The sequence below is a fragment of the Ureibacillus thermophilus genome, assembly GCF_004331915.1.
Classification (GTDB): domain Bacteria; phylum Bacillota; class Bacilli; order Bacillales_A; family Planococcaceae; genus Ureibacillus; species Ureibacillus thermophilus.
On sequence record NZ_CP036528.1, the window covers coordinates 1,487,733 to 1,603,075 of the forward strand.

The 115,343-nt window shown below is 37.5% G+C and carries 113 protein-coding genes, 2 pseudogenes, 1 CRISPR repeat array and 1 riboswitch (1 of these 117 only partly in view); of the genes and pseudogenes, 81 read left to right on the forward strand and 34 right to left on the reverse strand.

Features of this window, described 5'->3' with window-relative positions; genetic code table 11:
• The 34 genes from DKZ56_RS07355 to glnA form a co-directional block, all read left to right on the forward strand.
• On the forward strand, positions 1-764 hold a 764-nt coding region (locus DKZ56_RS07355; protein ID WP_208652077.1), incomplete at its 5' end, for a transposase.
• A gap of 169 nt (positions 765-933) precedes the next feature.
• Positions 934-2,196 carry an EF-P 5-aminopentanol modification-associated protein YfmF gene (gene yfmF / locus DKZ56_RS07360; RefSeq protein WP_208652078.1) on the forward strand — a complete coding sequence of 421 codons (1,263 nt, stop codon included), beginning with the start codon at positions 934-936 and terminating at the stop codon, positions 2,194-2,196.
• Entirely contained in the window at positions 2,196-3,491 is a 1,296-nt protein-coding gene (gene yfmH, locus DKZ56_RS07365) for an EF-P 5-aminopentanol modification-associated protein YfmH (RefSeq protein WP_208652079.1), read from the forward strand. The genes yfmF and yfmH overlap by 1 nt, the downstream gene beginning before the upstream one ends.
• Positions 3,488-4,216: an elongation factor P 5-aminopentanone reductase gene (ymfI, locus tag DKZ56_RS07370; protein ID WP_208652080.1), complete on the forward strand. Its 729-nt coding sequence runs from the start codon at positions 3,488-3,490 to the stop codon at positions 4,214-4,216. The genes yfmH and ymfI overlap by 4 nt, the downstream gene beginning before the upstream one ends.
• A gap of 47 nt (positions 4,217-4,263) precedes the next feature.
• Positions 4,264-4,521: a DUF3243 domain-containing protein gene (locus DKZ56_RS07375; RefSeq protein ID WP_208652081.1), complete on the forward strand. Its 258-nt coding sequence runs from the start codon at positions 4,264-4,266 to the stop codon at positions 4,519-4,521.
• Positions 4,522-4,732: 211 nt separating this feature from the next.
• Entirely contained in the window at positions 4,733-5,512 is a 780-nt protein-coding gene (locus tag DKZ56_RS07380) for a DUF3388 domain-containing protein (protein ID WP_208652082.1), read from the forward strand.
• A gap of 18 nt (positions 5,513-5,530) precedes the next feature.
• Positions 5,531-6,424 carry a helix-turn-helix domain-containing protein gene (locus DKZ56_RS07385; protein ID WP_342775804.1) on the forward strand — a complete coding sequence of 298 codons (894 nt, stop codon included), beginning with the start codon at positions 5,531-5,533 and terminating at the stop codon, positions 6,422-6,424.
• 96 nt (positions 6,425-6,520) lie between these two features.
• Positions 6,521-7,099 (forward strand): CDP-diacylglycerol--glycerol-3-phosphate 3-phosphatidyltransferase, encoded by a 579-nt coding sequence (gene pgsA / locus DKZ56_RS07390; RefSeq protein ID WP_208652084.1) that lies wholly within the window; start codon positions 6,521-6,523, stop codon positions 7,097-7,099.
• 13 nt (positions 7,100-7,112) lie between these two features.
• Positions 7,113-8,366, forward strand: coding sequence for a competence/damage-inducible protein A (locus tag DKZ56_RS07395; RefSeq protein ID WP_208652085.1), 1,254 nt, complete (start codon positions 7,113-7,115; stop codon positions 8,364-8,366).
• A 137-nt stretch (positions 8,367-8,503) separates the two neighbouring features.
• On the forward strand, positions 8,504-9,568 hold the full coding sequence (recA, locus tag DKZ56_RS07400) for a recombinase RecA (protein ID WP_208652086.1): 1,065 nt from the start codon (positions 8,504-8,506) through the stop codon (positions 9,566-9,568).
• 715 nt (positions 9,569-10,283) lie between these two features.
• Positions 10,284-11,837, forward strand: a complete 1,554-nt coding sequence (gene rny / locus DKZ56_RS07405; protein WP_208652087.1) for a ribonuclease Y — start codon at positions 10,284-10,286, stop codon at positions 11,835-11,837.
• 268 nt (positions 11,838-12,105) lie between these two features.
• Positions 12,106-12,903 carry a TIGR00282 family metallophosphoesterase gene (locus tag DKZ56_RS07410; protein ID WP_208652088.1) on the forward strand — a complete coding sequence of 266 codons (798 nt, stop codon included), beginning with the start codon at positions 12,106-12,108 and terminating at the stop codon, positions 12,901-12,903.
• A 142-nt stretch (positions 12,904-13,045) separates the two neighbouring features.
• Entirely contained in the window at positions 13,046-13,312 is a 267-nt protein-coding gene (locus DKZ56_RS07415) for a stage V sporulation protein S (RefSeq protein ID WP_208652089.1), read from the forward strand.
• A gap of 312 nt (positions 13,313-13,624) precedes the next feature.
• Entirely contained in the window at positions 13,625-15,364 is a 1,740-nt protein-coding gene (locus tag DKZ56_RS07420) for a 2-oxoacid:acceptor oxidoreductase subunit alpha (protein ID WP_208652090.1), read from the forward strand.
• A complete protein-coding gene (locus DKZ56_RS07425) occupies positions 15,364-16,230 on the forward strand; it encodes a 2-oxoacid:ferredoxin oxidoreductase subunit beta (protein WP_208652091.1) in 867 nt (288 codons plus the stop codon). The genes DKZ56_RS07420 and DKZ56_RS07425 overlap by 1 nt, the downstream gene beginning before the upstream one ends.
• A gap of 198 nt (positions 16,231-16,428) precedes the next feature.
• Positions 16,429-16,785, forward strand: coding sequence for a hypothetical protein (locus tag DKZ56_RS07430; RefSeq protein WP_208652092.1), 357 nt, complete (start codon positions 16,429-16,431; stop codon positions 16,783-16,785).
• Positions 16,786-16,901: 116 nt separating this feature from the next.
• A complete protein-coding gene (miaB, locus tag DKZ56_RS07435) occupies positions 16,902-18,443 on the forward strand; it encodes a tRNA (N6-isopentenyl adenosine(37)-C2)-methylthiotransferase MiaB (RefSeq protein WP_208652093.1) in 1,542 nt (513 codons plus the stop codon).
• Complete coding sequence (locus tag DKZ56_RS07440) at positions 18,443-18,880, forward strand: YlbF/YmcA family competence regulator (RefSeq protein WP_208652094.1); 438 nt, start codon at positions 18,443-18,445, stop codon at positions 18,878-18,880. Before miaB ends, DKZ56_RS07440 begins: the two co-directional genes overlap by 1 nt.
• Before the next feature lie 245 nt (positions 18,881-19,125).
• On the forward strand, positions 19,126-19,704 hold the full coding sequence (gene cotE, locus DKZ56_RS07445; protein WP_208652095.1) for an outer spore coat protein CotE: 579 nt from the start codon (positions 19,126-19,128) through the stop codon (positions 19,702-19,704).
• 132 nt (positions 19,705-19,836) lie between these two features.
• On the forward strand, positions 19,837-22,407 hold the full coding sequence (mutS, locus tag DKZ56_RS07450) for a DNA mismatch repair protein MutS (RefSeq protein WP_208652096.1): 2,571 nt from the start codon (positions 19,837-19,839) through the stop codon (positions 22,405-22,407).
• A gap of 12 nt (positions 22,408-22,419) precedes the next feature.
• The gene (mutL, locus tag DKZ56_RS07455; protein ID WP_208649407.1) at positions 22,420-24,282 is read left to right on the forward strand and encodes a DNA mismatch repair endonuclease MutL; all 1,863 of its coding nucleotides are present in this window, start codon (positions 22,420-22,422) and stop codon (positions 24,280-24,282) included.
• Positions 24,283-24,317: 35 nt separating this feature from the next.
• On the forward strand, positions 24,318-25,976 hold the full coding sequence (locus DKZ56_RS07460; RefSeq protein WP_208649408.1) for a glycerol-3-phosphate dehydrogenase/oxidase: 1,659 nt from the start codon (positions 24,318-24,320) through the stop codon (positions 25,974-25,976).
• Positions 25,954-26,880 carry an alpha/beta fold hydrolase gene (locus DKZ56_RS07465; protein ID WP_208649409.1) on the forward strand — a complete coding sequence of 309 codons (927 nt, stop codon included), beginning with the start codon at positions 25,954-25,956 and terminating at the stop codon, positions 26,878-26,880. The genes DKZ56_RS07460 and DKZ56_RS07465 overlap by 23 nt, the downstream gene beginning before the upstream one ends.
• Positions 26,853-27,785, forward strand: coding sequence for a tRNA (adenosine(37)-N6)-dimethylallyltransferase MiaA (miaA, locus tag DKZ56_RS07470; RefSeq protein WP_208649410.1), 933 nt, complete (start codon positions 26,853-26,855; stop codon positions 27,783-27,785). Before DKZ56_RS07465 ends, miaA begins: the two co-directional genes overlap by 28 nt.
• Positions 27,786-27,839: 54 nt before the next feature.
• Positions 27,840-28,070: an RNA chaperone Hfq gene (hfq, locus tag DKZ56_RS07475; RefSeq protein ID WP_208649411.1), complete on the forward strand. Its 231-nt coding sequence runs from the start codon at positions 27,840-27,842 to the stop codon at positions 28,068-28,070.
• A gap of 179 nt (positions 28,071-28,249) precedes the next feature.
• On the forward strand, positions 28,250-28,552 hold the full coding sequence (locus tag DKZ56_RS07480) for a rhodanese-like domain-containing protein (protein ID WP_208649412.1): 303 nt from the start codon (positions 28,250-28,252) through the stop codon (positions 28,550-28,552).
• Between the two features lie 195 nt (positions 28,553-28,747).
• On the forward strand, positions 28,748-29,998 hold the full coding sequence (locus DKZ56_RS07485; protein ID WP_208649413.1) for a methionine gamma-lyase family protein: 1,251 nt from the start codon (positions 28,748-28,750) through the stop codon (positions 29,996-29,998).
• A 135-nt stretch (positions 29,999-30,133) separates the two neighbouring features.
• The gene (locus DKZ56_RS07490; RefSeq protein WP_208649414.1) at positions 30,134-30,808 is read left to right on the forward strand and encodes an adenosylcobinamide amidohydrolase; all 675 of its coding nucleotides are present in this window, start codon (positions 30,134-30,136) and stop codon (positions 30,806-30,808) included.
• 1 nt (position 30,809) lies between these two features.
• Positions 30,810-31,763 (forward strand): adenosylcobinamide-phosphate synthase CbiB, encoded by a 954-nt coding sequence (cbiB, locus tag DKZ56_RS07495; protein ID WP_208649415.1) that lies wholly within the window; start codon positions 30,810-30,812, stop codon positions 31,761-31,763.
• Positions 31,738-32,814 carry a pyridoxal phosphate-dependent aminotransferase gene (locus tag DKZ56_RS07500; RefSeq protein ID WP_208649416.1) on the forward strand — a complete coding sequence of 359 codons (1,077 nt, stop codon included), beginning with the start codon at positions 31,738-31,740 and terminating at the stop codon, positions 32,812-32,814. Before cbiB ends, DKZ56_RS07500 begins: the two co-directional genes overlap by 26 nt.
• On the forward strand, positions 32,804-33,415 hold the full coding sequence (locus DKZ56_RS07505; RefSeq protein WP_208649417.1) for a histidine phosphatase family protein: 612 nt from the start codon (positions 32,804-32,806) through the stop codon (positions 33,413-33,415). Before DKZ56_RS07500 ends, DKZ56_RS07505 begins: the two co-directional genes overlap by 11 nt.
• A gap of 53 nt (positions 33,416-33,468) precedes the next feature.
• The gene (locus DKZ56_RS07510; protein ID WP_208649418.1) at positions 33,469-34,083 is read left to right on the forward strand and encodes a Bax inhibitor-1 family protein; all 615 of its coding nucleotides are present in this window, start codon (positions 33,469-33,471) and stop codon (positions 34,081-34,083) included.
• 205 nt (positions 34,084-34,288) lie between these two features.
• Positions 34,289-34,684 (forward strand): MerR family transcriptional regulator, encoded by a 396-nt coding sequence (locus DKZ56_RS07515; protein WP_208649419.1) that lies wholly within the window; start codon positions 34,289-34,291, stop codon positions 34,682-34,684.
• Positions 34,685-34,706: 22 nt separating this feature from the next.
• Positions 34,707-36,041 (forward strand): type I glutamate--ammonia ligase, encoded by a 1,335-nt coding sequence (gene glnA / locus DKZ56_RS07520; protein ID WP_208649420.1) that lies wholly within the window; start codon positions 34,707-34,709, stop codon positions 36,039-36,041.
• A 59-nt stretch (positions 36,042-36,100) separates the two neighbouring features.
• Here glnA and DKZ56_RS07525 read toward each other — a convergent pair whose 3' ends face one another.
• From DKZ56_RS07525 to DKZ56_RS07560, 5 genes and pseudogenes are all read right to left on the reverse strand, one after another.
• A complete protein-coding gene (locus DKZ56_RS07525) occupies positions 36,101-38,008 on the reverse strand; it encodes a hypothetical protein (RefSeq protein ID WP_208649421.1) in 1,908 nt (635 codons plus the stop codon).
• Between the two features lies 1 nt (position 38,009).
• Positions 38,010-38,516, reverse strand: a complete 507-nt coding sequence (locus DKZ56_RS07530; RefSeq protein WP_208649422.1) for a PilW family protein — start codon at positions 38,514-38,516, stop codon at positions 38,010-38,012.
• The gene (locus DKZ56_RS07535; protein ID WP_208649423.1) at positions 38,509-38,934 is read right to left on the reverse strand and encodes a type IV pilus modification PilV family protein; all 426 of its coding nucleotides are present in this window, start codon (positions 38,932-38,934) and stop codon (positions 38,509-38,511) included. Before DKZ56_RS07535 ends, DKZ56_RS07530 begins: the two co-directional genes overlap by 8 nt.
• A gap of 667 nt (positions 38,935-39,601) precedes the next feature.
• A pseudogene (locus DKZ56_RS15965) lies at positions 39,602-41,173 on the reverse strand (IS3 family transposase).
• Between the two features lie 81 nt (positions 41,174-41,254).
• Entirely contained in the window at positions 41,255-41,713 is a 459-nt protein-coding gene (locus DKZ56_RS07560) for a hypothetical protein (protein ID WP_208649428.1), read from the reverse strand.
• A gap of 440 nt (positions 41,714-42,153) precedes the next feature.
• On the opposite strand from DKZ56_RS07560, the gene DKZ56_RS07565 reads away from it, so the two are divergent.
• The 10 genes from DKZ56_RS07565 to DKZ56_RS07610 all read left to right on the forward strand — a co-directional run bounded on the left by DKZ56_RS07565 (position 42,154) and on the right by DKZ56_RS07610 (position 52,033).
• Positions 42,154-43,470, forward strand: a complete 1,317-nt coding sequence (locus tag DKZ56_RS07565) for a VanW family protein (protein WP_208649429.1) — start codon at positions 42,154-42,156, stop codon at positions 43,468-43,470.
• Between the two features lie 15 nt (positions 43,471-43,485).
• Positions 43,486-45,153: a GspE/PulE family protein gene (locus tag DKZ56_RS07570; protein ID WP_208649430.1), complete on the forward strand. Its 1,668-nt coding sequence runs from the start codon at positions 43,486-43,488 to the stop codon at positions 45,151-45,153.
• A 14-nt stretch (positions 45,154-45,167) separates the two neighbouring features.
• The gene (locus DKZ56_RS07575; protein WP_208649431.1) at positions 45,168-46,211 is read left to right on the forward strand and encodes a type IV pilus twitching motility protein PilT; all 1,044 of its coding nucleotides are present in this window, start codon (positions 45,168-45,170) and stop codon (positions 46,209-46,211) included.
• Positions 46,208-47,416: a type II secretion system F family protein gene (locus tag DKZ56_RS07580; protein ID WP_208649432.1), complete on the forward strand. Its 1,209-nt coding sequence runs from the start codon at positions 46,208-46,210 to the stop codon at positions 47,414-47,416. The genes DKZ56_RS07575 and DKZ56_RS07580 overlap by 4 nt, the downstream gene beginning before the upstream one ends.
• Positions 47,417-47,527: 111 nt before the next feature.
• Positions 47,528-47,998, forward strand: coding sequence for a prepilin-type N-terminal cleavage/methylation domain-containing protein (locus DKZ56_RS07585; RefSeq protein WP_208649433.1), 471 nt, complete (start codon positions 47,528-47,530; stop codon positions 47,996-47,998).
• A gap of 105 nt (positions 47,999-48,103) precedes the next feature.
• A complete protein-coding gene (gene pilM / locus DKZ56_RS07590) occupies positions 48,104-49,081 on the forward strand; it encodes a type IV pilus biogenesis protein PilM (protein ID WP_208649434.1) in 978 nt (325 codons plus the stop codon).
• The gene (locus DKZ56_RS07595) at positions 49,078-49,653 is read left to right on the forward strand and encodes a PilN domain-containing protein (RefSeq protein ID WP_208649435.1); all 576 of its coding nucleotides are present in this window, start codon (positions 49,078-49,080) and stop codon (positions 49,651-49,653) included. Before pilM ends, DKZ56_RS07595 begins: the two co-directional genes overlap by 4 nt.
• The gene (locus DKZ56_RS07600) at positions 49,650-50,345 is read left to right on the forward strand and encodes a potassium transporter (RefSeq protein WP_208649436.1); all 696 of its coding nucleotides are present in this window, start codon (positions 49,650-49,652) and stop codon (positions 50,343-50,345) included. Before DKZ56_RS07595 ends, DKZ56_RS07600 begins: the two co-directional genes overlap by 4 nt.
• A gap of 26 nt (positions 50,346-50,371) precedes the next feature.
• Positions 50,372-51,124: a prepilin peptidase gene (locus tag DKZ56_RS07605; RefSeq protein WP_208649437.1), complete on the forward strand. Its 753-nt coding sequence runs from the start codon at positions 50,372-50,374 to the stop codon at positions 51,122-51,124.
• Positions 51,125-51,328: 204 nt separating this feature from the next.
• Complete coding sequence (locus tag DKZ56_RS07610) at positions 51,329-52,033, forward strand: gamma-glutamyl-gamma-aminobutyrate hydrolase family protein (RefSeq protein WP_208649438.1); 705 nt, start codon at positions 51,329-51,331, stop codon at positions 52,031-52,033.
• Positions 52,034-52,079: 46 nt separating this feature from the next.
• Here the strand turns inward: DKZ56_RS07610 and lexA are convergent, their stop codons facing one another.
• Positions 52,080-52,697, reverse strand: coding sequence for a transcriptional repressor LexA (lexA, locus tag DKZ56_RS07615; RefSeq protein WP_208649439.1), 618 nt, complete (start codon positions 52,695-52,697; stop codon positions 52,080-52,082).
• Between the two features lie 169 nt (positions 52,698-52,866).
• Here lexA and yneA point away from each other — a divergent pair, with 169 nt between their 5' ends.
• From yneA to tkt, 4 genes are all read left to right on the forward strand, one after another.
• The gene (yneA, locus tag DKZ56_RS07620; RefSeq protein WP_208649440.1) at positions 52,867-53,202 is read left to right on the forward strand and encodes a cell division suppressor protein YneA; all 336 of its coding nucleotides are present in this window, start codon (positions 52,867-52,869) and stop codon (positions 53,200-53,202) included.
• Positions 53,192-53,848 carry a YneB family resolvase-like protein gene (locus DKZ56_RS07625; RefSeq protein WP_208649441.1) on the forward strand — a complete coding sequence of 219 codons (657 nt, stop codon included), beginning with the start codon at positions 53,192-53,194 and terminating at the stop codon, positions 53,846-53,848. The genes yneA and DKZ56_RS07625 overlap by 11 nt, the downstream gene beginning before the upstream one ends.
• Before the next feature lie 65 nt (positions 53,849-53,913).
• Entirely contained in the window at positions 53,914-54,144 is a 231-nt protein-coding gene (locus tag DKZ56_RS07630; RefSeq protein WP_208649442.1) for a DUF896 domain-containing protein, read from the forward strand.
• Positions 54,145-54,275: 131 nt separating this feature from the next.
• Positions 54,276-56,270 carry a transketolase gene (gene tkt / locus DKZ56_RS07635; RefSeq protein WP_208652195.1) on the forward strand — a complete coding sequence of 665 codons (1,995 nt, stop codon included), beginning with the start codon at positions 54,276-54,278 and terminating at the stop codon, positions 56,268-56,270.
• 418 nt (positions 56,271-56,688) lie between these two features.
• Here the strand turns inward: tkt and DKZ56_RS07640 are convergent, their stop codons facing one another.
• The 5 genes from DKZ56_RS07640 to DKZ56_RS07660 form a co-directional block, all read right to left on the reverse strand.
• Positions 56,689-57,327 (reverse strand): response regulator transcription factor, encoded by a 639-nt coding sequence (locus DKZ56_RS07640; RefSeq protein ID WP_208649443.1) that lies wholly within the window; start codon positions 57,325-57,327, stop codon positions 56,689-56,691.
• Entirely contained in the window at positions 57,320-58,384 is a 1,065-nt protein-coding gene (locus DKZ56_RS07645) for a sensor histidine kinase (protein WP_208649444.1), read from the reverse strand. The genes DKZ56_RS07640 and DKZ56_RS07645 overlap by 8 nt, the downstream gene beginning before the upstream one ends.
• Positions 58,381-59,067, reverse strand: a complete 687-nt coding sequence (liaF, locus tag DKZ56_RS07650) for a cell wall-active antibiotics response protein LiaF (RefSeq protein ID WP_208649445.1) — start codon at positions 59,065-59,067, stop codon at positions 58,381-58,383. Before liaF ends, DKZ56_RS07645 begins: the two co-directional genes overlap by 4 nt.
• Positions 59,068-59,141: 74 nt before the next feature.
• Positions 59,142-59,777, reverse strand: a complete 636-nt coding sequence (locus DKZ56_RS07655) for a PspA/IM30 family protein (RefSeq protein ID WP_208649446.1) — start codon at positions 59,775-59,777, stop codon at positions 59,142-59,144.
• Positions 59,778-60,137 carry a lmo0954 family membrane protein gene (locus DKZ56_RS07660; protein ID WP_208649447.1) on the reverse strand — a complete coding sequence of 120 codons (360 nt, stop codon included), beginning with the start codon at positions 60,135-60,137 and terminating at the stop codon, positions 59,778-59,780.
• 272 nt (positions 60,138-60,409) lie between these two features.
• On the opposite strand from DKZ56_RS07660, the gene sirA reads away from it, so the two are divergent.
• Positions 60,410-60,838: a sporulation inhibitor of replication protein SirA gene (sirA, locus tag DKZ56_RS07665; protein ID WP_208649448.1), complete on the forward strand. Its 429-nt coding sequence runs from the start codon at positions 60,410-60,412 to the stop codon at positions 60,836-60,838.
• A gap of 109 nt (positions 60,839-60,947) precedes the next feature.
• Here the strand turns inward: sirA and DKZ56_RS07670 are convergent, their stop codons facing one another.
• Entirely contained in the window at positions 60,948-61,442 is a 495-nt protein-coding gene (locus DKZ56_RS07670; RefSeq protein WP_208649449.1) for a PhaP protein, read from the reverse strand.
• Between the two features lie 84 nt (positions 61,443-61,526).
• Positions 61,527-62,045: a poly-beta-hydroxybutyrate-responsive repressor gene (gene phaQ, locus DKZ56_RS15815; protein WP_208649450.1), complete on the reverse strand. Its 519-nt coding sequence runs from the start codon at positions 62,043-62,045 to the stop codon at positions 61,527-61,529.
• A gap of 211 nt (positions 62,046-62,256) precedes the next feature.
• On the opposite strand from phaQ, the gene DKZ56_RS07680 reads away from it, so the two are divergent.
• The 6 genes from DKZ56_RS07680 to DKZ56_RS07705 all read left to right on the forward strand — a co-directional run bounded on the left by DKZ56_RS07680 (position 62,257) and on the right by DKZ56_RS07705 (position 65,599).
• Entirely contained in the window at positions 62,257-62,709 is a 453-nt protein-coding gene (locus tag DKZ56_RS07680) for a polyhydroxyalkanoate biosynthesis repressor PhaR (protein WP_208649451.1), read from the forward strand.
• Between the two features lie 45 nt (positions 62,710-62,754).
• Complete coding sequence (gene fabG / locus DKZ56_RS07685; protein ID WP_208649452.1) at positions 62,755-63,534, forward strand: 3-oxoacyl-[acyl-carrier-protein] reductase; 780 nt, start codon at positions 62,755-62,757, stop codon at positions 63,532-63,534.
• Between the two features lie 18 nt (positions 63,535-63,552).
• Positions 63,553-64,638 carry a class III poly(R)-hydroxyalkanoic acid synthase subunit PhaC gene (gene phaC, locus DKZ56_RS07690; RefSeq protein WP_208649453.1) on the forward strand — a complete coding sequence of 362 codons (1,086 nt, stop codon included), beginning with the start codon at positions 63,553-63,555 and terminating at the stop codon, positions 64,636-64,638.
• A 262-nt stretch (positions 64,639-64,900) separates the two neighbouring features.
• Positions 64,901-65,128, forward strand: coding sequence for a YneF family protein (locus tag DKZ56_RS07695; protein ID WP_208649454.1), 228 nt, complete (start codon positions 64,901-64,903; stop codon positions 65,126-65,128).
• A gap of 97 nt (positions 65,129-65,225) precedes the next feature.
• Positions 65,226-65,381: a hypothetical protein gene (locus DKZ56_RS07700; protein ID WP_208649455.1), complete on the forward strand. Its 156-nt coding sequence runs from the start codon at positions 65,226-65,228 to the stop codon at positions 65,379-65,381.
• A 29-nt stretch (positions 65,382-65,410) separates the two neighbouring features.
• The gene (locus DKZ56_RS07705; protein ID WP_208649456.1) at positions 65,411-65,599 is read left to right on the forward strand and encodes a hypothetical protein; all 189 of its coding nucleotides are present in this window, start codon (positions 65,411-65,413) and stop codon (positions 65,597-65,599) included.
• Between the two features lie 8 nt (positions 65,600-65,607).
• On the opposite strand, the gene DKZ56_RS07710 is transcribed toward DKZ56_RS07705, so the two are convergent.
• Positions 65,608-66,903: an NCS2 family permease gene (locus tag DKZ56_RS07710; RefSeq protein WP_208649457.1), complete on the reverse strand. Its 1,296-nt coding sequence runs from the start codon at positions 66,901-66,903 to the stop codon at positions 65,608-65,610.
• A gap of 120 nt (positions 66,904-67,023) precedes the next feature.
• A riboswitch (purine riboswitch) is annotated at positions 67,024-67,124 on the reverse strand.
• A gap of 373 nt (positions 67,125-67,497) precedes the next feature.
• Here DKZ56_RS07710 and DKZ56_RS07715 point away from each other — a divergent pair.
• Positions 67,498-67,860 carry a P-II family nitrogen regulator gene (locus DKZ56_RS07715; RefSeq protein WP_208649458.1) on the forward strand — a complete coding sequence of 121 codons (363 nt, stop codon included), beginning with the start codon at positions 67,498-67,500 and terminating at the stop codon, positions 67,858-67,860.
• 1 nt (position 67,861) lies between these two features.
• Positions 67,862-69,184, forward strand: coding sequence for an ammonium transporter (locus tag DKZ56_RS07720; protein ID WP_208649459.1), 1,323 nt, complete (start codon positions 67,862-67,864; stop codon positions 69,182-69,184).
• 115 nt (positions 69,185-69,299) lie between these two features.
• On the opposite strand, the gene DKZ56_RS07725 is transcribed toward DKZ56_RS07720, so the two are convergent.
• The 3 genes from DKZ56_RS07725 to DKZ56_RS07735 all read right to left on the reverse strand — a co-directional run bounded on the left by DKZ56_RS07725 (position 69,300) and on the right by DKZ56_RS07735 (position 70,571).
• The gene (locus DKZ56_RS07725) at positions 69,300-69,830 is read right to left on the reverse strand and encodes a ribonuclease FAU-1 family protein (RefSeq protein ID WP_208649460.1); all 531 of its coding nucleotides are present in this window, start codon (positions 69,828-69,830) and stop codon (positions 69,300-69,302) included.
• Positions 69,831-69,882: 52 nt separating this feature from the next.
• Positions 69,883-70,299 (reverse strand): gamma-glutamylcyclotransferase family protein, encoded by a 417-nt coding sequence (locus DKZ56_RS07730; RefSeq protein WP_208649461.1) that lies wholly within the window; start codon positions 70,297-70,299, stop codon positions 69,883-69,885.
• Between the two features lie 80 nt (positions 70,300-70,379).
• Positions 70,380-70,571: a DUF3953 domain-containing protein gene (locus tag DKZ56_RS07735; protein ID WP_245989364.1), complete on the reverse strand. Its 192-nt coding sequence runs from the start codon at positions 70,569-70,571 to the stop codon at positions 70,380-70,382.
• A 280-nt stretch (positions 70,572-70,851) separates the two neighbouring features.
• Here DKZ56_RS07735 and DKZ56_RS07740 point away from each other — a divergent pair, with 280 nt between their 5' ends.
• Positions 70,852-71,052 carry a hypothetical protein gene (locus DKZ56_RS07740; protein WP_208649462.1) on the forward strand — a complete coding sequence of 67 codons (201 nt, stop codon included), beginning with the start codon at positions 70,852-70,854 and terminating at the stop codon, positions 71,050-71,052.
• Between the two features lie 7 nt (positions 71,053-71,059).
• Here the strand turns inward: DKZ56_RS07740 and DKZ56_RS07745 are convergent, their stop codons facing one another.
• Positions 71,060-72,097: a PTS sugar transporter subunit IIC gene (locus DKZ56_RS07745; protein WP_208649463.1), complete on the reverse strand. Its 1,038-nt coding sequence runs from the start codon at positions 72,095-72,097 to the stop codon at positions 71,060-71,062.
• Between the two features lie 652 nt (positions 72,098-72,749).
• Here DKZ56_RS07745 and DKZ56_RS07750 point away from each other — a divergent pair.
• Positions 72,750-74,231: a methyl-accepting chemotaxis protein gene (locus tag DKZ56_RS07750; protein WP_208649464.1), complete on the forward strand. Its 1,482-nt coding sequence runs from the start codon at positions 72,750-72,752 to the stop codon at positions 74,229-74,231.
• A 212-nt stretch (positions 74,232-74,443) separates the two neighbouring features.
• Positions 74,444-75,085, forward strand: coding sequence for a PAQR family membrane homeostasis protein TrhA (gene trhA / locus DKZ56_RS07755; RefSeq protein ID WP_208652196.1), 642 nt, complete (start codon positions 74,444-74,446; stop codon positions 75,083-75,085).
• Positions 75,086-75,270: 185 nt separating this feature from the next.
• Here the strand turns inward: trhA and DKZ56_RS07760 are convergent, their stop codons facing one another.
• Positions 75,271-76,218: an alpha/beta hydrolase gene (locus DKZ56_RS07760; RefSeq protein ID WP_208649465.1), complete on the reverse strand. Its 948-nt coding sequence runs from the start codon at positions 76,216-76,218 to the stop codon at positions 75,271-75,273.
• A 196-nt stretch (positions 76,219-76,414) separates the two neighbouring features.
• Here DKZ56_RS07760 and DKZ56_RS07765 point away from each other — a divergent pair, with 196 nt between their 5' ends.
• Positions 76,415-77,596 carry an acetyl-CoA C-acetyltransferase gene (locus DKZ56_RS07765; protein ID WP_281275638.1) on the forward strand — a complete coding sequence of 394 codons (1,182 nt, stop codon included), beginning with the start codon at positions 76,415-76,417 and terminating at the stop codon, positions 77,594-77,596.
• A gap of 26 nt (positions 77,597-77,622) precedes the next feature.
• Positions 77,623-77,874, forward strand: a complete 252-nt coding sequence (locus DKZ56_RS07770) for a YqkE family protein (protein ID WP_208649466.1) — start codon at positions 77,623-77,625, stop codon at positions 77,872-77,874.
• A gap of 114 nt (positions 77,875-77,988) precedes the next feature.
• Here the strand turns inward: DKZ56_RS07770 and DKZ56_RS07775 are convergent, their stop codons facing one another.
• From DKZ56_RS07775 to DKZ56_RS07785, 3 genes are all read right to left on the reverse strand, one after another.
• Positions 77,989-79,329 (reverse strand): amino acid permease, encoded by a 1,341-nt coding sequence (locus DKZ56_RS07775; RefSeq protein ID WP_208649467.1) that lies wholly within the window; start codon positions 79,327-79,329, stop codon positions 77,989-77,991.
• Between the two features lie 283 nt (positions 79,330-79,612).
• Entirely contained in the window at positions 79,613-80,086 is a 474-nt protein-coding gene (locus DKZ56_RS07780; RefSeq protein ID WP_245989366.1) for a VanZ family protein, read from the reverse strand.
• Between the two features lie 8 nt (positions 80,087-80,094).
• Positions 80,095-80,994: an aldo/keto reductase gene (locus DKZ56_RS07785; protein WP_208649469.1), complete on the reverse strand. Its 900-nt coding sequence runs from the start codon at positions 80,992-80,994 to the stop codon at positions 80,095-80,097.
• A gap of 89 nt (positions 80,995-81,083) precedes the next feature.
• Here DKZ56_RS07785 and DKZ56_RS07790 point away from each other — a divergent pair, with 89 nt between their 5' ends.
• The 6 genes and pseudogenes from DKZ56_RS07790 to DKZ56_RS07815 all read left to right on the forward strand — a co-directional run.
• Positions 81,084-81,284, forward strand: a complete 201-nt coding sequence (locus tag DKZ56_RS07790; RefSeq protein WP_208649470.1) for a restriction endonuclease subunit S domain-containing protein — start codon at positions 81,084-81,086, stop codon at positions 81,282-81,284.
• A gap of 462 nt (positions 81,285-81,746) precedes the next feature.
• Positions 81,747-83,141, forward strand: coding sequence for a DEAD/DEAH box helicase (locus DKZ56_RS07795; protein ID WP_245989368.1), 1,395 nt, complete (start codon positions 81,747-81,749; stop codon positions 83,139-83,141).
• Between the two features lie 245 nt (positions 83,142-83,386).
• On the forward strand, positions 83,387-84,379 hold the full coding sequence (locus tag DKZ56_RS07800; RefSeq protein ID WP_245989370.1) for a hypothetical protein: 993 nt from the start codon (positions 83,387-83,389) through the stop codon (positions 84,377-84,379).
• A 296-nt stretch (positions 84,380-84,675) separates the two neighbouring features.
• Complete coding sequence (locus DKZ56_RS07805) at positions 84,676-86,136, forward strand: type I restriction-modification system subunit M (RefSeq protein ID WP_208649471.1); 1,461 nt, start codon at positions 84,676-84,678, stop codon at positions 86,134-86,136.
• 5 nt (positions 86,137-86,141) lie between these two features.
• A complete protein-coding gene (locus DKZ56_RS07810; protein ID WP_208649472.1) occupies positions 86,142-87,314 on the forward strand; it encodes a restriction endonuclease subunit S in 1,173 nt (390 codons plus the stop codon).
• 16 nt (positions 87,315-87,330) lie between these two features.
• A pseudogene (locus DKZ56_RS07815) lies at positions 87,331-87,526 on the forward strand (hypothetical protein); the annotation flags it as partial.
• Between the two features lie 361 nt (positions 87,527-87,887).
• Here the strand turns inward: DKZ56_RS07815 and DKZ56_RS07820 are convergent.
• Positions 87,888-88,268: a DUF4183 domain-containing protein gene (locus tag DKZ56_RS07820; protein WP_208649473.1), complete on the reverse strand. Its 381-nt coding sequence runs from the start codon at positions 88,266-88,268 to the stop codon at positions 87,888-87,890.
• A 116-nt stretch (positions 88,269-88,384) separates the two neighbouring features.
• Here DKZ56_RS07820 and DKZ56_RS07825 point away from each other — a divergent pair, with 116 nt between their 5' ends.
• On the forward strand, positions 88,385-88,714 hold the full coding sequence (locus DKZ56_RS07825; protein WP_208649474.1) for a DUF4183 domain-containing protein: 330 nt from the start codon (positions 88,385-88,387) through the stop codon (positions 88,712-88,714).
• A 219-nt stretch (positions 88,715-88,933) separates the two neighbouring features.
• Here the strand turns inward: DKZ56_RS07825 and DKZ56_RS07830 are convergent, their stop codons facing one another.
• The 9 genes from DKZ56_RS07830 to DKZ56_RS07870 all read right to left on the reverse strand — a co-directional run bounded on the left by DKZ56_RS07830 (position 88,934) and on the right by DKZ56_RS07870 (position 98,290).
• Positions 88,934-89,689, reverse strand: a complete 756-nt coding sequence (locus DKZ56_RS07830; RefSeq protein WP_208649475.1) for an HIRAN domain-containing protein — start codon at positions 89,687-89,689, stop codon at positions 88,934-88,936.
• A gap of 215 nt (positions 89,690-89,904) precedes the next feature.
• A complete protein-coding gene (locus tag DKZ56_RS07835; protein WP_208649476.1) occupies positions 89,905-90,432 on the reverse strand; it encodes a HipA domain-containing protein in 528 nt (175 codons plus the stop codon).
• Between the two features lie 71 nt (positions 90,433-90,503).
• Positions 90,504-91,259 carry an IS21-like element helper ATPase IstB gene (istB, locus tag DKZ56_RS07840; RefSeq protein ID WP_016839664.1) on the reverse strand — a complete coding sequence of 252 codons (756 nt, stop codon included), beginning with the start codon at positions 91,257-91,259 and terminating at the stop codon, positions 90,504-90,506.
• A complete protein-coding gene (gene istA, locus DKZ56_RS07845; protein ID WP_016839663.1) occupies positions 91,256-92,788 on the reverse strand; it encodes an IS21 family transposase in 1,533 nt (510 codons plus the stop codon). The genes istB and istA overlap by 4 nt, the downstream gene beginning before the upstream one ends.
• A 245-nt stretch (positions 92,789-93,033) precedes the next feature.
• Positions 93,034-93,459: a CBS domain-containing protein gene (locus DKZ56_RS07850; RefSeq protein ID WP_245989372.1), complete on the reverse strand. Its 426-nt coding sequence runs from the start codon at positions 93,457-93,459 to the stop codon at positions 93,034-93,036.
• Positions 93,460-93,490: 31 nt separating this feature from the next.
• Positions 93,491-94,345, reverse strand: a complete 855-nt coding sequence (locus DKZ56_RS07855; RefSeq protein ID WP_208649477.1) for an EAL domain-containing protein — start codon at positions 94,343-94,345, stop codon at positions 93,491-93,493.
• A 144-nt stretch (positions 94,346-94,489) separates the two neighbouring features.
• Positions 94,490-96,124, reverse strand: a complete 1,635-nt coding sequence (gene abc-f, locus DKZ56_RS07860; RefSeq protein WP_208649478.1) for a ribosomal protection-like ABC-F family protein — start codon at positions 96,122-96,124, stop codon at positions 94,490-94,492.
• A gap of 477 nt (positions 96,125-96,601) precedes the next feature.
• Positions 96,602-97,015, reverse strand: a complete 414-nt coding sequence (locus DKZ56_RS07865) for a cytochrome P450 (RefSeq protein WP_245989374.1) — start codon at positions 97,013-97,015, stop codon at positions 96,602-96,604.
• 150 nt (positions 97,016-97,165) lie between these two features.
• Positions 97,166-98,290, reverse strand: coding sequence for an IS4 family transposase (locus DKZ56_RS07870; protein ID WP_208649479.1), 1,125 nt, complete (start codon positions 98,288-98,290; stop codon positions 97,166-97,168).
• Between the two features lie 378 nt (positions 98,291-98,668).
• Here DKZ56_RS07870 and DKZ56_RS07875 point away from each other — a divergent pair, with 378 nt between their 5' ends.
• Complete coding sequence (locus tag DKZ56_RS07875; protein ID WP_208649480.1) at positions 98,669-99,280, forward strand: hypothetical protein; 612 nt, start codon at positions 98,669-98,671, stop codon at positions 99,278-99,280.
• A 19-nt stretch (positions 99,281-99,299) separates the two neighbouring features.
• Positions 99,300-99,827 (forward strand): hypothetical protein, encoded by a 528-nt coding sequence (locus DKZ56_RS07880; RefSeq protein ID WP_208649481.1) that lies wholly within the window; start codon positions 99,300-99,302, stop codon positions 99,825-99,827.
• A gap of 576 nt (positions 99,828-100,403) precedes the next feature.
• On the opposite strand, the gene DKZ56_RS07885 is transcribed toward DKZ56_RS07880, so the two are convergent.
• On the reverse strand, positions 100,404-100,544 hold the full coding sequence (locus tag DKZ56_RS07885; protein WP_208649482.1) for a hypothetical protein: 141 nt from the start codon (positions 100,542-100,544) through the stop codon (positions 100,404-100,406).
• A gap of 188 nt (positions 100,545-100,732) precedes the next feature.
• Here DKZ56_RS07885 and DKZ56_RS07890 point away from each other — a divergent pair, with 188 nt between their 5' ends.
• Both DKZ56_RS07890 and DKZ56_RS07895 read left to right on the forward strand, forming a co-directional pair.
• The gene (locus tag DKZ56_RS07890) at positions 100,733-101,722 is read left to right on the forward strand and encodes a helix-turn-helix transcriptional regulator (protein ID WP_208649483.1); all 990 of its coding nucleotides are present in this window, start codon (positions 100,733-100,735) and stop codon (positions 101,720-101,722) included.
• Positions 101,723-102,116: 394 nt separating this feature from the next.
• Positions 102,117-103,055: a ring-cleaving dioxygenase gene (locus tag DKZ56_RS07895; protein ID WP_208649484.1), complete on the forward strand. Its 939-nt coding sequence runs from the start codon at positions 102,117-102,119 to the stop codon at positions 103,053-103,055.
• Here the strand turns inward: DKZ56_RS07895 and DKZ56_RS07900 are convergent.
• Positions 103,023-103,343, reverse strand: a complete 321-nt coding sequence (locus DKZ56_RS07900; protein ID WP_208649485.1) for a hypothetical protein — start codon at positions 103,341-103,343, stop codon at positions 103,023-103,025. The genes DKZ56_RS07895 and DKZ56_RS07900 overlap by 33 nt on opposite strands.
• On the opposite strand from DKZ56_RS07900, the gene DKZ56_RS07905 reads away from it, so the two are divergent.
• The 8 genes from DKZ56_RS07905 to cas2 all read left to right on the forward strand — a co-directional run bounded on the left by DKZ56_RS07905 (position 103,344) and on the right by cas2 (position 112,780).
• Complete coding sequence (locus DKZ56_RS07905; protein WP_208649486.1) at positions 103,344-103,952, forward strand: alpha/beta hydrolase; 609 nt, start codon at positions 103,344-103,346, stop codon at positions 103,950-103,952.
• 731 nt (positions 103,953-104,683) lie between these two features.
• Complete coding sequence (gene cas3, locus DKZ56_RS07910) at positions 104,684-107,098, forward strand: CRISPR-associated helicase Cas3' (RefSeq protein WP_342775777.1); 2,415 nt, start codon at positions 104,684-104,686, stop codon at positions 107,096-107,098.
• Positions 107,099-107,326: 228 nt separating this feature from the next.
• Positions 107,327-108,043, forward strand: coding sequence for a type I-C CRISPR-associated protein Cas5c (cas5c, locus tag DKZ56_RS07915; protein WP_208652199.1), 717 nt, complete (start codon positions 107,327-107,329; stop codon positions 108,041-108,043).
• The gene (cas8c, locus tag DKZ56_RS07920; protein ID WP_208649488.1) at positions 108,044-109,948 is read left to right on the forward strand and encodes a type I-C CRISPR-associated protein Cas8c/Csd1; all 1,905 of its coding nucleotides are present in this window, start codon (positions 108,044-108,046) and stop codon (positions 109,946-109,948) included.
• Positions 109,945-110,808, forward strand: coding sequence for a type I-C CRISPR-associated protein Cas7/Csd2 (gene cas7c / locus DKZ56_RS07925; RefSeq protein WP_208649489.1), 864 nt, complete (start codon positions 109,945-109,947; stop codon positions 110,806-110,808). Before cas8c ends, cas7c begins: the two co-directional genes overlap by 4 nt.
• Entirely contained in the window at positions 110,789-111,451 is a 663-nt protein-coding gene (gene cas4, locus DKZ56_RS07930) for a CRISPR-associated protein Cas4 (RefSeq protein ID WP_208649490.1), read from the forward strand. The genes cas7c and cas4 overlap by 20 nt, the downstream gene beginning before the upstream one ends.
• Positions 111,448-112,479 carry a type I-C CRISPR-associated endonuclease Cas1c gene (gene cas1c / locus DKZ56_RS07935; RefSeq protein WP_208649491.1) on the forward strand — a complete coding sequence of 344 codons (1,032 nt, stop codon included), beginning with the start codon at positions 111,448-111,450 and terminating at the stop codon, positions 112,477-112,479. Before cas4 ends, cas1c begins: the two co-directional genes overlap by 4 nt.
• Positions 112,480-112,489: 10 nt before the next feature.
• A complete protein-coding gene (gene cas2 / locus DKZ56_RS07940) occupies positions 112,490-112,780 on the forward strand; it encodes a CRISPR-associated endonuclease Cas2 (protein WP_208649492.1) in 291 nt (96 codons plus the stop codon).
• A 318-nt stretch (positions 112,781-113,098) separates the two neighbouring features.
• Positions 113,099-115,343: a CRISPR direct-repeat array (repeat unit 33 nt; unit sequence GTCGCACCTTACATTAGGTGCGTGGATTGAAAT); it runs 4,946 nt beyond the window's last position.

Sequence of the window (115,343 nt, forward strand, 5' to 3'; positions counted from 1 at the left end):
TTTATGCGAAGCGTAAAGTGGATGTCGAAAGTGTGTTCGGGAACATCAAGGGCAATTTGCGTTTCACTCGATTTCTGTTACGGGGGCTTCATAAAGTCCGAACAGAATTCGGGATTGTGGCAATGGCCCACAACATACTGAAATGGGCCGCAAATTCCCAAACCAATTTCAAAAATAAGGAAACAGAGCGAATGGAAAAACTCATTGTTTTCTCCATTCGCTCTGTTTTTATGGACTTTTTAGACAAGCCACAGTGTCAATTTGGCACCTTTTCTAAAACGCTCATTCCATCTATTCGCATGAGTTATATGGTGCTGCCAAAATCGCTGGCAGCTGAATTCCGGCATTTTTATCAACATCAAAAGCCGACTGTTTCAAGAATCGACCAGCTGGTGGTAGCTGAGTTTATGCATTCTGGCTATTATGCAAAGCATATTGAAAAAATGCGTACATTGTACCGCAAAAAAAGAAAAACATTATTGGAAGCATTGCAAACTTATTTGCCGGCTGAGTTTAATATTTTTGGTGATACCGCGGGGCTGCATGTTATTATTCAATTACCGGAGTGGCTTGAGGAAAAGCGGGCGGTTGAACTTGCATTGGAAATGGGGATTGCTATTGATCCGGTTTCAAAATGTTATCAAACCATTATCCCCCATAACTTAGTGATGATTGGATTTGGGGCCATCCCCATTGAACAGATTCAACCAGTCATAAAAACTTTAGCCAAAGTTTGGCTACACTCAAGTTGTGAGCCCTTTTGAATGCTAAATGGAAAATTTTCTATTAAAATAAAAATGTTGTACATAAACTAATTTATTCCATGTATAGTAGTAATAGCGATTCTTCGTAGATTTTTGAATAATCTGATGGTCACTTGAGAAAATTATTTATGAGGATATGCATAATATTGGAAAGTCAGGAGGAATTTTTTTGTTTGAAACGACGAAATTAGCGGAAGGTGTTTCGCTGCATATAAGAAAAACGACACAATTTAAAACAGTGAATTTCTCTTTTAAATGGAGAACGCCATTAACGACAAAAGTTGCAGCAGAGCGGGCTGTGCTTTCCAATGTTCTTCAGCACAGCAATGCGAAATTTAAAAAGTCGGCAAAATTTCGCAGTTATTTAGACGATTTATATGGTACGATGCTGTATTTTGACGTGTCAAAACGTGGCGGAGAACATACGGTTATGTTAAATGTTGAAACGGTGAATGACCAATATTTATCCAATCAGCCTGTTTTAAACGATGTGATTGACTTATTGCAAACGGTCATTTTCCAGCCAAATTTGGAAAACGGAAAATTTATTCCTTCGATTGTAGAAAGGGAGAAACAAATCATCATTCAACGCATTGAATCAGTGTTTGATGACAAAACTCGCTATGCCCAGCAGCGTTTAACGCAAATTTTGCGGCCGAACCACCCTGCATCCATTCCGGCAAGCGGCACGATTGAAACGGTGAAGGAAGTGACGCCTGAGTCCTTGACGGCGGCCTATCATTCCATGATTCATAACGATAAGATCGATATTTATGTTGCAGGGGATATCGATGTGGAAGAAATGAAGGAAAAAATGAAAAAGGCTTTTGCTTTTAAAGATCGTACTCCACAAAAGCCGATAATCAATGAACATTCAAAACCGGAACAGGAATATGCAAAAGAATATCAAGATATGAAGCAAGGGAAGCTGCATATGGGCTTCAGCACACCAGTAAAATTTGGAGATCCAGACTTTCCAAAAATGCAAATTTTCAACGGTGTTTTTGGAGGATATGCCCATTCCAAATTATTTATGAATGTGCGTGAGCGAGAAAGTTTATGTTATTATGTTTCCAGCTCCTATTCCCCTCATTACGGCCTTCTTTATGTCGTATCAGGAATTGAGCCGAAAAACGAGAAAAAGGCCATAGAAATCATCTTTGAACAATTGGAAGAAATGAAAAAAGGCAATATTTCTGACCTGGAATTAAATCAAACAAGAGCCATGCTCATCAACCAATTGCGGGAAGCGTTGGACTTGCCAAGAGGACAGATTGATATTTACGACCAGTATAAAGATTTAGACGAAGAATTTTCCGTGGAATTATGGAAGGAACGTTGGAATAAAGTGACAAAGGAAGATCTAAAGCAAATGGCGTCACAACTGCAGCATGAAGCGACTTACTTCCTCTGCGGAAAGGAGGCAGAATAATGGAAACTATTGAATTTCAACAGTTAGATGAAACTCTATATTATAAAAAGCTTGCCAATGGTCTTGAAGTCTATATTTTGCCGAAAAAAGGATTCTCGAAAACTTTCGTGACTTTTACGACAAAATATGGTTCCATTGACCGCACTTTTACGCCGATTGGTGAGGATGAGCCTATTACGGTTCCAGATGGCATCGCCCACTTCCTTGAACATAAAATGTTTGAAAAAGAGCAAGGCGACGTATTCCAAAAGTTCAGTGAAAGAGGAGCCTCCGCCAACGCTTTTACATCCTTTACAAGAACTGCTTATTTATTCTCTGCAACCGATCATATTTTTGAAAATACGGAAACGCTCCTGGATTTTGTGCAGGAACCGTATTTTACCGAAAAGACAGTAGAAAAAGAAAAGGGAATCATCGGTCAAGAGATTACGATGTATGACGACCAGCCGGATTGGCGCCTTTATTTTGGAACAATAGAAAATATGTATCACAACCATCCGGTAAAAATCGATATCGCTGGAACGATTGAATCGATTGACCAAATTACCGCTGAAAATTTATACACATGCTACAATACGTTCTATCATCCTTCCAATATGCTTTTATTTATCGTTGGCAATGTGGACCCGATTGAGATGATGAACTTTATTGAAGAAAATCAGAACAAAAAATCTTTCAAAGAAGCGCCTGAAATCAAACGGTACTTTGACGAAGAGCCGCTCGAGGTTGCAATCAAAGAACGGGAAATCCAAATGGATGTCCAACAGCCAAAAGTATATGTAGGATTGAAAGCGAAAGAAACGAATTTAAGCGGCGAAGACATGCTCAAAAATGAACTTGCCATCCAAATCGGTTTAGAATCTTTATTCGGCAGAGCTTCTGAATTCTACACAGATGTATATGAAAACGGGCTCATTGACGAATCCTTTGCCTATGATTTCACGCTGGAGAAAGGTTTTGGTTTCGCCCTTATCGGTTCAGATACTCAAGACCCTGATGCCCTTGTTAAAAAAATTCTGCATGTTGTCAACAACGCAGAGGAGATTTTTGATGCAGATTCCATTGAGCGCATAAAGCGTAAAAAGATTGGATTTTTCTTAAGAGCGCTGAATTCTTTAGAATATATTGCGAATCAATTTACAAGATATAAATTTAATGATATGAATTTATTTGATGTAGTTCCGGTGGTTGAAAAAATCACATTGGAAGACGTAAAAGAAGCGTTCAAATCTATTCAAGGGGAATCTCAGCAAACGATTTTTAAAATTTTGCCGATAAGTAGGAATCAACAATGAAAAAATTTGCACTAGTGGTCGGAGCATCCGGTGCAATTGGCAGTGCGATTGTAAAGCGTCTAGCTGAAGATGGCTGGTCGCTTTATTTGCATTATTTTAAAGGTCGAAAAAAAATCGACCAGTTAATGGAGGAGTTGACGGCCCTTTATCCCCAATCGGAGTTTATTCCTGTTCAAGCGGATTTTTCCGTCGATGGCGGGGCAGAGCAATTGGCAAATCAAATTTTTTCTGTACAGGCAGTGATTTTTGCTGGCGGAACAGCCTATTATGGCTTGCTTGAAGATACGCCAACTTTTGTGATGGATCGACTTTGGAAGGAGCATGTCCAAAATCCGATTCGCCTTGTTGCGCTATTATCCAAAAAACTTCGCCAACACAACATTAGTTATATACTGTTTATCGGCTCCATTTGGGGAGAAGCAGGAGCTGCCTATGAAACGGTTTATGCTACTGTAAAAGGCGCCCAGCACGCTTTCGTAAAAGCCTATGCAAAAGAAGCTGCACACCAGCGAATCTTAGTTAATGCCATTGCACCAGGATTCATTAATACGGATATGAATCGACATTTATGGGAAGATGAAAAACAGGCAATCTATGAGGAAATTCCGCTTCATCGTCCTGGAGAGCCGGAAGAAGTAGCAAATTTCGTCTCCTTTTACATTAGTGGCCAAGCAGACTATGTTACTGGACAAATTATTCGTTTAAATGGCGGTTGGTACATATAAAACCCGTTGCTTGTCCATACTAATGATGAAAAGGAGGAGAGCAAAATATGGAACTATTGCAAAACTGGGAAAAATGGAAATCATTCTTAGGACAACAAGTAGAAAATGCGAAAAACATGGGTTTATCGAACAACACCATTGAAAAAACAGCTGTTCAAATTGGCGAATATTTAGCAAAAAATGTGGACCCTAAAAACGAACAAGAGAGAGTGCTTGCTGACTTATGGTCAGTAGCTGATGAAAATGAAAAACAAGCCATTGCCAGCTGTGTGATGAAATTAGTCCAAGATAAAAAGGTGAACTAATTTTATTGTAAAAAGAAAAAGGGGGAATTTCCTCCTTTTTCTTCATTCTTCAAATTGAATATTTGAATTTTTCAATGTAAAATAGAGCATGATTTTGTCCCAATTTGGCGCAATTTAGTCCTATTGCAAACTTTTCAATACATACAAAATCCGCTATGATGAAACTCAAAGGGAAATTTTTTCGTTTCTAAATATAAGGGGACGGTTGGGTATGGGTGAATGGTACTTTGAATATGAAATTCAAGTAAATCGTCCAGGTTTATTAGGTGATATTGCCTCATTGCTAGGCATGCTGAAAGTCAATATTGTTACCATTAATGGTGTTGACGAAGGACGTCGAGGTTTGTTGTTAAAAGCCGAAAATGATGAATCTATTAAACGGTTTCAGTCAATCGTCAATACGATTGATGATATACGTGTAACAAAATTTCGCGAGCCAAAAGTCCGGGATCGTTTAGCAGTTCGTCATGGCCAATATATAGAGAGGGATGCAGATGAAAAAAATACGTTTCGCTTTGTGCGGGATGAACTTGGAATCTTAGTGGACTTTATGGCTGAACTATTCAAAACCGATGGACATAAGTTAATCGGCATTCGCGGCATGCCTCGGGTTGGAAAAACAGAATCCATCGTCGCAGCAAGTGTCTGCGCAAATAAAAAATGGATTTTTTTATCTTCTACAATGATTAAACAAACTGTTCGGAAACAACTCATAGGGGATGAATTTAATACAAATAATATATTTATCCTCGATGGTGTTGTGACGAGAATGACGTCGGATGAACAGCATTTGCGGCTGGTTCGTGAAGTAATGAAAATGCCTAGCGTGAAAGTAATCGAACACCCTGACATCTTTGTTCAACAATCTGAATATTCTATTGAAGATTTTGATTATATTATTGAATTGCGTCATCATCCAGATGAAGAAATCGGGTATGATGCAATTGGCAAAAATGACACTTTTGCGAATGATGATTTTTTTACTTTTTAATAATATTAGATAAAGTAGGTGTTATGGTTGACAGAACTTGGTACCCGCCTAAAGGAAGCGAGATTATCTAAAGGCTATAGTTTAGATGATTTGCAAGAGATTACAAAGATTCAAAAGAGGTACTTAGTTGGCATTGAAGAAGGAAATTATTCAATGATGCCTGGTACCTTTTATGTTCGTGCGTTTATTAAGCAATATGCGGAAGCAGTCGGATTAGATCCAGATGAAATTTTCGAACAATATAAACATGAAATTCCTAGTCAGCAAACAGAGGAAGTGGCTCAATCATTCTCCCAAAGCCCAACTCGGAAAAGATTAAAAACTACCTCTACCAATAAATTAATGGAATCTTTGCCAAAATACGTCGTAATTCTGTTTATCATCATTATTATTGGTGTGCTTTGGTTTTTCTTCTCCCACAGACCATCTTCTGAAGACGAATCGGTAACGGAAAACGGAGATTCGTTTGAATATGAAGAAACGCAGTTGCAAACACCACCTGTAAAAGATAATGAAGAAAATGAAGAAACAGAAGAAGAGCCAGCTGCTAATGAAGAAGAGGAGAATGAGGAAGAAGAAGAAACGGGACAAGTGATTTCTGCTGGCGAAGTACAACCGGATGGAGTTACAACCATTTATAATTTATCAGGTACAGATAAAATGCACATCCGTGTGGAAGTATTAGGTGATACATGGGTAAGTATCCGTGATGCCAATGGTAATGAACAAGTGCAACCGGGTATTTATAAGCAAGGCGATGTGGTTGAGCACGATTCGACAGCAAACGGTTATGCCCGTATTCGACTTGGTTTCTCCAACAATGCAAAAGTATTTGTGAACGACGAAGAAATTAAATACGTTCAAAACGTCACTACACAAAACATCATTATCCAATTAAGCGAGGAACAGTAGTCATCTGAATAAGATGACTATTTTCTTTCGCATAAAAGTTGTATAGTAAATAATGGATGTACCAATATTTTCTTTCTCGAAAGGTTGTAGAGATCAATGAATTTACCAAATAAAATTACGGTTTCCCGGATTCTCTTGATACCGATTTTTGTCATTATTTTGATGTTTGACTTTAACTGGGGAACGATGGAATTGTTTGGAGCGGAGATGCCAGTCCACCATTTTGTCGGTGCGTTAATTTTTATCGTTGCATCATGCACCGATTGGATTGACGGACATTTCGCCCGAAAATATAATCTTGTCACAAACTTAGGAAAATTTTTAGACCCGTTGGCAGATAAATTGCTCGTCACTTCTGCTTTCATTCTTCTAGTGGAAATGGGCTTTGTTCCTGCATGGGTCGTGATTGTCATTTTAAGCCGCGAATTTGCTGTGACGGGCTTAAGGTCCATTTTGGCGGGAGAAGGAAAAATTGTCGCAGCCAGCAAATTAGGAAAAATCAAAACATGGACGCAAATTGTAGCCATTGTAGCATTGCTTTTGCACAATACGATTTTTACAATGGCAGGCATACCATTTGACGATATTATGCTTTATGTAGCATTGTTCTTTACAATTTGGTCCGGCTGGGATTATTTCTATTTAAACCGCCATGTGTTTGTCAATTCCAAATAAGCGAGGGAAAAAGATGAATGCCGAAATTATTGCTGTGGGTTCCGAACTGCTGTTAGGCCAAATTGCGAATACGAATGCCACATTTATTTCCAGCCAATTATCTGAAATAGGCATTAATGTCTACTTTCATTCGGTCATTGGCGACAATGGGGGAAGGCTGAAAAAAGCCATTGAAATTGCAGAATCCCGCGCAGATTTAATCATTTTTTCCGGGGGATTAGGCCCAACGAAGGACGATTTAACAAAAGAAACGCTTGCTGAACATTTAAAAGTTCCCCTTGTATATGATGAAAAGGCGTTGGAAACCATTGAACGCTTTTTTCAAAATCAAGGAAGAACAATGACAGAAAATAATCGAAAACAGGCGCTGGTGCTTGAAGGAAGCGACGTTTTGCCAAACCACCATGGTCTAGCTCCGGGCATGATGCTCCAAAAAGGTGGAAGAACTTACATCTTATTGCCGGGTCCGCCAAAAGAATTGGAGCCGATGTTTCAGTTTGAAGCAAAACCGCGCCTAGTCTCCCTCATCAGCCAAGGCGGAGTCATCCTTTCCCATGTTCTGCGTTTTTATGGCATAGGAGAGGCGGAGTTGGAAACGAAAATTCAGCATATTTTAGATGCTCAAACAAATCCGACCATTGCTCCTCTAGCTTCGGATGGGGAAGTGATGCTGCGCATTACAGCAAAAGCCAATTCAAAAGATGAAGCTTGGCAGTTCATTCATGAAAAGAAACAAGAGATTCTAGCCATTGTTGGAAAATACAATTATGGTGTAGATGATGATACGCTTGCTTCTAAGACGGTTGAAATGCTGCTTTATCACAAACTCACCATTTCAGCGGCGGAAAGTTTAACGGCGGGGCTGTTTCTTTCGGAACTTGCAGAAATCCCTGGCGTTAGCGGTGCCCTTGTCGGCGGAATGGTTACTTATACAAAAGAAGCAAAAATGAACCAGCTGGGCGTGCCTAATGAAATTCTTGACCAGCATGGCATTGTTAGCAGCGAATGTGCTGAACATATGGCAAAATGCGTTCGGGAAAAGTTTGGAACGGATATTGGCATTGGGCTGACAGGTGCTGCTGGCCCAGACCCCCATGATGGGCAGCCCGCTGGAACAATTTGGATCGGCATTGCAATCGGCGATGATGTAGTGACAAGAAAACTGCAATTGTCCGGTTTTCGAAATACCAACCGTTTGCGCACAGTGAAATATACGTTGAGCTATTTAATCCGATTGCTTGAAGAAAAAGGGTATAAAAAGGTGTGAAAAATAAAATTTGAGCCTAAAATTGGGCTCAAATTTTATTTTTGCGAAAATACGTTCGCTTTTTTATTGATTATTTCTCAAAAAAGAAGTATAGTAGAAACAGAACAATACAGATTCGTTTTTAAGGAGGAAATAGTTTGAGTGATCGTAAAGCTGCCTTAGAAATGGCGTTAAAACAAATTGAAAAGCAATTCGGCAAAGGCTCTATCATGAAACTCGGCGAAAAAACAGACTTGCAAATTTCTACAGTGCCAAGCGGTTCGTTGGCCCTTGATGCAGCTCTTGGAGTTGGAGGATATCCTAGAGGACGCATTATCGAAATTTATGGTCCAGAATCATCTGGTAAAACAACGGTGGCACTGCATGCGATTGCGGAAGTGCAGGCGCAAGGTGGACAAGCGGCATTTATTGATGCAGAACACGCGTTAGACCCAATTTATGCTCAAAAATTAGGCGTCAACATTGATGAATTGATTCTTTCCCAACCAGATACAGGCGAGCAGGCATTGGAAATTGCGGAAGCCCTAGTGCGAAGCGGCGCCATTGATATTATTGTCATTGACTCAGTTGCAGCATTAGTGCCGAAAGCGGAAATAGAAGGCGAGATGGGTGATTCTCACATGGGATTGCAAGCGCGCCTCATGTCCCAAGCTTTACGAAAATTATCTGGCGTCATTAATAAATCCAACACGATCTGCATTTTCATCAACCAAGTGCGGGATAAAATCGGCGTTATGTTTGGAAATCCAGAAACGACACCTGGAGGTCGAGCATTAAAATTCTATTCTTCCATCCGCTTAGAAGTTCGCCGTGCGGAAACGATTAAACAAGGAAGCGAAATGGTGGGGAACAAAACAAAAATTAAAGTGGTAAAAAATAAAGTAGCTCCGCCATTCCGAACAGCTGAAGTGGATATTATGTTTGGCGAAGGAATTTCAAAAGAAGGCGAAATTATTGATATCGGCGTTGAGTTGGACATCATTCAAAAAAGCGGTTCCTGGTATTCATACAACGATGAACGAATTGGCCAAGGCCGGGAGAATGCAAAACAATTTTTAAAAGCAAATCCGGAAATCCGCGATGAAATTGCAGAAAAAATTCGCGAATCTTTTGGCATGGCTTCCAACACATATATGATTGCCGCTCATGCTGATGACGACGAAGAGATTGCAGAAGAATTACCGTTATTTGATGAAGAATAATGAATGGAAAAGAGGCTGGGGCATAAACAAACAATTATAGGCTAGCTGAAAGAGTTTTTGATAAAAAATTGATATAACGAAAAATTGATATAACGAAAAATTGATTGGAGTGACGGGGCGAGTTCCTGTCGCGCACGCTTAGTCGCAAAGCGGAGCAAGTTCAAGGAAGTAAATTCAAAGCTTTCCTGCGACGAGCCTTCTCGAGGAGCGAAGGGATGACTCAGAGGAGAAACGAGCCGGGTCCGCGGAAATCAATTTTAATAACATATCAAAAAAACATCATTTTCTCCTTGGAGAAAATGATGTTTTTTTAGATTTGTCCCAACCTCTTTTTTAGATTTGTCCCAGCCTCTTTCTATTTTTGTATATATTCCTATTCCACGAAGTATAAAATTAATCAAAATATGGAAAAATAAGAAAAAGAACCTATAATGAATGGGAAGAGGAAATTTTATATACTTAGAAAGTTAATAATTTTATTCTAAAAAAATAACAAAAAATCATCGTATTTTATTATCCAATGAAAAGTTTAAAATAAGGCAAATTCAGTAGCTGCAAGCGGTGGCAATCCTTGACAGAGCAAACTCCGGACTATACAATTAGACTGTATAATTTTTTTCAATGATGAAAATGAATTTGGCAATATGTTGAGAATTGTTATCAATATATGAGCCGACTGTAAATGCATGTGATAATAGCAAGAGGAGGTGTTCGTATGGAATACATGATCTCCGCTTTGCTTGGGCTCGTTGTCGGTGCCGCTGTTATCTATTTCTATATGAAAAAAGTGAATGAATCGAAAGTAAATGGTGCTAAACACTCAGCTGAGCTCATTATAGATGAAGCTAAGCGACAAGCAGAAGCGCTGAAAAAAGAAGCACTATTGGAAGCAAAAGATGAAACTCACAAACTTCGAACTGAAGCTGAGAAAGAAATTCGTGAAAGACGTGCTGAGCTTCAGAAACAAGAGAACCGGTTATTGCAAAAAGAAGAAAATCTTGATCGCAAGGATGATGCTCTAAATAAGAGAGAAGCAAGTCTAGAGAGAAAAGAAGAGGCTCTAGCCGAGAGACAACAGCATATTGAAGAAATGGAAAGTAAAGTGGAAGAGCTCGTAAAAAAGCAGGAGTCAGAATTAGAACGCATTGCTTCTTTATCTAAAGAAGAAGCAAGGGATATTATTTTAAAACAAGTGGAGCAAGAACTTTCAACGGAAATTGCGTTGATGATTAAAGAAGCCGAAACTCGTGCGAAAGAAGAATCTGACAAAAAAGCAAAAGAAATTTTGGCATTAGCGATGCAGCGTTATGCCGCTGATTACGTGGCAGAAACAACGGTATCGGTTGTGAACTTGCCGAATGATGAAATGAAAGGACGAATCATCGGTCGAGAAGGTCGGAATATTCGTACCCTTGAAACGCTTACTGGTGTGGATTTAATTATTGACGATACGCCAGAAGCGGTTATTTTATCCGGTTTTGATCCGATTCGCCGTGAAACAGCCCGCCTTGCCCTTGAAAAATTGGTGCAAGATGGACGGATTCACCCGGCTCGAATCGAAGAAATGGTGGAAAAATCCCGCAGAGAAATGGATGAACATATCCGCGAAACGGGTGAGTTGACAACTTTTGAAGTGGGTGTTCATAACTTACATCCAGATTTAATTAAAATTTTGGGCCGCATGAAATATCGGACAAGCTATGGCCAAAATGTATTGAAACATTCCATCGAAGTCGCTCATTTGGCAGGGCTCATGGCTGCTGAATTAGGCGAAGATGTCGCTCTTGCGAAACGGGCAGGACTCTTGCATGATATTGGTAAAGCCATCGATCATGAAGTGGAAGGAAGCCACGTGGAAATTGGCGTTGAGCTTGCAACGAAGTACAATGAACATCCGGTGGTTATCAACAGCATTGCCTCCCACCATGGCGATGTGGAACCAACAAGTGTCATTGCTGTGATTGTGGCAGCAGCAGACGCTTTATCGGCTGCTCGTCCAGGTGCCCGCAGTGAAACCCTTGAAAACTATATTCGCCGTTTGGAAAAATTAGAAGAAATTTCCGAATCCTATGAAGGCGTTGAAAAATCATACGCTATCCAAGCAGGCCGTGAAATCCGAATTATTGTGCAGCCTGAAAAAATTGATGATTTGCAGGCTCACCGACTTGCGCGGGATATTCGTAAACAAATTGAGGAAGAACTCAACTATCCAGGTCACATTAAAGTGACAGTTATTCGCGAAACGCGAGCAGTGGAATACGCGAAGTAAACAAAACCCTCTTTTGACAATCGTCAAGAGAGGGTATTATTCATTGGAGGTTTTGTAAAAGCCATTTTTTAGGAACATCAGAAACTCTCCATTTATAAAATTTTGGACAAGGGAATGAATGCCCTTGTTTTTTTATCATAGTACCGGCTGTTTGGGCGAAAAATTAAATGAATCCTTTTTAGAGATTGTACAACATAACATTCCATTAGATTTACGAACAGTAAAATGGTAAAATTGAATCGATTTTATAGAAAGTGTGGTAGTAACATTGAAGGTACTATTTATTGGTGATATCGTCGGCTCCATTGGACGAGAGGCGGTAGAAAAATATTTGCCTAGATTAAAGAAAAAATACGAACCTGATATCGTTATTGCGAACGGAGAAAATGCAGCAGCGGGTCGAGGCATTACTCAAAAAATTTATCAGCAGCTTTTGCAAATGGGCATTGATGTGATTACAATGGGCAATCACACTTGGGATAATAAGGAAATTTTTGAGTTTATTGATGAAGCCCCATACTTGATTCGTCCTGCAAACTTTTCGAAAGAGGCGCCTGGAAAAGGAATTGTTCAAATTACAAAAAATGGACATATTTTAACGGTCATCAATTTACATGGCCGCGTATTTCTTCCTCCCCATGAAGATCCGTTTCGAATGGCAGATGAATTAGTCGAAGAAGCGAGAAAAATTTCACCATTAATTTTTATTGATTTTCATGGTGAAGCAACGAGCGAAAAAATTGCATTTGGATGGTATGTGGATGGACGGGTTTCTGCAGTGGTAGGCACCCATACCCATGTTCAAACAGCAGATGCGAGAATATTCCCAGGAGGTACTGCATATATAACAGATGTAGGGATGACGGGACCATACGATGAAATTTTAGGAATGAAAAAAGAAAGCGTCATCTACAAATTTCAAACGAATATGCCTTCTCGATTCGAAGTTCCAAAATCGGGAAGAGACGTATTCAGCGGTTTTTTCGTAGATATTGATAATGAAACCGGAAAAGCCACATACTGCGAAAGAATCTACATCAATGATGACTATCCTTTTCAAGGCTAGTTCCCAAGTTTTTTTGCATGATTCCCTTCCAAAATGATTCTATTTTTCTACTTTGCTGCATACAATGTGCTACGGACACAAGTTCAAGTCCTTTGAATGAATGCCAAAATCATTAAAAATGCAAGTATGGGGAGGAATAAATGTGGATTCATTGAAAGTATCATCTCGCTCAAATCCAAATTCTGTAGCAGGTGCGCTTGTTGCGGTAATTCGTGAGCAAGGATTTGCGGAAATGCAGGCTGTAGGTGCTGGTGCTTTGAACCAAGCGGTAAAGGCTGTTGCCATCGCTCGCGGGTATGTAGCACCTAGCGGAACAGATTTAGTTTGCTCACCAGCTTTTGCAGACATCCAAATTGGTGGCGAAGATCGTACTGCACTAAAACTTGTAGTAGAGAAACGCCAGCGTTAAATCATTCAAAGTGGCGAATGAAAACTTTTCTTCCAAATGAACGGAGAAAAACGAAATGTTTTCTCCGTTATTTTTTTTGCATAAAAAACCTATTCGGAAATAATAATTTTCAAGCCTTTCCAAAATGAAAATTATCTTGAATAAATTAAGCGCTCTAAAGTGGTTACAAAATAATGAACAACGCTTTCCGTCAAAGGTCTGAAATTGAGAAGAACGATTGTTTTTCATATTTCAAGGTGCTGGATTCATGTTATATTTAGATAAAGAAAATGTATGTAATGAGTAATTAAATGTTTCTAAGGAGATGTTAAAATGTTACATCAGCTTTCGTGGAAAGTCGGTGGGCAACAAGGTGAAGGTATTGAAAGTACTGGAGAAATTTTTGCGATGGCCATGAACCGTTTAGGATATTATCTTTACGGCTATCGTCATTTCTCTTCCCGCATTAAAGGGGGACATACAAACAATAAAATTACCGTTCGCCCAACACCAGTTCGTGCCATTGCGGACGATTTAAATATTTTAGTTGCTTTCGACCAGGAAACAATTGAAGTCAACTATAAGGAATTAACAGAAGACAGCATTATTTTAGCGGACAGCAAATTTGAACCAGTCAATCCAGAAGACTCAAAGGCACCTCTTTTTGCTGTTCCATTTACTGAAATCGCTTCCGAGTTAGGTACTTCATTGATGAAAAACATGGTTGCGATTGGCGCCACTAGTGCTTTATTAAACTTGCCAATTGATAATTTCCAGGAAGTCGTTGAGGAAATTTTTGGCCGCAAAGGGGAAGAAGTGGTCAAAAAGAACATGGAAGCAATCCAACGTGGATATGCTGCTACTTGTGATCTTATTGGCGATAAAGTTGGCAAGTGGCAATTGGAGCCAGCAGACGGCAAACGCCGATTATTCATGATCGGAAATGATGCTGTAGCTTTAGGTGCGATTGCTGCAGGTGCACGATTTATGGCAGCTTATCCAATCACTCCGGCTTCAGAAATTATGGAATATTTAATTAAAAAACTTCCGAAATTCGGTGGTACAGTAATTCAAACGGAAGATGAAATATCCGCATGTACAATGGCCATCGGTGCAAACTTTGGCGGAGTTCGGGCGTTCACAGCTTCAGCGGGACCAGGTTTGTCACTCATGATGGAATCCATTGGTTTATCCGGCATGACAGAGCAGCCGCTTGTTATTGTAGATACGCAGCGTGGCGGTCCATCAACAGGGCTTCCAACAAAACAAGAACAATCTGATTTGATGGCGCTGCTTTATGGTACCCACGGGGAAATTCCAAAAGTGGTTATTGCCCCATCTACCATTGAAGAAGCCTTTTACGATACAATCCAAGCTTTTAATATCGCAGAAGAACTGCAGCTCCCAGTCATTGTCATGACCGATTTGCAATTGGCTTTAGGTAAACAAACAGCAGAGCCTTTTGATTACTCAAAAATTGAAATTCGCCGAGGCAAATTGAACTTGGGAGAATTGCCTGAAAAAGATCCAAAAGAAGATTTTAAACGTTTTGAAGTTACTGATGACGGCATTTCAACGCGCGTTGTACCTGGCCAGCTTCACGGCATTCATCACGTAACAGGTAATGAGCATGATGAAACAGGAAAACCTGCAGAAGCGCCGTTAAATCGAAAAATTCAAATGGACAAGCGTTTGCGCAAATTGAATTATGTGAATTTCAAAGATCCAATTTATGTGGATGCGCCGCATGAAGAAGCCGATGTATTAATCGTTGGTTTTAACTCAACAAGAGGCGCCATTGAAGAAGTTCGTCCACAATTGGATGAAGAAGGCATTAAAACGAATCATGTGCATGTACGCTTAATTCATCCATTCCCATCAAATGAATTGCGTCCTTATGTTGAACGGGCGAAAAAAGTCATCGTAGTGGAAAATAATGCAACTGGGCAGCTAGCCAATATCATGAAAATGAACATCGGCGCTCATGATAAAACATTTAATATTACGAAATATGACGGCACTCCATTCTTGCCTCTTGAACTAAAAACTCGTGTAAAGGAGTTGCTTGACTAATGGCAACATTTAAAGATTTTCGTAACAATGTAAAACCTAACTGGTGTCCTGGATGCGGGGATTTCTCCGTACAGGCGGCTATTCAAAGAGCGGCTGCCAATGTGGGAATTGAACCCCATGAACTAGCAGTCATTTCCGGAATTGGCTGTTCAGGACGCATCAGCGGCTATATCAACTCCTATGGATTCCACGGTACCCATGGCCGTGCATTGCCAATCGCCCAAGGTTTGAAAATTGCCAACCGCGATTTGCATGTAATTGCAACAGGCGGTGACGGGGACGGTTATGCCATTGGGATGGCTCATACGGTTCATGCTATTCGCCGAAACATCAATATCACATATATCGTAATGGATAACCAAATTTATGGTTTAACAAAAGGACAAACTTCGCCGCGTTCTGCATACGGTTTCGTTACAAAATCATCGCCGCAAGGTTCCAAAGAGCCTTCTATTAATCCATTGGAACTTGCTTTATCAGCCGGTGCAACATTTGTTGCCCAAGGTTTTTCATCCGATATTAAAGAATTAACGGCTTTGATTGAAGCGGGAATCCAGCACAAAGGATTTTCATTCATTAATGTCTTCAGCCCTTGTGTAACGTACAATAAAGTAAATACCTATGAATGGTTTAAAGAACATTTAACAAAATTAGATGACATTGAAGGATACGATCCTCAAAACAGAGAACTTGCGATGCAAACGGTAATGGAAAAAGAAGGGCTTGTCACAGGAATTGTTTACCAAGACCTTGAATCTGTACCATATGAAGAACAATTGGAAGGCTTCTCTGAAAAACCGCTAGTTGACATGGATTTGAAAATTAGCGAGGAACAATTTAACGAGTTAGTCAAAGAATTCCTGTAATGAAATTTTAGTACCATCTAACAGAAAGCATATTTCCGTAGATGGTACTTCATTTTTGTTTCTTCGCAATATATTTTTTATCAACAAATCGTTCCTTTGAAAACTGCAACAATTCACATCAATTATTTTTATTCATATAAAAAAGAGGGTAATATGGATAGTAAGGGCGCAATTTTATAAAAAGTCGAGGTCTTTCCATTGAGCGATGTCATTGATTTTTTCTCCATCAAAAAGAAAAGGCAGGAAGAACAAATCGTTAAATTATTCCGCAAAGCAAATTCTTTTCAAAATCGGGAACAAATTGATAAGCTGATAGATGAAAACAAGCTGTCGGTAGACGATCATAAAAATTTCCTTGCTTTTTTGGCCTATTTGCAAGAAAAAAAGATCGAACCGACAAAGCTTTTTATATCGGTTTTGGAAATGCCCAAGCACCAATTTGAACAAAATTATCAATTAAACTGGTTTTCCGTTGTTCAATATTGCCTCATTTTTTTAACGATTTTAAAAGAAAAAAATCAAGAACAATATGAACAATTTTTTTCAGAACCATAAATATGTCAAAAAGCGCATAATTGTATTATTCATATTGTCCTATTATTGAATTATTCGTTATAATATTAAAATGGGATTCCTCTATGAATCCAGTAGAAAGGAGTCATTCATAATCAATGAACGAAGAACAACGTTTAGCGAATAATCAGGCAGCACAGCCGAAGCCACAAAAAACGGAAAAAGATTATAGTAAATATTTTGAACGAGTGATTACTGCTCCTTCTTTAAAAGATGCGAAAAAACGCGGTAAAGAAGAAGTGAAATACTATAAAGATTTCAAAATTCCTGAAGAATTTCGAGGCATGGGAGACGGCCGCAAATTCTATATCCGCACTTATGGATGCCAAATGAACGAACACGATTCAGAAGTCATGGCTGGCATTTTCCTTCAACTAGGCTATGAACCGACGGATACGGTAGAGGATGCGGATGTCGTTCTATTAAATACATGCGCCATTCGCGAAAATGCGGAAAATAAAGTATTTGGCGAATTAGGCCTTCTTGCAAAATACAAACGGGAAAAACCAGATATGCTTCTTGGTGTATGCGGCTGCATGTCCCAAGAAGAATCCGTTGTCAATAAAATTTTAACTCAATATCAGCACGTGGATATGGTGTTTGGTACCCATAACATACACCGCCTTCCATTTATCTTAAAAGAAGCTTATATGTCCAAAGAAATGGTCATTGAAGTTTGGTCTAAGGAAGGGGACGTTATTGAAAACCTTCCAAAAGCCCGCCAAGGTTCTATCAAAGCATGGGTAAACATTATGTATGGCTGCGATAAATTCTGCACATACTGCATCGTTCCATATACACGCGGTAAAGAGCGCAGCAGAAGACCGGAAGAAATTATTCAAGAAGTAAGAGAACTTGCAGCACAAGGCTATAAAGAAATCATGCTTCTTGGCCAAAACGTCAATGCTTATGGAAAAGATTTCACGGATATCAACTACCGTCTTGGCGATTTAATGGATGAATTGCGCAAAATCGATATTCCGCGCATTCGCTTTACAACAAGCCATCCGCGCGACTTCGACGATCACTTAATCGAAGTGTTGGCAAAAGGCGGAAACTTGGTAGAGCATATTCATTTGCCTGTTCAATCAGGTTCCAATGAGATTTTGAAAATCATGGCTCGCAAATATACAAGAGAACAATTCTTAGAACTTGTTCGCAAAATTAAAGCGGCCATTCCTAATGTGGCATTGACAACAGACATTATTGTTGGCTATCCAAATGAGACGGAAGAGCAATTCCAAGAAACACTTGATTTATATCGTGAAGTTGGTTTTGAATCTGCATTCACATACATTTATTCACCTCGTGAAGGAACGCCAGCTGCAAAAATGAAAGACAATGTTCCAATGGAAGTGAAAAAAGATCGCTTACAACGACTCAACCAAGTAGTGGAAGAATTTTCAAGAGCTGCTTTGAAAAAATACGAAAACCAAATTGTTGAAGTGCTTGTTGAAGGCGAGAGCAAAAAACGTAGCGACGTATTAGCTGGATATACTCGAAGAAACAAATTAGTCAACTTTGAAGGTCCAAAAGAATTGATTGGCCAGTTGGTGAAAGTGAAAATTACGAAAGCTAGTTCCTACTCACTCCGCGGGGAATTCGTGGAAGTAGTAAAACGGGATGAGGTGAATGTATAATGTCAACAAAACTTTATACAAAAGATGAAATCGTTGAAAAGGCTAAGGAAATTGCTCACATGATTGCCCAAACTGAAGAAGTGGAATTTTTCAAAAGGGCGGAAGCGCAAATCAATGAAAACCAATTTGTTCGTGAAAAAATTGCCAGCTTAAAATCGCTCCAAAAACAAGCGGTTAACTTTCAACATTTAGGAAAAGAAAAAGCATTGAAATTAGTGGAGAAAAAAATTGAGGAAATTGAAAAAGAAATCGATGAAATTCCAGTTGTACAGCAATTTAAGCAATCCCAATTGGAAGTGAATGATTTGCTGCAATTAGTATCCAACGCCATCGCAACAACGGTGACAAACGATATTATCGAAGCAACAGGCGGCAATTTGCTAACAGGCGAAACAGGTTCGAAAGTGAAATATTCCAACCCTGGCAGCTGCTCATAATGAATGAAAGCTACGAGGAAAATCAAGCAAGATTTTCCAGTAGCTTTTTCTTTTTGAAAAAACATGCAAATTGGAACACATTTTGACCTTCTTTAATACGATATGTTTGTTAGGCAAATGCCCCAACGTATTCCAATCCTCAAAACGACAATCTCTACCGGATTTCGATAAAATCAAAAAAATTTTTCACCAATTAGGCATTTGTCGCATACAATAGGTCGACGAGATGTAAAGGAGGAAAATATTTGAAACGTTTGCGTCAAATTGTGACAAAAGCGGTTATTGCAAAGGGGAAAAAACGTACCGAATCCAGTGAAGTGTTGCGTCCACCGAACACGCCAACAAGCATTTTAGGATGCTGGGTGATCAATCATCACTACTCTGCGAAAAAAGTCGGAAAATATGTTGAGGTTTCTGGTAAATACGATGTTAACGTATGGTATGCTTACAATAACCATTCCAAAACAGCTGTTTATTCAGAAACAATTCCATATAAAGACCGCATTAAATTGCATTATCGCGATGAAGAAATCATCGACTCCAATGAAGTGCATGTAAAAGTGTTGCAGCAGCCTAACTGCATAGAAGCTATCATCAATCAAAAAGGCGATTGCTTCAACATTGTAATAGAACGGGAATTCTTAGTTGAACTCATCGGTGAAACAAAAATCGTTGTATCTGTACATCCAATTGAATTTGAAGAAGAATGGAATTTTGACGATGCTGAAGACGAAGATGAATCCTCTAGCTCTTCATCCTCTTCAAGTTCATCAGACTTTGATTACAAAGAGTCAAACCGCAGCGACTCTTCATCCTTTCAATAATCTGCATTAAGGGCACCATCAACTATAAAATGAGATGGTGCTCCTAATGTTTTAAAAAGGGTTTGTTCTCATTACTCGCAGTAATTTTCATCGTGTTATAATATGTTAGAGAAATTTAAGTGAGGGAATATCATGACTACATACACACCAATGATGCAACAGTATTTAACTATTAAAGCGGAATATGAAGATGCTTTTCTTTTTTTTCGCTTAGGCGATTTTTATGAAATGTTTTTTGAAGATGCCATTAAAGCATCTCAAATTCTTGAGATTACATTAACTGGCCGGGATGCGGGGGGAGAGGAACGGGTGCCGATGTGCGGCGTACCTTATCACTCCGCCCAAAGTTATATTGAAACGTTAGTATCAAAAGGGTATAAAGTAGCCATATGTGAACAGGTGGAAGACCCAAAACAGGCAAAGGGCGTTGTGAAACGGGAAGTGATTCAAGTCATCACACCTGGGACGCTGGTAGAAGGAAAAACGATTGATAATAAATCCAATATTTTTATTGGTTGTGCCGAGCGGTTGTCAGAACAAGAATTTGCTTTGGCGTATTTGGATGTATCCACGGGAGAAGGGAATTCTTTCATCGTTGAAGGCGGCATAAAAGGGCTTTTTCAACAGCTCCAAGCCTACAATATTCGGGAACTAGTTGTGACGGAAGAATTGAAGCTCGTTCTACAGGAGCAGGCGGCAAACCTTGGCATCGTGTTATCCATTGAAAATGAAGAGATGGAAGAAGGGAAAGCAAGCAAATATTTAATTCATTTGCCAAAAAAATGCTGCGGCGCGGCGAAATATTTGCTCCAATATATTGAAAAAACACAAATGCGCTCCCTATCCCATATTAAGCCTTTTGCTTATACGGAATCAAAACAATATTTGCAAATTGATGCTAATTCAAAGCGGAATCTGGAATTGCTCCAATCCATTCGAGGCAAAGATCAAAAAGGAACATTATTATGGATTTTAGATGAGACGGTCACAGCCATGGGAGGAAGGAAGCTGAAACAATGGCTCCATCAACCTCTTGCCAATCGTACGCTTATTGAAGAACGATTAAATACCGTCACAGATTTAATCGATGAATTTTTCCTGCGAGATGAACTGAGAGAACTTTTAAGAAAAGTATATGATTTGGAACGACTGGCTGGCCGAGTGGCATTTGGAAATGTCGGGGGCAGAGATTTGGCCCAGCTCCGAGAGTCCCTTAGACAAGTACCTGCCATTAAAGAAAAGCTATTGGAAAGCAATAAAGAGATGCTTATAAACCTTGCCAATAAAATAGATGCTTGTGAAGATATTGAAGACTTGCTTTCCAAGGCCATCACCGACCATCCGCCTATTGCGATTAAAGAAGGGGACGTCATCCGTGAAGGCTACAGCAAAGAACTGGATGAACTGCGCTACATTGCACGAAACGGAAAAGATTGGATTGCCCAATTGGAACAAAAGGAACGGGAAAGAACGGGCATTAAGAATTTGAAAATCGGTTTTAACAGAGTGTTTGGTTATTACATTGAAGTAACGAAATCGAATTTAACAAATATCGATTCTTCACGCTATCTCAGAAAGCAAACCTTAGCCAATGCCGAACGCTTTATCACAGAGGAATTAAAAGAAAAAGAAACGCAAATTTTACATGCGGAAGAACAAAGTTTAGCCCTTGAATATGAATTGTTTGTGAAGTTGAGGGAACAGCTGAAAGAATATATTCCCCGCGTTCAGCAGCTCGCTTCACTCATCAGCGAATTGGATGTGTATTTAAGCTTTGCGGTCGTTTCCGAAAAATATCAATTTACAAAACCAAAATTCCACGATGGAAAAAGTTTGAAAATTCTCGGAGGAAGACACCCGGTCGTTGAAAAAATGCTGAATAAACAAGGGTATGTACCAAACGATTGTGTGTTGACAGAAGAGAAAAATATGATGCTGATTACCGGACCAAATATGTCTGGGAAAAGTACATATATGCGTCAAGTGGCGCTCATTGTCATTATGGCGCAAATGGGTTGCTACGTGCCTTGCGATGAAGCCGAATTGCCAATTACAGACCAAATTTTCACACGGATTGGTGCAGCGGATGACTTAGCCAGTGGACAATCTACCTTTATGGTGGAAATGCTTGAAAGCCAAAATGCCATTACGAATGCAACGGAAAGAAGTTTGTTGTTATTTGATGAAATCGGGCGCGGTACATCCACATATGATGGCATGGCTCTAGCCCAAGCAATGATGGAATATATTCATGACCATATCGGCGCAAACACTTTATTCTCTACCCACTATCATGAACTTACGGCGTTGGAAGAAGAGCTTCAAAGACTGCAAAATGTACATGTCAGCGCAGTTGAGAAACATGGCAATGTGGTATTTTTGCATAAAGTAAAAAAAGGGGCGGCAGATAAAAGCTATGGCGTGCATGTAGCAAAACTTGCCAACATGCCGCAGGAAATTATCGACCGAGCCCAAACCCTTTTGGAACAATTTGAATCCCAGCAAGTGGGGGGCGCAAAACAAGAAAAAGAAGAAGTTTTTCAACTTTCTTTATTTGAAGAGGAACCAAAACAGGAGAAAATTTCGTTAAACTCCAATGAACAGGAAGTAATAAAAGCGCTGCAAAAAGCTGACATCGTATCAATGACGCCGATCGAAGCCATGAATCTGCTTTATCAATTGCAGCAATCACTAAAGAATTAAGGAGGGATACCGATGGGAAAAATTCGGCTCATGGATGAATGGCTTTCCAATAAAATTGCAGCAGGGGAAGTAGTGGAAAGGCCTTCATCCGTTGTCAAAGAGCTGGTGGAAAACGCCATAGATGCCGGAAGTACTTCCATTGAAGTGTTCCTTGAAGAAGCAGGGCTTTCCTCCATTCAAGTCATTGACAATGGGAGCGGCATGGATGAAGAGGATGCACAGCTTTGTTTTGCCCGCCATGCCACATCAAAAATTTCAAAGGAGCAAGATTTGTTTCGCATCCGTACGCTCGGTTTCCGTGGAGAGGCGTTGGCATCTATCGCAGCTGTTTCGAAATTGCGATTGGTGACATCTGACGGAGAGTCGGGAGTGGAACTGGAGCTTGAAGGAGGAACAATTGTATCGAAAAAACCTGGGCCGCTTAGAAGAGGAACGGAAATTACCGTTTCCCAATTGTTTTATAATACACCGGCACGGCTGAAATATTTAAAAACGATTCAAACGGAACTTGGCCATTCCATTGATTTAATGAATCGCTTAGCCCTCGCGTATCCCAATATTGCTTTTAAGCTCGTCCATAACGGAGGAACTCTTCTTCAAACCAATGGCCGAGGAAATGTTCAACAAGTATTAGCAGCTATTTACGGAATGCAAAATGCCAAAAAAATGATTCCTTTTCGGGGAGAATCAAAGGACTATATCATCCACGGCTATGCAACGCTGCCTGAAATTTCTCGGGCATCCAAAAACTATATGTCCATCTTTGTAAACGGAAGATGGGTGAAGCATTATATTATTCAAAAAACTATTGTGGATGCCTACCATACCTTTTTGCCGATTGAAAGATATCCAATCGTCGTGTTGTATATTGAAGGAGATCCGTATTTAACGGATGTAAATGTGCATCCTGCCAAGCTGCAAATTCGTCTTAGTAAAGAGGAAGAACTGCTTCCTTTAATTGAAAACACCATCCGCAATGCCATCCGCGGGCATATGAATGTTCCGTTAGTGCAAAAAAAAGAGAAGGTGTCCCGTCCGGCAAATGAACAATTGAATATTTGGAAACAACCGACCATTAATGAATCGAAATTCCAAACGATTGTGGAACGGTTAAAAAAAGACGCTGAGGTGGTTAATGAAAGTCCAACAAGTGAATTAGAAGAAATATCGCCGACTGACTATGTGGAAGAATGGGCAGAACCAAAAAGCGATGAAAACCAAAGGGAAGCTCAACTAGCGGAACAAACAACTCCTGTGTTGGATGAAGAAGCCCCCAAGGAGAAAAAAGAGCCTTTTCCTGAGCTTGAAGTGGTCGGCCAAATTCATGGAACATATATCGTAGCCCAAATGGAAGACGGATTTTATTTAATTGACCAGCACGCTGCCCAAGAGCGTATTAAATATGAATATTTTCGGGAAAAAGTAGGTGAAGTGGATCCGAATGAGCGGCAGGCGCTGCTTCTCCCGTTGACGTTCCATTACACGCAAGATGAAGCGTTGATTTTAAAAGAAAATCGAAATGCCCTTGAGGAAGTGGGGGTATTTCTTGAAGACTTTGGACCTTCTTCCTTTGTCGTGAGGGAACATCCGACTTGGTTTCCAAAAGGATTTGAACAGGAAATTATTGAGGAATTAATCCAACAAGTATTGAAAACGAAAAAAACCGATGTCAAAAAACTGCGGGAAGATGCGGCCATTATGATGAGCTGCAAACGTTCCATTAAAGCCAATTATTATTTAACAAAAGAGCAAATGGAAGCTTTAATCCGAGATTTGAGAAAAGCGGAAGATCCATTTACTTGCCCTCATGGACGTCCAGTAATGATTCATTTCTCAACTTACGAGATTGAAAAAATGTTTAAACGGGTGATGTAAGGGGAAGCAGCCAAACAGAATAAAGGAGTGCTCGGATGTTTTCATTTCAAGATCGTTCCAAAATTTTGCATTTATTGAATAGCTATTCTTTTGATGTACTAGTAATCGGCGGCGGTATTACCGGTGCTGGCATTGCTCTGGATGCTGCATCAAGAGGCTTGTCCGTTGCGCTTGTTGATATGCAAGATTTCGCTGGCGGCACTTCCAGCCGTTCAACCAAGCTGATTCATGGGGGGCTGCGCTATTTAAAACAATTGGAATTTCGACTAGTTGCAGAAGTAGGAAAAGAGCGGGAAATCGTCTATGAAAATAGCATTCATGTGACCACCCCTGAGAAAATGCTGCTCCCCATTTATAAAGATGGCTCTTTGGGAATGATATCAACATCAATTGGATTAAAACTCTACGATTTTCTTGCGAGAGTCCGCAAATCGGAGCGGCGGAAAATGCTTTCAAAGAGGGAAACATTGGCACTCGTTCCTTTTTTGAAAGAAGAAGGATTGCTAGGTGCAGGATATTATGTGGAATATAAAACCGATGATTCAAGACTCACCCTTGAAGTGTTGAAGAAAGCGGTGGAGTATAAAGCCATCTGCTTGAATTATGCCAGGGTGACAGATTTTATTTATCATCAAAACCGCATTGCAGCAGCGAAAGTGCGCGATGAAATTTCCGGTGAAATGATTACGATTCATGCAACTCAAATCATTAATGCTACCGGGCCATGGGTGGATGAGCTGTTAAAAAAAGACGTGCCAAATCAAAAGAAAGAAAAAACATTGAGATTAACAAAAGGCATCCACATTGTGCTGGATCAATCCGTGCTTCCTTTAGAGCAAGCTATATATTTTGATGCAAAGGATGGACGGATGGTTTTTGCCATTCCAAGGGAACAAAAAATATATGTGGGAACAACCGACACTTTTTATGAAGATGATCCGATTCATCCTGTTGCAGAAAAAGAAGATATAGAATATTTGCTGGATGCTTTAAAATCTGTCTTTCCAACTCTCTCTATAGGGTTTAAGGATATCGAATCCACTTGGGCGGGCATTCGTCCTCTGATATATGAAGAGAAAAAGAACCCGTCAGACATCTCCAGGAAAGATGAAGTTTGGACGTCCCCAAGCGGCTTGATGACCATCGCCGGCGGAAAGCTCACAGGGTATCGGCTGATGTCGGAGCGAATTGTGGACAAAATTGTAAAAAAACATCGTTTCCGGCATGCCAAAAAGTGCATGACGAAAAAGCTTCCTTTATCCGGTTCAGAAGGGCTTCGTTCCTCTCGTTTTGAGGATTTTCTAAACAAAAAGGCAATGGAAGGAGCAAAATATGGGCTCAATTTCGGTGATGCCAAAATGCTTGCCAAAATGTATGGCACCAATATCGACCGGGTTTTTGAGTTATTAGGCAAGGAAAAAGCTGCTGAAACCCTTCCGAAATCGTTGTATGCCCAGTTACTTTACAGCATTTACCAAGAAATGGCATACACGCCAGCCGATTTTTTCATCCGCAGAACGAACCTCATGTATTTTAATCTCGCGCTGGTGGAACAAACAAAAGATGCAGTCATTGACATAATGAGTGAAAGGATTGGCTATTCTGAGAGTGAAAAATTATTTTATACCATGCAGTTAAATCAATTGATTCATGATGCAAAGGGTGATGGCAATGAAAGAGGCGCGTTGGATTGAGATGAGTGATGGGCAGCAAATCTATACTAGAATTTATGAAACAGAAAACCCTGTTGGAAACTTTTATATTCTTCACGGAATGGCGGAGCATGGCGAGCGTTATGACGAGTTTGCCCAATTGCTTTGCCGGGAAGGGTATCGGGTGATTGTCCATGACCATCGCGGCCACGGAAAAACGGGAGAAGCGAGCGGCAAATTCGGTTATTTTTGTGATGAAGATGGATTTGAGCGGGTTGTAGAAGACGTTTATGAAATTATGAATGAAACGATGAATCGGCAATGCGACACTATTTTATTCGGGCATAGCATGGGTTCATTCCTTGCCCGAAGATTTATTCAGCTTCATTCAAGCCTCATTCATCAATGTATTCTTTGCGGAACCGGCTCAACAACAGCTTTGCATTATATCGGGAATATCCTTGCAAAATCTCTTGTCCGCTTCCAAGGAAAAGAGATAGAAAGCAAATTAATGAATGAATTATCATTCTCAAGTTTCAATAAACATTTTGAAAACGCAAGAACGCCTTTCGATTGGTTGACAAGCGATGTGAAAGAAGTGAGAACATATATAGAAGACCCATATTGCGGATTCATCCCAACCCATCAATTTTTTAAAGATTTAACGGATGGGTTATTGCTCATTAGCCGAAAAGAGGAAAATAAAAAAATCCGCAAAGATTTGCCTGTCCTTTTCATCAGCGGCAGCATAGACCCAGTTGGGAATAATGGAAAAGGGGTTTTCCAAGTTGCCAAAGAGTTGACAAAAGCAGGTCTTGAAAACGTGGCGGTTTATTTATTTGAAGGGATGCGCCACGAAATTTTAAATGAACAAAATAAAGAACTAGTTTATGAAGTATTATTACGGTGGTTAAGAAAATGGAAAAACAAAAATATATTGATGTAGTGACCATCGTTGGTCCAACGGCTTCAGGAAAAACGGCATTAAGCATTAAAATGGCAAAAGCCTTTGACGGTGAAATTATTAACGGGGATTCGATGCAAGTATATAAAGGGCTAGATATCGGCACCGCCAAAATCCGTGAAGAAGAAATGGAAGGCATCCCCCACCATTTATTAAGCTTTAAAGAGCCGACAGAAAGTTTTTCCGTTGCGGAATATCAACGATTGGTACGGGAAAAAATAAAAGAAATACAAAGCCGAAAAAAATTGCCGATTATTGTTGGCGGTACAGGCTTGTATATTCAAGCGGTTTTGTATGATTTTCAATTTGCAGAAGAAAAAGTAGATGAAGAAGCGCGGAAAAAATATTATGAAGAATTGGCAAAAATCGGGCCAAAAGCAATGCATGAAAAACTGGCGGCCCTCGACCCGGAAACGGCAAAACAAATTCATCCAAATAATACCCGCCGCGTCATCCGAGCACTGGAATTAATAGAACTGCATGGCATATCCAAACAATCGGAAGAGCTGAACCGAGGCCATGTTCCATTGTACAATCACTTCATTATCGGAATGAATATCGACCGGGAAGAATTGTACAAACGCATCAATGAGCGGGTGGATATAATGATGGAACAAGGGTTGCTTGATGAGGTTCGAAGTTTGTGGGAAAGAAATATCCGAGATGTGCAGGCCGTCAAAGCCATAGGGTATAAAGAATTGTATGAATATTTGGACGGCCGCATTTCCCTTGATGAAGCAGTGGAGCAAATCAAGCAAAACTCCCGCCGCTATGCCAAAAGGCAATTAACCTATTTTCGAAATAAAATGGACGTACACTGGATAGGAAATGATTGGGGAAGTATTATAAAAATGTCTAAATTTTTTTATAATAAAGAAGGAAATTAAATTCATGCTATCGAATATTTTACACTAGAGAAAAAAATAGATGAGGTGTGCGGTGTGAAATCAATCAATTTACAAGATACTTTCTTAAACAATTTGCGTAAAAGCAATACTTTTGTTACTGTCTTTTTATTAAATGGCTTCCAATTAAAAGGAACAGTCAAATCCTACGATAACTTTACTGTGTTAATTGAATCGGAAGGAAAACAGCATTTAATTTATAAACATGCTATTTCAACATTTTCACCATCCAAAAATGTTCAGTTTCAATCTGAAGAAAACAACTAAAATTTCATAAGAAGTCTTTGCAAAAAAAAGATGGGCATGATGTGTTTGCGCAGTAGATTGCGCAACAATCATGTCCATTCGTTTTATAGCAAATGTAAGATGAGAAGTTTCAGACTCGCCGATTTTTCTATTGTAGATTATAATAAGTAGCATATGAAAAGGTTTGGAGGGTTTTTTTCATGAAAACAATGACTACAGAAGAATTAATCAATTTATTGGATGCTAATGAGGACTTGAATATTATTGACGTTCGGGAAGATTTTGAAGTTGCTAATGGCATGATTCCTGGAGCAGTACATATTCCCCTTGGCTCCATTCCTGAACGCATGAATGAATTAGATCCGTCAAAACAATACATTATCGTATGCCGGTCTGGAAACCGCAGCGGGAAAGCTTGCGAATTTTTGGAAGCCAATGGATTTAATGTAGTCAACCTTGAAGGCGGTATGTTGGAATACGACGGAGAGTTGGAATTTAAATAATATAAATGAGAAGGGGTTCTTCACAGGACTCCGCTTTTTTTATGGAATTGGATGGACATTCGCTATTCGAAATTTCCTGCATAAGTTTAAAATGGATTTTGAAAAAACCATCCCTTACAATACAGTTGACTCCTAACAACGAATTGATAAGATGATATAGGATAAACAGTAAGATTTTAGACAGGAGTATTCGAAATGTTTGTATCAAACTTAAAACCGGAAATCGTAGAACTTGCAAAAAAAATAGAAGAAAAAATAAAACCGTACATTGAAAAAGTGGAAGAAACAGCTTTTTTCAATCAGCAAAAAGTATTAACAGCCTTCCGAAAACATCAAGTAAGCGACTTTCATTTGAATCCATCCACTGGCTACGGCTATGACGATGAAGGACGAGATACGCTAGAGCGGGTATATGCGGAAGTATTTGGTGCAGAAAGCGCCCTTGTTAGAAGCCAAATCATCTCCGGAACCCATGCCATCACCTTAAGCTTATTCGGCGTGCTTCGTCCGGGAGATGAACTCATCTATATAACAGGGAAACCTTACGATACCCTTCAATCCATTGTCGATGGAGGAGAAAAAGATACAGGTTCTTTAAAAGATTTTGGCATCCGCTATCGGCATATCGACTTAATTAACGATCGGGAAATCGATTGGGAAGGCGTCCAAAAAGCCATCAATGAAAACACAAAAATGATAGCCATTCAGCGTTCAAAAGGTTATGCCACTAGACCATCCTTTACCATTGAACAAATTCGCGAAATGTGTGAAAAAGTGCGGGAAATCAAGAAAGATGTCGTCATTTTTGTGGACAATTGCTATGGGGAGTTTGTGGAAAAGCTTGAACCAATCGAAGTTGGAGCGGATTTAATGGCAGGCTCTCTCATTAAAAATCCGGGGGGAGGTCTTGCAAAAACGGGCGGTTACATCGCTGGAAGAGCCGATTTAGTGGAAAAATGCGCCTTTCGGATGACGAGCCCAGGAATTGGTGCAGAAGCAGGCGCTTCATTAAATACGCTGATCGATTTTTATCAAGGATTTTTCTTAGCGCCTCATGTAGTTGCTCAAAGTTTGAAAGGAGCAATTTTCACTTCTGCGATGCTGGAAGAGGTGGGAATGAAAACAACTCCTCACTATACGGAATACCGCACCGATTTAATCCAGACCGTTTCATTCCAAACGGCAGAGCAAATGGTTGCCTTTTGCCAAGAAATCCAAGCAGCTTCTCCAATCAACGCCCACTATGCGCCTGTGCCATCCTATATGCCTGGTTATGAAGATGATGTCATTATGGCTGCAGGCACCTTTGTGCAAGGCTCCAGCATCGAACTGACAGCTGACGGCCCAATCCGTCCGCCGTATACTGCATACGTGCAGGGAGGATTAACTTACGAACACGTGAAATATGCGGTTTGCAGCGCGGTTCAAAAACTGAAATTTTCTTAAAGCCGTTCAACTTGAGCTGCTTTTTCTTTAGAGTCTGAGAATCAACTGTCATCATGGACGCCAAAAAATTTTGGCTCGCACCATACTATTATTTGTGTTAACGTACATATAGAGTTTACAAAAAGAGGGAAAATCATGATAACACTCAACTCTATCAAATATTATGGAGAATATATCGCCATTGAGGCAGAAAAACCGCTTCGCACCATCAGTACGGCCATCCACAACGCAGGTTATGGATATTATCAATATTTTATTAATCGAACTGTTGACCCGACTTATAATCCATCAGATGCCCATGAAGAAATGAAGCAATTTCTTCAGTCGAAAGGGTTTCCTTTGGACAAAACCGTTGCCATGATGACCGCGGTTGATATGAAATTTGCCTTTTCGCGCTTTTACCATGACGGGGATACTTCCATCCTATTGCTCGTTACAGCAGGATTAAATAATGCAGTGGATGTGACGAACGCTTACAACGATTCCTCCGATCCTTCAATCGGTACAATCAATATTTTTATTTTGATTAACGGCCGTTTGACGGATGAGGCATTGATTCAAGCCATGTGCTGCGCAGTGGAAGCGAAAACGAAAGTGCTCTCTGAAAAACAAATACTTGACAAAACCACCGGAACAATTGCGACAGGCACTTCCACCGACAGCATTTGCATTGCTTCCACACAAAATGGGGAGTTTCATCAATATGGAGGTTCCATTACAAAAGTAGGTTCCCTTATTGGAAAAGGATTATATGAAACGTTAAGTGAAGCCGTTGATGAATATATCGCTTTTAAGAAAGGAACATCATAACATGACCATCCTAGCTGTAATCATCGGGCAATTGCTGGATCTTATCATCGGCGATCCTCCAAAAATGCCTCATCCCATTCGATGGATCGGCTCTTTTATTCGCTTTCTTACAACGAAATTGAATCATGGATCTCATCGATTTTTTAAAGGTGCTGTCACGGCTATTCTCGTAGTATCGACTGCTGCCGTCACGACGTTTTTGATCGTTTATGTGTCCTATGGAATTCATGTGATGGTGGGCATTATCGTGGAAGGAATTTTAATCGGAGTTGGACTAGCCCAAAGAAGCTTAAAGGAAGCGGCGATGGAAGTTTATGTAGCCTTAGAAAAAGGAGATCTGAAAGAAGCAAGAAAAAAGTTATCGTGGATTGTCGGACGGGATACGGAACATTTAAATGAACCGGAAATCGTGCGCGGTGTCGTGGAAACGGTTTCTGAAAATACAAGCGATGGGGTGACGGCTCCATTATTTTATGCATGCCTTTTTGGTGCAACAGGTTTATGGACATATAAAGCCATTAATACATTGGATTCCATGATTGGCTATAAAAATGAGGAGTATATGGAATTCGGAAAATTCAGCGCAAGGCTCGATGATATAGCCAATTTCATTCCAAGCAGACTGACAGGATTTATCATATTATGTTTCACGAAAAATAAAACAAATCGACCGTTGAAAGAACGCTTTCGTTTATGGCTAGAGGATGCGAAAAAGCATCCAAGTCCCAACAGCGGCTATTTGGAAGCAGCAACAAGTTATCAATTGGGCATCCGTCTTGGAGGCTACAACTCTTATCAAGGCATTCCATCTTTTCGGGCATATATGGGAATCGCCGATGTTCCATTGGAAGCCGAACATATAAAAGAAACAATTCGGCAAATGCTCATTGCGTCCTTTTTGTTTACCATCTTAATCGGGGGTGTCATCGTTGCAATATCCATCCCATGGAGCTAATTACCAAACTCTTTACGAACGTTTTCAAATTCCGATGCCAGAAAAAGTATACGATTTAAGCGAAAATGTAAATGCTTTCGGTTTTCCTGCGGCGATAAAAGAAAAATGGCATCAATTGCTGCGCCATATTATGACTTATCCCCATCCAGAAGCTGAACCGTTGCGAACGCTTTTGGCACAGAAACATCATGTCAAACGGGAAAACCTTCTCATCGGCAACGGGGCTGCTGAATTATTGACTTTTTTTGCCGGGAGATTTACAAATCAAAAAGTGATCATTGTACATCCAACCTTTTCGGAATATAAAACAACCCTTGAAGCTCAAAAAGCAAAATTGGTGGAACTGGCCGTGGAAAACATTACTGCCTATCAGCTCCCAATTGAGCAAATCAAAAAACAGATGAAGGATGCAGCCTGCCTTTATTTATGCAACCCTAATAATCCCACAGGCTCCCTCATCCCAAAGAAAACGATTGAAGAACTGCTGATTTTTGGGAAAGCTTTGGGATGTGAAATTTTGGTGGATGAAGCCTTTATGGATTGGACTGATGAAACTCAATCGGCCATACCGCTGATTGAATGGTATCCGAATTTAACCGTTTTAAGGTCCATGACGAAAATGTATGGCATTGCAGGCATTCGGTTGGGCTATTTCATTGGACGGAAAGAACTGGTGGAGGAATTAAACGATAAGCTTCCCCATTGGCATGTTAATGCGTTGGCCATTGAAGTTGGCAAATGGTGTTTGGAAGATGAAGCATTCCGGCATGAAAGCATTGCAAAACACGCTGAGATAAAAGCTCGTCTTGAACACTATTTACTTGAGAAACAATGCATCATCACGAACAGCGCAACGAACTTTCTATGCTTTCAGCTGAAAGAACCGGAAAAGACGCAGGACTTTTATTTTGATTGTCTTCGAAAAGGCGTAGTGTTGCGGCATACAGAAAACTTCTACGGCATGGATGGCAAGTGGCTCCGAATCGGCATTAAGAAAGCAGAAGCGATGGAGAAATTTCAACAAATAATGGATGAATGGTATGGACAATAAATTAGAACTTTTTTTCGTGCGCCATGGGGAAACGGAATGGAATCGGGAAGGGCGATTGCAAGGCTGGCTTGATTCCCCGTTAACACCGAATGGCATCAGACAAATCAACCGTTTAAAGGAACAATTAAAAGAAATCTGTTTTGATGCGGCTTTTTCCAGTACTTCCGAAAGGGCATTTCACACGGCCCAATTATTAGCGGGATATGATTTAACGATTAAAAAAGATGAAAGATTATTGGAAATTCATTTAGGCAGCTGGCAGGGAAAACGGATTGTCGATATAGAAACATTCGACGCTGAAAGATATGCCCATTATTGCCATCAGCCTGAAAAATACATTCCTGATACAGGCGAAAGCTTTCAACAAGTCATCCAAAGAATGAACAACTTTCTAGAATATTGTGAAAGCAGCTTCAGCGAGGGGAAAATTTTAGTAATATCCCATGGCGTCGCCATAAGGGCACTCATTATATCCATTTTGCAGCTGCCCATAAACCATATTTGGGACTTTGAGATTGATGGAGCCAGTGTGACAAAAATTGTCTCTTTCAAAAAACAAAGAATGATTGAGTATATCGGCAAAACCGATTTTCTTGAATAAGACAACTCCATAGAAAAATATATTGAATTAGATCATCAAATGGAGTTGTTGCCATGTACGGCCATCATGTAAGTCTTGTTTTAAAACATTTTGCCTTGATGTGGGCACTATCGGCGCTCAGTTTTATATTGGCGGTATTTCTTCCTTCTTCCATTGTTCTTGTGGTTTCTATTATAGATATCCTTTTCCTGCTTGTTGTTCGATTCGTCCGAAATTTGGTTATCGCCGAAGTTTTCTTGTATATGATCCCATTTTTTACAGGGATGTTGTTCTTTTGGCTGGCGCAGTTTGTCATTAGCATTGGAACAGCATTTCTATACTCTATTTTCATTGGAACAGCGATTCTTTTTATTTTCCTTGCTCTATTGGGATTGAAAATGCTCCTGTATATGACAGATGGAGCAGCCTATATTGCGGCAAGTTTACTGATTCTCGTTTTCTTTGTTTTTATTTATTTTTTCATTCCTTATAAGAGCATCATTTATTTATTGCTTTCATGTTTCCTAGTGTTGGCCTTAGTGCTTTTTACAGTTCATCATTTTAACTTGATTCGAAAACATTATGTAAGGGAGAATGAAGTGATCAATACCGCCCTCAGGTTATATTTGTCTTTTATCAATATCTTGTTCTTTTCATTGGAATTTCTAACCGGATACAAAAGAAGATAGAGTATTAGAAAAAACTGTAGAAATGAACAGATTAATTTTCTGCAGTTTTTTCTTTTGGTTAAAACGCAAAAAAGAAAAATATTTCATGGAAAAATGCAGAAAATTTTTCGTTCATACAATTCTTTTGATTATGTAAGGTTTCCTTACATAACATTGACAAACAAGATGACAGATAGTAAAATGAACTTCATTGGAGGGGAGTGACATGACATATCGGACAAGCGAAATTCGAAAATCAATGCCGTTATTGCCTATAGGAACGGTCATTCAATTAACAGACTTGACTGCACGGCAAATTCGCTATTACGAGGAGCAAGGTTTAATTTGCCCTCATCGTACAGAAGGCAATCAGCGAATGTTTTCTTTAAATGATGTAGATTTGCTTTTAGAAATTAAAGATTTGCTTGAACAAGGGTTGAATATAGCGGGGATAAAAAAGGTTTTTGAGATGAAAAAAGAGGCAAAATTAGAAAGAAAGTTGGATAAAGAACTTTCTGAGGAAAAAATCCGCAGCATTTTGCGGGAGGAAATGAAAATTGCCCAATCCCGTTCCCAAAAACCTTCGCTTAGATATGCAGATGTTACTCGATATTACCAATAATAACAAATAGGAGAGTGGAATTGTGGGTCGATACACAAAAGAAGACATCTATCGATTAGTGGAAGAAAAGGAAGTAAAATTCATCCGACTACAATTTACAGATATTTTAGGAACCATTAAAAACGTAGAAATCCCTGTAAGCCAATTAGATAAAGCGCTGGACAATAAAATGATGTTCGATGGTTCATCCATTGAAGGTTTTGTGCGCATTGAAGAATCCGATATGTACCTATACCCAGATTTCGATACATTTATGGTCTTCCCTTGGACAACAGGAAAAGGAAAAGTGGCTCGCTTTATTTGCGATATATATACTGCTGATGGGGAGCCGTTCTTAGGCGACCCTCGCACAAATTTAAAACGTGTATTAAAAGAAATGGAAGCAATGGGCTTTACACATTTTAATTTAGGGCCGGAACCAGAATTCTTCTTATTTAAATTAGATGAAAACGGAGAACCGACTCTTGAAGTGAACGACCATGGAGGCTATTTTGACTTAGCCCCAACGGACCTAGGGGAAAACTGCCGCCGCGATATCGTCCTTGAATTGGAAGAAATGGGCTTTGAAGTGGAAGCTTCCCACCATGAAGTGGCGCCAGGCCAACATGAAATTGACTTCAAATACGCGGATGTTATTACAGCTTGCGACAATATTCAAACTTTCAAATTAGTGGTGAAAACCATTGCCCGCAAACATGGTTTACACGCAACATTTATGCCGAAGCCATTATTTGGCGAAGCCGGTTCAGGAATGCACTGCAACGTTTCTTTATTCAAAGGAAATGAAAATGCCTTCTTTGATCCAAACACTGAACTTGGATTATCTGAAACAGCAATGCAATTTATGGCTGGTTTGTTAAAACATGTGCAAAGTTTTACTGCCATTACAAACCCTACAGTGAACTCATATAAACGTTTAGTTCCGGGTTTTGAAGCGCCTGTATATGTTGCTTGGTCTGCCCAAAACCGTTCGCCGTTGATTCGCGTTCCAGCGTCCCGTGGTGTGTCAACACGTCTTGAAGTGCGTTCTGTTGACCCATCTGCAAACCCATATTTAGCGATGGCGGTTATTTTAGCTGCTGGTTTGGATGGGATTAAAAACAAATTAACTCCACCAGCTCCAATTAACCGAAACATTTATGTGATGACGGAAGAGGAACGCCGCGAAAACGGAATTGAAAACTTGCCTGCACAGCTCGATGATGCTCTTCGTTTGCTTGAAAAAGATGAAGTGGTGAAAAACGCACTTGGACCACACATCTATCAAAACTTTAAAGAAGCGAAGGAAATCGAATTCGAAATGTACCGCTCCACAGTTCACCCGTGGGAGAGAGAGCATTATTTGAAAATGTATTAATTAGTTAAGTATACAAACACAGCAGCCTTAGAATTATCTATTGGCTGCTGTTTTACATTTTACATTTGTTTATCTATATATCTCGGTATGTCAACATTGTAGATTAGTTCTTCTGTTCGATTTAATTGAAGATATGTGGCAACTACATCTTCGTTATAATGAACTTGCAAACGTGAGTGGTATTTATAGCATTTTTGTTGGTTATTTTTATTCGGATAACTACAGCGAGAATCATTCGGAGATTGATATGAATTGTAAGTATCATAATCATCTTGTTTTTCACTTATTAAGTAATAATCGTCTCCATATTTTTTACTATTCGAAAACGAACTTTTACTAGATTTTCCCCTGATAGCATGTAAAGTAATTCTATTCCCATAAATACCGCCATGGATTTTCATATTGGATCCTACACCGTATATTTCAAGTTCTTGATCTGAATAAAGATAACCATAAATTTCACTCGGTTTATCATGTTCAGACCATAATGAATTATTAGCTAATTCTACTTTTCCTTTTGAGAAAATAACTAACGTACCATTTGAATTTTCGCCATTATCATTTTTGTAAGTAAGGCTGTTTATTTTCGAATATTGAATATCAACTCCTGATTGACCATTTACATAAATTAATGCATTAGCTGATAAGTCAGAATTTTCAATAATGAGTTTTCCATTCACAAAGATACTACCTTGCAGTTCAACTTTACCTGTAATCGTCAAATCACCATTTACATACAAAGTATCGTTTATCTTGACTTTTGTAGAAGTTCTATCTCCACCTTTAATACTTAAATTCGCATTCGTAGCAAGGCGATCAAACTCAAAATTACCGTATAATAATACAAAGGTTTCTGTATTATTTGGTACATAGTATCTTGTTTTTGTACAAGGGACTAATCCACACCAACCTAAATAAGTTTTTGTATAAACTAAGTATCTTTTACCTTTATAAGTACCACTTGATATGTTGTAACTATCTGGAATTGATTGTAAATCTGTTGTATTAGGTGAATTTCTTTCGTATTTATAAGCAGATTTTTTACTCTCTATATCCACTGGTTTTATTTCTGAATCGGTAGTGATAACCGAAGGAGCAGTATCAAATACGCTAGTATCAAATAAATCGCTTATTTTATCTTTTTCGATGTTACGTAATACGCTATTATTCAATAAGTGAATCCTATCGTAACGTTCTTTATTAGTTAGTTTGTCTACCACTTGATAAAATTTACTATTATTACCTACTACAATTTTTGGGCTACTATGTTTACTTGTTGATTTCATACTTGGCTTTAAGCTTTCAACCCAATAGTGATGATTATCATTAATTATATGAGCTTTTTCGTAAGTGGTTAAGCTTCCGTTAAACCTTAAATCGCCAGTTATTTGTACCGCACCGTTTAAATGAATATTTCCTTGTGAAGTGAGTGCATATTTTAACTGTTCAGGAACTTTATCAGCTCCAATTTCTACAAATGTTGTTAATTGTTTTCTTTTCCCATTAACATTACCAATGCTTACTATTTCTAATTTTCTTTTTAATACATTTAATTCCCCGTCTTCATCATAAACTGGATGTACCTCTTTAATACAAGCGATAGATTGGTCGGAAGCCTTACTTGTTGTAACGACTAATCCGCTAATAAGATTCCCGTTAGAGTCGAATGTACATCGATATTTCGGATGATTTTTGTCATATTTTTCTAACTCATCAATAAAATCATCTTTTGATTTTCCGCTTTTTGTAAAATCGGCAAGGCTAGTATTGATATCATTTACAATATAATCTAAGCCCTTTTCTGCTAAATTTAATGATTGAACATTTTCTTCGCGAGTAGTGTTTCTTACGGTCCCGTTCATAGATAATGTAACTAATGAAAAAGCTATTACTGAAAATAATATGATAATCGCAAAGGTAAGGAATAGGGTGTATCCTTGTGAATTGTTAATATATTTTTTTAACATACTAACCCTCCTCTTCTTCTTTTTTAAGATCATTGATTGATCGAACTTCAGTTTTAAAGGTTTTTTCAAAATTGTTTTTGGTAGATTGTAAAGTCAACATGATAGTATATGTACGATTAAGATTGGTATCCTCAGTGTACCCAATTTCGCTTTTTTCCCATACAACTTCAACGATTGCATCATTGTATTGAAGTGTTGAACCATTTAAATAAATTTGCCCATTTTTAAATCCGGTAATAGTTGAAGAATCATCAATTTTTTCAAGATAATAATTATTGTGACTAGGATCTTCTATAAATTTAAATTCAGAATTTTTTGAGGTATATATTTCTTTTATTAGACTCGACATAATAAAATCCGCTGCGTCTCTTATAGCAATTTCGGTGGTTACTTTTTCTTGTGTTTTAAAAGAATTTATTAAAAGGGTAGTAGAAAAAAGAAGTACAAAGCTGGAAATAATGATTGCTGCAAGTAGCTCAACTAAAGTGAGACCTCTTTGATTATTCATATATTACGTACCCCTCTACAGTACTTTTTTTACCGTTATATTCAACAGTAACAATAACGTTAATTAATTTGTTGTTTTTTTCATTGTTATTTTGTGTTGCAATAATTTCGAGGTCGTAAGTATCGCCGCCCGAATATATTTCTTTTGTTTTTCGAATAGTTTGATTATAATTTACTGAATAATCTACTGGGGGTAAATTACCGGTTTCAAAAGGAGATAACTTTATTCTTTCAAGTTCTGCTTCAGCTAAATTGATAGCAATTAACTTGTCATTATTGTAATTAGCAGTATTAAACGAAGAAATGAATAATGAATAAAAGCTAAGTAAAGCGATTGTAATTAAAACAATTGATGCGACAGCTTCAACTAACGAAAAACCTTGATTATTCTTAATCATATTAAAAATTTTTAAATACAATTTCTTCACCTACCTGTCATAACAACAAAAAATGTCTTTGATGAATAGAGATTGATCAATGAAAAACGAATGCATAAAGTATGGATTTGAGTAGCAGTGATTATTATTTATTGAATGAATGATCCCAAATATTGAAGAAATCTTTTTCATTGTATTTTATGAGTAAACTTTCAGATTTGATGAAATAGTAGTAATAAAGACATATTTTAAATAGAATAGTTTTAAGATTAATTATTAATATAATACAAATGTAATAGGTGGTTGAAAATGGGTATAAAGTTATAAAAATGCTATGAACTCACATTTATGACTTAGAAATTAGTAAAAATTTCTTTTGGAGTGTAGGTCGTTCCACTTCTTTTTTTTCACATTTTTAATATCCAGTTTGTTTGCAACAATAAATGTCATTGTGTGTAATAAAACAATATATTTTCTCGTTAAGGGATGAGTAGTAAAATTTTCTTATTCAATATCATTATATGTGAAGGATAAATGAAGAAAATTACATTTCTATTGAAATATTGACAATAAAGTGATTTTTTCTGCTTACTCATTAGAGATCCTTAAAATGTTTATATTAATATTGAATCGATCCAATAAAAAAGGGGCATGTCTAAAAAATGAACTGCTCCCTGTCAAATAGACAGTGTAAAAAATAAAAATGTTACTAAGCGGCTTGAGCCCTGTATTCTAAGGGATTTAAGCCGTTTAATTTTTTCTGATAACGGAAATGGTTATAAAAATAAATAGATTCATCAATCGATTGTTTCCGTGCTTGATATGAATCATAGGTATTCAAATGATATTTTTCACATTTGAATTTACTCCAAAAGGATTCAGTTGGAGCGTTATCGATGCATTGACCCACACGAGACATACTTTGTGTTCATTGTGCCTCGTCTATGATCTCCTTATATTTTTTGGACGTATATTGGAATCCTCGATCGCTATGTACGAGTGGATGTTCATCAGGTTTCAGGGTTTGGATTGCTTTTCGTATGGTTTTAAAAACGAATTGATTATTGGAATGGCCCAATTCATAACTCGCAATAGAACCATCATGCAAATCAATAATGGCACTTAAATAGGCTTTTTTTTTCGTTCCCATATTTCAGCTCCGTTACATCTGTACACCATTTCGTATTGGGCTTTTCTGCAGTAAACTCGCGATTTAATCGATTTTCAGCGACGTGTTGAACAGGTGATTTCTTATATCGTTCTCGTTTTCTTCGAATCACTGCTTGAATCTTCGCAATTTTCATCAAACAATCAATGCGTTTTTTATTGACAAGGGGCTCATTCGCCATTTTTCTGTATCGATTAATGGTGATGGTCATGCGACGATAACCATAGATTCCATTGACTTGTTCGTGAAGCGTTTTAATGCCCTCTAACAGTGATTCATTCAATTGTTCACGCGCTGATAGAGTGCGTTTCAGCCATTTATAATAAGCTGCTCGTGAAACGCCTGCGATGTGACAAAGTAAAATGATAGATAAGCGTTCGGTTTCATGTAATTCTTGAATGGCCTCATATCGAGTTTGTAATCGTACTTGGGTTAACGACACTTCCTTTCGATTTCCTCTAATTTTTTTTAAAATAGATTTTCTGCACGTAAACGTTCATTCTCGCGTTCAATTCGTTTGATTTCTAATTTAAATTTTTCTTCCGTCGTTAATTCAGCCTCTGATTTTGTGCGTCCACGGCGATCTTGTAGCCCTTCTTCTCCATGTAACTCAAATTTTTTCACCCATTGGTATACATGTTGATAAGAAACTTGATAAGTTTGGGCTGCTAATTGATAATTTTTATGGTGCTTTAAGCAAAAATCGACTATCTCCATTCGTTCTAGTAGGGTTGTTTTTCTACCTTTTGTCATTGTTTTACTCAATCCTTTACCCGAATCTTTTATATTACCATGACTAGTATACTTTTTCACCCACTTCAATAAAATCGTTCTACCTGAAATTTGATGTTTTTTCATTAATTCGAGTAAAGAATATTCACCAGATAAATAATCCTCCACCGCTTGAATCTTCTGTTTTCTTGTATAGCATCGTGGAGAAAAGTTAGAGCGAAAGACCGCTTCACCAAAAGCTTCATACTTTCGAACCCATTCTTTTAAAATGCTTTGGTGAATTTTATATTGACGAGCAAGCTTTTTAAATGAATAATCACCCATTAAATATAAATGAATCAGTTTTAACATGAACTCTTTAGGATACTTGTAAAAGGTCATAATGAAAGCCCCCTATTAGGTCAGATGAATTTTTATTTTTTCATCTGTCTACCTAATAGGGAGCATATCACCTTAAAATGATTATTCATTTTCTGACGTTTCCCATTTCAAAACATTATTTTTTTCTATGATTCGAGAACCGCTTTTCTTATCGAATACAGCGACGTTTATTATGGATAAATTTTTTTCTGTTTTATGGGGCCTCATTTTCAAAATAACGTAAAATTCATCATCTTCATCATATTCCTTTTCGAAGGTGAAGACGGCGTACTCTCCTTCTTTCGGTTCACGATAACCAATCGATTGGATTGCTTCGAAACGTTTTTCAAAGGGATATTTTTCAGTAACGGCAAAGACTTTAGCAAGCTCTGCTTCTGCCACTTTTGTAGCTTCTGCTACCACTTCTTCTGAAAATTTTAAATTTCGGTCTTTCATAGTAAAATAAACCGTTGCAACGCCTGAAATTAGGAAAAAAACACAAAGAATGACTACTGTAATGATAAGAGGTTTACCGCCTCTTTCGTTTTTTAGGTATTTCACTATATGCACCTTCTTATATATGTGGTTTGAAATCTATCTTCAATGTAACCGAAAAAGGTGAAAATCGCTAGTGGATTCAAAGGTTTGTTCTCTCATTGTCACAATTTTAAGTATTTATGGCGGATGATCCTCTTGAATATAATGGAAAATATCAGGGTACAAAAAAGAAACAAAATATACAAATCTTAATACATGTAACAAAGTTTTATTAATACAATAATAGCATAAGAGAACGATTATTTTTTAATAAAAGATATCAGCGATTCTATAGTTAATGAAAAAACAGCTAAATTTTCACAAATTAGGCATAAAGAATCATACAAAATTATAGAAAATACTGTAATCTATAATTATAGTGACTTATTAATCAATTCGACATCTTTTGTTTTAGTATTTTTTAGCTAAAATAATGAAAAAAATTACAGCGACGAGGTGATAGGTTGAAGTACATAAAATACCATAAAGCATTCACCTTCATCCTTGTGATTATTGCAATGATTTGCTTAATTGTTTTCATGCAAACTTCATTAAAAGCTTCTGCGGACGGGAAACGAGCAAATGGTTCTACTATTGGTGGAGTCAATGTTTCTGGTTTGAAAGATGATGAAATAAAAGAAGTGCTGGAAAATGCAATTCTTGAATGGAAATCAGAGCCAATCATCATACAGGGTGGCGGTGCAGAACTGACGATTAATCCACAGGAAATACAATTTGATATCGAACGGTCAATAAAAAATTACCGAAATCTAACAGACAAACCATTTTTCCTGTTTTGGACATCTGATAGGAAAGTGCAAGTTCCAATATATATATCAGAGAGTGACGTTGTAAAAAATCAAATTTCTAACATCTCCATTTGGGATACGGAGGAAACTTACAATCAAGTTGTTATGCAAGCTTCTTATTTAAAATCCCATGAAATTGAGGCAATTGTAACCGATACGACACAGCTTAAAAATGAAAGAATCGCATTATCCATTGAGGAAATTCCCGAAAACGCAATAGGCGTACAATTATTAGCGGAAGCTTTGGACGAATATATATTAAAGCCGAACAACCCATTTTCTTTGTTGACAGATTTAGAAAATCTAACAGATTCCGCAAACATTGAAGGATTAAATTTTTTTGGCTCAATGATTTACAATACAGTTTTACAAAGCAAAGTGGAGATTTTGGAAAGACACCCGCAAAAAGAGATTCCAGATTATTTGCAGCCCGGCATGGATGTATATATAGATGCTTTTACAGAGAAGGATTTACAATTTGTTAATGTTTCTGAGCATCCATATTTGCTGAAAACAACCGTTGAAGACAATCGGTTGAAAGTGGAGTTGTATTCTAGCGTAAAAGAAGCGACAGTCCAAGTTTATGTTGATCAACAACCTATCGCACCTCGAATCATAAACAGATACTCTAAAGATTTGCCAATGGGTGCAACGAAGTTAATTCAAGAAGAGAAACAGGGTCTTCAAGTAACGGTTACAAGAAAGATTTCGGAAAATGGGGACGAACAAATACAAGAGATTAGTAGAGATTATTATGCTCCAATAAATCGAATCGTGTTGAAATCAACAAGTCAACCAGTTTCTGATGCGATTGAAGAACAGGGCAATAACACAAATTCTAGTCTAGTAGAAAACGTGGATTTAGATGGTGATGGATTACCGGATTACGACAACAGCAATGAAGTGAGTCTTGATGAAGATTTGCCTCCTGGAAGTTACTATGATAAAGGCGGTAATTTAGTAACTCCATAGAAAGGAGAGGACAAAATGATTGCAAAAAATCGGAAACGATTAGGGGACTTGCTTGTAGAAGCAGGAGTCATTACACCTGAACAACTCGACTATGCATTGAAAAATAAATCAAAAGATGAGAAACTGGGAGACTTTTTAATCAGAGAAAACTTTATAACAGAGCAACAATTGATTGAAGTGCTTGAATTCCAATTGGGCGTTCCGCATATTAACTTAAGCCAATATCATATCGATCCGGAAGTGCTTCAATTAGTGCCGGCAGAATTGGCAAAACGGGTACAAATAATGCCTATCAGAAAAGATAAAAATAGATTGTTCATTGCAATGGCTGACCCAATGGACTATTTTGCCATCGAGGAAGTTCGGATGGCAACTGGTTGCCATATTGAAACGGCCATTGCTGCAAAAGATGATTTGTACAGAACCATTGCAAAATATTATGATTTGCAAGAGTCTTTGGATAAGGCGATGGCAGATTTAAACGATACAACTTCTGAAACTGTGGAGCAGCAAATCACCGATGAGGAATCACCAATCGTCCGCTTAGTGAACCAATTAATTTCCAATGCCGTATTGCAACGGGCGAGCGACATTCACTTTGAGCCGCTAGAAACGAAATTTCGGGTAAGATACCGGATAGATGGTGTGCTCAGAACGGAGCGTTCCCTTCCAAAACATATGCAAAATATGATCACTGCCCGCATTAAAATTTTGGGGAATCTAAATATTACTGAAAACCGATTACCGCAAGATGGGCGCATTAAAACAACTGTCAATTTTCGACCGGTGGATATACGTTTATCAACTTTGCCGACGATTTACGGCGAAAAAATCGTTATGCGTATCCTCGATTTGAACAATGCTGCCACGAGTATTGATAAATTAGGGTTTAGCGAACAAAATGAAAAATTATTCCGGTACATGATTTCTAGACCAAACGGCATCGTACTCATTTCCGGTCCAACTGGATCAGGTAAATCGACGACGTTGTATGCCGCTTTATCTGAGCTGAACCAAGAAGGTGTTAATATCATAACGGTTGAAGATCCTGTGGAATATCGATTGGAAGGAATCAACCAAATACAAGTAAGAGAAGAAGTTGGATTAACTTTTGCCACAGGATTGCGCTCCATACTCCGCCAAGACCCAGATATTATTATGATTGGAGAAATCCGTGACACTGAAACAGCAGAGATTGCCACTCGAGCTTCCCTTACTGGTCACTTAGTTTTAAGTACTCTCCATACAAACAGCGCCGTAGAATCGATTTCTCGACTTGAAGATATGGGGATTGAGCCGTTTTTAATTGCATCTTCTGTAGTCGGAGTTATCGCACAACGTTTAGTAAGACGAGTATGCCGTGACTGTGCAGAAACTGTACCTGCAACCTTGCGGGAAAAGGAGCTATTTTCTAAGGAAGGGCTTCAAATAGAACATGTGCTTCGAGGTCGCGGTTGCGCAGTTTGTAACCATACCGGCTATAGAGGAAGAATTGCAATTCATGAAATCTTGCCTATCGATCGTACCGTGAGAGAATACATTTTGCAGCGGAAAGGGACTCCAGCAATTATGGATTATATGAAACGTGAAGGCTATCGCACATTACTTGGAGATGGATTTTTGAAAGTTTTACAAGGCTTGACTACAACAGAAGAAGTATTACGTGTTTCAAGGGTCGAATAGAAAGGGATGTACATATGGCATATTCAATCCATGATTTACTGCAAAAAGCTTTTGAATACAATGCATCGGATTTGCACATTACGGTTGGTACTCCGCCAGTGTATCGAATACATGGCCGACTTGAAAGGTTTGGAGAGTTCGGTTTGACTGCCGAAGAAATTGAAGACATGGTGAAAGCCATCATTCCGGACCACAAAATGAAAGATTACCAAACAATAGGCGATGCGGATTTTAACTACGCTTTCAACGAAAACTTTCGATTCCGCGTCAATGCTTATCATCAACGAAATGCACCAGCACTCGCTTTTCGCTTGATTCCAACGAAAATCCCGACAATTGAATCGCTCGGAATGCCGAAAGTGTTATATGATTTGGCGGAAAAACCCCAAGGACTTGTATTAGTTACCGGTCCAACCGGCTCGGGGAAATCGTCCACGTTGGCGGCAATGATTAACCATATCAATTCAACGAAGGCTAAACATATCATTACTCTGGAAGATCCGGTTGAATATATTCATCCGCATAAAAAATCCATTGTCAATCAACGGGAAATTGGAATTGACGCGAAAGATTTTGCAACAGGACTAAGAGCGGCTCTTCGTCAAGACCCGGATGTTATTCTTGTTGGGGAGATGCGGGATTTAGAAACGATTTCAACAGCGATTACTGCGGCAGAAACAGGCCATTTAGTAATGGCGACACTTCATACATCAAGTGCTGCTACAACAATTGACCGCATTATAGATGTATTTCCACCGCATCAACAAAACCAAATTCGCAATCAACTTGCAAATGTATTGCAAGGGATCATTTCCCAGCGCCTTTTCGTCCGAAAAGATAAAAAAGGCCGCATCGCAGCAACTGAAATACTAGTTGCAGTGCCTTCGGTGACAAATTTAATACGCAGCGAAAAGATTCAACAAATTCAAAATGTTATGCAGACTAGCCGTGCTTTAGGCATGCATACATTGCAACATTCAATTCAAGAATTGCTGTCGAGAGGAATAGTGTCGATGGAGGAAGTCAAGCCATACATGAACGTTGGTGATTACCATTGACCATCTACAGGTATGAAGGCAGGACGAAAGCGGGTGAAATAAAAAAAGGAAAAATCGATGCGGCAAGTAAAAAAGAAGCGATTGCCAAGTTGCGAGGGCTAGGCATTAATCCTCGGGAAGTATATGAATCATCGAGCATCTTTGACAAAGAGCTGAAAATGGGCTGGGCAAAAGTAAAAAATCAGGATTTCGTCATCTATTGTCGGCAATTTGCTACGCTGATTCGCGCAGGTGTATCGATTGTTGATTCTACAAATATATTATCTCGCCAAACAAAGAGCAAGCCGTTAAAAAAAGCCTTGGAGATGGTGGAGGAGGATATTCGAACGGGGATTTCCTTCTCCGATGCGACAAAAAAACATCCGAAAGTGTTTCCCGAATTGTTTACCAACATGATCGCTTCCGCAGAAGTATCAGGGAATATGGATATTACTTTGGATAAATTGGCTACAACCTTCGAAAAGCAATATAACTTAAAGAAAAAGATTCGATCGACGATGACATATCCGTTAATATTGCTTTTACTAACTATTGCTGTAGCCATATTTATGATGATAGTCATCGTACCTACATTTGTTGAATCATTTGAAAGCATGGGAGCAGAGCTGCCAACTTTAACGGTCGTTACCATCAAAATCAGCGGAATGCTGCAAAAATATTGGTGGATTGTTCTTATCCTTCTCGTAGTAACAATTATGTTGCTTTATTACCTATATAAAAACAACAAAAAGTTCAACTATATAGCGAATTACGTATTGTTGAAAACCCCAATTTTTGGACCATTATTACAGAAAACCGTCATTGCTCGGATGGTGTCAACTTTATCTTCTTTATTTAGCAGCGCTGTTCCAATTCTTCAAAGTTTAACGATTGTAGAAAAAGTGGTTGGAAATCCTGTCGTTTCAAAAGTCGTAAAAGAGCTAAGAGATAGTTTGGAAAAAGGGAATACACTATCAGAGCCGTTAGAGAAAAGTTGGCTCTTTCCGCCGCTTGTAACTTCAATGGTATCAATTGGAGAGTCCACAGGATCACTCGATTACATGTTGGAAAAAGTTGCGGAATTTTATGAAGCAGAAGTGGATCGAAATGTAGATACGTTAAAGTCGTTAATTGAACCTATCATGATTCTATTTCTGGCAGTAATTGTAGGTGGAATCGTTGCAGCCATCTTCTTGCCGATGTTTAGCTTATATGAACATATGTAGGAAAATAGATTACTAGTTTTCGGAGTGTTTTTAAGGAGGTGAGAGAAACGGCAACAACATTTCCGAGCTCAATCAAAACCCACTAACGAATAAACTTAAGGAGGTTTTTATATGTTGAATTTATTGAAAAAACGTTTGAAAAATGAAAAAGGTTTAACATTAGTCGAATTATTAGCGGTAATTGTTATTTTGGCCATTGTTGCAGCAATAGCGATTCCAGCGATTGGGAATATCATTGAAAATTCACGTTATAATGCCGTAAAAGCAGATGCAATCAATGTACTAAATGCAGCCAATTTATATTTTACAGAGAATAATGGAGAAACAACTGTTACTGTAAAAAAATTAAAAGAAGATGGATTCTTAGATAGCGAAGGAAAAATTCCAACTGACAGTACAATTACTAAAGCTAAGGGAGGTCATAAATTAAAAGCATCTGATATAACATATTCTGGTAATAAAAAAGTTACATTTAATGATGCTACAATTCAAGCCATTAATGCTGATAATCAAGAAGGTAGTACTGAAGGTGATAAAACTATTCCACAAGGAACCCAAACCCCTTCACAAGGAACCCAATAGTTTTTCATAGAACACCCAACTCTTTTTGTTGGGTGTTCCATTGAGAAACTAATGACTAAATTCTATTTAAGTTAGAAGATAAATTATTCAAAAGGAGCCCTGCGTATGTTTAGACGAAAGAAAAAATCCCATGTATCCATTGAAATCAATGATTACGTACTTCGCTCTTTAGTGATGAAGGGGTCAGATTTATCGCAGGCGAAAGTATTGGAAGTAGAAATACCAGAAGGAGTAATTGAAGAATCTGACGTCATAGATGAAATGGCGTTGTTCCAACTCTTTAAACAATACGCAACAAATTGGGGCGGGAAAAACCAAAATGTTCGTTTTATCGTTCCGGACTCTTTTATTTTATTAAAATCTTTTGAGCATCCGTATGATATTGAACCAACTAAATTAAGAGAATATGCGGAAATGGAAATCGGTTACTCCATTCATCTTCCATTCGAAGAGCCCCTCATTGATGTGTTTGACCCGGAGGAAGGGGACGGCAAGGCGATGATGTTTGCAGCTAACTCCGAACAATTGAATAAGTACATACATTTATTTTTAGATATTTCGATGAATCCTGAAATCGCAGATGTTCGGGCCCTTTGCAATTTACGATTGCTCGAATCGTTGAACTTGTTGGATGAACAAAAAACTTATTTGCTCACTTATTGGTTGATTAACGAACTATCTATTACCATTTATTCAAAAGGAAATGTTGAATTCCAACGGTTCCAATTGATCGATACGGATATGAATCAATGGAAGGCAAAAGAAGTGGATGAGCATCAACTAGACTTTTTCTATGATGGGGAACTGGAAGATTATCTAATGCTTATTTCGGACCAAGTGTTAGAACTTGACCGCATTATGAATTTCTTCCGATTCTCTTTAAATAAAGGAGAAAAGGGAGTCGATGAAATCATCGTGATGGGGGATAACCCGTATCTTGATAATATTTATTCCAATTTGCAGCAAAGTTTCGATTTACCGATGAAGTTGATTAACGACCAGTTTATGACTGAGCATTTTCAAGGATTCAAGGCAAAGCATGCAACATTAATCGGACTTGCCTTAAAGGAGGTTAAATCGTGATTCCAGATATTAACCTGTTGCCGAAAATCGATAAGAGGCAGTCCACATCGAAATGGCTTTATATTCTATTATCTGTACTCACGCTTTTACTCATTGCTTTTTTGGTGTTCCAATATTTTGAACTTGGAGGCAAAATTTCTGATTTACGGAACGAAGAGCAACAAGTTTTAGCTGAAAGGAATCAATTGCAAGCACAATTAGACAACATGGCAGTCGATACAGGTTCATTAAAGCAATCAGTGGAATTTATTGAAAAAATTTCCTATGCTGTTTCGCCAATTATCGATGAAACGGTACGTCTGCAACCGAGACAAACTTATTTAAGAGAATATGCTTTTGATGCCCAGTCTGTACAACTGTCAATGGATTTTGAAACTTTAAGTGACATTTCCAACTATATATCTCGATTATCAAGAAGCTCTTACTTTCAAGATGTTCAAGTAACAACTATTGAACATTTTGAAGTTGGTCATCAAGAAGCGGCAAATAACTTCCATGAAATTCCTCGGTATAAAGTAAAATTCACAATGATGATCGATCAAGATTATTTAGCTGCTGGAGGTGTTGAATGATGAAGTTGACAAGTGGCAAAAATTCATCCACATTACTATTAATAGCCCTCGTAGCAGCTCTATTATTTGCTCTATACTATTACATTTTATTGCCGAAAAAAGAGGAAGCGGCATCACTTGAATCGTCCATCTTATCGACCCGCTCTGAAATCGAATCGATTCAACAACAAATTGAGGAATTGAATGCCAGTAAAAATGCAGAGCATGCGACTTTATTTGAATTGAGAAAAAAAGTTCCTGCTACAAGAAACTTGGATGATATCGTTTTAAAAATAGAAGAAACTCAATATGTTACGGGAACGAAAATTTTATCTATCCATTTTAACAACTATGATGAACTTGTATCGAGTTCGCAGTTGGAAAGCCCTAATGTTCCAACTGAAGAAGGAGAAAATGGGGAAGATGCAACTACAGAAGCTGAAGATTCGGAAGAAACTCCTGTATCCCCAATAGCAAAAGAGAATTTGCCATCGGAGTTGAAATTAATTACTTTTGAAGTCCGTGTAGAATCTCCAGACTTCAATCATTTAGTGAATTTTATTAAAGAAATTGAAAAAATTAAGCGCATTATGCACATTGACGCTATCAATTTTTCTTTACCGGGTGAAGAAAGTGAATTTGATGAGGATTCAGAAGATAGCATCACGGCAACTGTAAAAGTAACGACCTTTTATTATGAAGGAGAAGAGTAATTGTTATTTTATGAGGAGCGTTTTTCATGGTAATGATGTATGAAATTTTTTTCTTCCTATTTGGAATTGCATTGGGATCATTTTATAACGTTGTGGGACTAAGAATTCCTAATCATGCGTCAATCATTGCACCACCGTCCCATTGTCCACATTGTCAAAGGAAACTTTCTGCCATTGATTTAATTCCTGTACTTTCATACATACTATTACGTGGAAAATGCCGAACGTGCGGTGCTAAAATTTCCCCCATTTACATCATAACAGAACTTATAGCAGGTTTGCTTTTTGTATGGAGTTATCACCAATTAGGATTTTCCATTGAATTGTTTGTTGCGTTATTCTTCTTTTCATTGCTGCTGATTATTGTCGTATCGGATCTTCAATATATGTTAATTCCGGATAAAGTGCTTCTTTTCTTTTTGCCATTCCTGCTTATCGGACGCATTGCTTCCCCCCTTGAGCCATGGTGGGATGCGCTGCTTGGTGGTGTTGTAGGCTTTGCCATTTTATTTGTAATTGCAGTGATTTCAAAAGGCGGCATGGGAGGCGGAGATATTAAGTTGTTTTTCTTGATTGGTTTGGTGCTGGGAACGGTGAAAACATTGCTTACATTGTTTGTAGCCAGCGTCATCGGCATGATCATTGGCATCATCGTATTAAAAGTTCGAAAGCAAGGCCGAAAAACACCGGTTCCCTTTGGTCCATCCATCGCCATCGCCAGCTGCATAGTTTATTTTTATGGAGATTCTATAATCGATTGGTATTGGAATTTATTTTGAAGAGTAGCCGCTTAAGTTATAAAAGGCGTTTGTGGGGATAAATTGTTCATTTGCGCGAATCGATTGGCCATTCGCGCAGATAACGGTTTTATTCGTATACAAACGCTATTTTTTGTAATATTTTTCCATTTTTATGAAGGCATAGAAAACGGTTCTATCTTATATTGAATTATTATAATATAAAAAATTCGAGGGGGGATGTTTATGAAACCAATGATTGGCGTCACATTGGATTGGGAAAAAGGGGTTTATCAAATAAATGAAACATATATCAAGGCAATCATAGAAGCTGGTGGGATTCCAGTATGTCTTCCATATGTTGAGGAGGAAGACGGAGATAAAATCATCCAAGCTATTGATGGTCTGCTTTTGACCGGTGGTGGAGATATTCATCCATTTTTCTTTCGGGAGGAGCCTAAGCCTAAATTAGGAAGAGTCATTACTAAGCGGGATGAGCGGGAAATTCAATGGACAAAATTGGCCCTTCAACGCAACATTCCAATCCTTGGCATTTGCCGCGGTTTGCAAATTTTAAATGTTGCGTTGGGCGGAACGATTTACCAAGATATATATGCTGAATATAAAGGTGAACTATTATTACATACGCAAACTTGCCAACGCAATGAAGCGTCCCATTTCGTTACCCTTCAGGAAAACAGCAAATTGAAGCAAATCTTAAAAGCGGCGAAAATTCAGGTAAACTCCTTCCATCACCAAGCCATCAATGAAGTGGCGAACGACTTGGAAGTTGTTGGAACAGCAAGCGATGGTATTATCGAAGCTGTTGAACATAAAACTTCACCGTTTTGCATTGGTGTACAATGGCATCCAGAAGCGTTTGCGATTGAAGGAATAGAACAATCAAAAACTTTATTTCAAGCCTTTATAGAGGCTTGCAAAAATGCATAAAGAAGAAAACTCGCATTCCAAGAAAGAGATTGCGAGTTTTTTTATGTTAAGGCAATTTTCGATATAGACCGACTACGATTCCTAAAATGGTAACATTATCTACAATGATTGGATCCATAGAAGGATTTTCAGGCTGCAAGCGGAAATAGCCTTTTTCTTTATAAAAGCGTTTCACGGTTGCTTCATTTTCATCAGTCATTGCAACCACAATATCCCCATTGTTCGCTGTGGCCGTTTGTTTCACAATGACATAATCCCCATCTAAAATACCCGCTTCAATCATAGAGTCTCCCATTACTTCCAACATAAATAGCTGATCATCACTCGTTCCGTATGTAGCAGGCAATGGGAAATATTCTTCAATGTTTTCAATGGCAGTGATCGGATTGCCGGCAGTGACCTTACCCACCAACGGTACATGCACGACAGGTTGTTTTTGAGGTTCATCTTCGCCATCCAATATTTCAATTGCTCGCGGTTTGGTTGGGTCTCTCCGAATATAGCCTTTTTGTTCTAAGCGCGTTAGGTGACCATGTACGGTTGAGCTAGAGGCAAGCCCAACTGCCTCACCTATTTCGCGGACGGATGGCGGATACCCTTTTTCCCGAACCTCCTTTTTAATAAATTCTAATATATCTTTTTGCCTTTTAGACAGCTTTTCCATTGTGGTCACCTCTGAAGTGAAATGTTTTACATATTTTACATATAGTATAGCAATGAATTCGCTAGAATGCAAACACAAGTTCGAAAAAAACTCTTGACAAAAAACGTACGTTCGTCTTATATTAAGAACAGATATTCGGAACAAATATTCGGGGAAGGGGAATACTTGTATGGGCTTGTTGCAAAGGAAGCATTATATAAAAATTTTATTTATTGTTTCTCTATTAATAATTGCTTATATTTTTATTACAGATGAAGACTTTTCCTACGAACAAATTACGATACAAGAAGGGGACACCCTTTGGACATTAGCCGATCGCTATAAGGGCGATATGACGAAAGAGCAATGGATACGTTTAGTAACAGCAGAAAACAATTTGAATGGTAATCATATCATTGCGGGGGATACATTAATCATACCCATTCCGAAAAATGCGATTTATATTGCAGTGAATGAAGAAGAAATTCAATCCATAAAGGTAGCGAGAAATGATTATGAAAAATAATAAAGCAGTGATTTACACAAGGGTCAGTACAGAAAAAGCAGAGCAGGAAACGTCCTTAGAACGGCAAAAAGAGGAGCTTTCCCGCTATGCCAAAAGTTTAGGATTTCAAGTAGTCCATATTTTTGAAGATTGCCACAGCGGTTATGATGTAGAGCGGGAAGGATTGCTCGAGATGTTGGATTATATTTCAGAATTTAAAATTCCAGCCGTCTTTGTGCAAGATGAAACCCGTTTAGGACGCGGACATGCCCGTGTTGCGGTGTTGCATTTATTAAAAAAATATGAAACTGAAGTATATTCTCTCAATGATGCAGGTCCTTTAACATTAAATGAAATGGATGATATGCTGTTACAAATCTTAGCAATTGTCGAAGAGTACCAGCGCAAAATTCATAATGCAAAAATTAAACGGGGCATGCGCCGAGCTGTGGAAAACGGATATCGGCCTGAACGAAATTTTAAAAATAAACATAGACGAGAAGGACGGGAACGAATCGAAGTACCCATTGAAGAAATTGTCAAGTTGCGGGATAAAGGGCTGACATTCCAAGAAATTGCTTCCACTTTAAGAGGGTTGGGATATGATGTAAGCAAAGCAACGGTACATCGTAGATATATAGAATATAAAGAGAGACTTGAAGACTAACCTACTTGCACTTCAAGTCTTTTTTTCATATTCTTTTGATATTGACAAGGAAAGGTGTGATTGGAATGTTATCAAAAGAAAAAATTGCCCGTATCAATGAATTAACAAAAAAAGCCAGAGAGGGTAAATTAACAGAAGCAGAAGCAAAAGAGCGGACAATGCTCAGAAAAGAATATTTAGAGGCTTTCCGGGAAAGTTTTAGACAAACTATCGAGAATGTCCAAATTTATGATGTGGAAGGCAATGATGTAACACCTGAAAAAATAAAAGAGCTTCGCCGCAACAAATTAAATTAACGCAAGTTCCAATGTTCTTAAATGATGGTTAGATGAAACATAATATTCCTGAAAAATTGATTGTTTTCTATAGAAATGTTGTCTAAACTGAATACGGAACCATTTTTAGTACGAGAAAGGATGTCAAAATGATGACAACTACAGCGGACTTATTAGCAATTAATGCAATCCGAACTTTATCCATTGATGCAATTGAAAAAGCAAATTCAGGGCATCCAGGACTTCCAATGGGTGCAGCTCCAATGGCTTACACATTATGGACAAAACAAATGCGCCATAATCCAAAAAATCCAAAATGGTTTAACCGCGACCGTTTCATTCTTTCAGCTGGACATGGATCCATGCTGCTATACAGCTTGCTTCATTTAAGCGGCTACGACTTAGAAATGGAAGAAATCAAAAATTTCCGCCAATGGGGTTCAAAAACGCCAGGGCATCCTGAATATGGCCACACTGTTGGGGTGGAAGCAACAACTGGCCCTCTTGGACAAGGCATTGCCATGGCAGTTGGAATGGCAATGGCAGAACGTCATTTAGCAAGCATGTATAATAAACCAGGTTATGAAATTGTCAACCATTATACGTATGCCCTTTGCGGCGATGGAGATTTAATGGAAGGCGTTGCAAGTGAAGCCATTTCATTAGCAGGACACTTGCAACTTGAAAAATTAATTGTCCTTTACGATTCCAATGATATTTCATTAGATGGCGACCTTTCAAAAGCATTCTCTGAAAACATTCAAAAACGTTTTGAAGCATGTGGATGGAATTACTTGCGTGTGGAAGACGGAACAGATTTAGAGGCTATTAATGAAGCCATTCAAAAAGCAAAAGAATCAAAGGGTAAACCTACATTAATTGAAGTAAAAACGATTATCGGCTATGGTTCTCCAAATAAATCAGGCAAATCTGATGTTCACGGGGCGCCCCTTGGAGCGGATGAATTGAAGTTAACAAAAGAATTTTACGGCTGGAAGCATGAACCATTTGAAATTCCAGATGAAGTATACGAAACATTTAAAGCGGCTATTGAAGCAAATGGTGTGCAAGCAGAAGCTGAATGGAACGAGATGTTCGAAAAATATCAAAAAGAATATCCGGAACTTGCAAAACAATTCATTCAAGCTATAAATAACGAACTTCCAGAAGATTTTGATGCAGAGCTGCCTACTTATGAACCAGGCAAATCGGTTGCAACACGTTCTTCTTCCGGTGACGCAATTAATGCATTAGCGAAGAAAATTCCTTACTTCTTCGGAGGAAGTGCCGACCTTGCTGGTTCAAACAAAACAACCATTAAAGGCGGCGGTGATTTCTCCGCTGAGACACCTGAAGGACGAAACATTTGGTTCGGCGTACGCGAATTTGCGATGGGAGCAGCATTAAACGGTATGGCGTTACACGGCGGATTAAGAGTATTTGGAGGTACCTTCTTTGTATTCTCTGACTACGTTCGCCCAGCTGTTCGTTTGTCCGCATTGATGGGATTGCCAGTAACATATGTATTTACTCACGATTCCATCGCTGTTGGTGAAGATGGCCCAACCCATGAACCAATCGAACATTTAGCATCTTTCCGGGCAATGCCAAATATTTCTGTGATTCGTCCAGCTGATGCAAATGAATCAAAGGAAGCATGGAAGCTTGCCATTCAATCAAAAGACCAGCCAACTATTTTAGTGTTATCCCGCCAAAACTTGCCTGTGCTTGAAAACACAGCTGAGTTGGCAAAAGAAGGCGTGGCAAAAGGTGCTTATGTTGTATCACCTGGCACAAAAGAAACGCCGGATGCGATTTTAATCGCTACAGGTTCTGAAGTTTCCTTGGCTGTGAAAGCCCAAGCAAAATTGCGAGAAGAAGGAATCGATGTATCTGTTGTATCCATGCCTTCCATCGATCGTTTTGAAAAACAATCTGAAGAATATAAAGAAGCTGTCTTGCCTAAAGCAGTGACAAAGCGTTTAGCCATCGAAATGGGATCTTCTTTAGGCTGGCACAAGTATGTTGGCGCTGAAGGAGACGTGCTTGCTATTGATACATTCGGTGCAAGTGCGCCAGGTGAAGTAGTGATGGAGAAATATGGCTTTACTGTTGAAAATATTGTGAATAAAGTGAAATCCTTATAATGATTAAAAGAGGCTGTCCAGAAAGTCGAACACTTTCTGAACAGCCTTACTTCTTATAGGAATATTCTCTTAAAAACTTTCCCTGCGGTGGTCACATCAAAGGCGCCTCCTCTTCGCCATTTATCTGCGGCAAAAACTCTAGCTACAGCCGCAATTTATCTGCGGCGAAACTCTAGCTACAGCCGCAAAGGGGGCGTCTTGAAATGACTTTTCAGACGCCCCGACAAGCCCCTTTTCAATTTCAACAATTGTACATCGTAATAGATTGGAGGCGCTGTTCATGGGCAAGTATTCATGCAAAAAGTTGGAAGCATAATGAAATCTGCCATTTTGTGATGGACACAGAAGGGCAGATGATTATATAGGAAGCATTCAAGCAATCGCAATGATAAAAGTTCTCTCTTCTCAACGCAATCCATCACTTCACAAGCCCGTTTTGAAAGGCATAAACAACGGCTTGAGTGCGGTCTTGCACTTCCAATTTGGAAAGGATGTTGCTGACATGGGTTTTCACCGTTTTCAATGCAATAAAGAGTTCATCGGCAATTTCTTGATTGGATTTTCCTTTTGCAATAAGAAGCAGCACTTCCATTTCCCGCTCAGTCAATTGTTCATGAAGAGGGGGGGCTCCCGTATTGCGCATCCGATGAATCATTTTCGATGTGACTTCAGGCTCCAATACCGACTCGCCTTGAACCGTTTTTCGAATCGCATCGGCAATTTGTTTGGCATTGGACGTTTTTAAAATATAGCTGATGGCTCCCGCTTTCAATGCAGGATAAACTTTATCATCATCAAGGAAACTTGTCACCATCATAATTTTGGCTTCTGGCCAGCTTTTTAAAATTTCCCTTGTTGCTTCAGCCCCGTTCATGACCGGCATAACATTATCCATTAAAATAATATCAATATTTGGCTTTAACTGAATCACTTTTTCGACTGCTTCTTTTCCATTTGCAGCTTCTCCCACTACGGTCATATCCGGTTGAGCAGAGAGGTAAGTGGAGACGCCAATGCGAACCATTTCGTGATCATCGGCAATGAACACTTTAATCATTAGACGCACCTCCCGTTTCCTGTACTTCTTCCTCTGAAGATTTTTCTTCCTCCTTCAAAGGCACTTTTACTTCAACAATCGTTCCTTCGCCTGGAACGGAGACGATTTTATAGTTCGCTCCGATTTCCACAGCCCGTTCAGCAATATTTTTTAAACCGTATGAAGTGGAGTTTTTCTCTTCATTCATATCAAATCCGCGGCCGTTGTCTTGAATTCTTAAAATCGCCAAATGGTGTCTTTTAACGAGCAACATTTCCACTTCCGTTGCCTTTGCATGGCGCAGAGTATTTGATAATGCTTCTTGGGCAATGCGGAATAAATGGTCTTCCTGTGCTCTGGAAAGTTGAATTTCTTCAATTTGAAATTCAATTTCAAAATTGACCTTCTGTTTTAATTCAAATATTAAATCTTTCAACCCTTGGGCGAGGGTATTATTGTTTAAGGCAATTGGACGAAGATGCAATAGCAAAGCCCGCATTTCCAATTGAGCTTGCTGCACCAATTTCTCAATTTGCTGCAATATTTGTTTGGCGTTTTCTGGCGGTGTATCCATTTCGGTGATGGAAGAAAGGAGCATCGATGCGGCAAATAGCTGTTGAGAAACGGAGTCGTGAAGCTCTCTTGCAAGTCTTTGTCTTTCTGCAATAATTCGCTCTTGTATAATTTTGTCGTTGGCTTCCGCTTTTTCATTGGATAGCCGCTGCAAACTTTTTCGCTGTGTGTCGATTAATTCATTGGCTTCTTTTAATGCTTTTCGAAGAGGGAAGGATACATTGCTTTTTACTGTAAGCTCCGGCTCTGCCAATTGTTTCACATATTTGAATGTAATGAATTCCTTCGATTTTTCCGAAATCATCCACCATAAACTTATAACAAAACTGATGAGGAACACACTGCAAAGAATGATGGCACCAAGCGGCATGTCATTATATGTGTTTTCCCATAAAGGGCTCCACTCTGCAGCATTTGGAACATCATATAATAAATAGAAAACCCCGAAAAACATGCTTATTAATATGATAGAGATCGCAAGGGTGCGGAATAAAAGTGATATCATTTTCGAATCACCTCCACATCCCCGAGCCATGTGGCGACATGAATGACCAATTTTCTTTTAGAGTTTACAGGATTGCCGTCTTCAAAAGTTATTCGCTCATTCCATAACCGCTTTGGTGGATAATCCAATAATTTGGCTTCTCCAATCAGAGTGGAATATTGAAGTTTGAATGGGATTTCATAAGGCAAGATGATGGTGACTTTCCCAATTCCTTGGCGAATGGTGATGACCGAAGTGCCGGAGGGTAAAATCGTTTCTGTTGCATCAATAGTGTAATCCCCAAGAAAATTTTGAATTAGAATATCTTGCCATTTATAATGTTCCATCGGCGGCATAGAAGAGGGAAGCAGCAAATCGTTTTTTTGAATCATTCCCTGTTCAAAGTGTTCCCCTTGAATGGCCGTTTCTTTATGTTGATTCGTTGCATTTTTATACAAAATATAAATCAATATACAGACGATGAATAAACGTAAACTCCAAATCGTTAATAGGGCGATGAAGAAAAATAAAGCGCCGATCCAAAAATAGATTTTTTTCCCTTTAGAGAAACTTCGGTAAAGGAAGAATGCCCCAAGTATTAAAAAGAAGGCACCACCATTATTAAAGAAGGTTAACTCAACAAAGAAAATCAGCAGCATGATGAGAATCCCCGTTGTTAACTGTTTCGTCGTAAAATTGTTCAAAGTGGTCCCTCCTTTTTAGACAAGTTCATAATAATAAAGAAGGGAATGCCCCCTTCTGCTTATGTTTCATTATATCATGGTTCGATTGTTTCCTTCGAGGACGTATTTAATTGTTTTTGTTCAAGCAGCGCTAAACGCGTTTCCAATTGGGTATGTTCATAATTTTTTTCTATTTTGTTTGATAAATGATCGATGTAGGTTGATAGATTTTGAAAATCCATATCGTTTGAATCAAATACGCGGTTCATTTTCACATTTGCCCGAACGACATTTTCTTTCCCCATTAATTGCAATTGTCGAACTTTCATATCTTCAATTTTATGTTTCATCATTTCAAATTTTTGTTCTAATTGAATGATTTCATTGGCTGCCTGTTCTAAGCTTTCAGACAATATGTTTTGGCGGCTCTTGTAAACCTCCACTTCTTGGGCTGCAAAGAGAATTAAGTCTTCTTCTCCGCTTGCTTTTGCCAACTCCAGCTGTTTTGTTCTTTTCTCCAGCATTTCTCCTGTGGCTTTTAATTTTTGTTCCAATTCTTCTTTTAATTTTCTTTGCCTTTCTAAAAGTTTCCCTGTTTGTTCCGTCATTTTTTCAGCTTCACGGATGTATTGATTCAACATAGCAATCGGGTTTTTTTCTTCCTTTTTATCAAAGAGGGCGTGCAAATCTGCTTCAAGCGTATAGCGGAATCGTTTCAATAAATCCATCATTTAAAATCTCTCCTTATTTTGAATTTTGGACCATTCATTTTCAAAATTTGTAAATGGATCATCTTCTTCCTTTGTTGAAAAAGAAACATCTTCATCCTTCCATTTTTTGTAGATGACATATAAGAGGATGATTGCAGCAAGTCCAACGAGTGCTGGGATATTGGACGCTGCCATCATAATGCCAAGCATGCCAACGAAAATCCATAGCACTTTGCTTACAATGGAATTGCTTTTTACATAATAGTGCATTCCGAGGAAGATGAATAAAAGTGCAAAGGCAAGCCCCATTAATGGCCCTAAAGTTGCAAGGACGATGCCAACTAAAAGGATGGCAAGTAGCAGTAAAAGTAATTTTTTCATTTTCATTCTCCTTTCGTCTTTGTACGCTCATCTTACAATCCAATAGAATTTTTCAAAACGACCTGGAATTGTATTTTCTACTAAGTCTTGAGACCGAGAGAGGTTTCAATCTATTGGCTAAGGGAAAAAATTAGTAGATAAACCGCTTGGAAATGTTGAAACGAAAGTATTTTCATCGGATTTTGACAAAAAAAATTCTATCTCAAGGACAAGTTTTGACAAAAAATTCGAAATCTTTCTATTATAATGAAGACAGAAGGGAGGACAAGTACATGCGAGTATATTCAATATTTAATATAAAAAAACAATATCAGTCATTTGTTTTTGGAAGGGAAAGAATGCTGCTAGAGATGGTGGCAAAAATAGATGACCAAAAAGAGTCCTCTGCCAAAAAACAATTAAGTTATATATGTGAACCAATGGAAGGGAAAGTTGAGGGGAAAATATACGAACATCTACAAAAATGTTTTCCTGATATGCACTGGATCGGTGATTATTTAGGATTTGAACATAAATTAAAAGGGCGTATTAAAATCAAAGTATATGAGTATTATATTGAAGCGATTTGTGAAGGCTCTCGCATGTTGGATTTAGATTTGTTCCAATGCTTGAGCCAAATGAATGATTCATTTCTTGCGTTTAATAAAGAAGAATACGAATGTGGTTGGTTAAAGCCGGTGAAATATGCGTCGTATCGTTGAAAACTGAAAACCCTGTTGTCGCTTAAGGACAACAGGGTTTTTGGGGATATATGGGGATCATATATATAAGGGGATATGTTAACTAAGATTAGGGTTTCGCAAAACGGAATCAATCAGCCACCGCTAACAGTTTTTTATGAGTTTCTTTTAGTTGGCTAGCGATTTCTTCAATCTTGCTGATTGTTTCTATGCGTTCTTGTTTTTGTTGTTCAATGGCTTGTTGAAGGGTGATCTCGATTTGTTTTTGAGCATTGGCAAATAAATCAAGCAGCGCATTGTTTGGTTTCCAAGCCAGGTTTTGTGCTTTTTCTGTAATTTCTTGAACGCTTTCAAGCCATTTGGATATTTCAATGAATTGGCCTTCTTTGCCCAAATTTTGTAAGCTGTTTTCAAGTCTTTCTTGCCATTCTTTTGAAGCTTTTTTTGCTTCTTCTTCAATTGCATTGAGTGCACTTACGGAAGACTCAATGAATTCTTTTTGGACATTAAATGCTTGAAGTGCTCTTTTTTCGAAATCTTCTTGTACTTTTTCGATGGTTTTTAAGCTATTAATCCAGCTATCCCATACTAAATCTACACCTTTTGCAATTTGCTCTTTTGCCATTGGTTGATTTCCTCCTTTAATTGAACAAAAAATTTAAATTTATAATGAATGCATTGGGCAATGCATACATCCAAAATGAGGAAGTTATTCTTTTGACTTTGATTGTTTTGTTTTGCGAGTGGATTTAGACTTTGATGTGGCTGCTTGAGATTTTGCTTTAGATGAGGCTGAGTTTGTTCGTGTAGATGCTGATTTAGGAGCTGCTTCGTCTTTTTGCTTCGAATTGGTCGTATTTGCTGAAAAGAATGGATTATATAAATTGAAAAATTGATTTAACAGTTTTTGATATTCACTTAATGAATGGGCCCACATATCCAAATATTTTTCTCCAGCTTCTGTGATGGAGTAAATGCGTTTTGCAGGGCCACCAGAACTTGTATCCCAAACAGAAGTCACTAAATTTTCTTTTTCCAATTGTCTGAGAAGGCGATAAAAATTTCCGTGATCTAAAGATTCAATACCGAATTTCGTCAGTTTTTCCATTAGTTCATATCCATGAGTATGAAATTCCCTTAGATGCAGCAGCATGAGGGGAATTAAAAAATTTTTCGGAGCACCGATGCTTGGACTTGTCGGCTTCTTTTTTTCCTCTTTTGATACCAATATGTTTACACCGCCTTTTGCTATTACTTATATATGTAATTTACATATATGTGTAGAACTTGTCAATTGTTTTGTTAGAATTTTTTTAAAATTTTATCCAAAAATTTCATTAATTTGAAAACTGCTCATAATGAATAAAAAATTGGCATAAATAATATATTGAAATATGCTGCTTTTTAGATTGAAAGATTAGTAGAGGAGATGATTCTCATTGGTCCAATCATCCTTTGACGTTTTTACCCTTTGGAAAGAAATTTATAACAAAACTGAAAACATTTGGAACAATACACTGCAAGAAACCCTTGAGAAAAAAATTTTTGCTGAAAGTTTAGGACAAATTCAAAGCCAATATGTGCAATATCAAGAATTGGTCAACAAATTGACAGAGAGCTACTTAAAGCAAGCGAATCTTCCTACCCGCGATGAAATTGCCAATGTCGCCTCTTTAATCATCAATGTAGACTCTAAAATTGATCAGCTGGAAGACGAGTTTGATGCCCAGCGCGATCGGATTATAAAGGAAATTGAAAACTTAAGAAAATCTGTTTCTTCTTTAGAAAAGAAATTGGACAAAGTGATTGAATTACTAAACCAAACATTGGAAGCGGCTGAAGAATCAAAGACTTCCATAGCGGCTGCAGGGAATAAAACAGTTTCAAAATAATGTTTATAAAAATACTAAAATAATTGAAGAAAGGAAGACTGTTTTATGACAACTACAGTATTTGAAGTGGGAAAAGTAAATGCGTTAAAACCATTGGAAGGAAAGGTGGCCATTGTGACGGGGGCATCCCGAGGCATCGGGGCGGAAATTGCAAAAGTGTTGGCGAGAAATGGTGCAACCGTTGTTGGCACTTATCATAATAGTCCAAAGCATATACAAGATGTGGCCAAAACCATTGAGGAAGAAGGAGGAAAATTCCATGCGCTCCATGTGGATGTATCGGTTTACGAAGATGCAGAGAGATTGGCATTAGAAGTGATTGAAAACTTCGGCAAAATTGATATTTTAATCAACAATGCAGGCATTACAAAAGACCGCACCTTTAGAAAAATGACAAAAGAAGAATGGGATACAGTTATTAACGTTAATTTAAATGGTGTGTTTAACACAACAAAAGCAGTGATTGAACATATGTTGGCACAAAATTATGGGCGTATTGTAAGCATTAGTTCCATTGTTGGCCAAGCGGGCGCTTTTGGTCAAACCAATTATGCGGCAACGAAAGCAGGCATTTTAGGATTTACAAAGTCTCTCGCATTGGAAACAGCATCGAAAGGAATTACCGTAAATGCTGTGTGCCCAGGTTACATTGGCACAGAAATGGTAGCTGCGATGCCGGAAGAAGTATTGAATAATATTGTTTCGAAAGTTCCAATGAAACGATTAGGGGAACCGGGCGAAGTAGCTCAAGCTGTATTGTATTTGATTCAGGCAGACTATGTAACAGGTCAAGTCATTGCGGTAAACGGCGGCCTCTATATGTAATTTTTTAGGAGGGATTTTGTGGTTACTCTTGATGCAACACCAATTAAAGATTGGATTGAAAGTTTGCCAAAAAACGATACCATTGAAAAGCTGAAACGCTTAAACGAAGTATTATTTACGGATCCGGATCCGCAAGTGGGCCAAACGCCAAAAGAAGTAATTTGGACGAAAAATAAAGCCAAACTTTACCGTTATCGACCGTATAAAGAAAAAACGAATAAAGTGCCTATTTTAATGATTTATGCACTGATTAATAAACCTTATATTTTAGATTTATATCCTGGAAATAGTTTCATCGAATATTTAACAGACCGCGGACATGATGTGTATCTCTTGGATTGGGGGACGGCAGGTTTTGAAGACCGCCATATGAAATTGGAAGATTATATTGTTGATTATATTCCACGGGCAGCAAGAAAAGTGCTGAAACATTCCGGCGCTAAAGAAATCACGATGTTTGGATACTGCATGGGCGGAACGATGACGGCTATCTTTACAGCCCTTTATCAAAAAAAGCTGCCAATCCGAAATCTAATTTTGCTGACAAGTCCAATCGATTTCCAAGATGCCGGCCTTTATACTAATTGGCTGGATAAACGTTACTTCAAATTAGATCATATTGTTGAGACATTCGGAAATGTGCCTTTTGAATTCATTGATTTTGGCAATAAATTATTAAATCCACTTTCAAATACTGTAGGTGTCTATGTCAATATCGCATCAAATGTTGACAATGAAGAAAAAATTCTTAATTGGAAGCTGATGCAAAAGTGGTTGAACGATGGTGTGCCTTTCCCTGGTGAGGCATATCGCCAATGGATACGTGATTTTTACCAAGAAAATAAATTGATAAACGATGAATTAGAAATCCGCGGCGAGCGTGTATTGTTGTCAAACATTACGGCAAATTTATTAAATATTGTGGCAACCCGCGACAATATTGTATTGCCGCAGCAAATAAAACCATTAAATGAGAAAGTCTCCAGCAAAAACAAAACCTTGCACATAGTGAGTGCCGGACATGTTTCAGTCATCACCGGCAAGCGAGCAGTGGCTGAACAATATCCTTATATAGAACAATGGATTTCTGATAATTCTAAATAAACCAAGTGAATGGATAATTTTAATTATGAATCCGAACAATATTTGAAACTCTTGAAGAGAGAATTTCAAATAAGTTCGGATTTTTTGCTTATTATTTGATTAAAATATCTTTCGCTTATGAAAAATTTTGGTTACAATACATAAGGTACGTATGGTGGTTTCGTTTAGAAATACAAGGGAAAAGCTAGAATCCATAGTATGAATAGTGTATAATCCAACGTGGAGAGTTTTCGCGGTATAAAATGTGAAGGAGGTTATATTTTTGAGTACTTGGCTAGCAATATTATTAATTATTGTGGCACTAGTTGCTGGCGTGGCAATAGGATTTTACCTAGCTCGTCAATCCATGATGAAATATTTGAAAGAAAATCCGCCAATCAATGAACAAATGATTCGTGTAATGATGGCACAAATGGGCCGAAAACCATCTGAAAAACAAGTTCGTCAAATGATGGCCCAATTAAATAAAATTCAAGAAAAACAAAAATAATCCTAAAAGGTTGTCCTGCATCGGAATTTATTCTGAAGGAGGATAACCTTTTTATTTTTTATTATGGAACCTGCATGTTTGCAATGAGCACGTCAAAATGCCAAACTTTATCGCCGATCGAAGAATTTTTCTCTTTCAGAAGAGAAATAATCGCCAACTAGTGGGAGATAATCGCCACATTGGGGAAAATAATCGCCAAAGTGAAGAACGTAATCGCCAAAGGAAAAATTTTTCCCATACAGAAGGAAGATAATCGCCAACTTTCAGGAGATAATCGCCACATTGAGGAAAATAATCGCCAAAGTGAAGAACTTAATAGCCAAAGGAAAAATTTTTCCCATACAGAAGGAAGATAATCGCCAACTTTCAGGAGATAATCGCCACATTGAGGAAGATAATCGCCAAAGTGAAGAACTTAATCGCCAATTTAACTGCACAAAGAAAGGCTGCATAGAAAGCATACCTTTCTAAGCAGCCATTTAGATAATAAAGGCAAAATACAAAATAAATAAAAGGCAAAGCACATACATAATCGGATGAATTTCTTTAAAACGCCTTTGAGCAAGTAAACAAATAGGGTACAGAATGAATCCCAATCCAATCCCAATGGCGACGCTGGACGTTAGTGGCATCATAATGATTGTTAAAAAAGAAGGGATGACAATTTCTAATTTTGTCCAGTTGATTTTGCGTATTTCCATCGCCATTAAAGCACCGACAATAATCAAGGCGGCAGATGTTACTTCCACAGAAATGACATTTACAAGAGGAGAGAAGAATAATGCTACTAAGAAACAAGCTGCAATAACAATAGCGGTAAAGCCTGTTTTTCCTCCAACCGCAATGCCAGCTGAAGATTCAACACTTGTCGCAGGCGTTGATGTACCTAAGATAGCTCCAATCACACCAGCGAGGGAATCGGCAAGTAGTCCTTTTCCGATATTTGGAATCTTGCCGTCTTTGGCCATCCCAGCTTGGCTTGTCAATCCAATTAATGCACCGGCTGTATCAAAGAAAGCAACGATTAAAAAGGTAAAGATGACAGTAAGCATTTCTGGTGTAAAAATTTCATCCAAGTGAAGAAATACTACGCCGAAAGTAGGTTCAATACTTGGGATGCTTCCAATGATAGCTTCCGGAACTTCAATTAATCCGAAAATCATGCCAATAACCGTCGTGATGCACATTCCGTAAAAGATTCCGCCGTTTATTCCTCGGACTAACATAATGATGGTGAGAATTAGTCCCACAATGGCGAGGAGTGTCATCGGTGAAGTGAGATCGCCAATCGAAACAAATGTATCCTCATTGCCTACGATAATGCCGCCATTTTTCAAACCAATAAAGGTGATAAAGAATCCGATTCCTGAAGCGATGGCGTATTTTAAATCGATTGGAATAATATTAATAATTTTTTCCCGTACTTTCATTAAACTTAACAAAGTAAAAATGATGCTTGCAACGAAAACCCCGGTGAGCGTCACTTGCCAGTCGATGCCCATGCCGATACATACGGAAAAGGTGAAAAATGAATTTAGACCCATACTTGGAGCAATGGCGATTGGAAAGTTGGCTACTAGCCCCATAATCAGTGTGCCGATGATTGCTGTAAGAGCTGTTGCGGTGAAAACAGCTCCTTGATCCATGCCGGACTGGCTCAAAATAAGAGGATTTACAATTAAAATATAGGCAATAGATAAGAATGTCGTAATCCCTGCTAATGTTTCCTGCTTATAGGAAGTATTTCGTTCTGCAAAATGAAAAAAATTTCTCATGTTGTACTCTCCTGTTTGTATAAATTCATAGGAAAAATTTAGTTATTTCACACAAAAAAACTTTGGCAGCAATGAGGCCAAAGTTTCTCTACAAAAGGAATAAAAAACGATTAATTTCATTAATATGTTTTCATTCCTTGTAGACAAGCTATTTAAGGTAGCTGGTAGAAACATTCAAGCCATATTCTTGAATTTATACAAGGTTTTTTTGTTCTATTAAAAAGTTAAGAAGAATAATAGCAGTATTCATTTAAAACGTCAATATAATTTAGAATGATTTTTTAAAAATAATAAATATAAAATAATCAAAAAAGTAGAAAAATTTAAACTATATTTTGCGGAGAGTAGAAATGAAATCATAGTGGAATTGCTTTTTAAAACTTAGTTCACAGGAGAAAAAGGAATTGCATCAACATCATATATAAAAAGTTAATGAATTATATCAAAATCTGCTAAAAAGTAATAAAACTATCGCAAATAATAGTATTAAATATTTCGTTTATATAGATATTATCTAAAAATGAGATTGGAAATGATATAAAAATATACTATATTAGAACAATAGAAAATTCGAAATATTCAGGAGGCTACCTCATGAAAAAAATTGAAGCAATTATTCGACCAGAAAAGCTTACGGATACGATTAAAGAGTTAAAAAAAATTGGTATTACTGGCTTCTCGGTATCTCAGATTGTTGGACGGGGAAAACAAATCGACACCCAAGGAGTATATCGGGGGAGAAATTATAAAGTCACTCTTCACCCAAAAATCAAATTGGAAATTGTCCTTTCCGATTATATGGTCAAGCAAACGATTGAAACCATTATTACATCCAGTCAAACCGGTGAAGATGGGGATGGAAAAATTTATGTGTACCCCATACTGGAAGCCTATAACATTAAGACTGGCGAGATAGATTTGAGCATTGATGATTTAGCAAATAATAGAGGTGAATAGCATGGAGCTGATTTATTTAAATACCATATGGGTTGTGATTAGTGCCGCAATGGTTTTATTCATGGAAGGTGGATTCAGTTTACTGGAAGCCGGTTTAGTGCGAACAAAAAATGCCGTGAATGTCACGATGAAGATTTTTGTTGATTTGACGGTAGGTATTCTCGCATTTTGGTTAGTTGGTTTTGGCATTATGTTTGGAAAAGATGCTTTTGGATTTATTGGGACAAGTTTATTTGCCAATCCTGAAAACATCTCCTTATCGATGGCATTGCCTAGTGCGGCTTTTGTACTTTTTCAAATGGGATTTGCCGTTGCAAGTGTCTCCATCGTTTCAGGAGCCGTAGCGGAACGGATGAACTTTAAAGCTTATATTGTAGCAGTCGCACTTATATGCATGATTATCTATCCTATAAGTGGCCATTGGATTTGGAATAGCGATGGGTGGCTGGCGAAAATGGGCATGAAGGATTTTGCAGGCTCTGCTGCCATTCATGCGGTTGGGGGATTTATTGCTTTTGCAATCGCGAAAAAACTGGGGCCAAGAAAAGGAAGATTTAATTCCGATGGCAGTGCGAACGTTTTTGCCCCAAGCAATATTCCTTTAGCTTCAGCAGGTGCTTTTGTTTTATGGTTTGGCTGGTTTGCGTTCAATGCAGGAAGCACATTAGATGCATCCAATACAGCGCTTGCCTCTATTGCACTAAATACGATTCTTGCAGGAGCTAGTGGAGGTACTGCTGCACTTTTGATGACCATGAAAAAATTTGGAAAAGCAGACCCGAGTATGACAATAAACGGTGTTTTGGCAAGTTTGGTCGCTATTACCGCCGGATGCGCCTATGTTTCCCACTTTAGTGCCATCATCATCGGAGGAATCAGTGGAATCATTGTCATTTATGCAACTTTGTTCGTTGATTCTTTAAAAGTGGATGACCCTGTGGGAGCGGTAGCTGTTCACGGTTTTAACGGAGTATTTGGAACGATTGCCGTTGGATTGTTCGATACTTCTCAAGGGCTTTTTACAACCGGTGAAGCTTCTCTCCTAACAGTACAATTATTGGGTGCTATTGTTGCTGTTGTATGGGGTCTAATTGGCGGTGCAGTTATTGCGAAGATATGTGAGGGTACGGTCCATCTTAGAGCCAGTGAACGCGAGGAAGAAGAAGGATTGGATATGACCTACCACGGTATTCCTGCCTATAATGAATTGGAGCGCTTTACGGATTTACCTACGAGTTTATACGATTTTGAAGAATCAACAGGCATCGTGGTTGCGCCTGTGAAGAAAAAATCGGTTAGGAATGCCTCTGTTCGGTTAAAATAAAATCGGTTTACAGCAAATCTTTCCAATGATTAAAGTGCCAGTCTGCTTGTCGGGCTGGCGGTTTGCATTTTCGTCCACAGATTTGAATTTATCTCGTATTGGGACAGTTGGAAAGTTAAAAAGCCTTAATGCCCTTATCCAGAAGTGGAATAAATCGTTTATGGTTATAAATGCCTTGGGATTCTAAAATGGTTTGCCCAAGTATATCATGGATGGATCTTAGTAATTTTTCTAAAGCATGTTTCGCAAAACCATTCTCAAAGGTTTCCAAGGTGTTAGGCAATTCATCTTCATCCAAAATAAAGTACTTTCCATTGGGAAGGACCAGTACATCAATAATTAAATCTTCAAAGGTCACTATATTGTCTTCAAATTTTGTACTCTTTACAATGTTAAAATACGAAGCCAAGTAATTTCCTTCTTGATCTCTCCAAAAATACAAGTTATAGGGGCGGTCTAACCAATAATAAGCAATAGTATAACTTCCTATTGGAATAGTAATGTTCAAATCGTTCACTGTCATTGTAAAAGGTTCTTCTATTAGATGAAATAAAACGATGCGGCGATTTTGAAAACTCAATAAATGACATTTATGCTCTACTATTTTCGTATCATACTGTATTTTTCTCTCTATAATTTCCTTCATAAACGAATCTTTCCTTTAAAAATAGCAGGTTTGGACTTAAAGAATTGGTCCGTCATTTTTGATCCACCCATGTTTTCCAATTTCCTTCAGAGATTCGCTTTCCTAACCCTTTAAGTTTGGAATTGTACATATAAACATAAGCTTGAATGATTTCGCCAGTTTCCAAAATAACATTTTTGATTTCACGGTTATAAAGGTTTTTGTGTTTTGGAGCATTCTCGTCGTAATCTTCCAGTAAATCCATCGCTTGTTGAGCCTTTTTAAAATGACTTTCTTTAATAGTAATGACTTCCCCGAATACTTTTGAATTTCCTTCAACCATACAAGGATACTCGCCGCAAATATGCGAATATAATTCTACATTCTCAATAGTAGCTTTTTGTATCTTTTCAATGGAATTTGGGGGGATTACATGATGATTGGAGCAACCTGTCATGAGTGTACCATATACGAAGAAATTTCTAATCATTTTGATGCCTCCCATTTTTATTGAGTAGAACGACTTAAACTAGGAAGAAGTTGGAGTTAATGAACTTTCTTGAAAATTAGTTAAAAACTAAATATAGCCATAACAATAACTAATAAAGATACAAAAATATAAAATAGACCCCAAGGATTTTTTTCTTTATTTCTTAATTCTTCTATTCCTATTGTTGCTATAAAAATTCCAAGTAGTAATGAGGTTAAAGAACTATAGGAAAAATCTTTTGTAATGAAGCTGTATGAAGAAATTACAACCACATTGAAAGCAAGAATGATTTAAAAATTTTCAATCCATTCATTTTCCCAAAACTTTCTACTCAGTTTCCTTTTTTACAAAAATATACCAATAAAAATTTTTTAGCAATAAATTATCTATTACTCTAAAAACATTTCTTAATGGATTCAAACTAATCTTCAAACTGTTTCTGCCGTGACCTTCTGACAAGCGGAACTACTTTTTTTACGAAATTTTTTCGCTTCTTCTGCTAAAGTAATGGTATTGTTCGTTAGGTTTGTGGCAACATGATTAATTTCATTCATGATAGCGACTTGTTCTTCTATAGATGTGGCAAACGTCGACAGATTAGTTGAAGTTATTTCAGCACACGTCTCTATAACGAATTTGCATCAATATTTGGCCGATCAATCTTTTGACTTTGGTGAATATGTCAGAAAAGGTCTTCCGGCAATCGGGTATTGCAGCCCCATTGCAGAAGACCTTTTTACTTTAAATAGATAAAGTCAAATCATTCAAAATCCAATTTATAATCTTCTTCTTTAATCAACTTTAATTTCTTATTAAATAAAAAGATAAAATATAGATTTAAAATTAACGGCAAGATTAAAAACATTGCCAACATGATGGAAATATTCGTCAAAGTCCATCCGCCATCTGCTAGATTAATATAGTTTAAAGGACCGACTAATCCGGATAACCCAAATCCTGCGCTATAAGGTGTACCTTGTACATTCAGAATTCCGGCAAGCCCTCCGAGAATGGCTGCGGTAATTAGCATTGGTACGGCTATGACCGGTTTCATGAAGAAATTGCGCATTTGTATTTTTGGTGAACCTAAAACATGGGCTAATGCAGTGCCAAGGGAATTGGCTTTATAGCTTGCAATACATAGACCCATTCCAACAGCCACAACGCCTAAGTTTGCAGCTCCAGCCCCAATTCCTGAAAGCATAATAACCGTTGCAACTCCCACTGTCGAAATTGGCGAAAGGATAATAATTCCAAAAGCAACTGCGATCAATGCGCCCATTACAACAGGTTGTAAATTTGTTAAATAAGCCACCCCATCCCCAACTAAATTGGCGCCTTTTTGGACATAAGGCAAAATGATAAATCCAATCATTCCAGGAATGGTTACTGTTAACATAGGAATTAATAAAATAGAATATTCTTTTAATCCTGTACCGATTAAGCGGACAAACAATACCGCTAGAGCAGCTGTAATACCGGCATTAATAACAACGCCAATCCCGCCAATGGTAAAGATTCCGTCAGCAGTTTTACTAATCACTCCGCTGCCGATCACCGTTGCAAGCCCCACGCTGGCACATTGAATCTGAGTCAGTTTAAACTGCATTCCCACTAAAATACCGACTAAAACCGGCAGCATACTCATCACAATGGAAGTGGCATCATATAGATGCTGAAGAGCTGGCATATGCGGAATCAGCAGTTTTAAGATTTCACCTAATAGAGCATTAGGAATCAGTGCACAAACAATAGCGATACTCATTCCATTTAAAAGTTTACTAAAAAAATCTTTCATACTTTTCCGCCTCTTTCTAATTTGCTAATTTTTCTGATAATGATTCTTTCAAATATTCTAATAAAATAAGAATAGTATATTTTAGTCGTTTAAAGCGTTGAATCGTAAAAGTATTATAGTATAAAATTGGAAAAAAGAAAACCCCGTAGAGAAGGATTATTTAATCTTTTCCTGAAAGATAACTAAGAAATTGTGAAAAAATGCTGCAAAATGCTTTTAAAAAGCGCTAAATCCTTTGTATGTTAAGGGATTTAACGCTTTATTGATATTCTGTACTTTTACTCAAAAATAGGATGTCCGTTTCGCTTCATTTGGTTGGTTTATTACTTATGAATTTAATTTTATTGATAAAGTTTTCTAGTTTTTGCGATGGGTAAGATTCTCAAAAAAACATTATTTTATGTCGAATATGCAGAATATTAGTAAATTCACCTGAAAATAGTCATCGAAATAGAATTTTTGTTGTATATTTTTTTTAGAAAATTTTTCGAATAGTACTTCATTGAAAAGAAAGTATTATTTGGAAGTGTTTGTAAAATTTTGTTTTAATCATGGATATAAAAATTTGTATAAAAAGGAGGGAAAAGGAGCAAGGGGGTATTTAAAAAAACAGCCAAAAATAGAGGAGTTGTTTAGAAGGGAGTTTAATCAAATGAACCAGGATTATTACAATACAAATAGGGTTCATAAAGTCAATATTGCTATCACAGCTATTTTAATTTTATTAATTTGTATACCGATTGTTTATGCAAGAGGATTTGGGGAAAGTGCGCCTATTCTTGGTGCAAGTCTATTTGTCATCATTTTATCTTGTTCCACATATTTTTTGCCCATCAATACATATTTAAAAGGCTTTATTATTTCATTTTTGCCAGGGTTAGTGACCATTGCGCTTTTCATTGTGGATATATTTGCTTTAAATAAGCACTATATTATTTTACTCTCCGTTGCAATGGTGGCACTTTATTTTAAAAAAGAACTCATTTTATCTTTAGGAATTGCTTTAGATAGTATATATCTTCTGTTCTTTTTCTTATTGCCTGAAAAATTTTTGGGGTTAGATAGCACGGTGAAAGGATTTGTAACCGTCTTCTTTGTGTTGAATGCCATCATCATCATATTGTATTTGCTGACTAAATGGGGCAGAGAATTAATCGAAGAATCTACCCAAAAAGAATTTAAATCACAGGAACTGGTTGAAAAGTTATCTTCCGCATTCCAATCCATGGAGAAAATCTCTGATCAGTTGGATGAACATATTACGAAATTTAATAGGGAAATAGGAATGCTTTATGATTCTAGCAAAGATATTGTAAAATCTGTGGAACAAATGGCTTCCGGTATTCAAGAAGAAACAAATAGTGTAATGATCATTAACGATTCTATGGCGCAATCATTAGAAACAATGAATCATACAGTGAACGTGACTGAAGAGGTTGTAAATCAATCTGAAAGTATGAATGAAAAAGTTCAAGAAGGATGGAAAAAAATCACACAAGTTACGAACTATATGGATACGGTTGGAACGACCATCAGCAATACGAACTTAACGGTTTCAGATTTGTATGGCAGTTTAGAAAGAGTCAATACTCTGCTAGGCAGCATTAAAGAAATTGCGGACCAAACCAATTTACTTGCACTGAATGCAGCGATTGAATCTGCCCGTGCCGGCGAACACGGCAAAGGATTTGCTGTTGTAGCCGATGAAGTAAGAAAACTCGCTGAACAAAGCAGCCAAATCACATCAAACATTCAATCGGTGACTGAAGAGTTGTACAATAAGTTCCAAATGGTGCAAGAAAAATCAACAGAAGGCGAAAATGCCATCAACCAAGGAACAAAATTATTGAAAGACATTTTATTATACTTTGAAGAAATAAAAAATACATATTCAAGCATCTATAAAGGTTTATCGCTGGGAATGTCAGAAATCATGGAGACAAAAAATAAATTCCTTACGATTCAAGAGCAAATCCAAAACGTATCCGCCATTTCTGAAGAAAATGCAGCCTCTACGGAAGAAATTACTTCCACTTTAGAAAATGAACATGAATTAATTGCATCCATTAATTCATTAATTAATGAGATGAATGAACTAAGTAAACAGTTGAGACAAATTAATCGAAATGAATGATAGATGGAAATAGGCATCTCCAATTAGTTTGATGGAGGTGCCATTTTTATGTCTACAAGGCTCAGGCATTTGGGATTCATTCTCATAGAATTCAGTTTGGCAGAAAACGTGACTGAATTGGTTGGATATTACATTTATCACGTAATTTTCATTACATCTTACTCTGTTTGAAATAACGTTATACTCACATAATAAAAACAGAGGTGAAGATGATGACACAGTCTGTTGTAATGAATCGTTCATACAGTAAAAAAGAAGAGTTTTGGAATGCATTAACCCATGGAATTGGCGCACTCTTAACAATTCCAGCATTGATTTTATTAATTGGAAAAGCCCAAAGTACAGGAACGAAAGTGGAACTTATTAGTTACATTGTTTTTGGAATCTCGATGTTTCTTCTTTACCTCGCATCCACACTGTACCATTCCATTCCAAAACATAAAGTTTTTCTTAAAAAAATGGATCACAGCTCCATTTTCCTTTTAATTGCGGGAACGTATACACCTGTCGCATTAATTGCCATTGGAGGAACAGCCGGGGGGATGCTTGTAGGGATTGAATGGGCATTAGCTGTCATTGGAATTATTGTAAAACAATTTTTTGTCCATCGTTTTAAAAGAACATCACTGCTCGTTTACATCAGTATGGGATGGCTAGTAATTTTTGTTTTTCAACCAGTCATGGATTATTTGACCATCAAAGGTGTATTGGTGTTATTAGCCGGTGGATTAAGTTATACAATTGGAACGTATTTTTACCAAAATAAAAATATCCCTTATAACCATGCGATATGGCATGTATTTGTCATGGTTGGCAGCTTATTCATGTTTTTAGCGATTTATTACTTTTTATAAAATGTCGTGTATTGGAAGCATTTATAGCAATCGCTCAATCTCTTGATGCACAAGGGGTTGAGTGTTTTTTATTTTTGCTAAGTTGTGAAATTTTTCACAAATGCAGCTTACTAGTGTACCCAATCCATCAAAAAAGCCCTCTTACAATTTCGAGGGCAGCATGAAGAACATATACGGAAAATGGTTTAGATTCTCTCTCTTTCTTTTAATACATATTCTTGCAAAAACTCCCGAACCGTTTCTTCGTATTCCACTGGGTTTTCGTTGAAGGATTGGGCGTGAGCTCCCCGCTCAAATAATTTTAATTGTTTCGGACCTTTCTTCAATTCGTACATTTCCTCCGTCATTTTGCACGGAATAAACGCATCAGGAATGCTGTGGATGAAAAGCACAGGTTTTTCAATATTTTTGACTGCCTCGATGGGTGCGACATTTTTAAAACGGTATCCATCCCGGAAGCGAAGGAAGAAATCTGCTAACTGAATGGGAATGTTTGGCGAGATGCGAGTGGAATTTTTCACAATATATCTTAAAAGCTCTTCGAAATCTGAAAAAGCGCAGTCGGAAATATAAAAATCTACATGATTTCCAATGGACCCAGCATATAATAACATGGTTGCCGCACCCATTGATTCTCCGTGGATGCCTAAAATCGCCTCTTCTCCAATGACGGCCCGGACGGTTTTGACAACTGCCGCCAAGTCGAACTTCTCATAATAGCCGTAGCTTGTTGTTTTGCCGCCGGATTCCCCGTGTCTTCGATGATCATAAACAAAGGAATTAAATCCAAGTCTTTCAAACATTCTCGCATATTTGATGGAATTGATTTTATTTTCCGTTACGCCGTGGCAAATAATAACCGTATTTTTTGTAGGGCAAGGCTGCAAAAAGATTCCATTAATCGGGTAGCCATTTGGGGAGTCGATGGTGAATTCATCTTTTTTAATGCTGTTAAACCAATTTTCATCGAATCGATTGGCTTTTAGTTCCCTATCTAAAATAAAATCATCATCTTTTTTCTTGATATACATGAGTAGATTGGTCAATGCAAAGCCGAAAACGGTCGTCAGCACGCTTGCAATGGTTGTAATAATGGTAGAAAACCATAGAATTTTTCTTTTTTTCTTCTTCATAAAGGCACCTCCTTTTTCATTTTTTATGTAGTAGTAGGAAAAGTTTGAAAATATCGTAAATTTTATGATAAACTCTTCGAATCATTTGGTAGAATTAAATTACACGGTTTTGTTTATTTTATATTAGTATAATTCTAAGTTAGCAATTTATGCAAAATCGTGATGTGATTGTAGACTGAATAAAGGGGAGGAGTTCATGTTGCAAGATGTTGTGATTGTTAGTGCAGTAAGAACTGCCATTGGTTCTTTTCAAGGTTCATTAAAAGATGTTCCAGCACCAACTTTGGGTTCCATTGTGATTAAAGAAGCTATCCGCCGGGCGGGTATTGAGCCGAATCAAGTGGATGAAGTGATTATGGGAAATGTGCTGCAAGCAGGACTCGGTCAAAATCCTGCCCGTCAAGCGGCCATTCAAGCAGGACTTCCTGAAACGGTGCCAGCTATGACAATTAATAAAGTATGCGGTTCTGGTCTGAAATCCGTGCATCTTGCCGCACAAGCCATTGCAGTGGGGGATGCGGATATTGTGGTAGCTGGCGGTTTTGAAAATATGAGCCAAGCGCCATATTTATTAAAAAATGCCCGCACTGGATTTAAAATGGGCGACCAAAACCTGGTGGACAGCATGATTCATGACGGCCTCTGGTGTGCGTTCAATGATTGCCATATGGGCATCACCGCAGAAAATTTAGCTTCTCAATATCATATTACGCGCGAGGAACAAGATGAGTTCGCAGCCCGTTCACAAGCTCGTGCGGCAAAAGCCATTGAAGAAGGAAAATTTAAAGAGGAAATCGTACCTGTAGAAATCCCACAACGAAAAGGGGAGCCCATCATTTTTGATACAGATGAATTCGTGCGTCCTGGCACAACGGTGGAGAAACTATCTGCACTGCGTCCAGCCTTCAAAAAAGATGGCACGGTCACTGCTGGAAACGCTTCCGGCATTAACGACGGAGCAGCAGCTGTAGTGGTCATGTCCAAGAAAAAAGCGGAAGAACTTGGAATACCGCCTCTAGCTTCCATCGTTTCCAATGCAGCTGTTGGGGTTGACCCTGCTATTATGGGAATCGGGCCAGCAGAAGCGGTTCGCAAAGCTTTGAAAAAGGCGGATGTATCTTTAGATCAAATCGATTTAATTGAAGCCAATGAAGCCTTTGCCGCCCAATCGATAGCTGTGGATCGCGAACTTCACTTTGATGCTGATAAACTAAATGTAAACGGTGGTGCCATTGCCCTTGGTCATCCAATCGGTGCTAGCGGTGCGCGCATTTTAGTGACGCTTCTTCATGAAATGAAAAGACGCGATGCGAAACTAGGGCTTGCCACTCTTTGCATCGGCGGAGGACAGGGAGTAGCAACCGTCGTTCAACGATAAAGGTAAAACTAAAGCAGGTGAACAAAATGGCAAAAAAGAAAAAACAATCATCATCTCCAAAAAACGTTGGAAACCATGAAAGAATCACCCTTCAAGATCAGCTGAATCAAGAACTATTGGAAAAATTAAAAGCCGCAAAAAAAGAATTGCTTGAAGAAGAAAGAAAAAAAGAGGAAGAGCGGCAAGCGCGCCTTGAATTTGAAAGAAAACAGCGGGAGAAAAATATGAGTTTTGAAGAATTGCTTGAAAAGTATGGAAATCTGGGATCCAAATATTAATAATGAAAAAGAGCGAAGGAATAGTTTCCCATTCGCTCTTTTTCTTTTTGGAAAAGGAACATCATAAAGGGGTTCGCCCTATTGTCTTGGAATGCAAAAAACACGCCCATCCCATTAATGGTTTTTGAAAAGGGCGTATGTAATAAACAGCAGGATAAACCAGATAGGTGTAAAAATCACGGCTGTTCTCGTTTCTTCAGAAATCAGCATAATGATTAACACCGTAGCAAAGAATGCGAGAATAACATAGTTGATGAACGGTGCAAAGGGTGCTTTAAACTTGGATTTTTGATGCAAATCAGGGTGTTTCTTCATATAAAGTATGTGTGAAATTAAAATAATGCTCCACACCCAAATAAAACAGATGGCGCTGATGGTTGTCACAACACTAAAAGCAGTTTCCGGAATGATATAGCTTAAGAATGCTCCGATGGAAAGAACAATGGAGGACACAATCAAGGCATTGCCTGGAACAAAGTTTTTATTTAAAGTGGAAAGAATTTTAGGACCTTGTTTGTTCTTGCTCAAATTGTACATCATCCGGCTTGTGGAGAATAAACCGCTGTTTCCGGCAGAGGCTGCAGATGTCAATACAACAAAATTGATGATGCCGCTCGCAACCGGAATTCCAGCCAACGAAAATACTTGTACAAACGGACTGTTGGCTGCGCTTAACTCTGTCCAAGGGGTAATGCATAAAATAACGAAAATGGCGCCTACATAAAACAGTAAAATTCGAAGGGGAATTTTATTAATGGCTGAAGGAATATTTTTCTCTGGATTGGAAGTTTCCGCAGCAGCCACTCCCACCAGTTCAACCCCTACAAAAGCAAAAACGACCATTTGGAAAGCAAACAAAAACCCAGTTAGGCCATTTGGAAACCATCCGCCGTAATTCCAAATGTTGCTTAATGACACAACGCCGTTATCCGTTTCAAAACCGATAACGAGCATGAAAAGGCCGATAGCGATTAAAGCAAGGATGGTAATGACTTTGATTAAAGCAAACCAAAATTCCAGTTCACCAAACAGTTTTACTGTTAATAGATTTAATAAAAGCAAGAGGATAATGGCAATGAGCGATGGAATCCATTGCGGAATGTCAAACCAATAGCGGACATATACACCTACTGCTATAACATCAGCCATGGCCGTCATAATCCAGCAAAACCAATACGTCCAGCCTGTAACATAGCCTGCCCAAGGACCGATATAGTCTGTGGCAAAATCGGTGAAAGATTGATAGCCGGAATTGGAAAGCAGCAGTTCGCCGAGGGAACGCATCACAAAAAAAACAGCCGTCCCCACTATTAAATAGACCAATAGAATGGATGGCCCGGCCTTGGAAATGGAGGCACCGGACCCTAAAAACAATCCGGTTCCAATGGTTCCCCCGATGGCAATTAATTGAACATGCCGATTCTTTAAATCTCTTTTTAATTCTTTCTGTTCCATTTTGTAGCCCCCAGAAACTAGAATGCAAGAAGAATGAATCCGCCTTGCATCCAGTTATCATTATTATTAAACAAAAATATCATTTTTCTTGATAACAACTCCAAGATTTTATCAGTAAACTATTTTTATTTCAATATAAAGGTATTATTTTGCATAAAAAGAATAATATAAGTAGAATTTTTCTGAAGGAACCAAAATTTTTATTACCACAAAAATATTTTAAAATAATTTAGAAAATTCAATTCAAGCAAAAAAAACCTCCAGAACACTCTGGAGGCTTATATTAATGATTCTTTCGAATGAAGGAATCTCGAATAAAAAAATAGCATTTGATAAAAAGAAGGAAGGTGATTGCTCCTGCAGTGTCGAGCAATACATCTTGAAAAACACCTGTCCGTCCTTCAACGAGGGTTTGATTGTATTCATCTAACATAGCAATGAAAAACGTACAAACGCAAGAAATAACCGCAGAAAAACTCCATCGCAATTTCCTAAATAGCAAATACAAGAGTGCGGCAACCATTCCGTAACCTAAAAAATGCATCGCTTTGCGAATTAAAAATTCAACAAAATAGTAGTAGCCTCTTGTTTCAATGGATATCGTCCGACCCCAGTAGTTCACTTCAATTTTGCTTAACACGTCATAAAAGGGCTGGTCGTGAAGGATTTCCCTCAATTCTGGAACAATCGTCTGCTGTTCATAAGGCATGCTAGATAAATAATATAAAACAAGGAGCGCGATGATTACAAAAAACAAATATTTTTTCATCGGTGATCGGTGTAAATATTTTGTTTAGTAATGGTTTGTATGAAAGAAAGGCCTTGAATAGTTTGTGCTTCCTCATAAGCCTTAATATTTGTCAGCAGCTGTTCCTTTGTTCTCGCTCCAACGACAATAGATGCAACAGCAGGCTGGCTTAAATTGAAGGCGATAGCAGCTTTATGGACGGAGCCGAATTCCTTTTCGATTTTTTCTAAAATTGAAACGAGCTCCTCTTTAGAATAGTTTAAATAGGAGTTGATTTTTTCCACCCGTCTTTTCCATTCATTCGTCAATAATCCTTGTGCGATAGAGCCTCTTGTGACAACCGAAACTTTCTTTTCTTCAAAAAACGGGAAAAATTCTTCCGGACGGCGGTCGAAAATACTGTATTGCATCATATTTGAAATTCCGTTGCTTTTTTCAAAAAACGGCTGAAACACATTTGGACGAATGGAGGAAATGCCGTATTCGCGGATGAGGCCTTCTTGTTTTAATTTTTCAAAGGTTTCAATGATGTCGTCCCACGGATCGTCAATGGTGCCCCCATGAAGTTGATATAAATCGATATAATCGGTTTTTAATCGGCGGAGGCTGTCTTTGATGCCTTCTTCGATATGCTCTTTTGAGGCATCCCAGTACCAGCCGTCACCCATTTCATTCCAGCGGTTTCCCACTTTTGTGGCGATGTAGACTTGATCGCGGTAAGGTTTTAAACATTCCCCGACAACTTCTTCATTGACGCCTTTATCATAAAGATCTGCCGTATCAAAATAATTGATGCCGTGCTCAAGGGCGGCTTCAATCACTGGTCTTGCCTCGTCCACTGATGTCGGCAGAGACATGCATCCTAAACTAAGTTCAGAAATTTCAAAAGCGCTTGATCCTAATCTTCTTTTTCTCATGGAATCCCCCGCATTCTTTCGTTTTCTCTCACTTATGGTCATAAAAAAATTATCATAAAACGCATTCAAAAGCTAGCAATAGCAAGGGAATGGAGAATACGGATCATTCATTTAAATTAAACGCCCATCATGAGCACTATCTATCTTTCAATAAAGAGGTTGAATCATTGCCGAATCCGAGAATCCCATTGAAAGAACCGCAGCGAATCGTTGCGAATTATCGTGAAAAATCAGCTGAAATCAAAGAAAAGATGGCCCGATTGAAAAAAAGTTGGATTCGGCAAAATTGAAAAGCTTTGAAGCAATGGGGCTTGGAAATACATTTTCAATTAAGGCTATCCACGCGGAATGGGAAAAACTCATTCCGCGATTGAATATGGGACGGTAGAGCAATTGATGATATGCTTTCCCATTTTTTGAAATACCCAAAATGGGACTTCAGGATGGGATGATTGCATTATAGTAAATTGGAAGGGAATACTTTTGGAGATTATTTCGCATAAAGGTAATCAGATTCTTCAAAAACTTTCTAAAGAGCATACCTAATTTCGAAGCACACTTATTATTTTATTCTATTAGAAAAGGTTGAATCGAATAGGTAGCTTTCTTCTTGTTAGACATTCGAGAATAATGGTGGGAAGAAAATGAGACTTAAAAAACATTGTCATTTATTGCCGAATGTCCGATGTTGTAAAATAATGTAAAACATAATAAAAGTAATAGTGGGATTTTACATTTGGGAGGTCTAATGAGTGACAACACCATATCAGAGCAAATACTTTGCTTATGAATTAACGAAACAAAATTCCTCACATTCGATAGGGCGGTTAAGTCAATCACTCATTAATGCGACGGTTGATTTAAATCCACATCAGGTGGAAGCAGCTTTATTCGCCTTTCGTGCTCCATTAGAGAGGGGAGCTATCTTAGCGGATGAAGTAGGATTAGGAAAAACAATTGAAGCGGGACTTATTATTAGTCAATTGTGGGCAGAAAGAAAGCGGAATATTCTTATTATCGTGCCACCTCCACTAAGAAAACAATGGAATCAAGAACTTTGGGAAAAGTTTTATATCCCATCTATTATTCTAGAAAGTAAAAACTTCAACGAGATGGTACGTTCTGGTCATCGGAATCCTTTCTTGCAACAAGATCAAATTGTGATCACTTCGTATCAATACGCTCGAAATAAAGCGGATATGCTACAAAAAGTAAATTGGGATTTAATTGTCTTTGACGAAGCGCATCGTATGCGGAATGTGTATAAAAAATCAAATAAAATTGGACGTACATTGAGAGCGGCAACAGCTGGTTATCCGAAAATCTTATTGACGGCGACGCCATTACAAAACTCTTTAATGGAATTATACGGGCTTATTAGCTTTATCGACCCTCATATTTTTGGAGATGAAACAACGTTTAGACGTCAATTTGCCCGCGGCACGAAAGAAATGTCGGAAATGGATTTTATTGATTTAAAGCAACGTATTAAGCCTGTTTGTCATCGTACGTTAAGACGGCAAGTTACCGAGTATGTGAATTATACACAGCGTATTCCGATTACTCAGGAGTTTATGCCAACGAATGCGGAATGGGAATTATACGAAAAAGTATCTGCGTACTTGCAGAGAGAACAACTTTTTGCGTTACCGACAAGCCAAAGGGCATTAATGACATTAGTTGTCCGGAAATTGCTGGCATCTTCTTCCTTCGCTATTTCTGACACATTGCTTTCTCTAATTAAACGACTTGAGCAGTTACTACTGGAACTAGAGCGAGGAAAAACAGAAATAGCCGCAGAGCATTCGGACGTTTATGCAGATGTAGATGAATTTGATGATACAATGGAAGAGTGGGGAGAAGAGGAACAGTCATCATACATAGGTGAATTATCGCTAGATGAAATGAAACGCCTTATTCAAGAAGAAAAACAAGAATTAGAAGCATATTACTTGCTAGCTAAATCGATTAAAGAAAATTCAAAAGCGGAAGCATTGTTAATTGCGCTTGAAAAAGGATTTGAGAAATTAAGAATGCTAGGTGCAAATGAAAAGGCGGTGATTTTTACAGAATCACGAAGAACGCAAGCTTATTTACGTGAATTTCTCGAGCGCAACGGCTACGCTGGCAAGATTGTATTTTCGTAAATATTAATATATTTAATATTTCTAAGATAAATAGTGAAGTAAGAGGCGGAAAATCACCAAAAATTAAGCGTTTAAGTGAGTAGAAAAATATTGCGGAATCCGTTGTAAGAGTCATTGCCAAGCAACAAACGTTATATAGTTCTAAACAACTAAAAGATCCTGCCGTTCAACAACAAATTATTAAAGAAGTTAGTGAAACTTATACGGTATCTCAGTTGTCTTTATTTGAAGAAGAGCCTCAAAAAATGGTTGAAGAAATGGTTGCAAAAGCAGTCGAGTTACTTCCTGATTTGTCTATTGAAATTCCGCGAATTATTTTGCAACCGACCGAAGAAATTTCATGGGGCTATCAAGATTTTGATTTAGATTGCAGCTTGATTCCGAAACTGCAACCAGTTGCTGAAAATATTTTGATTGAGCATTTGCGTACTCATCAAAGAGAAGTGTTACAAATTAAAAAAGATGTAAATACAACAGAAGAGCGTTTAGAAGATTATCTTGTCTTTCACCTAATGGATTATCCGGCTGTTTCTTATGAAGATCATGCTGAGTTGTTGTATAAGCTGTCAGGCCAGTTGATTTCTTATCTTCGCAGTTATTTAAAAACAGAAGATGAAGTAAAAAATGTCGTTGTTTACAATCAAAAACGTTTCGCACAGTTGATTTATGGGCAGATGAAAGAACATTATTATGAAGAGCCGACAAATTATGAGGTCATCGTTCGAGTTGGTTTTGATACATTAAAAAGCAGCAACGTAGCCGTGGACACCAATGAGGAAGTACGTGATTTTCGACAGCCAGTAGCAAATAAAGCGGCGATTCGCAGCATGTGCTTTGGTGGCTTTAAAAAATGTTTATATCGAACACAAAAATTTGAATCTGACGCTGAACGAAAATTTGCGGTCATTTGTGAAAGCGATCCGTCTGTTTTAAAATGGCTGAAACCAACGCAAAATCATATCAAAATTTACTATAATCAAACACAAGCATACATCCCGGATTTCATTGTTGAAACAGATGAAAAAATGTATTTATGCGAAATCAAGGCAACAAACAGAATCGAAGAAGACCAAGAAGTTGCTCTGAAAGCGCAAGCTGCCATCACATGGTGCCAACACGCTTCCAAGCACGCCCTCGAAAATGGAGGAAAGGAATGGGTTTACTTATTAATTCCGCATGATGATGTCGATTCGAACAAGACAATTAAGGGATTAGAAGCAATTTATAAAGAAAATTAGTGTAAATTATGCATTTTGACGGTAAACCCGAAATATGAGAGATAAATAAAAAACTCTCCCCTTCTAGTCTATACGACGAATAGCCCTTCAATCCCAATGTTTTTCGGGATTGAGGGCTATTTTGCCATTGCAAATTTTTCACGAATTGTTTTAGACCATGGCAAATAAAGATTTAAATTTTTCTGTCTGTTGATGGATTGGTAAACGAGGGAGATCCGACAACACTTTTACTTAAGTATTGATAAAATATATACCATTTTTTCATCCAAACTTAAGGCTTATTTAGGAGGATCATCATGATTACAGGAGAAATAAAAAATAAAGTTGATCAAATTTGGACAACTCTATGGACAGAAGGATTAACGAACCCGTTAACGGCGATTGAACAATTAACCTATTTGTTGTTTATAAAAAGTTTAGATGAAATCGAAACAACGAAGGAGCAGGAAGCGGAATTTTTAGGTTTGGAACATGCGAGCCTCTTCCCGAAAGATAAGCAATATCTTCGTTGGCATCAGTTTAAACAATTGGGCAGTCCAGAAGAAATGTATCGCATCGTTTCGCAAGAAGTGTTTCCGTTTATAAAAAATTTGCACGGGAATGAAGATACTGCTTTTTCAAAATACATGAAAGATGCCATGTTTCAAATTCAAAAACCAAGCACTTTGGCCAAAGTTGTGGATAGCTTGGATAATCTGCCAACCTCCGATCGAGATACAGCAGGGGATATATATGAATATGTACTATCAAAACTTTCAACGTCAGGTACAAACGGACAATTTCGTACACCACGCCACATTATTAAAATGATGGTAGAGTTAATGAAGCCCGCCCCTGAAGATAAAATTATTGACCCGGCAATGGGATCTGCTGGTTTCTTGGTCGAAGCGAGTGAATATCTGCGTAAAAACTATAGCGATTTATTCCTTGTCCAAGGTTTAAAGGACCATTTCCATAACACAATGTTTTATGGATATGATATGGATATTACCATGCTACGGATTGGCGCCATGAATATGATGCTCCATGGTGTAGATAATCCAAACATTTCCTATCAAGATTCTTTGTCTGAAGAAAATAAAGATATCGAACAGTACACATTAGTTCTAGCCAATCCGCCGTTTAAAGGTTCACTTGATTACGAAGCAGTATCCAATGATTTGTTAAAAGTGGTAAAAACGAAAAAAACAGAACTCTTATTCTTAGTGCTGTTTTTAAGAATATTAAAGCCAGGTGGACGTGCTGCGGTCATCGTTCCAGATGGAGTGTTGTTTGGCAGCTCCAAAGCTCATAAAGCCATCCGAAAAGAAATCATTGATCATCATAAATTAGAAGCAATTATCTCCATGCCAAGCGGAGTATTTAAACCATATGCAGGTGTATCCACTGCCATTATGATTTTCACAAAAACAGGTGCTGGTGGAACGGACAATGTATGGTTTTATGATATGAAAGCAGACGGATATTCGCTGGATGATAAACGGACAGAAATTGAAGAAAACGATATACCAGATATTATCGAACGTTTTCATAATCTAGAAGCTGAAAAAGAAAGAAAACGAACAGAACAATCCTTCTTTGTACCTGTCGAGGAAATTCGGGAAAATGACTATGATTTGTCAATTAATAAATATAAAGAGATGGAGTATGCGAAAGTGGAGTATGAAGCCCCTGAAAAGATACTAGAAAAAATACAAGATTATGAAAATGAGATGATTCAGGGAATTAATGAATTAAAAGCTTTACTAAAAGGATGATACTGTTGAAAAAGGAATTTGTTAAATTAGGAGAACTATATAATATAACTTCTGGTGGAACTCCATCAAGAAAGAATAATTTATATTATGAAAAGGGCACAATACCTTGGATAAAGACTGGCGATTTAAAAAAAATGTACATTTCGGAAGCAAGTGAATATATTACTCAGTTAGGATTAGAAAATTCATCAGCTAAAATGTTCCCAAAAGGAACAGTCTTGCTTGCTATGTACGGTGCAACCATTGGTAATTCTTCCATATTAAATATAGATGCAGCTACGAACCAAGCTTGTGCCGCTTTTTTACCAGATAACCGTATAAAACCAGAGTTTTTATATTATTATTTAAACAGGATAAAAAACAAATTGGTTGCGTTAGGAGTCGGCGGGGCGCAACCTAATATTTCAATTAGTATTTTAAAAGGCATTGAGATACCTTTATTAACTTTAAATGAGCAGGAAAAAATAGTTTCATTATTAAATAAATCAAGGGCACTAATAGAAAAACGCCAAGCTCAAATTGCAGCATTAGATGAATTGACACAAAGTGTATTTATAGAGATGTTTGGGGATCCAGTTACAAACCCTAATGGATGGGAGATAGTAGATTTAAAGGAAATAGCGGAATATTTTATTGGATTAACCTATAAGCCTAATGATGTTTCAGATGAAGGTATAGTTGTACTTCGCTCTAGTAATATCCAAAATGGTGTGATTGATTTAAATGATATAGTAAGAGTTAAAAAAGAAGTTAATGACAAATTATGTGTAAAACAAAATGATATTTTAATGTGCAGCAGAAACGGAAGCGCAAGATTGGTTGGGAAAGTTGCTTTAATTCCAGAACTTGAAGAAAAAATGACCTTTGGTGCGTTTATGACCATTATTAGAAGCGAATACTACAATTATTTATATAATTATTTTCAAAACATCGCTTTTAGAAGACAAATAACAAGCGGGGCAACTACTACAATTAATCAGATAACCAAAAAAATGTTGGATTCTATAAGATTGCCTTTGCCGCCTATGAGTCTACAAAATGAGTTTGCCCATAAGGTAGAACAAATTCAATATAATAAGAAAATATTGCAAACAAGTTTGTTAGAACTAAATAATTTGTATAATGCTCTAATACAAAAAGCATTTAAAGGAGAACTTTTCCATGACAATTTAATGTGAGGGGGTGAAACAGATAATGAACTTCAGCTTTTTGCAAAAAAAGGAATCTTATCAAAACTTCGCAAATGCCTGTATTGAAGCAGAGAAAGCAATGCTTGTCAGTTCGGCTACGTGTGCGATTTTATCGCAGGGCTCTAGAGCTTGCGGTGAAATGGGTTTATCAGTTTGACAGTGATTTGAAAATGCCTTATCAAGACAATTTATCCAAACTTCAAAGTGTTGGAAGTCAATGAAAATCCATCTATGTATAACGTGAACGAGTGGATGAAATCGAACGCAGTAGATAAACTTTTGTCGTGTGGATCCTTTTCGAGCTAACGGAAGAAGTTCTTGAAAGTCTTCACTTGGATATTGTGTTAACCAGCAAGGGGGGCGTCTGAAAAGTTGAGACGTCTCCTTTGCGGCTTTAGCTAGTGCTTCACCACAGTTAAATTGCGACGAGGAGGCGCGTTTTGTGACCACCGCAGGGAAAGTGTTTAAGAGAATATTACTATAAGAAGTAAGGCTGTTCAGAAAGTGTTCGACTTTCTGGACAGCCCCTTGTAAGTATTTGGATAATTTTAATTCAATTTCTTAAGTTTCAATAGTCGTTTGTGCTGTTGGAGCGAAGTTTGTTACAACAAGAACGACCGGTGAATTTTGAATAATTTCTGATTCTTCAGGAACTGCGATTGTAAGCAATCCATTTTCATCTTCACCTGGATTATATGTCAATAAGTCCTGCATTACTTGCACACCATTTACATAAACAGTTAAATAACTATTATTAGCCGATAATTCTGGAAGTGTAACTCCTACTGTTCCGGTATCGTCCATGAAATCCTTTGCGTAAATTGTTAACGTATCCTCACCTGTTACAGTAGAATTGACTAAATAAAAAAATTTTTTTACATCTGGAACAGTTGCTACAGTTGTCGAAGCATTAATTGCAAGCTTCAATATTTCCAATGCCATGGTTTTGCCTCCTTGAAGAATTTTCGTTTTATTGTATGGCGAAATTTTTTGTTTACTTGGGCATATTATAAGAAAAAACAATAAACAATTAGTAACTAATTGGGTGGAGCGGAATAATGACAAATAATTTACCTAAGCCATTTTTAACAATCCCTCATTTACCACCAACAGAGTTTTCTTTTCGCATTCCAAAAAAGATTGAAGTTTTTGAGTTTTATACGAATTCCAATGGCAAATCAAGAATCTATAGAGATCAAGATGGCATAACGAAAGGAAAAAATCAGAAAATCATGGACCCAAGTACAGTTTCCTATATGAATTTATTTATTAATGGCGTGCTGCAACCCAAAGAAAATTACGAAGTCCAACGCGGCATGATTAAGTTGAAAACACAAGACCTACCCCCAAAAGGCGCACCGATTATTCTGCAAATGTTTAAGTTTTGAAGCATGGCTATCTTTCTTAGAGGGATGTAGATTAAAAGCTTGTTGAATGGACTGTAAATCGTTTTTATATGAGTGGAAAGTTTGAATCATATTGACATTTTATGGACCAGTTTTTACCATTAAACATAATTAAAAAACTTTCCATTTTAACACCTGTATTATCAGCATCTCTTCCAGGAATACCCATATTTATCTGTTTTGCAATTTCTTAGTACTTTCCTATACGGCTTCTTCAAACAATGGATCGATTTCTCTTATTTCCTCAGGAAGAATGTCATCCATGCTACATTCAAAACTTACTTGAACCCACCAATCAGGAGTTGCATGTTCATTGATATAATTAATTTTGACAGTTGTTTGAATGTTACGGCTCAATATTGCAGCTAAACCTGTAGCATAAAAACGCGGAACATAACCTAATTTGCTTCCTAATCCACCATAAATTGCAATTGCATTTTTATCTACGGGATTTTCAGGTTCCAATTTTAAGTACACACGATTAGTCGTGCGCAAAATATCTGCCCAGTTATGAGGTAAGTCTTTTTGATGTCGCATACCATTTATGTAAAATGTTGTCATCAGTTTGTTGTCTTCCACTTTTAATGGTTGCTCAAATGAATAAGTGTCATTGGCAGTTTTTCCTCGTGTCCGTTCCAATAATTCCATTTTGGAAGCGTTTCGATCTAATTTTAATTCTTCCAAAATTTGTGTGAAGTCAGGTCGTATTTCAGACGGTAAGCGACGATCGAATGCGGGAAACAATTCAGTGGAAGTATAAATTTTCTCTAGGTCTGGAAAGGCAGGATGTAACATATACCCATTTTCTAAAGCTTCTTTTACCTTTTGTTTACCTTTGCTTTCCCATGTATAGCGAAATTCATACTTATTATCATAAAAGGATAAAGTACCGATATGGTAATTTAATCGTGTTTCCTCATTCTGCCAAACAACCCAGAGAGATTTATGTTTTCCCATTATTCATTAATCCTCCCCATAATACCATTTCAAAATCGTTTCACTTCTATAATATAAATTGGTTATTAACCATTGTTTTTGAATTCTTGATAAAAGCTCACATTGTTGGATAATATTTTCATACTCTTTAAAATCAAAATTGGTAATTCGTTTAATGATTACTTCCGATTCTTCAAAAAAGTGCTTTTTTAAATAAAGTATCATTTCTTTCGATTTTACTTGTTTTTTTCAAAAAGTCCCGCCTTAACTTTTGAATTCCTCATATATTTTTCTAATTTCGTTTTATTTTCTATGTATTCTTTTAGCATTACATCGTCAAACCTAAAACCTAGTGAGGCACCGTTATCGTATATTGTAGAAAATTCTATATCATCCATTGATTTAAAAAGTACCATCCAATTAAACGGATGCCGATCTTGATTGCCAATTAAAATATCAAAAAAATTCATTTCAATAAAATTTGGTTTGATTTGTTCCCAAAACTTTAATTTTTTTATAAAATCAAAGCCATATTGTATTAAATCATAACTACTTAATTTAGAATTTAATAATGAATCATATCCCGATAAATTTCTTAATAAAACTCCACCTTCTTCATTCATAACACCCTTTGGTATAAAATTTTTTAATAAGCAGCCTCTTTTGCCATTACGTGTAACAATTTCAACATCCATCATAGAAAGATTAAGAAGTCTTCCTATTTCTGCAGCTATAAATTCCGTGATATCCTCTGTAACCGTCAAGTAGAATTAAACAATTTTCCACAAATAATTTTAAACAGTTTTCTACAATTAAGATTCAACAGTTTGCTAAATTAAAATAATACCTTTCTGTATTTCATACGAATGCTATCCGTTTCGTTATCGAAAGTGATAATTTCACTCCTATGTAATAAACGGTCAAGTATAGCTGTTGTTAAAGTAGGATCACCAAGAAATTTTCCCCATTCATTTGGCCCTTTATTAGAGGTTAGAATGAATGCTGCTTTATCATATAAATCATAGATAAACTGGAAAAATAGATTGGCTTCCTGAGTCTCGTAAGTCATGTACATGACATCATCAATAATAATTAAATCCGAAGCTATAATACGTTTGTAGCGTATTTTAGATTTATTGATATATTCTTTTGTTTTTAAAATATACATAAGCTGATTCATGGAGACAAAGGATACTTTGTATCCTCTCTCCACAGCGTGTATTCCTAATGCAACGGATAAATGTGTTTTTCCTGCTCCTGTTGGTCCCATCAAAATTAAAGTAAAAAATTCTTCAATCCAATTCAGTTCTTTTAATACATTTAGTTGTTTTTCACCAAGAGCTGTTTGTTCCTTCAAATCATAGGTATCAAACGTCAATATTTCTGGGAACTCTGCCCATTTCATTAATCTCTCATTATTTTTCTGCTCTCTACATCGCATCTCATAGCTTAAGATTTCATAAACCAGTTCATGATATGTCCAATTCTTTGCTTCAGCTTCACGGAGTAAATTCGGTAATTCTTTAGCCGTCTCAGCGAGGCGCAAGGTACGACATTTATCTTGTAAAATTTCATAGGGATGATGATTCATTCATTTTCACCTCCAGATAAGACTTTTAAATAAATGTCTTCGGATCGTTCTGGTGCTGATAAATCTTTATACTTCTCATTCAATTCAACGATTTTAGGTGAACTTTTTTGATATTGTACAGATAATGCATGTGCAATATCCCGAAAATCATTTGCACTGGTCATTCCAAGTTTCTTCATTTCAGATAAAGCTTCCTCACAATGATTTGGGTAAATTCTGATGGCTTGTTGTAGTACTTTGAGTTGATCCACTAAATGACGTGGATATCGTTCTTTCAATTTGTGTATTAACCATTGAATATTCTCTTTATCTATGAATGTTTCTTGAATTTGATGAATTAAAAGATCTCGTTTACTTGTGCTATGTTCCCGATGGGAGGGATCTGTAATAATCAATCCTTTTCCTTCGGATATTCGGTGCTTTGCTAACTCCATCCCAGTTTCTTTCAGTCGAATAATTAACCAACCATCCTCTTCTTGTAAATAAGCAAGATTTGGGGCATCTGCTCTATATGTTCCTTTAGGAACGCTATATCGATTTCCTTCATAACGAATAACATTGTCCTTATGGATATTTCTTGTTATACTTGGAGTTGAAACATTTGCGAAAATGTAAGTACCAGAGACTTTCTTTAAGTGTTGCTTTTCCAGGGCGTGCACTTCAGAAGGTCTCTTTTTCGTATTATGATGAACTTTATAGTTTCCTGTTCTTTTCAACCAAGCGTGGCACGATTGATTCCAATCTGAAAGATGATCGAATACTCGATTTTTGCTAAAATTATTTTTTACAAATTTCACAACCTGTTCAATTTTACCTTTTGATTCCGGATCACTCTTTCTACATAAATAAACATTAAATTTACGGGTATGATGATATTTAGTAAATTCAGCTGTAAGAATTAAATCACCTGCATTTTCACTAACTGCTAATAACGCATCTTGGTCATAGACCATTTCTTCTGGCATTCCTCCAAAGTATTCAAATGCATTTTCATGCATTCGAATCATATCGGAAGTACGAAAAGGTCGATCGAGCCATTCTACATATTTATATCTTGAATGTGATAAAACAAATGCGATAAAATACAACTTTTTATTCTCACCTTGTCTGTTTTTGACGGTAGTTTGTCCAAAATCCACTTGAGCCTGTTTTCCCATTGGTAATTCTGGAACTACACTATATGTCCTCTGAACCTTTACCTTTGGAATCCGATAGTAATCCCTCATTTCGTTTAAATAATTTCGTACAGTGTTCTCAGCGACTTCCCTGAAACCTAACTTTTCTTCCAACCAATCATAAACTTGTGCAGCAGTTAAATCAGGATGTTCCTTCAACCACCCTAGAATTTGATCATGATAAGGGTCTAGTTTCTTTTCTCTTGTACGTAATGTACTTAAAAATTCTTCAAACTCATCAGTACTCATATTCAAATAATCTATCACTCTATTTCTTGAAATATTTAGTTTTCTTGCAATAGCACTCTTGGAGAATCCCTCTTTGTATAAACGATGAATCTCGATGTAAAGCATAAATCTGTTCACTCCTAATTCCTCACTTTCAATAGACTAGTAACAGTATATTTGAAAGTGATTGATGGTGGGGAAACTGTTTAATCTTATTTGGGGAATTCTGTTGAGTTCTATTTGTGGAAAACTGTTGATTCTAGTTTAGCGTTTACACAAAAAATTTAGCACATTCTTTCAGAAAAGGGGAGAGGGCTTTCTGAAGGAATGTGCAAAAAAATGGCTCTTTTGTTCCGAAATAAAGTGATAATTTACACCTGGATTTCAACAAAATTATTTAATAGAGCACGTATACTTACAACTCCAACATATTCCCCATTTTTCGTTACAATAACATCATCATATAGATCTTCTTCTTCCCGTTCCATCGCCATTCGGCTCACTTCTACAATTGGATGGTCATAGTCAACAATTAAAGGATTTGTTTTTGCAACAAGTTTACTTTCCCTTCCCATGTAAAGATTATAACCGTACAGTGTTCCGATTTTTTGATAGAAATGTGTTCTTGTAATATGTCCAATTGGCTTTTCATCTTCAACAACAACAATTCCCCTTAAATTTGGGTTCTCCGAAAATAATCGATCTACTTCTTTACTTTTTACTTTCGGGCCAACAGAAGGTACCTTTTTGGCAATCCTGCCAATCTTCATTGCAGATACGTTTGTATACGTTAACATTTTATCCCTCACCTATTTACATACGTGATCTTTATTTTGGAAGTGTTCCTAATTTCACATCAATATCTGGTCGTCCAATGGCATAGCCTTGTCCATAATGGATTCCGATTTTTTGAAGAAATTGAATCTCCTCCATTCGTTCAATCCCCTCAGCTATAATTTTTGTTCCAGATTGTTCTGCAAAGTTGTAAATAAGCGATACAATTTGTTGACTCGGTTCTACCGTATCAATATGTTGTATAAGTGTTCTGTCGATTTTTACAAATTCCGGTTTTAAATATACGAGGGATTTTAAACTATTGTAACCTGAACCTACATCATCAATTGCAATTCGGTATCCTTGGTTTCGATAATGGTCAAGAACCCGTTCGAACTCTTGATAATCCGTCACTGCACTTTTTTCTGTCAATTCAAAAACAACATTCTCTGGAGATATGTTTAGTTCATTTAATAGTTGACGTGTTTCCCCAAAATTATAATTTTTATCTAATAAAACATATGGATGAATATTTATAAATAAAACAAATTGATGATTGTTAAATTTATTATCTATTCTTTCTAAAAATCGATTGAAAGAAAGATTACGGCAAAACCTTTCGAATTTAAACACTAAATCTGTTTTTCCTACAAAATCATAAAATTGGTCAGTAGTGGGGAATAAGTCTGAGTTGTTTGGACGATTTAATGCCTCGAAGCCAAATGTTTCATTCGTTTGAATATTAACGATCGGTTGGAACACGGTAGTCATATCACCATGGCGAATAATTTTTTCAAGTTCATGAATGCGTTTTACATACATTAAATCTTCTTGGTAATGGTTAAATATTCGCTTTAAATATGAAATCAAATTACTATTTTTCTCTTTCGTAAATAAGGCTGATATCATAGTTACTCCTTGTTGATTTAAGGGATTATTACCTATTTTAATACAGTAATGTTAATTTTGTGTTAACGCTCTATATGCTAATTGTAAAGGTAAAAAATAAAAATAAGCCCTTCAGAGCGTAATACTCTTCCAGGCTTATTCTTCTTACAAATTCCTCTTAATTTCGTTGATTTTCTTTGTTAATTCATTAAATTGAGTATCTAGTTGTTGATACTTTTCATCTGTTGGTGTTAAAAAACTTAGCTTCCCTAACACTTCTTGCCGCTCCGTCTCTAACATTAATAGCAATTCTTTTTGATCATTGCTTTCAATTGGTTCCTTGTCGTATTGTTTAACAATTCTTTGATTTTTAATGGATAACTGTACATTTGTCGTTTTTTCAATAAAATAACGGTCGTGAGATACGACAATGACAGTTCCGTTATAGCTTTCTAATGTTTCTTCTAACTGTTCACGAGATGCAATATCTAAATGGTTGGTCGGTTCATCTAGTATTAGCACATCCTTTTCTTCAAGGATATAAAACATCAATTTACACTTAACACGCTCACCCATACTCATATTGCCAATTGGTTCTTCCCAAGCTGTGGCAGAAAAACCAAGATGCTTCATTAAATTTTGTACTTTTCCTCTTTCTTCAAATGTTTCTCTGAAAAATAGCTCAGCCGGCGTTTTCTCATTGGGTAAATCAAATACTTCCTGCGTTAAATACCCAATGGATGCTGATTTTGACACCCATATCTCACCTTCTGCAAGTTCACGTCCCATAAATATATTTAATAATGTAGTTTTACCACTGCCGTTCGGACCTGTTATGGCTACTTTTTCACCGTATTGAATGGTGAAGTTGGCATTTTCAAATAACAATCTATTATCGTACATCTTAGTTAAATTTTTTACTTCTATAAATCGTTTACCTCGTTTAGCTCCACTTTGAAGTGTAAAGTTCACTTCATATTCAGGATTAACTCGCTCAACCTTAGCTTTTTCCAATTCTTTTTCGAGCCTTTTTTTCTTTGACTTAATTTGCGTATCCATTCTTTTTGCTTTTTTACGATAATATTCTTTATAGCCTTCTTGTTTTGTTGATTGAGCATGAGCTTTTCGGGACCAGGAAGATAATTCTTGGATTTGTATTTCAACTTTTTCAATCTTCTTCTGTTGTTTTTCATATTCCCTTTTTTGGGATTCCCTTCTTTTCTTTCGTTCTTTCATGTAACTCGTATAGTTTCCTTTATGTTCATAAAGTTTTTTATCTTCAATTGCCCAAATCTTAGTAGCTACTTGATCTAAAAAATAACGGTCATGGGAAACGATTATTACAGTCCCATTGTATTGTTTTATTTCTTCTATTAGAAGATCTGTACTTTCTTCATCTAGATGATTTGTCGGTTCATCTAGCAATAATAATTTTGCATTTTTTGATATCCCTTCTGCTAAGCGCGCCTTTAACTTTTCTCCACCACTTAATGTTGAAAAAGAATTAGGTGGTACAGACCATTTCGAAAAACGCATTGCAGCTTCTTGATTTAATGAGTTTATAGAGAAGTCTTGCATTTCCTGTTCTACCATGGCAATTGTCGCATTAGAAAACCATGTTAACTGACCTTTTGACGGTTGAATTTTTTTGCTTATAAGCTGTAAAAGTGTAGACTTACCAGCTCCGTTTTTTCCTATAATACCTATACGATCCCCTTCTTGTACCGAACCGGTAATATTATCAAAAATTAAGTGATCCTTAATTTCATAACTAATTTGAAACTTTAATAATTCTTGCATACATATCCCTCACTTTTGGGAAGAAAAAAATCCTCCCATAATTTTGGAAGGATTAGTCAGCAAAATGAATACAACATGTAAAATGAATGATTAATAAAGCTAACTTTTATAAAAGTAGCCTAATACATTCATATTGCACTGTTATTCATTTTATTTATATAAAAATGGGCAGACTAATCCTATTTTTTATTGAATAAATTCAATTTACATAAAAAATAAGATTAGTTATCCATTGTCCACCCATCTTCCTTTCAGTCATTTTTCAAAGCCATTATATCATATATACGAGTGAGTGAAAATAATGTACTTATTTGCTTCCTAATGCAACTTTTATGTGGACTAAATAATGATTAATATGCCATGCGCAAAAAGGCTTTATAGAAGATTGAATTAAAAATTTCACTCAATTAATGAATATTTTCACGGGTACGTCGAACGTTTTTAAGTACTACTTTACTTTTTGGAATGCTCGGTATTTTATCCTTTGTTATATATAGTTCCTTCATAATCCATTTTATTCAGTAAATACTCTAGACTTAATTTCATCACAATTGTTAATTGTTCTCCAGGGCAACGATGGGTTGTTTCATATTCTCCTCCTCCTTGAGGAATAAAACTAAAAAGATTTCCTTGCCACTTTGCAAAACGTTCAGGATAAAACTCATCGGGGTTTTCCCACATTTTCGGATCGTGATTTGTTCCGTAAATATCTAACAACACTAATGTACCTTCTTCAAACAGATAATCATTCCAAGTAAAATCCGCTTTCACCTTTGCAGCAACAAATGGGAAAAAGGGATAATATCGTCTTACTTCTTGAATAAAAAAGTGAGCATAGTCTGGGGTTGTTTTCAGCTTAGTTCTTTCATGAGGAAATTGGTTTAATGCCATTACACACTACCGTCGCATAAATGATGTCTGAATTTTCAGTTTTATTTTTTTCTGGACTTTAGAGAAAAAACGAAAACACCTAAGCGAGGGTAGTAAACATCCATTTTTTTACTATAACCTATGACTTGTGCAACAACGACTGGCAAACCTTTATGGGACGCCGTTTCCTTCGATTTTTCGTAACCAAATGTGAGCGGATTTCCACAAAGAAGCCTTCAAATAGCGACTAATTTGTAAGTAACTGCGTTCGCTATTCGTGTTCAACTGAGCTAAAACATTCAGACAGTACACTATCATGGCTACGTACACTTGATGATGTACAGCTTGTTCACTGTGACCAAAAAACTTTTTAATGTTCAGATGTTGTTTCATCCATTTGAAAAAAAGTTCGATTGCCCAACGTGATTGGTAGGTTTCTGCAATTTCATCTGCGTCAATGTCAAACCGATTTGTCAGTAAATGAAGCTCATTTCCTTTTGTATCATGCAATTTGAGTAAGCGAAACACGTTTTCAGAACGATTTTGTGGTGTTCCAATGACAACCATTTCATCAGAGAATACGGGTGAATCTTCTGGTAACGAAAAGGATTCTAACACTCGGACAACAGCGTTTTTACGCAAACGGGTCACAAAGAAATAGCCATCTTCCGTCATTTGATCAAAGCGCCCATAATCCAAGTAACCACGATCAAACACGTACATGCATTCTTTGTCATCCACGAATACTTCTAGTTGACCACGATCATGTTCGTTGGCATTCGTGAGTACGGCTTTATCTGGATAGGAGAGTCCTTTTTCCATAAAAACAAGTCGTAAGTGAAGCTTTACTCCTGATTTTGTTTTTCGAAACTCTGCCCACTTATGATTGGTCAAATGAAGCGGTAATGTACTCGAATCAATGATTTTCAAAGGCGTTGTCACTTTTCTTCTTGTTTGGAAATTGGTTTTCCGATGAATTTGTGCCACTAAATCGAGAAAAATCGTTTGAAAGAACTCAGTTGGGATGGTATGGATTCGTCTCCCTAACTGTGAAAAACTAATCGATTCCAATCCCGTTGCTCGTTGTAATTCTTCTAAAAAGACAACGTCACTCAACGCCCGTAAACTCTCGGTTTCATGGAGTTGGGCATACAAAAGCAGTTTCATAAATGAAGCCATATAAAGTTTCTTGGTATAGTGATTTAATTGATGTGTTTTCACTAGGTCGTCAAATAATGGACGATGAATCGGTGAAAACCATTGTTCAAATGATGTTTTTCGTGTAAACTTATCCATGGTTTTGTCCTTTGTATTGGATTTGGATGGTTTACTACCACCCAACCATTATAAAGGATTTTTTTGTATTTAGATTATATTTCAGAAAATTCGGTTTATTCGAAGGTGTTAAATTATTTTAATGCGACGCTAGTGATAAAAATTCCAATCAAAAAAAACTCCCGAAGTGACGCAAAGGGCCTTTCAGGAATGGCGGATTCAGTTATTATTTCATTAGAAATCGTTCTTGATTGAACGTAAATGGTTGAGGTCCAAAAATCCAATACGTTGAGGACTTTTGGGAGGTGAGATGTTCCATCCTCATTTCAATTGGATTCAATCTTATCAAAAATGGTAAAAAATGATAAAAATGTAATTATCTAAAAAAGGAGGTACAACATGAAGAAACTTATATTCGCAGCATTATTATTATTGATCGCCCTTCTTACAGCGTGCAATGCAGATGAGGAGGGCAAGGCAAACGAGGCTCAACAGCAGGAAAAGGAAACGGATAGCGAAGGCATCAATGTCGACAAAGGGTTATTCAATGTGGAAGTGACATTGCCGGCCAGCTTCTTTGAAGGCGGGGATATTGATCAGTCTATTGCGGAAGCGGAAAAAGAAGGGATCGAAGTGACGAAGAATGAGGACGGATCCCTTACTTACAAAATGTCGAAAACAAAGCATAAGGAAATGATGTCCGAGATGAAAACATCCTTGCTCGAAACAATCGAGGATTTGAAAAATGGCGAAGATTTTGCATCGATCAAAGATGTTGAATACAACAAGGATTTCTCTGAATTTACGTTATGGGTGGACAGAAATGATTATGAAAACAGTTTCGATGGATTCGCCGTTTTTGGATTGGGTCTATCGGGCGCAATGTATCAGCTGTTTGACGGCGCCGATCCGGAAAACTATAATGTCAGACTCGTTGTAAAAGATGAGGCGACCAAAGAAATCATCGGCGAAGCGAATTATCCGAAAGATTTGGAGAAAATGGAAGAATAATAAATAGGAGGTTATCACGATGAAAAAATGCTTTTATCCTTTTGCGATTTTCATGTTATTCCTTTCATTGACGGCATGCGGTGAAACGACGGAGGAAAAATTGGACGGAGCTGTAGAGAAAACGGAAACCGAACAACCGGCGGAAGAAACACAAGCGGATGAGGCGTCGGAAAATGAAAACGACATGAATCAAGTGATTGTCGATAATGATAACGTGAAAGTGACACTTGTGAAAATTGTAAAGAAAGAAGATTCGATTTGGGGCAGATCGGTAGAAGTGGTTTTCGATGTTCAAAACAAACGGCAAGAATCCATTGAAGTGCAGGCACGGAGCGTTTCTGTGGACGGACGCATGGTGGATGAGACGTTATTGGTCATGAGCCAAGAGGTGGCACCGGGCAAATCGGCCACTGCCAAATTGAAAATCGAGGAACTGGATGGATATGAATTCCCGGAGTTTAAAGAAAACTTGGAAATGACCTTGCATATTTTCTCTTGGGATAATATGGATTATCAAGAAAATCATCCGGTCAAAGTGACATTTTAAAAGTAAGCCGCTTGAGATGAACAACAAGTCCTTATTGATGGAAAACAACCTTGTAATGATTCGTATAGTTGGAATGCCAATTAGTCTGTCAATTGGTATTCCTTTTTTATTGGTTGGATAGCATTGATGATTATGTGTCAAAATCAAAGATATATATTTTTGTTAGCATTTTTTTTATCACTACTTTAAGCCAGCAAGAAATAAGATTTTGAGCAACTGCATCATAAAATTAAAAATAACTGGCTCATTGTTTATTCTGGTAGAAGTTCCTTAATTTAGAAGAAGTTTTTGCTATGGTAAGAGATCGTGTTGATTCAACGATTGAAGTGTTAAAAGATAGTGGGGATTTAGATAAAAACGAATATCATAAGGTGTTGTTAAATGGAATTTTTTAAAAAATGATTGCTTATCCATCGTTTTGTATAGAAATGAGGAAAATTAATTTTTTTTATCAACCCGATATTCGTAAATTGACAATAGTATATTTGTTTAAATAGTACTGTATAACCATTTCTTAAAAGACGGGCTAAACATATGCAGTTAACTATTCTTTCATCAATAATTTAAGTGCCAACATCATAAATATTCTGATTTTGGCACTTTTTCATGTACGCCCGGCACCGGTGTAATCTCCGGGATGCAAGTTCCGAACAGTACTTCTCCAATTTCCATCCCTATTTCCAATCCTTCTTGTCTCCACATCTCTGCTAATGTCACAACTAATTCACTCCCTTTTTCCGTTTTTATATATTCAATCACTATGCTTTTCCGATTCGACAACAATGGATGATATTGCGTACAATAAAATGTACTGAAATTGCGATGTCAATTTATTGAAACATTTATAAAACAAACCAATGATTGTTTATAATGGAATTAAGAATGAATGGAAAAGCGGTGGTTGAATGAAGTATAGACGAATCTTGGCGATTATTGAATATTTATGGAAATATTCTTCCAAACAACATCCGAAGTCGATTGAAGATATTTTGCAATATTTGGAGATGCATCAAATAGAAGGCGGATTAAAAGCGGTTCGAAATGATTTGAAGTTTTTGACTTCGGGGGAATCGTTCATCAAAGTGGAAACAAGTCAAAGCGGAAGAAATCAATTTATACATTATTGGATTGCGGATCGATTTTTTGAAATCCATGAGCTGCGCTATATGATGGATGCCATTTCTTCCGCCCGTTTCATTTCCGTGAAGGAAACACAGCAAATCATCGAAAAGTTGAAAGCCTTCGTTTCCGAAAATGAAGCGGTCTTATTGGAGAACCAGTTGGTCCATACCTTTGCGAAAATTGATAGTCCTTTATTTGCCAAGACGGTTCAAACGATCCACCAGGCCATTGCGGAAAAGAGGGCTATTCAGTTCCAATATGGCCGTTACTCGGTGGAGAAAGAATTTGTGCTATCTGGAAGTCCCGATCCTAAACAATATCTCATTCATCCTTATGGAATCATTTGGAATGAAGAGATGTATTATTTAATTGGCTATCACGTGATGGAGGAGGACATCCATCATTACCGGATTGACCGGATTAGGGATATCCGCATGCTGGAGCAGAAATTTGCCGTTCAGCCGGGCTTTGATATCAACAAGTATCGCAATCTGTTGTTTTTCATGTTTGGCGGGGAAGAGTCGTCCATCGAGGTGATTTTTAAAAATAATTTGGCGCCCGCTGTGATTGACCGCTTTGGCCTTAACGCCGACATCAAAAGGGTGGACGACGACCATTTTCGCTTAATCACAAGAGCCATCATCAGCAAAGGGCTCGTGCGCTGGCTGCTTTCATGGGGTGCCGATGCGAAAGTGGTCTATCCGAAGCGGTTGGTGGAAGAGATGGAGGAGGAAGCGGAGAGGTTGTATCTGCAATATCATGGTTTGGGGTGAGTATTTAATTGAGAGGAAGGGATTGTGAAGGGTTTCGTAAATTATTCGCAAGGACAAGTCGCGTATTATCTATCAATGCGCGGCTGTTTTTATTGGTAAGGAAAGTGCGAAATATGCGGGAAGAACAGTGGACGTTCACTGGGTTAGCATGATGAAACATTCTCAAAAAAGCGTTTGGCGTGACGAAAAGGGAATACCGGGATAAGAAATATTAATAAACAGGGATTCCCGGAGTTGACCTTTGATTGCAGCCATGATATCATTATCTCGAAATTGAGATAATTTGAATCAACATTTAAGATAGTTTGGAAAGCTATCTTTATTTTTCGGGAATATATCTCGAATTCGAGATAATAACATTGTTCATCAAGTATAATCAAAAGGAGTCATTTAAATGAAAAAACACACTGCAGGAATTCATCATATTACGGCAATCGTAGAACATCCACAAGAAAATATCGATTTTTACACAGGTGTTCTTGGATTGCGCCTTGTGAAAAAAACCGTAAACTTCGATGATCCGGGAACGTACCATTTCTATTTTGGGAATGAATGGGGCAAACCGGGCACCATCATCACCTTTTTCCCTTGGCCGGGCGCATATCAGGGACGGATCGGCGATGGACAGGTTGGCGTAACGACCTATGTGGTGCCTGTCGGAGCAATGGAATTTTGGAAAAAGCGATTGGACAAATTCAACATTGCATATACAGAAACGTCGCGATTCGGAGAAACCTATTTGCAATTCAAAGACCCCCATGGATTGCAACTGGAACTCGTTGAGCGGGAAAGCGGGGAAGAGAATAGCTGGACATTTGGCGGCGTCACAAAAGAGGTAGCCATCAAAGGACTTGGCGGTGCAGTCTTGTATTCCAGCCTCCCCGAAGAAACAACAAAAACGTTGATAGATGTGATGGGGCTTGAGGTGGTCGGCCAGGAGGGGCACTACACACGCTTTCAATCGACTGCCGACATCGGAAATATCATCGATTTGAAAATGACGAAAGGAATCCGCGGGATGATGGGGGTTGGAACCGTCCACCATATCGCTTGGCGTGCGAATGACAATGATGACCACCTTGAATGGCAGGAATATGCAATGAATAAAGGCATGTACGTCACAGATGTAAAGGATCGCAATTATTTCAATTCCATCTATTTCCGTGAGCCTGGCAAAATATTGTTCGAAATTGCAACAGACCCTCCAGGATTCGCGCACGACGAGTCTTTTGAAACAATGGGAACCCGGTTGATGCTGCCTCCACAATATGAACCTTTCCGCGACCGTTTAGAAGCGTCATTAATACCGGTCGAAGTTCGTCCGCTGGATTAAAATCACAGGGATGTGAGTTGCTTTTAGACGAACCGCACCGATGAACGGATGAAGACGAGCGTAAATGTATTGTGCAGGCCGGTCAAAGATGCCAAAACTGTTGGGACAGTCCGATGAACAGATGGAGATGGCGTGCAGGTTAGCCGCAACAGGACGGAAAGGCCTCGTGTACATTTCGATGAACAGATGGAAACGGGCGAAAATGCATAGCGGTGGCCGGTCAAGATTCACAGGATGCCAAATCGCTGGAACATTTCGATGAAAAAATGAAAAGGAGCAATCAAACATATGCGACATATTTTTAAAGCAGGAACCAACCCCGATAAGCCGGTTTTACTGTTGCTGCATGGAACGGGCGGAGATGAAAACTCATTGCTGCCGTTAGCGGAAATGATTGATCCGGAAAGCGCAGTGCTGAGCGTGAGGGGAAATGTTTTGGAAAATGGAATGCCTCGCTTTTTCAGACGGTTGGCGGAAGGGGTGTTTGATGAAGAAGATTTGATTTACCGGACTCAGGAATTCCATCGTTTTTTGGATGACGCTGCGAAAGAATATCAATTTGATCGCAACAATATAGTGGCGATTGGCTATTCGAACGGCGCAAATATCGCAGCAAGTCTGTTATTTCTGATGAACGATTCTTTAAAAGGTGCGATTTTACACCACCCAATGGTACCGATACGAGGCATTCCATTGCCAAACTTGACTGGAACCGACGTATTCATTGGAGCTGGAACGAACGATCCCATCTGCCCTCAACAAGAATCGGTGGAACTTCAAGAATTGTTGGAGGGGGCAGGGGCATCTGTGGTAATCCATTGGGAAAGTTACGGACACCAATTGACAATCACAGAGGTTGAAAAAGCGAAAGAGTGGTATGAAAAACATTATGCATAATTGAATTGGAAAATAAGGAAAAGCCGCGTATGGAGTCTGTCGATGCGCGGTTTTTTTCTTCCATGGTATCCGTACCCATAATGATATGAATTCGTATTTTGTGAAGGGGTATCTAGAGAGTCTCGTAGGGCAATTATCATATTTTCTAATTTATGTTTTCTATTAACTAAGTGGAATGCAAATCAAGCTACTTGTTTTACATTTGTTAAATTTGATATTGTTGTTTATTAACTTTATGGAATGTAAATACACTTGCGGCAACCGGCACCGCGGTGGCAACAGCCACGTTCTTTATTAACTAAGCGGAATCTAAATATTAATCAATTAATTTGACATTGATTGGATTCGAGTGTTCTTCCAAATCTTAAAAAATATCCGATTTATAATCAAATGTGCTATAAATAGTTATCTTACCATGATTAAAAAATGGTGAAATGACGAAAAAGTCATTTCAGGATGAAAAAAATGATATATGATGGAATTAAGATTTATGGATTAATTAGGATGGTTTGGTGATTGTTAACAATTAATTTATTTTCAAACTCTTAATCTTTTTCACTCTCACCACTTACAATGAAGGTGTCTGGATTCCACATAGTTAATAGAATAGGTAACAATAATAAGCAATAAATTTTTACATAATTAAACAGTTTACATTCCACTTTGTTAAAAGCATTGTAAATTTGGGCATTTCAGTATGGAGAAAATGGTATATTATGGAGCTAAGGAGGATGATCGTTTTGGAGTTTGTTGCGCATATTCGGCAATCAGATTTAGAGAAACAATTGCTTTCTGAGCATTTAAAAAATGTACAACAAATTGCGGAAAGGATTGGAAAAAAGATTGGGATTCCTCATATCACCGGATTGGCAGGGATGTTTCATGATATGGGGAAATATAGTGATGAATTCTTAGAATACTTGGAGGAAGCCGTAAATAATCCAGAAAATCCACCAAAAAGGGGAAGCATTGACCATTCAACTGCAGGCGGAAAATATTTAATGGAAAATTTTCACGCGAAATATAATTTTTTAATTGAATGTGTAGCAAATGCGATATTTTCCCATCATGGACAACTAAAAGACATGGTAAATGCAGATGGAGAATCTCCTTTCTTAAAAAGGAAAAATAAAGAAGATTTAGAGTATGAAAAAGTAAAACAAAGATTCTTTCAGGAAATGTATTCAGAAGACTACATAAAACAATATGTAAATGAAGCAGCAAAAGAGACTTCCATAATTGCAGATAAAATATTGAAAAAAACTGGAAATAATCAAATACTGTTCAAAAAAATTATAAGAAAATACATTACTTATCTTACATTATTTACATTTAGCGCACTTTTGGATGCGGACCGCACAGATTCTAGGCAATTTGATGAAAACACGGTTGAAGAACCATTTGAAAGTGAAAAAATTTTTAATCGGTTTGCAGAAAAATTAGAAGAGCATTTAAAAACGTTAGAAAAAAAATCAATACAAAATGAAATCACTTTGCTACGTCAACAAATGTCCAACATGTGTTACGAAAAATCGAAATTACCGACGGGGATTTATACCCTGTCGATTCCGACTGGCGGAGGAAAAACCCTTGCAAGTCTTCGTTTTGCATTAAATCACGCTTTAAAACATTCAAAAGAACGAATTATTTATGTTGTACCTTTCACAACCATCATTGAACAAAATGCTGAAGAAGTTCGCAATATTCTGGATGCTAAAGACTATTTATTAGAACATCATAGTAATGTTATTGAAAATGAGTTGGATGATGAACATCTTAATTTTGAAAACTATCAAAACTACAAAAAAATCAAACTAGCAAAAGATAACTGGGATGCTCCAATCATTTTTACAACAATGGTACAATTTTTAAATACATTTTATAGTGGGAAATCAAGAAATATCCGAAGGCTTCACAATCTGACCAATAGTATCATCATATTTGATGAAGTGCAATCAGTGCCTGTCAATTGCGTAACACTTTTCAATGAAGTTTTAAATTTTCTGAAGGATATTGGAAATTCAACGGTATTACTTTGTACAGCAACTCAGCCAGCATTACAGAATGTAGAAAAAAATATTACCGTAGATGGAGAATTGATTGATGATTTATCAAGGATTATGAAAGCTTTTAAACGTACGAACTTGATAAATATGGTTAAAGATGAAGGATGGACGACAAAAGAACTTGCTGACTTTGTTAATCAACAACTAAATGAAGTCAATAGTGTACTTGTAATTCTTAATACAAAATCCGTTGTAAAAAAACTGTATGATGAATTTTCAAATAGTGGAATAAAAACAGTTCATTTAAGTACTTCTATGTGTCCAAAACACCGTAAACAGAAGATTTATGAGATGAGAAAATGTTTGAAGAATAAGGAAAAAATTGTATGCATTAGTACACAATTGATTGAAGCTGGTGTCGATGTTAGTTTTGAATGTGTCGTTCGATCTTTGGCCGGTTTAGATTCCATTGCACAAGCAGCAGGCCGATGCAATCGGCATGGGGAAGTGGCGAGTAGAGATGTTTATATTATCAATCATAAGGAAGAAGTATTAAATAATTTGCCAACAATCAAGAAAGGCGGATACGAATCGAAAAAGATTTTAAGAGATATTGAAATGGATCCAACGCTTTTTGACGGAGAATTATTGTCTGAAAATGCAATGACGCTTTATTTTAGAAATTTTTATCAAGAATTTAAACCTTATTTGGATTATCCAACGCCGGTAGGAAAAAATATTTATGAAATGTTATTGGGAAACAATTCGGAGTTTCTTGAAGAATTTAAAGAAGAACAAGCTATCTGGATGCACACAAGTTTTGAAACAGCTTCTAAATATTTTGAAGTGATTGATTCCAAAACCCATTCAGTTTTGGTTCCATATGATAAAGGTAAAGCATTAATTTCTGAATTATACAGCGCTGGCGGAATTGAAAATGTTACTACATTTTTAAAAGAAGTACAGCAGTATATTGTTAATGTGTTCGACCATGATTTAAATCGGTTAATAAAAAATGGTATAGTTGAAAAAATAGAATTTAAGAATTACTCATTATTTGTTGCAAAAGAATCTGCATATGATGATCAATACGGTTTAAGTGTGGAAGGAGAGGCAAGTTTATCATTATTAGAATATTGAAGCTGGCAACTCCCAAATTGCCAGCTTTTTCTAAAATATATAATATAATATTTTTTTCAATCCACGTTAGTTTTTATGAACTAACGACTAGAAAAGTATAACATAATATTAAGAACAAATATTAATTCAAATAATATATAATATCTTGACTTGTTGTTCTGGAATATATTACTATTAAATTATCAGTAAATTCTAACTCTTACAGGAAGGAGTGATAAAATGGAGAAAATAAGGAACCAAATAGAATTTGAAGTTTATGGAAATTACGCATTATTTACAGATCCACTAATGAAACTCGGTGGAGAAAAATTGACGTATCAAATTCCAACCTATCAAGCATTAAAAGGGATAGTGGAGAGCATCTATTGGAAACCATCGATTATTTGGTACATTGATGAAATTCGAGTAATGAATCCGATTCGAATGGAGTCAAAAGGCATTCGTCCTCTTGATTATGGTGGAGGAAATACACTAGCAAATTATACTTATTTGCGAGACGTTAGATACCAAGTAAGGGCTCATTTCGAATTTAACTATAATCGAAAGGATCTAGAAGGAGATTTTAACGAGCATAAACATCATAACATTGCAAAACGCTGTGTAAAAGCAGGTGGCCGTCGAGATGTGTATTTAGGAACACGAGAATGCCAAGCATATGTCGTTCCTTGCGACTTTAATGAGGGAAAAGGTCATTATGACGACATTGAAGAAATTCATTTTGGGACGATGATACATGGTATTAATTATCCGGATGAAACCGGAAAGAAAGTTATGGAAGTTCGACTATGGCAGCCAGTTATGAGGCATGGCATCATCAAATTTATTCGACCTGAAGAGTGTTCTTTAATTCGGCCAATTCGTGAATATCAAACAAAAAAATTTTTACTACATGAAAATATGCAGCCTGTGGAAACATTGTACAATGATTTGTTTGGGGGTGAGTAAGTGAGCTATCTATACGCTTTATATAAAACTTATAATAATAATCTCGATAAAGTCGGCGTTATCGAAACGAAAAATACCGGAAAAAAAACAATTGAATATACTTTGCTTCCGATTTCCCATACAACTCAAACAGCCCATATTGAGGTAACGGTAACACCTGATGGAGAATTTTATGATGCAAGGGTAATAAAAGAAAATACAATATTACCGTTCACAGAGGAATCTGGTAGCCGCGCAGGTACGAATTACGTGCCCCATGTACTTCACGATAAACTGATGTTTGTTGCAGGTGATTATGTAAAATATACTGGTCAAGAAGATAAAGCTTCATGTTTTGAAGATTACATTCAACAATTAAAAGATTGGTGTGAGTCAGAATATAGTCATCCTGATATTGTTGCGATATACAATTATGTGAAAAAAGGAACGCTTATAGAAGACTTGGTGCAAAAAAATATTTTGTATTTGGATGAACAAAGAAAGCTATTAAAAAAATGGGATTCAAATCGAGGAAAAGAAAAACCAGAAATTTTTTCTGCTGTGACAGGTGATCAAGAGAGCGCCTTCGTTCGATTTGATGTTCATTATCCAAATCAAGTGCACGACCATGTTTGGAATAATAAGGAAATCTATGATTTGTACAGTAGATATTACGATACAAAATTAAGAGATAAAGATCTTTGTTACGTAAGCGGGGAATATTTACCTGCAGTTGAGCGTCATCCGAACAAATTGCGGAATTCTGCAGATAAAGCAAAATTAATCTCTGCAAATGATACGAGCGGGTTCACATTTAGAGGTCGATTTCTCAATTCCAGGGAAGTCACAAATATTAGTTATGAGGTTTCCCAAAAAGCACATAATGCTCTGAAATGGCTTATTGATAAACAGGGAAAGACAGTAGATGGTCGGGTTTTTCTCGCATGGGGATTGAGAAGCCCTAATATCCCACAAGCAACAGAAGACGTTTTAGAAGACTTAAACAGCTATTTACCAAATCTTTTTGAAATTGAATCAAGCAATAATCTATCTGGTACTAGAGAAGCTTTAGCAAGAAAATATAATCAATTGCTATCTGGGATCAATAAAAATTTTACAGTAGATGAAAATGATGAAGTTTATGTGATGACTCTTGATGCTGCAACCCCGGGAAGACTGGCAGTACTTTATTTTCGAAATCTTCATATTAATGTTTATTTTGAAAGATTAAAAGAATGGCATATAGGGTGCAGTTGGAAGCATCGTCGGAAAGTAGATGGAGAATGGAAAGAATTTTATGGTTCCCCCTCATTTCAAACGATTGCAAAATATGCCTATGGGCCAAGGCCTAGTGATAAATTAATAAAAACTGTTATGGAACGTCTTCTTCCTTGCGTCATTGATGGACGAGCCATTCCTTTGGATATAGTTCAAAATGCCATTCAGCGTGCATCTAACCCGGTAGCATTTAATGAAGAGTGGGAATGGGAACAAGCACTCAGTGTTGCTTGTTCGTTGGTAAAAAAACACTATGAAAAGGAGGAGTATTCGATGGCTTTAGACAAAACAAATACTGATCGCGATTATTTATTTGGCCGATTGCTTGCTGTTGCGGATGTACTTGAAAGAAATGCATTAAGTGAAGCAGATCAAAAACGTGCAACGAATGCCGTACGATACATGAATGCATTTGTAAGAGCTCCATTAAGAACTTGGCATACGATTCACCAAAATTTACATCCTTATTTAATGAGGTTAGGTTCAAATGCAAGAAGATATACGGACTTATTCCAAGAAATCAGCGACTTATTTAATCCAAATGATTATAATAATAAACCTTTAACAGGTAAATATCTATTAGGTTATTACAGCCAAAGACAAGATTTATATACAAAAAAAGAAAAAGAAGGAGTAGATGAAGAATGACAGTATTAAATCACAAAATTGATTTTTCGGTAATTTTTTCTGTGGAAAACGCTAACCCTAATGGTGACCCACTAAATGGAAACAGACCACGGCAAAATTTTGATGGCTATGGGGAAGTATCCGATGTTTGTTTAAAACGGAAAATTCGTAATCGACTTCAAGATATGGGAGAAAGCATTTTTGTGCAATCCAGTGATCGTACAGTAGATGGATTTACTAGTTTAAGAGAACGAGCGGATCATAATGAAAAATTAAAAGAGTTAAGCAAAGGGAAAAAAGCGGATCCGGTCTTATATGAAAAAGCTGCATGTGAATCATGGTTTGATGTGAGAGCATTTGGACAAGTGTTTGCTTTTAAAGCAGAAAAGAAAGGTGAGGGGGTATCTGTTGGCATACGAGGACCTGTTTCTATTCATCCAGCAATTAGTATTGATCCTATCAATATTACAAGCATCCAGATTACAAAAAGTGTTAATTCAGAACCTGGAGAGAAAAAAGGCTCGGATACAATGGGAATGAAGCATAGAGTAGATTTTGGTGTGTACAGATTTAACGGCAGCATTAATACACAGTTAGCAGAAAAAACAGGATTTACGAATGAAGATGCAGAAAAATTAAAACAGGCGCTCATTACTTTATTTGAAAATGATGCTTCTTCCGCTCGTCCGGAAGGTTCTATGGAAGTGCACAAAGTCTATTGGTGGGAGCATAATTCCAAACTTGGCCAATATTCATCTGCAAAAGTTCACCGTTCGTTAGAGATTAAACCAAAAGTAGATAATCCGAAATCTTTCGAAGATTACGAGATGATATTGAATGAACTTGAAGGATTGAAAGTGGATGTTTACGACGGAAAATAATGAATCAGATTATTTGATGTTGTCCGGTATTCAACATTTTCAATTTTGTCAGCGACAGTGGGCTTTAATTCATATTGAGCAACAATGGGAAGAAAATTTAAAAACAATTGAAGGGCAATATATTCATAAAAAAGCGAACCAACCATTCTTACGAGAAAAACGAGGGAATAAATTAATCGTGCGGGCGTTACCGATTTGCTCGCACGAATTAAAAATCAGTGGGATATGTGATGTTGTCGAATTTGTAAGACATCCAAGCGGAATTACTTTACAAGGTGAGGTAGGAACATTTATCCCGATTCCCATTGAATACAAACGAGGCAGACCGAAGAAAGGTAAAGAAGATGTTGTTCAACTTGTAGCCCAAGCGATGTGTTTGGAAGAGATGCTAGCTTGCGATATTAAAGAAGCCTATATCTATTATCATGAAATTAAACATCGAGTATCAATAGAGATTACTGAGGAACTTCGTGAAGAAGTAAGAAAAATGATTAAATTGATGCATCAATATTATGAAAATAGATATACCCCAAAAGTAAAGACAGGGAAGTTCTGTGAAAGTTGTTCTTTAAACAATATTTGCTTACCTGAATCCTTAAACAGAGAACCAGTTCGAAAATATATGGAGAGATTTTTGGAATGAGGAAATTATTGAATACTCTATATGTTACTACTCCTGATGCATATCTTTCGTTAAATGGAGAAAATGTGGTCGTATCAAAAGGGGAAGAGGAAATTGGAAGAATTCCACTTCATAATTTAGAAGGTATTTGTACAATCGGCTGGGCTGGTGCAAGTCCTGCATTAATGTATGCTTGTGCTGAAAGAAATATTTCATTATGTTTTTTATCCTCATCTTTTCGATTTCAGACTAGAGTAATTGGAGAAAGTAAAGGAAATGTAGTATTAAGAAAAACGCAATATCGATTATCTGATGATGAAAAGGAAAGTGTAAAAATTGCAAGGAATTTTATTTTTGCTAAAGTTTGCAATCAAAAATGGATATTAGAACGGGCTACTAGAAATTATCCAATGAGAATTGATGTTCCAACATTTAAAGAATCTTCAAAGTATTTAACTGAAATTATGAAGAGAATTTTAGTAACAGAAGATTTGGAATTATTAAGAGGGTTAGAAGGACAAGCAGCCAATCGATACTTTCAACATTTTAATGAACTAATCCTTCAACAAAAAGATGATTTTTACTTTCATGGTAGATCCCGAAGACCACCAATGGATAATGTCAATGCGCTTCTTTCGTTTTCTTATACATTATTAGCGAATGAAGTGGCTTCTGCATTAGAAACTGTTGGTTTAGATGCATATGTAGGATTTTTACATCGTGACCGACCAGGTCGCGCTTCTCTAGCATTGGATATGATGGAAGAGTTAAGATCTGTTATTGCTGATCGTTTTGTCTTAAATTTGATTAATAAAAAAATAATTAACTCAAAACATTTTTTAAAAAAGGAAAGTGGTGCCGTATTGCTAACAGATGAAGGAAGAAAGATATTTTTGAAAGCTTGGCAGGAGAGAAAACAAGAACAAATTACTCATCCACGATTAAATGAGAAAATACCCTTTGGATTAGTTCCTTACGCACAGGCTTTATTACTAGCAAGATTTTTAAGAGGAGATGCTGAGGAATACGCACCTTTCTTATGGAAGTGAGGTGAGAATTTTGTTGGTTTTGGTCACTTATGACGTAAATACTGAAACAAAAGCCGGCCAAAGGCGACTTAGAAAAGTGGCAAAAAAATGTGAAGCTTATGGGATACGTGTTCAAAACTCAGTTTTTGAATGTGTCGTGGATCATACTCAATTTTTTCAATTAAAAAAAGAATTGTCAGAAATCATAAATGAAGAGACTGATAGTTTGCGATTTTATCAGTTAGGAAATAAATATAAAACAAAAGTTGAACATGTTGGTGCTAAGACGACTTTAAACGTAGAGGATCCATTGATATTGTAAATACTGTTATTATGTTATTATGTTATTAAGGTTTTATATATTTAAGTAAGAATTTTTTTAGAAGAGCAGAAGTAAATTTTATATAACTGTTATGTTATAATTTGTTGAATATTGGATATTTAATATCAAAAATATGCTAAAAGTATAGTATACAGTTTGGTGCTAATGTGAAGTGAACATAAATTTACGGGGGGATTAGCACCAAAAAATTACATAATAAATTACTTATTTCACCATTTTTTAAAACTAAAGTTTTGTGGTTCTATTTAATTTTATTAAAAAAATTTAAAAAATGTTAATTTATTGTCGATTTTGACAGTCGCACCTTACATTAGGTGCGTGGATTGAAATGGTAAAATCAATGCCCTCATAAGAAGCCGCAATCGTCGCACCTTACATTAGGTGCGTGGATTGAAATTTTGCTGCAAACTACTGCTGATGGAATGCAAAGGTCGCACCTTACATTAGGTGCGTGGATTGAAATAAGTTCTGAAAGGTTAATAGTCACTGAGGGGGCGAAGTCGCACCTTACATTAGGTGCGTGGATTGAAATAAAGTCGCGAATATACGATATGTTGCGAACCGGGTCGCACCTTACATTAGGTGCGTGGATTGAAATGTAAAATGTGCTGGACACCATACCACGCTATAATGTCGCACCTTACATTAGGTGCGTGGATTGAAATAGTTATGGGTAAAGGTAATTCCTCAGGTGCTGGGTCGCACCTTACATTAGGTGCGTGGATTGAAATTTTTAGGTGATTTACCAATAGTACCATCAGCAAAAGTCGCACCTTACATTAGGTGCGTGGATTGAAATAATGTGTTCGCTTTTTTTGATAGCAAACACGCAAAGGTCGCACCTTACATTAGGTGCGTGGATTGAAATAGAAGGACGCTATACGTACAACGAAGGAAGCACAGCGTCGCACCTTACATTAGGTGCGTGGATTGAAATAGAAGATGGCAACGATATGATTATCAGTCATGACGTCGCACCTTACATTAGGTGCGTGGATTGAAATTCCTGACGAGATTTTAAAAGCATTAACTGATGAAACCGTCGCACCTTACATTAGGTGCGTGGATTGAAATACATGAAAGTGGCCAAACGAATCGCGCAGCTGGGTCGCACCTTACATTAGGTGCGTGGATTGAAATCATTCATAGCCTCAATCATGTTTTCATCAACATGTCGCACCTTACATTAGGTGCGTGGATTGAAATACTATTATTAAATGCTGATGGAAAAGATTTATTACGTCGCACCTTACATTAGGTGCGTGGATTGAAATTTTCTACTGTGATGATCATAAGCGTAGACGCAAGAAGTCGCACCTTACATTAGGTGCGTGGATTGAAATAAACAAGGGATGGTACCGACAATGAGCCTATTAAGTCGCACCTTACATTAGGTGCGTGGATTGAAATGATGAATTTAATAAAAAGCAATCCACTTGGAAAGAAGTCGCACCTTACATTAGGTGCGTGGATTGAAATGGTTCGTATTACTCTTTGTACCAAGTCCGAAATATGTCGCACCTTACATTAGGTGCGTGGATTGAAATAAGAGTGATGTTTGTAGATGCCTTCCCCATATAATGTCGCACCTTACATTAGGTGCGTGGATTGAAATAAAAATGGAAGGATGGAAAAGCAACCGTTGCTGAGTCGCACCTTACATTAGGTGCGTGGATTGAAATACAGTAAAATCGTTTAGAACTCATCACGATGCTTATGGTCGCACCTTACATTAGGTGCGTGGATTGAAATAAAAGTAGGTTTTAGGGCAATTCCTAAGAAAGTCGTCGCACCTTACATTAGGTGCGTGGATTGAAATCATTGTAGATATAGCTTTCAAACCCGGTTCCGCCGTCGCACCTTACATTAGGTGCGTGGATTGAAATATCTTGGATTCGATCAAGGCTTTCCGGGCCAAAGGTCGCACCTTACATTAGGTGCGTGGATTGAAATTCAAATGAACCATCACCTAACCGAATTTGAAATGTCGCACCTTACATTAGGTGCGTGGATTGAAATTCATCAAGTATCTCGACTCTAAAACCGCCTTCAGGTCGCACCTTACATTAGGTGCGTGGATTGAAATACGATCGCAAGTGTAAGGTCTTTCTCCCTCAAGGTCGCACCTTACATTAGGTGCGTGGATTGAAATAAGGTGTTGACATCCCGGTTATTTTTACGATGAAGTCGCACCTTACATTAGGTGCGTGGATTGAAATTTACTCTGTTGAAGATTGTACAGTTCACGTGCAATGTCGCACCTTACATTAGGTGCGTGGATTGAAATACAAGCCATTGGGAACGTAACAAAATCTGCAAAAGTCGCACCTTACATTAGGTGCGTGGATTGAAATTACTCGTGGCCATAGATCCACTAAACAACGAGAAAGTCGCACCTTACATTAGGTGCGTGGATTGAAATATTCTGTCATCGATCACATCATCATCAAAGATAAAGTCGCACCTTACATTAGGTGCGTGGATTGAAATTCTTTGTTTGCGATGGGATAACCTCTGCTGTTGGGTCGCACCTTACATTAGG

Coding starts and splice junctions, on each gene's coding strand:
- DKZ56_RS07880 (WP_208649481.1), top strand. CDS start 99,300: ATGAAAAAATGCTTTTATCCTTTTGCGATTTTCATGTTATTCCTTTCA.
- DKZ56_RS07740 (WP_208649462.1), top strand. CDS start 70,852: ATGATAGCGACTTGTTCTTCTATAGATGTGGCAAACGTCGACAGATTA.
- DKZ56_RS07510 (WP_208649418.1), top strand. CDS start 33,469: ATGTACGGCCATCATGTAAGTCTTGTTTTAAAACATTTTGCCTTGATG.
- DKZ56_RS07770 (WP_208649466.1), top strand. CDS start 77,623: ATGGCAAAAAAGAAAAAACAATCATCATCTCCAAAAAACGTTGGAAAC.
- DKZ56_RS07900 (WP_208649485.1), bottom strand. CDS start 103,343: ATGTTTGATTGCTCCTTTTCATTTTTTCATCGAAATGTTCCAGCGATT.
- cas4 (WP_208649490.1), top strand. CDS start 110,789: ATGTTTACGACGGAAAATAATGAATCAGATTATTTGATGTTGTCCGGT.
- DKZ56_RS07820 (WP_208649473.1), bottom strand. CDS start 88,268: ATGGCATTGGAAATATTGAAGCTTGCAATTAATGCTTCGACAACTGTA.
- DKZ56_RS07480 (WP_208649412.1), top strand. CDS start 28,250: ATGAAAACAATGACTACAGAAGAATTAATCAATTTATTGGATGCTAAT.
- DKZ56_RS07765 (WP_281275638.1), top strand. CDS start 76,415: ATGTTGCAAGATGTTGTGATTGTTAGTGCAGTAAGAACTGCCATTGGT.
- DKZ56_RS07730 (WP_208649461.1), bottom strand. CDS start 70,299: ATGATTAGAAATTTCTTCGTATATGGTACACTCATGACAGGTTGCTCC.
- DKZ56_RS07630 (WP_208649442.1), top strand. CDS start 53,914: ATGTTATCAAAAGAAAAAATTGCCCGTATCAATGAATTAACAAAAAAA.
- DKZ56_RS07640 (WP_208649443.1), bottom strand. CDS start 57,327: ATGATTAAAGTGTTCATTGCCGATGATCACGAAATGGTTCGCATTGGC.
- yfmH (WP_208652079.1), top strand. CDS start 2,196: ATGGAAACTATTGAATTTCAACAGTTAGATGAAACTCTATATTATAAA.
- ymfI (WP_208652080.1), top strand. CDS start 3,488: ATGAAAAAATTTGCACTAGTGGTCGGAGCATCCGGTGCAATTGGCAGT.
- yneA (WP_208649440.1), top strand. CDS start 52,867: ATGGGCTTGTTGCAAAGGAAGCATTATATAAAAATTTTATTTATTGTT.
- DKZ56_RS07875 (WP_208649480.1), top strand. CDS start 98,669: ATGAAGAAACTTATATTCGCAGCATTATTATTATTGATCGCCCTTCTT.
- DKZ56_RS07465 (WP_208649409.1), top strand. CDS start 25,954: ATGAAAGAGGCGCGTTGGATTGAGATGAGTGATGGGCAGCAAATCTAT.
- rny (WP_208652087.1), top strand. CDS start 10,284: ATGGAATACATGATCTCCGCTTTGCTTGGGCTCGTTGTCGGTGCCGCT.
- DKZ56_RS07905 (WP_208649486.1), top strand. CDS start 103,344: ATGCGACATATTTTTAAAGCAGGAACCAACCCCGATAAGCCGGTTTTA.
- lexA (WP_208649439.1), bottom strand. CDS start 52,697: ATGGAAAAGCTGTCTAAAAGGCAAAAAGATATATTAGAATTTATTAAA.
- DKZ56_RS07715 (WP_208649458.1), top strand. CDS start 67,498: ATGAAAAAAATTGAAGCAATTATTCGACCAGAAAAGCTTACGGATACG.
- DKZ56_RS07870 (WP_208649479.1), bottom strand. CDS start 98,290: ATGGATAAGTTTACACGAAAAACATCATTTGAACAATGGTTTTCACCG.
- trhA (WP_208652196.1), top strand. CDS start 74,444: ATGACACAGTCTGTTGTAATGAATCGTTCATACAGTAAAAAAGAAGAG.
- DKZ56_RS07805 (WP_208649471.1), top strand. CDS start 84,676: ATGATTACAGGAGAAATAAAAAATAAAGTTGATCAAATTTGGACAACT.
- pgsA (WP_208652084.1), top strand. CDS start 6,521: ATGAATTTACCAAATAAAATTACGGTTTCCCGGATTCTCTTGATACCG.
- DKZ56_RS07825 (WP_208649474.1), top strand. CDS start 88,385: ATGACAAATAATTTACCTAAGCCATTTTTAACAATCCCTCATTTACCA.
- DKZ56_RS07725 (WP_208649460.1), bottom strand. CDS start 69,830: ATGAAGGAAATTATAGAGAGAAAAATACAGTATGATACGAAAATAGTA.
- DKZ56_RS07490 (WP_208649414.1), top strand. CDS start 30,134: ATGATAACACTCAACTCTATCAAATATTATGGAGAATATATCGCCATT.
- DKZ56_RS07585 (WP_208649433.1), top strand. CDS start 47,528: ATGTTGAATTTATTGAAAAAACGTTTGAAAAATGAAAAAGGTTTAACA.
- DKZ56_RS07515 (WP_208649419.1), top strand. CDS start 34,289: ATGACATATCGGACAAGCGAAATTCGAAAATCAATGCCGTTATTGCCT.
- DKZ56_RS07380 (WP_208652082.1), top strand. CDS start 4,733: ATGGGTGAATGGTACTTTGAATATGAAATTCAAGTAAATCGTCCAGGT.
- DKZ56_RS07525 (WP_208649421.1), bottom strand. CDS start 38,008: ATGTTAAAAAAATATATTAACAATTCACAAGGATACACCCTATTCCTT.
- DKZ56_RS07505 (WP_208649417.1), top strand. CDS start 32,804: ATGGACAATAAATTAGAACTTTTTTTCGTGCGCCATGGGGAAACGGAA.
- DKZ56_RS07775 (WP_208649467.1), bottom strand. CDS start 79,329: ATGGAACAGAAAGAATTAAAAAGAGATTTAAAGAATCGGCATGTTCAA.
- DKZ56_RS07890 (WP_208649483.1), top strand. CDS start 100,733: ATGAAGTATAGACGAATCTTGGCGATTATTGAATATTTATGGAAATAT.
- mutS (WP_208652096.1), top strand. CDS start 19,837: ATGACTACATACACACCAATGATGCAACAGTATTTAACTATTAAAGCG.
- istB (WP_016839664.1), bottom strand. CDS start 91,259: ATGAATCATCATCCCTATGAAATTTTACAAGATAAATGTCGTACCTTG.
- DKZ56_RS07625 (WP_208649441.1), top strand. CDS start 53,192: ATGAAAAATAATAAAGCAGTGATTTACACAAGGGTCAGTACAGAAAAA.
- DKZ56_RS07375 (WP_208652081.1), top strand. CDS start 4,264: ATGGAACTATTGCAAAACTGGGAAAAATGGAAATCATTCTTAGGACAA.
- DKZ56_RS07660 (WP_208649447.1), bottom strand. CDS start 60,137: ATGAAAAAATTACTTTTACTGCTACTTGCCATCCTTTTAGTTGGCATC.
- DKZ56_RS07570 (WP_208649430.1), top strand. CDS start 43,486: ATGATTGCAAAAAATCGGAAACGATTAGGGGACTTGCTTGTAGAAGCA.
- miaB (WP_208652093.1), top strand. CDS start 16,902: ATGAACGAAGAACAACGTTTAGCGAATAATCAGGCAGCACAGCCGAAG.
- DKZ56_RS07785 (WP_208649469.1), bottom strand. CDS start 80,994: ATGAGAAAAAGAAGATTAGGATCAAGCGCTTTTGAAATTTCTGAACTT.
- DKZ56_RS07865 (WP_245989374.1), bottom strand. CDS start 97,015: ATGGCATTAAACCAATTTCCTCATGAAAGAACTAAGCTGAAAACAACC.
- cbiB (WP_208649415.1), top strand. CDS start 30,810: ATGACCATCCTAGCTGTAATCATCGGGCAATTGCTGGATCTTATCATC.
- cas3 (WP_342775777.1), top strand. CDS start 104,684: ATGATCGTTTTGGAGTTTGTTGCGCATATTCGGCAATCAGATTTAGAG.
- cas1c (WP_208649491.1), top strand. CDS start 111,448: ATGAGGAAATTATTGAATACTCTATATGTTACTACTCCTGATGCATAT.
- DKZ56_RS07575 (WP_208649431.1), top strand. CDS start 45,168: ATGGCATATTCAATCCATGATTTACTGCAAAAAGCTTTTGAATACAAT.
- abc-f (WP_208649478.1), bottom strand. CDS start 96,124: ATGCAAGAATTATTAAAGTTTCAAATTAGTTATGAAATTAAGGATCAC.
- DKZ56_RS07610 (WP_208649438.1), top strand. CDS start 51,329: ATGAAACCAATGATTGGCGTCACATTGGATTGGGAAAAAGGGGTTTAT.
- DKZ56_RS07850 (WP_245989372.1), bottom strand. CDS start 93,459: ATGTTAACGTATACAAACGTATCTGCAATGAAGATTGGCAGGATTGCC.
- DKZ56_RS07420 (WP_208652090.1), top strand. CDS start 13,625: ATGTTACATCAGCTTTCGTGGAAAGTCGGTGGGCAACAAGGTGAAGGT.
- DKZ56_RS07700 (WP_208649455.1), top strand. CDS start 65,226: ATGCCAAACTTTATCGCCGATCGAAGAATTTTTCTCTTTCAGAAGAGA.
- DKZ56_RS07425 (WP_208652091.1), top strand. CDS start 15,364: ATGGCAACATTTAAAGATTTTCGTAACAATGTAAAACCTAACTGGTGT.
- mutL (WP_208649407.1), top strand. CDS start 22,420: ATGGGAAAAATTCGGCTCATGGATGAATGGCTTTCCAATAAAATTGCA.
- DKZ56_RS07530 (WP_208649422.1), bottom strand. CDS start 38,516: ATGAATAATCAAAGAGGTCTCACTTTAGTTGAGCTACTTGCAGCAATC.
- DKZ56_RS07710 (WP_208649457.1), bottom strand. CDS start 66,903: ATGAGAAATTTTTTTCATTTTGCAGAACGAAATACTTCCTATAAGCAG.
- DKZ56_RS07670 (WP_208649449.1), bottom strand. CDS start 61,442: ATGGCAAAAGAGCAAATTGCAAAAGGTGTAGATTTAGTATGGGATAGC.
- DKZ56_RS07895 (WP_208649484.1), top strand. CDS start 102,117: ATGAAAAAACACACTGCAGGAATTCATCATATTACGGCAATCGTAGAA.
- DKZ56_RS07600 (WP_208649436.1), top strand. CDS start 49,650: ATGATGAAGTTGACAAGTGGCAAAAATTCATCCACATTACTATTAATA.
- fabG (WP_208649452.1), top strand. CDS start 62,755: ATGACAACTACAGTATTTGAAGTGGGAAAAGTAAATGCGTTAAAACCA.
- DKZ56_RS07720 (WP_208649459.1), top strand. CDS start 67,862: ATGGAGCTGATTTATTTAAATACCATATGGGTTGTGATTAGTGCCGCA.
- pilM (WP_208649434.1), top strand. CDS start 48,104: ATGTTTAGACGAAAGAAAAAATCCCATGTATCCATTGAAATCAATGAT.
- DKZ56_RS07485 (WP_208649413.1), top strand. CDS start 28,748: ATGTTTGTATCAAACTTAAAACCGGAAATCGTAGAACTTGCAAAAAAA.
- DKZ56_RS07645 (WP_208649444.1), bottom strand. CDS start 58,384: ATGATATCACTTTTATTCCGCACCCTTGCGATCTCTATCATATTAATA.
- tkt (WP_208652195.1), top strand. CDS start 54,276: ATGACAACTACAGCGGACTTATTAGCAATTAATGCAATCCGAACTTTA.
- DKZ56_RS07790 (WP_208649470.1), top strand. CDS start 81,084: ATGGAGAATACGGATCATTCATTTAAATTAAACGCCCATCATGAGCAC.
- DKZ56_RS07440 (WP_208652094.1), top strand. CDS start 18,443: ATGTCAACAAAACTTTATACAAAAGATGAAATCGTTGAAAAGGCTAAG.
- cas7c (WP_208649489.1), top strand. CDS start 109,945: ATGACAGTATTAAATCACAAAATTGATTTTTCGGTAATTTTTTCTGTG.
- DKZ56_RS07855 (WP_208649477.1), bottom strand. CDS start 94,345: ATGATATCAGCCTTATTTACGAAAGAGAAAAATAGTAATTTGATTTCA.
- miaA (WP_208649410.1), top strand. CDS start 26,853: ATGGAAAAACAAAAATATATTGATGTAGTGACCATCGTTGGTCCAACG.
- DKZ56_RS07760 (WP_208649465.1), bottom strand. CDS start 76,218: ATGAAGAAGAAAAAAAGAAAAATTCTATGGTTTTCTACCATTATTACA.
- DKZ56_RS07745 (WP_208649463.1), bottom strand. CDS start 72,097: ATGAAAGATTTTTTTAGTAAACTTTTAAATGGAATGAGTATCGCTATT.
- DKZ56_RS07750 (WP_208649464.1), top strand. CDS start 72,750: ATGAACCAGGATTATTACAATACAAATAGGGTTCATAAAGTCAATATT.
- istA (WP_016839663.1), bottom strand. CDS start 92,788: ATGCTTTACATCGAGATTCATCGTTTATACAAAGAGGGATTCTCCAAG.
- DKZ56_RS07655 (WP_208649446.1), bottom strand. CDS start 59,777: ATGATGGATTTATTGAAACGATTCCGCTATACGCTTGAAGCAGATTTG.
- DKZ56_RS07395 (WP_208652085.1), top strand. CDS start 7,113: ATGAATGCCGAAATTATTGCTGTGGGTTCCGAACTGCTGTTAGGCCAA.
- DKZ56_RS07800 (WP_245989370.1), top strand. CDS start 83,387: ATGGTTGAAGAAATGGTTGCAAAAGCAGTCGAGTTACTTCCTGATTTG.
- DKZ56_RS07460 (WP_208649408.1), top strand. CDS start 24,318: ATGTTTTCATTTCAAGATCGTTCCAAAATTTTGCATTTATTGAATAGC.
- DKZ56_RS07830 (WP_208649475.1), bottom strand. CDS start 89,689: ATGGGAAAACATAAATCTCTCTGGGTTGTTTGGCAGAATGAGGAAACA.
- DKZ56_RS07605 (WP_208649437.1), top strand. CDS start 50,372: ATGGTAATGATGTATGAAATTTTTTTCTTCCTATTTGGAATTGCATTG.
- sirA (WP_208649448.1), top strand. CDS start 60,410: ATGCGAGTATATTCAATATTTAATATAAAAAAACAATATCAGTCATTT.